The sequence below is a fragment of the Nonomuraea sp. bgisy101 genome (genome assembly GCF_057708945.1).
Genome location: NZ_JBYITD010000003.1, coordinates 1 through 112,755 on the forward strand (window position 1 = coordinate 1; position 112,755 = coordinate 112,755).

A 112,755-nucleotide genomic window follows, 5' to 3' on the forward strand; every position below is an offset into this window, starting at 1 on the left:
CCCCCCCCCCCCCCCCCCCCCCCCCCCCCCCCCCCCCCCCCGGCGGACCGCGCAGCGGTCCGCCCTTGAAACCGTGGAGAAAGTTCTCATCCGTCAGGTGCTGACCCGTGTTGTGCTGGGCCGTGTCGGCATCGCGCACGCCGGAGCGACTGTGACCGTCGAGAGGCCAGCGGGACCTTCACACACGCCAGCCAGGTCATCACCGAGGTCGCCCGCACTACGATCAGACCGATCGCCCGGTTCAAAGTCCGCAAGCCCCAGCGGTAGCAGAAGATCGCACCGGGCGGGTAGAACTGCGTTCATGGATCCGGTGAGGCTGCAACAAGCTCTGGACGACGTCTTCGACCAGGCCCTGCTCCGCCACGGCTTCGTGAACCACATGCGCGACTACCAGCTCGTGATCCACGCGACCGCCGACCCGCGAACTGGGATCGCACCGGCGACGCTGCGCTACCTGTTCCGCTACTGCGTGCAGGCCAACTGCACCACAACCGTGCCCGCCGGCATCTGGCGCGATTCCCTCGATGACCGGCTCACCACCTACGAAACCGGCGTCGACCTCGACGGACACGTCTGGGGCGTCAACTGGCAGGTGCTCTACCCCGGTGCCACGCTCGTCGCTGACTCGCCGACCGCCCGAGACTGGGCTGTAGCCATCGGCATCGACTTCCATGAAGTCCGGATCCAAACCAACGCTCACGACCTGACCTTGATCTTCTCTGACCTGCAGATCGAAGAACTCCCCTCCGAATGGCAGGGACCAGACCACAAGATTCCGATTCAATAGGCGTCAGAGCAACAGATCATCTAGCCGAAGTGTCCCACCTCCCGAGCCGGATCTGTCACACGGGTCTTGAGACCGGACAGGTGCTGGCTCGGTTCTGAGCGGCTCGGTGATCTACTGGACGTGTCATCGCCCCGTGGCTACTGTGCGCCTGTGCCGTTGACTGACGCCGAGATGGCAGCCCTACTCGCCCCCGCTGGACTCCTCTTCGTCGAACGAGTGAGTCAGGAGGTCCAGAAGCCATCGCTGCCACCGGGATACTCGCCGGCGAGCGCCAAGCCCGAGCACGGCCGGTTTGATTATGTTCGCGACAACGGACCGCGTTTGCTCGCCAGTTTCGACCGCGATCTTGGGTCTGGAGTCGGGTCCGTTGTTCGTGAGAGCTGACCGCACTCACCGGCCCGAGGTCATTCGCACCGAGGAGGGGCGGGGCGGCGGCGCAGTGTCGGCGGCCATCCGGATCTGGCCGCTGGCGGCAAGGAAGAAGGCGCCATGACCATCACAGAGTGTGACCAGATTCGCTAGCCGACGCGCTGCCACACTGCCCCGATCGCCGAATCCGGCGTCGGTTGAGGCGCAGACCCCTGATGTTGGTCCCGAGCGCGGATCGGCAGTTATGGGCGGCGGGCGGCGCTGACGATCAGCTTTGGGTAGTGCGGGGATACCGCCGGACGGGGATCTCAGTCGATCGGCTCGCGATGCACCCACTCGACGAGATCGTCGGACGCGAGCGCCCGCACGCGCGCGGCGTACCGGGCGAGGTCGGCGTCGTCGAGGAGGGCGCGCCACTGGCCGCTCGTGCCGCGGCTGAAGAACGCGGCGGGATCGATCCAGTGCTCCGGACCGCCGGCGGGGACGGTCGTGTCGGCCCTGCTGCGCATCGACTCGAACGTCGCCGCCTGGACCAGGCGGGGCCATTGGTGCTCGTCGACGTCGATGCCGAGGCGCGCGGCCATCTGCCGCATCTGCCCCTCCAGGTCGGCCTTTAGGTCGTCGTAGTGCAAGTACACGACGTCGAGATCGTCGGCGGCGTCCCGGAACGTCTGCAGGTGCTCTACAGTGCGCCGCAGCGACGACCCGACCTGCGTCGATGGCGTCTCGTCGTCGACCCACTGCCAGAAGCGGTCCCGCTCGCCGTCGGGGCGCGGCCGCGGTGGCCGCAATGGTCCGAGCTCGATACCGTCGATCGCGGCCGCCCGTTTGCGTTGGCTGAGGAACGCGCCGATGTCGGTGTTGTCGATATGGCGGTCGATCGACAGCCCCACGTCGCGCGGGTCCCGCCCGACGCAGATGTACGTGACCGTCGGATCGTTGGGTATCCCGTCGAGCGGCGTGTGTGTCTTGATGAACCGGCGGTGCGTCTGGGCTTCCAGGTCCGCGAACACGTCTGTGCGGGCGCGAGTCACCATGTCGATCCACGGCGAGAGCGTGTCCAACGGGAGCGGGAGCTCCGGTTCCTGCAGTATGAGCAGGGCGCAGATCATCTGCGTCCACGTCGTCCCGCACTTTGGCGGGGTGCTGATGATGATGTCGCCGGGGCGGAGCTCGAAGCCGTCCCAGCGATTGCTGTCGTACATACTCGTCTCGTAGCGGCGCACGGCCGTCATCCTTGCAGCGGATCCGATCCCGTGAGGCCCAGATGATTCACCGCACGACATCCTGCCGAGGGCTCAAGACTGAGGTTCCGAAGGGCGTCGCGCAACAGTACGTAGCGCAGCACCCGCCCATAATGTCCGATCTCGAACACTCCGCGAGGGCATCATGAAGGCCAGAGGATGAGCGCCGAACGGCGGCTACGCGCGCGTCTACCTTGGACGCCAATCACGCTAGGTAATCGCGTTGCCGCCACCGGGCAGCTCGGTATGGCCGCTCCCGGACAGATCTGGCTGGCCGTCGTGAGCCCAGGTCAGCGGTCCATTGCCGCCTGCCGTCGGGGTGCGGTCAGAACTGGCAACCAGCAACTTCGCTGAAGCTCGGGGTGCGGTCGCCACTCACGAACAAGTGCGGTCGGTAGTTGCAACCCAAGCAAAACCACCGGTTCGACTCACGTCGGATGAGATACCCGACGTCGACGACCCGGACATGCCTGCCAAGGTGAATGCGAGCTGGTTCCGGATGGCGACGGAGTACGGCCTCTTCAACGAAGATCGCGAGTTCTTCCTAGGGGTCAACTATGCGGGGGAAACGGATGAGTGGGAGAACCACTACGCGTGGGTCCGAGTCCGCCTCCTCGATGACTGGGACCTGGCCGGCAGCGAAGTCGAGCGACTACGGAGCTGGATGGCAGGACTACACACGTCGCGCTTCGTACCGGAATTCACCATGGTGTCTTTGGACGGCCTGGCGTTGATCGAGACCACCGTCTGGGGCAACGGCACCGTCAGCACGATCGCCATACGACCCTCTGCCGCGCCCGAGCCCCACTCGCCGAAGCGGGCGAGTTAATCCGAGGTGCTGCCGCCGTCGGGCTGGCTGACGAAGCTGCCCATACCCCTGACGGTATAGATGGCGCCCTCTTCACGGAGCGCCCTCATGACCTTGTGCGCTGTCATCCGCGCGATGCCGAACTCCTGCATCAGATCGTTCTCGCTGGGCACGCGAGATCCGGGGCGGTACTCCCCCGTCGCGATGCGCTCCCGGATCACCGCGGCGACCTGCTGCCACCTGGGCTGATCCTCACGAAACTCCGGATGGACGAGTCAGCGGCGTTGGTACTCCTCCCAGGTGCGAATGGTCACTTTCGGCCTTCTCGGCAGCGAGATCGACCCCGAGCACCTCCGCTTTCACCACTACTGCACCGGCATCGCCTTCGGACCCGTCCGCTTCGAGTCGACGGCCATCCTCTCCCCCGCCCGCGCACGCCACGACTCCACCCAAGGAGGGACGGCATGGACGGCCTGACGCCTCGCCACTGCTGCTGCACCTGCAACGGCACGGGCCTCGACAGTGACGGCGACACCTGCCTCGACTGCCAAGGCATCGGCATCGACAACCACGGCGCACAGCCGTGAGCTCCCCTCACCTGGCCACACAACCGCCAAGTTCCGCGCCAGGTGAGGGGACATCCCATCGCAGATCACATCCGGACAGGACGGACTCCATCATGCCGCAGGACCACGCGGTAGCCGGGATGATCTCCCGGCTCCACGATCCCCACTACGACCGCTGGGCCGCCCAGATCAAGCGCACGGGCGGCTGCCAACAACCCATCCACCTTCGGGGCCGCGTCGACCACTACGACCACGCCGCCGGCCAACTCCTCCACCGCTACAGCACCCACCGCGAGCCGGACGGCATCCTGCGCGTGCCATGCAAGACGCGCCGCGCCTCCCGCTGCCCAGCCTGCGCCGAGACCTACCGGGCCGACACCTACCAGCTCGTCCGCGCGGGCCTGGTCGGCGGCAAGGGCGTCCCCGAGACCGTCAGCGCCCACCCGTGCCTGTTCGTTACGCTCACAGCCCCCTCGTTCGGCACCGTCCACGTGCGGCGAGAGAAGGGCGGCAAGGTCCTGCCCTGCCACGCCCGCCGCGACGCACCAACCTGCCCGCACGGGCGGGTCATGTCCTGTAAGGCACGCCACGCCGCCGACGACCCCCGTCTCGGCGAGCCGCTCTGTCCCGACTGTTACGACTACACCGGCTCGGTCCTGTTCAACGCCCTGTCCCCCGAGCTGTGGCGACGCTTCACCGAAGCACTCCGCCGGCGCTTCGCCAAGCTCTCCGGACTGACCCTCAAAGCCCTCCGCGAGCAGGTCACCATCTCCTTCGCCAAGGTCGCCGAGTACCAGCGGCGCGGCGTCGTCCACTTCCACGCCGTGATCCGCCTCGACGGACCCACCGGCCCGACCTCACCCCCGCCCGTGTGGGCCACCACGGACTCCCTGGCCGATGCCGTACAGCACGCGGCAGGAGCCGTATCGGTGGATGCTCCCACAACGAACATGACGCTCCGCTGGGGCGCTCAACTCGACGTCCGCACGATCACCATGAACGGCGACCTGACCGAACAAGCAGTCGCCGCCTACATCGCCAAGTACGCCACCAAAGCCGCCGAATGCGTCGGCACTCTCGACCGCCGCATCAACCCCCTCGACGACCTGGCCGCCCTGCCGCTGCGCGAGCACGCCCGACGCCTCTTCGCCGAATGCCTCACCCTGGGCGCCCTCGACGACCTGGCTAACCTCCGGCTCACCCAATGGGCTCACATGCTCGGCTTCCGCGGCCACTTCTCCACCAAGTCCCGCCGCTACTCCACCACCCTCGGAGCTCTCCGCTCCGCCCGCGAACACCACATGCGCCACGAAGAGATCACCACCGGACGCCTCCCGCTGTTCGACGAGGACACCGTCCTCGTGATCGCCCACTGGGCCTACGCCGGAAAGGGCCTGTCCGCCGGAGACCAGCTCCTCGCCGCCGCCCTCACCGGCACGCGACTCCCTGACTCACGACGCTTGGAGGCTTCGCATGGATGATCTCGTGCTCACCGTCGACGAGGCCGCCAAGCGGCTCCGCGTCAGCCGCTGGACCATCTACACCTTGATCCGCTCCAAGCAGCTTCGAACGGTCAAGATCGGCCGTCGCCGCCTCGTCCCGGTCGACGCCCTGTCCGAGTGCATCGACAACCTGGCGGAGGTGGCGTGATGACCAAGACCATGCTCGGTACTCCCGAGGAAGAGCCACAGCGTCGAAAGGGCCGACGCATTCGCAAGCGTTCCAATGGCGAAGGAAGCATCTGGCCGCGCAAGGACGGCCGGTATGGCTATGCCGCGTTCGTCCAGACCACGGCGGGAACGGTCAAGCGCGTGCAGGGCTCTGCCCGGACGCAAGATGATGCGCGGAAGAAGCTGACCGAGCTTCTCCGCCAGTCCGACCAGGGCATCCCCGTCTCGTCGGAGAACTGGACCGTGGCCGACTTCCTGACGTACTGGATCAAGCACATCGTTAGCGAAGAGCGGCGCCCCAAGACGTATCAGGGTTACGAGGGCGTAGTTCGCCTCCATCTCATTCCTGGTCTGGGAAAGAAGCGGCTCGGCAAACTCAACGCCCAGGACGTCAGGTTGCTCATCAACCAAGTCCGCTCCGAGTGCCAGTGCTGCCGGAACGGCTGGGACGCTTCTCGCGAGACGCCTCAATGCTGCGCCCTCAAGAACGGCAGCTGCTGTCAGTCACGGTTGTCGACTCGCATGGTGCAGTCCATCCATGCGGTCCTCCGGAACGCCCTGGAGTGCGCTGTTCGAGAGGAGATCATCGCGCGCAATGTCGCCAAGCTGGTCAAGGTCCCAGTCCCCAAGTACAAGGTCAATCGCGGCCTCACCGTTCCGCAAGCTCGGGCGGTCCTCAAGGCCGGTCGCGAACACCGGCTCTATGCCTTGTACGTCCTGGCGCTCTGCCTCGGCCTGCGCCGCGGGGAACTACTTGGACTTCGCTGGGAAGACGTTGATCTCGACGGCGCCAAGCTCGAAGTCGTCCAGAGCCTCCAGCGCGTCGGCGGACGCCTCCAGTTCGTCCGCCCCAAGACCCCCGACTCGGAGCGAACCGTCCCGCTACCTCTGATCTGCGTAGAAGCCCTGAAGGAGCATCGCAAGAAGCAGTTCGCAGAGCGCTCAGACCGCTGGGGAGAGTGGAAGGAACACGGCCTTGTCTTCCCCTCCCGCTGCGGCACCCCGATGGAGCCGGACAACCTACGACGAAGCTGGGGAACCATCCGCAAGGCCGCCGGCCTCGGCGAGATGCGCTTCCACGATCTCCGCCACACCTGCGTGACACTCCTGCTCAACCTCGGTGTCCCGCCCCAGGTCGTCCGCGACATCGTTGGCCACAGCGACATCGAGGTGACCATGACCATCTACGCCCACGTCTCCCTCGACGACAAGCGCGCGGCCCTGCACAGACTCGGGGAAGCACTCTGGTAAGTCAAAGCAGCCGCACAGTGCCTCGACGCTCACTCCAGCGTCGAGGCACTCGTCCTTACTTACCAGTGTCCTTCTCGGTCATCTCGGAGGGTTCGTCATTCTGGCGAGAGTGATCGGATCCGCCGGTGCGAGCGATCGCCTCGATCAGCTGTGCTACGGCTTCGGGCCGTTGATCATCGTTAAGCTCCCGAATGAGCCTCTGCGCGACAAGAAATCTGAACGTCTCCTCGGGCTGAGCGAAGTATGACCGCAGGTGACGAGCTGTGGTCTCTTGTAGTCGCAGGAAGGTTCGCCCGATGTACGCGGCAAGTACCGCCCCGGCCGTACCGACCAGGCCAACAACGATGCTCGACGGCGTGGACAGTGTCTTCCAGGCTGCGATACCCGATGTGCCGACGATGATCAGGAAGCCGCCCAGAATCGCCCACTGAGCGTTCCGAAAGCTCTGCTCCGCATGCTGATCGGCCCTTGTGTGATACCCACGCAGACGTTCATTCGTGATCTTCCAGAGCTCGCTGAGATAAGAGTCGTCTTGTCCGATCAGTTCCGCCTCACGAGAGCCCAGCTGAACATCCCGTCGGACTTCTCTGTTCTTGTCCTCGAAGCGCTGCTGTTGGGCCTGACGTGCATAGACCAAAGCTATGACGGCAACTAGGAAGATCACGGATGGGGCGAGCAGCACCCCAACCAAATCGATGAAGGCGTCGGCGTACGCACCCTGGTAGACCGCCCATAGCGTGATCATCCAGATCACGATTGCTACCCACAAAGCAGCAAGAGTGACGGCGAGCCAACCGAACAATCGTGCCCGCTTCCGTTCAGGTGACCCCGACCATTCCTCTTGGTTCACATTACTGTCGAACGACACCTGACCAAGATTGCGCAACGGAACCTCAGCATGGCCTCAAACGATCAAACCGTTACAGCGTCAGGTGTAGTCGTTGCTGTCACTGCTGCTGTCACAGAAACCAAAAAGCCCCGCACGCTGGTCGCGTCGGGGCGTTTTTGCTGTTCAAGAAGGGTGGTCAGGGGCAGGGTCGAACTGCCGACCTTCCGCTTTTCAGGCGGACGCTCGTACCAACTGAGCTACCTGACCCAGAGCGGTCCTGACGGGACTTGAACCCGCGACCTCCACCTTGACAGGGTGGCGAGCACTCCAAACTGCTCTACAGGACCTTGCTTCGTTCCGGCCTTCCGGCCGGAGCGCCTCGCTTAGCTTACCAGTCTTTCGGAGGTCTTCGACCTTCCGTTCGTCCGGTGTAGCCGTGCCCCCAACGGGATTCGAACCCGTGCCGCCGCCTTGAAAGGGCGGTGTCCTAGGCCGCTAGACGATGGGGGCCCGGGACTTTCGTCCCGTTCCTGACGTCTTCCGTTGGAGACCTCTGAAGCATAGGGGACGATTGCCCCTAGTGCCAAAGTGGCTATCCACCGGAAGCTCCGCTGACGGTTCCCGTTGGCGACGGGGCTGTCGTTGGCTCTGGGGAAATCATACGTCGAGGGTCCGGCTCGACGTGACGCTGAATGTACACAGACTGCTCTCCGAGGCCTCCGAGGGTGATGTCGTCCCAGGCCTGGAGCCTGTGAGTGGCTCTGTCGAAGTACAGAACGGATGCCTGGACGGGTGTCGGCTCGGCGTGTTCGAGGGCGCGCAGGCCGGCGCCGCCCGTGGAGCCCTGGACGAGGACGCGGGTTCCGGTCGGCAGCAGCGTGGTCGAGCGGCGGTGGGAGTGGCCGGCCAGGACCATGGGGGCGACTCCGGAGAAGCCCTTGGCCGCGTCGGGGTCGTGGATGGCGACGAGGTCGATGGGCGAGGGCCGCGGCAGCCGTACGGCATGCTGCCGGCCGAACTCGAGCATGTGGGCAGGGTCGTTGTTGGCCGCCACCGACTTGTCAGGGGTGAAGCGGGGGTCGCCGAGTCCGTAGATGCGCAGCCCGGCCACGGTGGCGGACTTGTCGTCGAGGACGACGGCGTTCTTCTGCGCGGCGATCGCACGCTCGGTGATCTTCGAGTCGTGGTTGCCCCTGACGAAGACGTACGGCACGCCGAGCTTGCCGATCTCCTCCATGAAGGCGTTCTCCGCCTTGGTGCCGTGGTCGGAGATGTCGCCCGTGTCCACGATGGCGTCGACCATGAACTGCTCTTTCAGGGAGCGGACGACGTTCCACGCGATCGGGTTGATGTGGATGTCCGAGACGTGAAGGATCTTGATGGAGGCCGGGGCCGGGTCGTAGGTGGGCAGCGCGGAGACCGTGTCGTACAGCTTGGAGACGTTGGTGACGAGTTTGGTGAGCTGCTGGCGGTACGACTCGAACTTGGTCACGATCGACTGGGCGCTGCCGACGAGTGACGGCGCGGCGGCGATCAGCCCCGAGTAGCGGGGCTCGACCAGGGAACTCGGACGGAAGGTGGTGGCGGCGAGGACGCCGGTGCCCGCGAGGGCGACGGCGGCGGCCAGCAGGCTGTAGAGGGCCACCTTGGGCCTGCGGAAGACGACGAGTCCGGCGAGGAGTGCGCCCGCCGCGGCGCACAGCAGGGAGCGGATCACCAGCGCCTGGACGCCGTTCCTCAGGTCGTACTCGATGATCTCGGGCAGCCGTGCGGCGAGCCGCGGGTCGTCGATGAGGGCTTTGGCCTTGTCCTGGTCGATGTTCTCGAGCGTGATGCGCAGGCGGAGGGGGGCGTCGTGGCTGCGGAACCTCAGCGTGCCGAGCGGGTGGGCGTCGACCACCGTCTCACCGGTCCACGCGGGCCTGAGCGACATCCCCGTCTCGACGGGACCGACCTGCGCGCGGACGGTGCCGCTGAGGATGATGCCGAGCCATGCGCCGACCGCGGCCACGAGAAGAACCGCCGCGACCTTCGCGGCCCGCGACCGTATGACTGTTCTGATGACGTTCATACGCCTTCTTGCCTACCCGACCGACGGGGCAGAATGGCAATCGTGATGGAGGTCTCCCGGGAGAAGTTCGAGGAACTCGTGGCCGAGGCGTTGGACACGATCCCTCCGGAGCTGACCCGTGTGATGGACAACGTCGTTGTGGTGGTGGTCGACGACCCGCCGGAGCCTGACCTGCTCGGGCTGTACACCGGCGTTCCCCTCACTCAGCGCGGCGACTGGTACTCAGCGGTTCTGCCCGACCGCATCGAGATCTACCGCAACCCGATATGCCAGATGTGCGATACCGAGGAGCAGGTCGTGAAGGAAGTGCAGATCACGGTCGTCCATGAGATCGCGCACCATTTCGGGATCGATGACGACCGACTCCACCAACTCGGCTGGTAACGCCGGGCCGGCGATTACAGTTTGCAAGAGCTTGGCTGCTTTCGGTTGCGTTCAAGCTTCTCCCCCGGCACCTTAGGTGACATAGCGAACACTCTGAGTCAGGTTCAGCGGGGACCTATGGGGGCTAGGCTTCCGGGGAGGCATCGGCGCGCCTCCGAGCGGCAGGCGACGTATGGCGAGGTCTTCGCGATACGGGAGTTCCGCGCGCTCTGGTACGGCCAGGGCCTGTCGCTGCTCGGCGACCAGCTCGCGCAGGTGGCGCTCGCCGTCCTCGTGTACAACAGGACGCAGTCGGCCATGGCCACGGCGGCCGTCTACGCGCTGACCTACCTGCCGTCGATCGTCGGCGGACCCCTCCTGGCGGGCCTGGCCGACCGTTTCGCGCGCCGCCGCGTCATGATCGTGTGCGATCTGGTCCGCGCGCTGCTCGTGGCCGCCATGGCGGTCCCCGGCATGCCGTTCGCCGGGCTGTGCGTGCTGGTGTTCTTCGTCGTGCTCCTCAGCGCGCCGTTCTCCGCGGCCAGGGCGGCGCTGCTGCCCGAGGTGCTCGAGGGCGACCGCTACGTCGTGGGCTCGGCGCTGCAGAACATGACCAACCAGGCCGTCCAGATGCTCGGCTTCGCCGCGGGCGGCGCGATGATCGCCTTCCTCGGGCCCTACCGGGCGCTGGCGCTGGACGCGGCCACCTTCCTCGCCTCCGCGCTGATCCTCGTCTCCGGGGTACGGCGCAGGCCCGCCGCCGGCCGTACGGACGGATCGAAGCCGTCGATGTGGCACATGACGCGCGCCGGCGTCGTGCTGGTCTTCGGCGACAGGAAGTTGCGCACGCTCGTCATGTTCGCCTGGCTGTGCGGCTTCTACGTGCTGCCCGAGGGCATCGCGGTGCCGTACGCGGTCGAGCTGGCGAAGGGCACGACCCTGCCCGTGCCGGTGATCACCGGCCTGCTGATGGCGGCGATGCCGACGGGAACCGTGCTGGGGGCGTTCCTCTTCAGCAGGTTCGTCTCCCCGTCCGGGCGGCTGCAGGCCATGGGCTGGCTGGCGATGCTCACCTGCGCGCCGCTGATCGTGTGCGGGATGCGGCCTTCGCTGGAGATCGTGCTCGCCCTATGGGTCCTGTCCGGAATCGGGGGCGCCTACCAGCTGGCGGCCAATGCCGCCTTCGTCCAGTGCGTCCCCGCCGAACGGCGCGGCCAGGCGTTCGGCCTGGTGCAGTCAGGGCTGATGGCGGCGCAGGGCATCGGCATCCTGATCGGCGGACTGGCCGCCGAGAGACTCGGTCCCGAACCCGTCGTCGCCCTCGCCGGTGTCAGCGGGGTGACGGCCGCGGCCGTCCTGGCCATGATGTGGACCGAGTCTCGCGGCGAGATCGTCGCCAGGGTGCGCGCTCAGGCCGCCGCCTGAGCCCGCCCGCACGGTCACGCCTGCGGCTTCTGGTCACCGGGAACCGTCGGCTCCTGGCGCTGCCAGCCCGCAGACGGGCTGTAGTCGGGGGTCGCCTGCTGCCAGGTGTCCTTGGCCTGCTTGTTGTTGATCAGGTCCTGGACGATCGAGGTGTTCTTGCCCTCCTCGGGCATGAGCAGCCAGCCGATCGCGTAGACGCCGATCCCGACGCCGCCGAACAGCGTCGCGATCGCCAGGCCGATCCTGACCAGGTTGGCGTCGATGCCGATGTAGTCGCCGATGCCGGAGCAGACACCCGCGATGATCCTGCCCTGACGGGTCCTGCGCAGCTGCTTGATGTTCGATTCGCTCATGCCTCAAGACTGCCCCCGGGGGCGGCGTTTCCACATCGGGATTGCCCCTGGTAGAACCCTGGGGTATGGACGACTTGCTGCGGGTCGACGACAAGCTCACCGGCGACCAGAAGCTGATCAGGGACACGGTCAGATCGTTCGTCGGCGACCACGTCCTGCCGTACGTGGGCGACTGGTTCGAAGAGGCCGTCTTCCCGGCCCGCGAGCTCGCGCCCGCCCTCGGCGAGCTGGGGCTCCTCGGCATGCACCTCGAGGGGTACGGCTGCGCCGGCACCGACGCGACCTCGTACGGCGTGGCCTGCCGCGAACTCGAAGCCGGCGACTCCGGGCTGCGCTCCTTCGTGTCGGTTCAGGGCTCCCTGGCCATGTTCCCCATCTGGAAGTACGGGTCCGAGGAGCAGAAGGAGCAATGGCTGCCCCTGATGGCCTCAGGGTCGGCCATCGGGTGCTTCGGCCTCACCGAACCCGACCACGGATCCGACCCCTCGTCGATGCGCACCTCCGCCAAACGCGACGGAACGGACTGGATCCTCAACGGATCCAAGATGTGGATCACCAACGGCTCGATCGCGGACGTCGCCGTGGTCTGGGCCCAGACCGACGAGGGCATCCGCGGCTTCGTCGTCCCGGCCGACACGCCCGGGTTCTCCGCTCCCCCGATTCACAAGAAGATGTCGCTCAGGGCGTCGGTGACCTCCTCCCTGTACTTCGACGACGTACGCCTGCCAGGCTCCGCCGTACTGCCTGAGGTCGTCGGCCTGCGCGGGCCGCTCTCCTGCCTGTCCGAGGCCCGCTTCGGCATCCTCTGGGGCGTCGTCGGCGCCGCCCGCGCCTGCCTGGAGTCGGCGATCGCCTACTCCCAGACCCGCGTCCAGTTCGACCGGCCCATCGGCGGCTTCCAGCTGACGCAGGAGAAGCTTGCGTGGATGTACGTCGGGCTGGCACAGTCGTCGCTGACCGCTTTCCACCTGGGAGCCCTGAAGGACGCGGGGGAACTCACACCCCGGCAGATCAGCTTCGGGAAGCTCTCCAACGTGCGAGCCGCGCTGGACATCGCCCGGCAGGCCCGCTCGATCCTGGGTGGAAACGGGATCACACTGGAGTACCCGGTGATCCGGCACATGACGAACCTGGAGAGCGTGCTGACGTACGAAGGAACAGAGGAGATCCATACGCTGGTGCTGGGAGAGGCGCTGACCGGGCTGTCGGCGTACAGGTGACGTGCCTGACGTCGCGCCGAGGGCGGTACTCTCTGTACCCTGCATCTTGCGAGGGGCGTTAGCTCAATTGGCAGAGCTGCGGACTTTTAATCCGTAGGTTCCGGGTTCGAGCCCCGGGCGCCCTACCACTCCATACCCCATCTGACCTGCGATTTCTCGATTCTCGGCCGCCTTCTGAGAGATGAAGATAGCCAAGTCGGTGCTCGGAAAGTGCTCTTCGGCACGCGTCCGGCACATGGCTGGGCATGCGGCGCGACCCCACAGGTCAAGCCAGACCCGCCAGAAGGTCAACTGAAGGGAGCGGCGGAAGAGGTCGCCGGGCACGCCAGATCTAGCTTGATCGCAAACCCGTCCAAGCACCGGTAAAGCCGCCTCCGGACCGAAGCAGAGCCCTTCTCCTCATGTTTACCCGTTCTGATCACATCTGTTCTCTGGGCGCCAGCGAGCGAGCAGAACAGGTGAGAGGCGTCCCTTCGACTGAGCGGCCCGCGATCCGCCCCCGAACCTCGCAGGTCAAGCCAGACCCGGCAGAAGGGCGAGTGAAGGGCGTAGAGGAGGGGGTGCCGGCAGACCGTGTCCAGCTTGATCGCAGACCCGTCCAAGCACTCGCAAAGCCGCTTTTCTGCCGAGGTAGAGCTGCTTCACAGTGGCATGCTCGGCATCTACACCGTCGCCGATAGCAACGGCCCCTGGGCCGGGTGCGGGAGCGACAGCATGCTCTTCAGCAGGATCGACGTCTTCAAGCTCTGCGTCACCGCAACGGATTTCGGCAATGCGAGGACTCCGCCTGGATCAAACGACCCTAGGACGGTCCGGCTGGGTCGTTCATGTCGCACCTCATCGGACAGGGAGCCTACGTCCTGCGTCTGACAACGCCGCGACAGGTCTGGACCTCGGGATCGACGCCTTCGGCAGCAGGGCTCGGACGGATCGCGACCTGCGACGGGCGACGCTCGGATGAAGGAACTCGGAGAAGTGACCTTCACTCGGATCGCCCGTCAGCATGCTGTCGTAGCTGTGAGGGAGGATCACGGCAGCTATCGAACGCTGCGGCGGCGACCACCCGCCGATGACCCCACTGTCGAAAGGGAGAGGCATGTTTCTCGAATCGCCCACCGCAAACTGGGATGCCGTGCCAGTTGAGGAGGCGCTGGAGCAGTACGACATGGCCGAAGCGAGCAACCGCACCAGCTGGGATGTCGACGACTATTTCGGTGAGGAACCCGAGCATTTCTACGTCCACCGCGGTGACCTGACGATCGACGGTGCGCTGGCGCTGGGCAACACGCCCTGCGAGGACGAGGACACGGTCTACGTCATCGATGGCGATCTAACCGTCAGCGGTCCCATCACCTTTTGCAACGCCGACGTCTACACTTCGCTCTACGTCACCGGCTCGGTCGTGGCACAGGATCTGGTGTGCCTCTGGGACAGTTGCCTGTTCGTCGGCCGGTCTTTGACCGTCCGGAACCTTCTCGCGACTTCGCTGTACGACCCGGCCGCCCTCGTCGTCAAAGGGCCGGTGTCTGCACATACCTGGCTTGAGATGGGCGGCCGGGGCTGTATCTACTTCGCCGGCAAACCAACGACCGACACCTGTGTTCGCGGGCACCTGAACGAGTACGCCGAGGGAGCCAATGCCGCTGTCTACCTCGGCGGGGAAGGCAAGGTCGCCAGCGTGGCGGAGGCGGTCCTCCCCGAGTTCCTCGAAGAGGACAGAATCTGCGACAGCCTGAAGATCCTGAAGGCGGTGCTTGAGGGCAGGCCCGTCCTGCGGTAGGCACCCGCCCAGGCGCGCTGTTGTGCCGGTTCGGGGTTCCCGCGAGCGCGTGGACCCCGACCGTCGAAGCCGACGGCACCGTCGGCGAGGACGCGTGGGACGGGGCTGGTCGTGCGGAAGGAACGCCCGCCCCCCGGCGCCCAATTGTGGGCCTGTACCGCGTCAAAACCCATCGTGTGGGGCTTGAGCTGCGCGTTCTCCGAGACGGCTACGCTGCTCGGTGATACTCGTTAATCAGCCCACCGACCACCTTCCGGCGCTTGATCCGGCCCTCTAGCGGCGTGATGGTCCGCTCGCCATGGTCGGGCGGGTGCTGTCGGCGGGACTGGTGCGGCCGATGACCGTTGTAATGATCGGCATACTCACCCAGCACCAACCGTAAGTGCCGTTCGTCGTAGATCAGCATTCGGTCGGTGCATTCGGCCCGTACCGTACGCACCCACCGCTCGGCATAGCAGTTCGCCCGAGGTGTCCGCGGTGGTGTCTTCAAGACCGTGATGCCCGTGGCGGCGAAGACCTCATCGAAGACGGTAGTGAACTCGGCGTCCCGGTCACGGACGAGAAAGCGGAATGACGTCGCCCGCTCGTCGAGATCGATCAGGAGGTTGCGGGCCTGCCGAGCGGTCCAGACGCCGGTGGGGTGGGAGGTCACACCCAAGATGTGCACACGCCGTGTGTTGATCTCCATCACGAACAACACATACAGGCGCTTCAAAAAGACCGTGTCAACATGGAAGAAATCGCAGGCCAGAAGTCCCTCAGCCTGCGCACGTAGGAAGCTTCGCCAGGAGGTATCGAGATATCGGGGCGCCGGGCGGAAGCGGCGCGAGCGCAGGATGCGCCGCACGGTCGCCTCACTGACCTGGTAGCCGAGCCGCACCAGCTCACCATGTACCCGTCGATGGCCCCATGCCGGATTCTCCCGCGCCAGACGGACGATCAAGTCCCGGACCTCCCGGCTCGTCCTCGGCCGCCCACACCGATGCGGGTAGATCCATGCGCGTCGGCGCAGGCGACGATGCCACGCCGGCAACGTCGCCGGAGTGACCAGCCGATGAGCGCGCAGCACCGCCGGCAGCCACCGGGCCAACGCCGCGAGAACGGCCCGATCGACCCAGTCCGGCTTCGGGCGCCCAACCTGACGCCGCAACACCGCCGCATCATGCCGCAACACCATGATCTCCACGTCCTTCGACGCCTGGCTACGGCCCAGCAGCATCAGCCAGCCGAACACCCGGACCGCGATCAGATACAGCAGGCGAAGAGGCACACGACGTGATCTTGTCGGCGCGGGTGGGCTCGGTCAAACTGCAGCTCGATGCGGTAGCGACGGTGTTTTGACGCGGTACAGGGGTCGGGCCGTCACCGCCACTCGCGTGCCGCGTGCCGCGTGCCGCGAACGAACATCCCCCTGATCAGCGGGGGGACTAATCAACATCATGCTGCCCTCGACCACGCCCCGCCGGGACCGGCCCGAAGAGGTCGCACGCCCGGCGGAACGGCGGCCAGGCCCGCCCTCGAAGACGTAGAGACGGATTTTCATCCGCCGCGATGAGTTCCGACCCCGCCGCCGGTATGTACTCATGAGCTCGCCGGACTACCTCGGGCGAATCGATCACAAGGGAGAATCCAATGTCGAACAACCGTGCAGCAGACGAGGCTGCTATCCAGGCCGTACTGATTGACTCCTACAAGGCGTGGGAGGCTGGCGACGCCGACGGCATGGTCGCCAACTACACCGCGGACGCGACCGCCATCATGACCGGCTCGCTCCGAGACAGCCGTGACGTGATCCGTCAGAACATGGCCCTGGCCTTCGAGGGGCCGCTCAAGGGCAGCTCGACCTACAACAAGCAGCTCAGCATCCGCTTCGTCGGTAGGGACGGCGCGATCGTCATCAGCGAATCCGCCATCCTGTTCCCCGGCGAGACCGAGGTCCCAGACGATCTGCGTAAGGTGAACTGCACCTGGCTCTTCGAGAAGCGGGACGGCCAGTGGCTGATCGCCGCCTATCACAACAGCCCGGTGCTGGCGCCTGCGCAGTGAACCCTTCCCTGTAACCAGCAGTGACCGTATGCAGAGCATGACGAATATCGGACCGAAAAGCCCTGCATCGCTCTGATCTGTAGGAACTTCACTCCCCGAGGGCCAGATGCCCTCGCATGGGCGCCTCGGACCTTGCACCACATGCAACCCGGAGGACCCACGACGCATCCGAACGAAATGTCATGCCAAGGGCCTGGAACAGGCCCTTGGCATGACATTCGTACCTACGAGCGACGTTCAGGAACAGCACTAATTGTCCAAAATCTGGGATGTATGCCATGGTCAGGTCGTTGATGACCGCGCGGGTGACCTATCCGCCCATAGCGGATTGTCACTGCAGTCGCCAGGCATGGTGGTTGTGGCGGTAGTGGGGATGGAGCGTGGCGTGATGACAGGGAAGGAAGGGTTCGATCGTCGGATCGAACCGTTCCGGACGGAGCTGCTGGCGTACTGCTACCGGATGCTCGGCTCGGCTCACGACGCGGAGGACTTGGTCCAGGACACGTACCTGAGGGCGTGGCGGGCGCGGGAGCAGTACGACGAGACCCGCAGCTCACTGCGCACCTGGCTCTACCGGATCGCAACCAACGCCTGCCTGACCGCCTTGGAGGTCCACGGTCGCCGACCGCTGCCATCGGGGCTGGTGGCCGCGTCGGATCCGCTCGGGCCGCTCGTCCAGGGAGAGCACGCCGCCTGGCTCCAGCCCTTGCCGGACTCGCTGTTGGACGCGGGCGACCCGGCTGGGGTCGTGATCGACCGCAGCAGCCTGCGCTTGGCGTTCGCCGCCGCCCTCCAGCACCTGTCGGCGCGTCAACGCGGTGCGCTGATCTTGCGTGACGTGCTCAGCTTCTCCGCGGCCGAAACGGCGGAAATCCTTGGCACCACCCTCATGTCAGTGAACAGTTCCCTGCAGCGGGCGCGTACTCGCGTCAAGGAGATCGGGGTCCGGCAGGAACGGGTCAGCGAGCCGTCTGCGGCCGAGCAGCGCGCCTGGGTCGAGCGCTACATGAAGGCATTCGAGCTGGCCGACGTCGAGGGCCTCAAGCGGCTGCTCACCGAGGACGTGATCATGGAGATGCCGCCGATGCTCAACTGGTTCTCCGGCCGCAGCAACTACGGCCTGTTCATGGAATGGGTCTTTGGGGCGGCTGGGAAGGACTGGCTCCTCAAGGAGGTCGCGGCCAACGGCGGCCAGCCCGGATTCGCCGCCTATCAGCGCGTCGGCGACGAGTACAACCTGCACACGCTCCAGATCTTCACCGTCACCGACGAGGGCATCACCCGGAACTCGGTCTTCCAGGACCCCAACATCTACGCGACTTTCGGCCTCGCGGCCAAGCTCGACGACCAGGGACTTGCCATCGACGAGGCCTAGTGAGGTGACCGTTCGCTTTCGAGTGTTATGCCGCTGGGCTGGGTCGGCCCCAGCGGTGTCCGCGTTCGCTCCGGATGCGGGCGCGTTCGTGGCGTTGGGCGCCCGGTACGTCGGGGTGGCAGGCCCAGGACGGCCCCAAGGCGCTCCACGAACCGGAAGCGGGCGGCCCGCCATGACCTGGGGAAAGTCCTCAAACGCCCAGAACAAGCCAAGTCGCCGCACCCATCGGGAAATCGTGTAGTGCGTCAAAACTCGCATGCACCTCCGCGGATGAGCGCAAGAGCGGTCGGCGACCGCCATCACCCTCTGGCAGGAAAAGGCAAACAGCACCCTGCGGGAGCGCGACTCCGCGCCCCGCACGAGCCTGGCCGAGAGCCCCAGCGCAGGAGAAGGCCAACATGGCGAAATGTGGACAGATCGAACAGTCAAGAGCGCGCCATGGCGCACCAGGCTACGCACCGCGTGCTCGTCGCGTGCTCTTCGGCAATCGGCACCCACGAACACTGGCCGACATTTTCAGACATTTCTAAATGCGACAAAATTCAGCAGAGTGATACAATTGAATCCGTTGAAACATGGCTCGGCATTAGGGCTGCTGACTTTTAATCCGTAGGTTCCGGGTGCGAGCCCCGGGCGCCCTACCTGCACAAACACCCCCGGAGCGATCTTCGTCCGGGGGTGTTTGCTAACACTCTTGCCAACAGCAGCCCTCAGAGAGCCTTGAGGGCATGGAAGACGCAGAGAATCAAGGCGACGCTGCCCGCGAAGGCCCCACCGCCCGCGATGAAGCATTGGGAGATGCTTCCGCCGTCAACGGCAACGAGGATGCCGGTGGTCTGTCCCACGAGGGCCCCGACAAGCGCAGCAATGGAGATCAGCAGCGCCCGGCGCACGGTTTCGCTCACTCTTTCCCTTCCTCGGCTAAGACACCCCAGGACCCGTGATCTGCACCGATCAGGGCATAGCTGTCCCCGGGATATCCAAGATTCATGCCGCCAGGAAGGGCGCGGCGACGTGCGGCTCACAAGGCGCACGGAACCCGTCTCATGGACGAGGCTGCCCCCATACTAGGTCAATCAAGATCTTGGTGATAGAGCAATGGGCGGCGCAGCGGCGAAGATGCCATCGAAGACAGCGGTGAACTTTGCGTCCCGATCGCGGATGAGGAAGCGGCACGACGCCGCTCGCTCGTCGAGGTCGATCAGGAGATTGCGGGCTCGCTGTGCGGCTCAAGCCTCAGTCGGGTGAAAGGTCACACCCAGGATATGCGTGCGCCGTGTGCGGACCTCCATCACGAACAACATGTACAAGCGCTTCAGAGTGATGGTGTCAACGTGGAAGAAATCGCCGGCCAAAAGCCCTTTGGCCGGCGATCTCAGGAAGGCCCGCCAGGAGGTGTCGAGATGGCGGGGCGCCGGGCCGAAACGACGGGAGCGCAGAACGCGCCGTACGGTCCCCTCGCCGACCTGGTAACCGAGCCGCAGCAGCTCGCCATGCACTCGCCCGATAGCCCAGCCGGGGGTTCTCCCGCGCCAAGCGGATGATCACGTCCCGGATCTCCCGGCTCGCCTTCGGCCGTCCGCCGCGATGCGGATGGTCCAGGCCCGTCGAAGCAGGCGACGGTGCCACGCCGGCAACGTCGCCGGGGTGACAAGCCGATGAGCGCGCAGCGCGGTCGGTAACCACCGGACCAACGCCGCGAGAATGGCCCGGTCTTCTGGCGCCCGACCTCGCGCCGCAGCACCGCCACCTCGTGCCGCAGCAGCATGATCTCCACGTCCTTCGACGCTTGGCCGCGGCCCAGCAATGTCAGCCGGCCAAGCACCCGAACCGCTATCTCGTCAGCCCCCAGCTCGCGGTCGGCCTACTGCGCGGTTCGGACGTGACCGGCGCACCGGCAGGGAGGATGACGTCGCCCGCCGGGTGGCCCAGGCCAAGACCGACGCCGAGATCGCCGAGAAATCCCGGTCGGCGTTGGGCAGATGTTGGGCCTGCACCATCGCGTCGATCGCCTCTTCCCGATCCTTCAGCTGGCCCACGATGACCGCCGTGTCGCGAGCGGACAACGTGGCCCCAGATCAGCTGAATCGTCCAACCAGGGGTTCGTCGTGATGGTCGGTCGCTGAGGCGTTGATGTCGGTGTGGCCGGAATCGGCCTCGCGGCCGGCCAGGGCCTGAGCTCAAGCCAAGACCGCGTGCCGACCATCTGTCACCTCGCCGTGCTCAGGCGATGACTTCCTGGCCGTCGTGCACCACGAACTCGCCGGTGCCGGTGGTGCCGAACTCGGCCTGGCGCAGGGTGAGCGAGACCGCGCCCGCGCCCCCCTTCAGCACCTCCGACTCGGTGATCCGGTAGGTCGCCGGTGTGGCACCGTCGGCGAACAGGCGCTTGCCGTCACCGACGACGACGGGGAACTGGAGCACCCTGTAGGTGTCGACGAGTCCGGCGTCGTGCAGGGTGCGCACCAGCTGCCAGCTGCCGTGCACCTGCAGCTCACCACCCGGCTGCTCCTTGAGCCGGCGGACCTGCTCGACGATGTCACCGCGCAGCACCGTGGTGTTGCCCCAGGCCGCGTCGTCGTCGGAGAGAGTGTTGCTGACGACGTACTTCTGCCAGGTGTTGAGGGCGGTGGCCACGATGTTGTCCGGATCGGTGACCTGCGACCAGTAGGTGCGCATCATCTCGAAGGTCTTGCGCCCCACGAGGATGGCGTCGGCCTGCCTGAACCATCCGTCGACGGGGTCGAGCTGGCCGTCGGCGGAGTGGGGCACGAGCCAGCCGCCGCGCTGGAAGTTGTTGCTGGGGTCCTCCTGGACTCCGCCGGGGCCCTGCATGACGCCATCGAGGCTGACGAAGGTGTGAACGCTGATCTCCATTGGTCTTCTCTCCTTGAGCGAGGTCGCGTACCGGCGTGCGCCGGGTCGCGGCTAGATCAGGATGTAGTGCGGTAGAAGACGCAACAAGGGACGATATTGGAACGCCCTTTTAACCACCTTCAACGATGAGGAACGCGGTGCCGGTCGCAGCCGAGCGTCGAAGTGGAAATCGAGGTTCGCTTCAACACCAGCACCTCGGTCACGTGTGCCATGGGACCCAGGAGCTTGGCGAACAGCTCCGCCGCATCGCCCTCGTAAAGGACGTCCGGCGAGATCGGCTGGACCTGGTCCAGCTCGACCATCCGGCGGCGACTGGTGATGACGACGAGGCTCTGACCGGTGCCGGGAGCAGACCGTGCACGTGCGCGGCGTCGGCGGCGTTGTCCAGCAGCACGATCGCCCGCCTGGCGGCTCAGCTCGGCACGCCACAGGGCGGCCCGCTCCGCTTCGCCGCCGGGGACCCGGCCGGGTGCCACGCCGAGCGCCGCGAGCAGCAGCAGCAGCCAAAGCCTCCGCTGCCTCGACCGGCACGCACCCCGGCGTGAAACCGTGCGGGTCGAGGTAGCGGGAGATCGTTACGGCCCGGCGCGGGCGCGGTGGCGGCCGGCGCGGGCGCGGTGGCGGCCGGCGCGGGCGCGGTGGCGGCCGGCGCGGGCGGCCGGCGCGTTCCGGCCCGCACCGAACATCAGGCAGCCGCACCACGGTCTGACCGCGCTCTGGCCGTATGTGTAATTTGTCGCCCAAAGAGAACTTCTGACGAGGGATCGGAACCAGGTGAGCAACGAGCTGGCGGAGCGTCTGCGGCAGATCCGGGAGGCGTCCGGACGTAGTCTGCGCGAGCTCGAACGCGCCATCCATGTGAGCAGTTCCTCGTTGTCCCGATATCTGTCGGGGCAGTCGGTGCCGCCTTGGCCGGTGGTTGTCGCGCTGTGCCAGGTGGCGGGCCGCGATCCCCGGCCGCTGCGGCCGTTGTGGGAGCGCGCCAAGCGTGCCCCCGTGACACCTCGGCCGTCGGCGTCACGCCCGGCGGCTTCGGCGGCTTCGGCGGGACGCAACGACCTGCCGTACGACATCAGCGCCTTCACCGGCCGCAGGGAGGAGCTGGCGGCGCTGCTGGAGGCCGCCCGCACGAACCGGATGGTGGCGATCGACGGCATGGCGGGCGTGGGCAAGACCGCCTTGGCCGTGCGCGCCGCTCACCGGCTGGCCGCCGACTTCCCTGACGGGCAGCTCTACGTCGACCTGCACGGGTTCACTCCAGGCCGGGAGCCGGTCGAGCCCGCTGAGGCGCTGCGTGTGCTGTTGTCCGCGCTCGACGTGGCTTCGGCCCGCATTCCCGAGGCCACGTCGGAGCGGGCCGCACTCTGGAGGGCCGAGCTGGCGCGGCGCCGGGCCGTGATCGTTCTCGACAACGCCGTCGACGCGGACCAGGTCCGGCTACTCCTTCCGGGTGCGGGGGCGAGCCTCGCCCTGGTGACGAGCCGCCGGCGGATGGTCGAGCTGGACACCGTCCGTCCGATCACGCTCGAGGTCCTCCCGGCGGCGGACGCGGCCGAGCTGTTCGTGACCGCCTCGGGCGGCGCGAGATCGTCGGGTGATCCCGAGGCCGAGGCGGAGGTGCTGCGGTTGTGCGGCTATCTGCCTCTGGCCATCCGGGTGGCGGCGGCCCGGCTGCGGCACCGTCCCGCGTGGACGGTCGCCACGCTCGCCGAACGGCTGCGAAGCGGCGAACTGGACGTCTCGAACGTCCTCGCGATGTCCCTGAGGCAGCTCGATCCGGCGCAACGGCGGATGTTCCGGCTGCTGGGACTGGTGCCGGGTGAGGGCGTCGACGCCTGGGCCGCGGCGGCGCTGGCCGACGTCCCCTTCGGCAACGCGCGGTCCCTGCTGGAGGATCTGGTGGACGCGCACCTGTTGCAGGAGTCCGCGGCCGGCCGCTATCGGATGCATGACCTGTTGCGGCAGGTGGCCGTCGCCGAGGCGTCGCCGGACCGGAGTCCGGCGATCGCGCGGCTGCTCGACTACTACCTGAGCGGCATGCTCGCCGCGGACGCCGCGATGTCCCATGAGACGGCGGGGGCGCCGATCACCGTGTCCTATCCGCCCACCGCTCTTCCGGCTTTCGACGGCCACGACGAGGCGCTCGCCTGGCTGGACGCGGAGGTGCCCGACATCGTCACGGCGTTCGAGCTGGCGGTGGAGCTCGGCCTCGACACGGCTACGGCCGGGCTCGCCCAGGTCATGGGCGTCTATTTCGGCAGACGTGGCGGAATGGAGCGGTGGGGCCGGGTACTGGACGCCGCGCTCCCCGCCGCCGAACGTCTGGGCGACCGGCGGGCGGCGGCCTGGCTGACCTACCGGCGCGGCATCGCCCGGCAGTTCTCGGGCCGCGCGGCCGAGGCGAGCGCCGACTACCGGGCCGCTCGGGCCCTCATGGCGGAGGCCGGCGACCGGGACGGGGAAGGAATGGCGTTGCAGCGGCTCGCCGAACGGCAGATGGACGACGGATGCTTCGAGGAGGCCATCGACCTTCTGCGGCAGGCCGCCGATCTGCAGCCGGAAGCAACCACCACGCAGGGCCATGTGGTGACGCGTGCGCGGATCGGTCACGCGCTGGTTCAACTCGGCCGGTTCGCAGAGGCTCACGAGGCGGCCACCGAAGCGGTCAAGGTGGCTCGGGACATCGACAACCTGCATCTGGAGACGATGGCGCTGCGAGTGCACGGCGCGGTGGCGCTCGGGACGGGTGACGCCTCGGGCGCATTGGAGCTCTTCCGTACGGCACTGGCCCAGACCCGGGCGACGGGCCACCGGATCGCGGAGGCGCTGAGCCTGACCGACATCGCGATGGCCGCCCGCGCCCTCGGCCGGGTCGTGGAGGCGCTGGATCATCACGCGGAAGCCCTGCGGATCATCCACGAGACCGGTGAACGACTGCGCGCCGCCCCGATCCTCATACCGTACGGCGAGACCTGCCTCGCGGCCGGCGATCGCGGCGAGGCCGCGCGTCACCTGCGACAGGCCTTCGACCTGGCCACGGCCCTCGGTCTTCGCCATCTGGAGGCCGAGGCCCGCCGCGTGCTCGCCGCGATGAATCTCGAACCGGGAGCGGACCCCGCGGACAGGTGAGCGGCGGCGTCCCACCTGGGGCACATCTGGGACAGCTGGGCATCGCCACATAACCGCAGGTCAGCGGAGTGTTTCAGTGTTGCGTGTCCCATCGGGAGGCTGTCGCCCTCCCGGGGGCGGGGGCGCGGGTGCCAGTCTCGGCGACGTGACCGGCACCCGCCCCTCTCCCCGGAAGGCGATCCCGATGAACTTCCTGCTCTCCGCGCTGACCGCGCTTCCCATCCGATGGGAGGTGGCCGGCACGGTCGACGCCCCTGCCGACGCGGTCGCCGACCTGCTGCTGGCCGTCAAGCCCGGCCGGGTGGGCGACGACAACCTGCTCGTCCTGGCCGGCATGTCCGCCGCGCGACGCGGCGCGATGACCGTGCTCGCCGGTGACCTCACAGGCTCGTACCGAGCCGTGGTCGCCGGGACGGACGGTCAGGTCGACATCGCGGTCGATCCGGGTCTTCGGGCCGTCGCCGTACAGAGCTGGTACGGCGGCGTGCACACGGTGACATCGGCCGAAGACGGCATCAGCCGGGTCTCGCACCGGGTGCACACCGTGCTGCCCGGCCATGATCGATTCTCCACGCCCGGCGACATGGAGTCTCGGCTGTGGAGCGGGCTTGAGCGGGTGTTGTGCGTCATCGGCGACCGCCTCGGCCGCCCCGCGGGAGACCCGGTGATCGTTCGGGCCACGTCTCACTGATCTGACCAGCTGAACCCCCTCGACGAACGCTGCTCCTGCTGCGCGGACGCAAGACCGGCGCGCATGCCGCCGGCGAGACCCGGACCCTCGTCACCGCATAGAGGGCCCTGCCGTCGACCCCGCGCGGTCGTGTCAGCGGCCGTGTCAGCCCGGCGACGACCCCGTATCAGGGCGGTTGGCAATGCTCTGACCACAAGCAACACCGACACCTCCCCGACAACGGACTCCCGAAGGAGCACACCATGTCCGTCACCCTGACCGCCCAGGACAAGGCCACCCTGCGCACCGCCGCCTACGGCGCCGTCTCGCTGCTGTCCGCCGCCGACGCCGCAGGCTCGCCGCACAAGGCCGCCACTCACGGCTCCATCGCTCTGTCCTCCGCGACCGGCCTGGTCGGACACGTCCTCGCCGCGAAGAGCAAGGACATCGACCTGTACGGCAAGAGCGTGGCCGAACTCGCCGACCAGGTGCTGCCGGCCCTGACCGCATCCATGAACCTGCTCAACAAGCAGGACCCGGCAGAAGCCGGCAACTTCCGCAACACCGTCATCGTCGCCATCGAGGCAGCCGCCCGCACCCACCAGGGCCGGCCCAGCCCCACCACGGCCGACATGATCCGCAAGATCACCGCCGCCCTCGACGCCGCCTGACGGCACGCCGCCATCCGCCCGTTCGACCGAAGCACCAGATTCGAAGGAGCACCACCATGACCACCACCGACCAGGCCCGCCCGGAGCTGCAGAAGGCCATCCAGGAGTTCGTCGACTCCGGTCTGGCAGCCGGGGTCCAGGTGCGCGTGCACGACGAACAGGGCGAGTGGGCCGGCAGCGCCGGGGTGCGCGAGCTGGGCCAGAGCGCCAAGCCGGCGACGAACGGCCACTTCCGGATCGGCAGCACCACCAAGACCTTCACCGCGACCCTGGTGCTGCAACTGGTGGCCGACGGCACGATCGAACTGGACGACCCGGTGGCCGACCACCTGCCCGAGTACGGGCTGGACCGGCGCATCACCGCGCGGATGCTGCTGCAGCACACCAGCGGATTGTTCAACTTCACCGGCGAGTACTACCCCGACGGCACGTTCGCGCCGGGGATCCCCGGACTGGGCAAGGAGTGGGTGACCGACAACCGGTTCCACACCTACCAGCCGGAGGAACTGGTGCGGCTGGCGCTGTCCAAGCCGGCGCGGTTCGAGCCGGGGACCGGCTGGAGCTACTCCAACACCAACTACGTGCTGGCCAGACTCCTGGTCGAGAAGGTCACCGGCCGCGCGTACGCCGAGGAGATGCAGGCGCGGATCCTGCGCCCGCTCGGCCTGACGGGCACGGTGGTGCCGGACGCCTCGCCGGACATCCCCGAGCCGCACGCCCACGGCTACTACCGCTACCAGGACGCCGAGGAGTGGAAGACGGTCGACACCACCCGCTTCAACCCCTCCTGGATCTCCGCCGCCGGTGACATGATCTCGACCACCGAGGATCTGCACACGTTCTTCTCCGCGCTGAACTCCGGCAGGCTCCTGCCCGCCCCGCTGCTGGCCGAGATGCGCAAGCCCGACCCCACGATCGGCTACGGCCTGGGGGTGTTCGTGGAGGACACCGAGGGTGGCGGCACCCTCCTGCACCACAACGGCGGCTTCTGGGGCTGGGCGGCGCTGATGTACGGCACGCCCGACGGCAGCAAGACCCTGACCGCCTCGGTGACCACCGGGGAAGCCGAGCTCGACATGGTCGCCATGTCCGAGGCGTTCGAGAAGGTGAAGCAGAAGCTCGTCACGGCGGCGTTCCACGACGAGCGGACCGGCTGACGAAGCCGAGCCGGCTCAGCAGACGACACGGCTGAGCACCCCAGACCCGTTCGATCAACCCCGAGCTGCTCGGCGAGCCTTTCGCCCGAGCGCGACACCAGAGACGAAGGAACCATGAAGATCCCCTCCCCCTCAGCGATCACGGCGACCGGGCCGCGTGTCCACGGCGTGCACCAGCCCCCGGTGCTCGGCAAGGTCTTCCGCCGAGTGACGGTCACGGCGCTGGCGGCCGCGCTGCTGGCCGGGGCGGCTGTGGCCGCACCCGCGGTAGCCGCCGCGGACAGCGGGGCCGTGCAGAAGGCCTCCGCCGGGCAGGATCGCCCGGAGCTGCAGAAGGCCATGCAGGCATTCGTCGACGCCGGTTTCGCCGGGGTGCAGGTACGCGTGCACGACCAGCGGGGCGAGTGGACCGGCAGCGCCGGGGTGCGCAAGCTGGGCCAGAGCGCGAAGCCGCCGACGAACGGGCGGTTCTGGACGGGCAGCGTCATCAAGCCCTTCACCGCGACCCTGGTGTTGCAGCTGGTGGCAGAGGGCAAGATCGGGCTGGACGACCCGGTGGCCGGCTTCCTGCCCAAGCTCGGGCTGGACGAGCGGATCACGGTGCGGATGCTGCTGCAGCACACCAGCGGGGTGTTCAACTACACCGGCGAGTACTACGACGACGGGAGGTTCGTGCCGGGCATTCCCGCCACCGGTGACGCGTGGCTGGCCAACCGGTTCAAGACCTACCGGCCGCAGAAGCTGGTACGGCTGGCGCTGTCCAAGCCGGCGCGGTTCGAGCCGGGCACGGACCAGAACTACTCCAACACCAACTACACCCTGGCCCTGCTGCTGATCGAGAAGATCACCGGCCGCTCCTACGCCGAGGAACTGCAGCGGCGGATCCTGCGCCCCCTCGGGATGCGGGACACCATGGTGCCGGGCAACCGGACACGGCTGCCCGGCCCGCACGCCCACGGCTACTACCGCTACCAGGACGCCGCCGGCCGGCAGAAGACGGTCGACATCTCCCGCCAGAACCTCTCCCTGCTGGCCGGCGCCGGGGACCTGATCTCGACCACCCAGGACCTCCACACGTTCATCTCCGCCCTGAACGGCGGCAAGCTCCTGCCGGCCGACCTGCTGGCCGAGATGCGCAAGCCGTACGGAAAGCTCGGCTACGGCCTCGGGCTGTTCGTGCAGGACCTGGGCCCGAACTGCGGCACGGTCTACCAGCACAACGGCGCTCCCCCGCACGGCTACGGCGCGCTGATGTACAGCTCACCCGACGGCAGCAAGACCCTGACCGCCTCGGTGAACTACGTGGACGACGCGGCAAGGTCCCTGGCAGGGAAGTTCCCTGAGCCGTTGAACAAGCTCGTCAAGCAGGTGTTCTGCGGCGGCCAGGCCGGACCTGCCGACAGGGCGGCCGATCCGGCTCAGTAGACAGAACTGAGCGAGCCGTACGCCCTGAGGGTGGACTCCTTACGGTCGGGCAACGGCAGAGCGCGAACCGGGCCACGCCGAACTCGCTGAGTTCGGCGTGGCCCCACCACCGGCCAGGTCCTTCATGTACGGCGCGCACAGGGCGCGGCCACGAACCGAATACGTGGGTGAGAGAGAGAAGGAGGACAGAGTGGAACCAGTCCTAGATGAGCCGCTGACCGGCCGCCGGGCGGTACTCCAGGACGATGGCGCCAGAGCCGAAGGTGGAGGTGGCGGCGAGTGTCCAGGTCGTGCTGTCGACGCCGTCAGGAAACAGGCGCTTGCCTGGGCCCACGACGACGGGATGGACAAGCAGCTTGAGCTCGTCGACGAGACCGTGCTTGATCAGGTAGTTGACCAGATCGGCGCTGCCGTACACCAGGAGGTCCCGGCCGGGCTCGCGCTTGAGCTTGGTGACCTGTTCCGCGACGTCACCCTTGATCACGACCGCGTTCCAGCCGGCTCTCCGCAGGGTCGTGGACGCCACGTACTTGGGGATGGAGTCCATCCGGGCGGCGAAATCGCTCTCGCGCGCCATCGCCGGCCACATCTTGGACAGGCTGTCGAAGGTCCTGCGGCCCAGCAGCAGCGCGCGGCTGGCGAACAGGTGGCCGCTGTGGAACCTGGCGTGCTCGTCGTTCCAGAACGGCCCGGCCCACGTGGGTTCCTCCACGACGCCGTCCATGGAGACGACGATGACCACGACGACCTTGCTCATCGTTGTTCTCCGTTTCCTGCCGCCGGACCGTCCTTTCCAGCGTGCAGTACGGCGAAAGAGCGAACAACGAGCCAAAGCGAAACGATCGTTTACCGGGGCTCAACGACCTGGAGGGCTCGTGCTCGAACGACTTGAGCTGGAAGCGTTCCTGGTCCTGGCCGAGGAGCTCCATTTCGGGCGCACCGCCGAGCGGCTGCATGTGACCACCGGCCGGATCAGCCAGACCATCAAGAAACTGGAGCGCCAGGTCGGGGCGCCGCTGTTTGAACGCACCAGCCGCGCGGTGCGGCTCACCGAGTTGGGGCAGCGGCTGCGTGCCGATCTGCGCCCCGCCTACGAACAGATCGGGACCGGACTCGAACAGGCCATCATCGCCGCCCGCGGCATCACGGGCACCCTGAAGGTCGGCTTCTCCGCCCTGTGGTCCGGCGACCTCGTCGTCACAGCCGCCGACCTCTTCCGCGTCCGCTACCCCGACTGTGAGGTCCACATTCAGGAGGTGCAACTGGGCGATCCCCTCGGACCGCTGCGCGCCGGCGAACTCGACCTCCAGCTCACCGAATTCCCCATCGACGAGCCGGACATCACCGCTGGTCCCGTCATCTTCTCCGAGCCCCGCGCCCTCATGGTCCCCGACCGGCATCCCCTCGCCCGGCGGGAGACCGTCTCCCTCGAGGACCTCGCCGACGTCATCCTCCTGCCGATGACCGGCAACATCCCCGACTACTGGCTGGACTACCACTATCCACAGCGAACTCCCGCGGGCCGTCCCATCCCGCACGGCCCGCCCATCACCTACTGGCAGGAGGTGCTCTCCCACATCCACGTCGGCAAAGGCGTCTCCGTCGTAGCCGCGCGCGGCGCCCGCTACTATGCCAGGCCTGGCGTCGCCTTCGTGCCCTTCAGCGACGCGCCGCCCATCGAGTACGGCCTCCTCTGGCGCAAGACCGGCGAGAACACCCGGATCCGTGCGTTCATCCAGATCATCCACGAGATCCGCCGAAGCGTGCCCAGAGAAGACGAGGTCAGAAGGCACAAGAGCCGGATGGCAGGCCGAAGGCCGCCACGCCCGGACGAGGGCCGCAGACCAACGTCCTGACGGACGGTTTGAGCGGTGCGTACAGCGAACAACCGTCGACTCCGACGAGGCGTTCCCCGAGGAGCTCAACAAGCGGGTGAAGGTGGCCTTCGAGATCGAGCCCGGCGAGCGACCTCACCGGTCAGCCGCGCGCCCGCTCCCACAGCCGCTCGCCGTCGTCGAACCGGTCGGTGGGGGTTAGCCCTGCCCGTGCGGCGACGGCGGCGGAGGCGGCGTTGCCGGGGTGGATGTGCGCCACGACGCGGTCGACGTCCCTGGCGAAGAGCCGGGCGATCATCGCCTGGGTGGCTTCGGTGGCGTATCCCCTCCGCTGCCAGCCGACGCCGACCACCCAGGCGATCTCGGCTCTGCGGCCCTGTTCAGTGATCGTCGCCTGCACGTAGCCGACCGCCTGCCCGTCGGCTTCCCTGCGGATGATCCAGTTGTGCCATTCCTCCTGCCCATCGGGAGAACGGCCGGCGACCTGCCGCGTGTAGCGGGCGCGCAGGCCGTCCAGCGTGGGGGCCGAGCCGCCGATGAAGGCGTAGAGATCGTCACCGCTCAGGACGTCCACCATCTCGTCGGCGTCGGCCACGGTCAGCGGTGTGAGCGAGACCTGGGTCATGCTCCCATTCTCCCGGCTCCGCGCCTGGCGTCGACGGCGGCCGATCACCTCGTACTTGCCGGCGTCGTCGGCGGCGATGAGCCCTGCGCCTGCGCGGCCGGCCGCTGCTTCGACCTGGCGGGCTCACGCTGACGGCCGCCGGCTCATCGGCTCCACCGCTCCAGTCGACCACATCGCCCCGGCAGACGGCATCCCTCGGATGGAGGATGCCGGGCGACGTGATGGGCGATGCCGTACGGCTCGCCGTCGCACGACGCTTTGAGCATGGAAGCCATCGAAGTGAGGGACCTCCGCAAGACATACGGAGGCACGCACGCCGTGGACGGTGTCACGTTCACGGTACGGACCGGCGAGACGTTCGGGCTCGTCGGCCACAACGGGGCGGGCAAGACCACGACCGTCGAGTGCCTGATCGGGCTCAGGCGGCCCGACGGGGGCACGGTCCGGGTGCTCGGCGAGGACCCGGCGCGCAGGCGGCGGGGGCCGGCGCAGCGGGTCGGGGCGCAGTTGCAGGAGAGCTCGCTGCCGGAGCGGATCAAGGTGGCCGAGGCGCTGCGCATGTTCGGCTCCTTCTACCAGAGGGCGGCCGACTGGCGGCAGGTGATGGAACGCTGGGGGCTCGGGCCGCTGGCGCGGAAGGCGTTCGGCGACCTGTCCGGTGGCCAGAAGCAGCGGCTGATGCTCGCGCTCGCCCTGGTCGGCGACCCCGAGGTGGTCGTGCTCGACGAGCTGACCACGGGCCTCGACCCGATCGCGCGCAGGGAAACCTGGCGGCTGGTCAAGGATCTCAAGACGACCGGCACCACCGTCGTGCTGGTCAGCCACTACTTCGACGAGACCGAGGCGCTCTGCGACCGGGTCGCCGTCCTCGCCCGCGGCCAGGTCAGGGCCATGGGCAGCCCGAGCGAGATCATCGCTGGGACCGGCACCGCCTCCCTGGAAGAGGCCTACTTCGCGCTGGAGGGTGCGGACCGATGAAAGCGTTCACCTCTCTCACAGCCACCGAGCTGCGGCTGCTGTTCCGCGACCCCGCGTCGATGTTCTTCATGATGGCGTTCCCGCTCATGCTGCTGGTGCTGAAGCGCGGCGAGAGCGGCACCGTACCCGGGTACATCGCGATGATCGCCGCCATCGGCGGGATGGGCGCGCTGCCCGGCATCGTGGCCTCCTACCGCGAACGCAAGGTGCTCAAGCGGCTGGCCGCCACGCCGATCTCCCCCGTCCTGCTGCTCGCCGGCCAGCTGGTGGCGCAGGTCGTCGCGACGCTGGCGGGGGCGGTGGTGCTGGTGGTCGTCTCGATCGTGGTGTTCGACGTCGAGGCACCGAGGAACGTGCCCCTGCTGGCCGCCGCCTTCCTGCTGTGCTCGGTGATGGTCTGCTCGCTCGGGTTCGTGATCGCGGCGGTCGTCCGCAACACCAGGGGCGCGAGCCTGATCGGGATGCTGGTCACGTTCCCGATGATCTTCCTGGCCGGCGCGGCCGTGCCCAGGAAGGCGCTGCCGGACTCGCTGCGCCAGATCGGCGACTTCCTGCCGCTGACCCCGGGCGTGCAGGCACTGAGCGACGGGTGGTCCGGCACCGCCGCGGTCTTCCCGATGATGATCCTCACCGGGATAATCGTGGCCGGCACGGCCGTCGCCGCCGCGCTGTTCCGATGGGAGTGACGACATGAGCATCTGGGAGGCGCGCTGGTCGCGTGCCTTCCATTGGCTCTTCTACGCCTGCCTGGCCCTCGGGTCGATCCTGTCGATCGGCGAGAACGGCGGCCCAGAGCCGCTGACGCTGGGCATCGTCGCGCTGATGGCCCTCTGGCACTGGTTCTTCGTCGTGCGGCGGCCGGAGCTGATCGGGCGGCTCAACCCGATGGCGTTCCACCTGGTCGTGATCTGCGGGCTCTACGTCGCCCTGGTGGTCGGCGACCGCGCCTTCGACGTGGTGATCTTCGGTCTGATGCCCCAGCCGTACCTCATGCTGGCCGCCCCCTGGTCCTACGCGGGGGCGGTGGCGACGGTCCTGTGCACCTTCGCCGCCCGGGGCAGGCTGGACGACCCCGGCGCCCTGTGGGAGCTCGCCGGAGCCGCCGGCCTGGTGGTGGCGATCGGGCTGTTCGTGGACTACGTGTCCAAGCAGAGCGCGCAGAACAGAACGGTCGGGGTCCTGGAGGAACGGGCGAGGCTGGCAAGGGAGATCCACGACACCATCGCCCAGGGACTGAGCGGGATCATCACCCAGCTGGAGGCGGCCGAGCAGGCGATGCCCGACCTGCCCGCCGTGCAGAAGCGGATCTCGCTGGCCAAGGAGCTGGCGCGCGACAACCTGCGGGAGGCACGGCGTTCCGTGGACGCGCTGCGACCGGGGCCGCTGGCCGACGCCCAGCTCGACGCGGCGCTCACGGAGGTGGCCGGCCGGTGGTCGCGGACGTCGGGGCTGACGGCGACCGTGTCGGTGGAGGGCACGCCCAGGCCGCTGGCGGGCGAGGTGGGGGCAACGCTGCTCCGGGCGGCGCAGGAAGGGCTGTCCAACGTCGCCAAGCACGCGCGGGCGGGCAGGGTGGCGATCACGCTGACCTACATGGACGACGAGGTGACGCTCGACGTGTTCGACGACGGGGCGGGGTTCGACCCGGCCGCGCGGAGCCAGGGGTACGGGCTGGCCGCCATGCGCGAGCGGGCCGGCGGGGTGGGCGGCACGCTGACGGTGGAGTCCGCTCCGGGGGAAGGGACGGCGCTGTGCCTGCGCATCCCCTCAAGCTGATGATCGTCGACGACCATCCGGTGGTCCGTGACGGGCTGCGCGGCATGTTCGACCACGTGGCCGACATCGAGGTCGTGGCGGAGGCGTCCGACGGGTTCGAGGCGCTGGCCATGGCCAGGCGGGCAAGCCCGGACGTGGTGCTCATGGACCTGCGCATGCCCGGACTCGATGGGGTGGGCGCGATCGAGCGGCTGCACGCCGACCATCCGGAGATCAAGGTGATCGTCCTGACCACGTACGACACGGACGCGGACGTGATGCGGGCCATGGCCGCCGGGGTCGCGGGCTACCTGCTGAAGGACGCGCCACGGGAGGAGCTGCACCGGGCGGTCCGCACGGCCGCCGCCGGAGGAGCGGTCCTGGCCCCGTCGATCGCGTCCGCCATCATCGGCAGGCCCCCTGTGCAGGAGCCGAGCCCGCGGGAGCTGGAGGTGCTCCGCCTGGTGGCGCGCGGCGCGGCGAACAAGGAGATCGCCAGGACGCTGCTGATCAGCGAGACGACGGTGAAGACGCATCTCAAGCACGTCTTCGCCAAGCTCGGCGTCGACAGCAGGGCAGCGGCGGTCGTCGTGGCCATGGAACGCGGGCTTCTGTGACGTGGTTGAGGCCGCGCTTCTTCCTCTCCCCCGTGTCGCAGAACTGGCGGCCACTCCTGCTGCGACCGATCAGGCGCGACGCGAGGCGAGTAATCTCGGCGTATGGAGCGTCGATCACCTTTGATCACACATATCTCCTGGGGCCGGATGGTGGTCGAGGGCCTCGGAGAAGGCAAGGATTTCAAGCTCTACCCCGGTGGAGGACGCCCCTGGGACTGGAACGAGACCGGCACGCGGCACACTCCTGGCATCCAGCCTGCCGACGTACAGGAGTTGCTCGACAACGGCAGCCAGGTGATCGTTCTCTCCCGCGGCATGCGGATGCTCCTGCAGACGTGCCCCGAGACGCTGGACCTCTTGATGGACAAAGGCATCGAGATCTATGTGGAGGAGACGACAGCCGCCGTCCAGCGGTACAACGCCATGGTGGAGACCGCTCCCGTGGGTGGATTGATCCACTCCACGTGTTGATCAGGCCCCTTCACCGAGATCCGCCATTTCCCGCCGTGCCCGCACTTCCCCGTCCCCTCTGAACATCCGTCCGCACCCGCGTAGCGGCACCCCCGGGATCAGCCGGGCGAAGCGCGGCAAGAATGTGGGCCGACCAGTCGCTGCGCTATCGGCCTTCGGGGAGAATCGGACCGGATTTCGGCGGTAGGAAAGCGATCTTGATCACGATTCGGTCGCGTGCGTTCGCCTATAGTTCTTGGCTCGGGGGTGTTCGTGGCGGTACGGGTGGCTGTGCTGGGGCCGGTGCGGGGCTGGCGTGACGGTGCGGAGGTGCGGCTCGGGCCGCCGAAGCAGCGGGAGCTGCTGGCGGTGCTGGTGCTGGCCGGTGAGCGTACGGTGCCGATCGAGGGAATCATCGACGCCCTGTGGGACGACGAGCCCCCGGCTTCGGCGCTCTCGATCGTGCGCACCTACGTGTCGCTGCTGCGCAAGGCGATAGGCCATGAGCACCTGGTGTCGCGGGGACGCGGGTACGCGCTCGCCGGCGTCGGCACGGATCTGGCCGACTTCGAGAGGCTGACCCGCCAGGGCGCCTACCGAGAGGCGTTGGAGTTATGGACGGGTGAGCCTGCCGGCCTGCGCGGACCTCACCTGCGCCGCCTGGAAGAGGTCAGGCTCGTGGCCATCGAATCGGCCTGTGCCCAGGAGCTGGACAGCGGGCAGGCGCCCGGTCAGGTCCTGGCAGAGCTGGCCGAGCTGTCGGCGCGGTATCCGCTGAGGGAGCGGTTGCGGGCCTTGCTGATGCGAGCCCTGGCCGCCGGCGGACGCCGCCCTGAGGCGCTGGCGGTCTTCGCCGACCTACGGCAGACGCTCGCCGACGAGCTGGGCATCGATCCCGGCCCCGAGGTGGCCGAGCTGTTTCAGCACCTGCTGAGCGTTGACAGTGCTCCGGCGCCCGCCCTGATGCAGGTCCCTGCGCAGTTGCCGCCCGGCCCGGCCGACTTCACCGGCCGCGCCGAGCTGGTCGCCGGCTTGGTGGCGGCGTTGGCGGCCCGAGCCGGTCAGGCGCCCATGGTCACGGTCATGACCGGCATCGGCGGTGTCGGCAAGACCACGCTGGCCGTGCGGGCGGCGCATACCGTACGGGAACACTTCCCGGACGGGCAGCTCTTCGCCGACCTGCAGGGCGCCGGCGCCGCGCCGGCCGATCCTGCGGTTGTGCTGGCCGCCTTCCTGCGGGCGCTGGGCGTCGCCGACGAGCGCCTGCCCGAAACGCTGGAGGAGCGCGCGGCGCTGTTCCGCTCCACGGTGGCCGATCGGCGCGTGCTGGTGGTTCTCGACAACGCGCGCGATCACGCACAGGTGTTGCCGCTGCTGCCGGGCTCGTCCTCCTGCCGGGTGCTGGTGACCAGCAGGGCACGCCCCTCCCTCCTGCCGAGCGCCCGCCTCGTCGAGGTGGACGTGCCGCCCGCCGCCGAGGCCCTGGGACTGCTGGAGCGGATCGTCGGCACCCCGCGGGTGTCCGCGGAGACGGCGGACGCCGAGCATCTGGTCGAGCTGTGCGGACGCCTGCCGCTGGCGGTGCGGGTGGCCGGCGCCCGGCTCGCCACCCGCCACGGCTGGCCGATCCGTGTGATGGTCGACAAGCTGGCCGACGAGAGCAAGCGGCTGGCCGCCCTGCGGACCTCTGACGTGGCGGTGAGTGCCGCCTTCGAGCTGTCGTATCGCCAGCTCGATCCTTCCCAGGCCCGAGCCTTCAGGCTGCTCGCGCTGTCGGAGGGGCCGGACCTCCCGCTGGCGGCCGCTGCCGCGATGGTGGACCTGAGCGAGGTCGAGACCGAGGATCTGGTGGAGTCGCTGGTGGATCTCAGCCTGCTGGAATCCCCCGCCCCCGGCCGGTACCGCTACCACGACCTGCTGCGCGCCTACGCACGCTCGCTGGCCGAGCCGGACCGGCCGGCACTCGCCCGGCTGCTGGAGCATTACCTTGCCACGGCACGCAACGCCTTCAACACCCTCAATCCAGGCGATCCCTCGGCCGTCTCAGTGACGGCTGAGGGAGGGCTCACCTTCGACACGATGGAGGCGGCCACCGCGTGGGTCGCCTGTGAGCTGGAATGCCTCATCCGGGTACAAGCGGTGGATCTCTCGAGCGAGCTGCAGATCCTCGACCTGATCCTGCTGTTCGCCTATGAATCCAACAGGCTGGTCCCCAGGTTCCACGACCTTGCCGCCCGCGCCGCCGCCGCGGGCGAGGTCTTCGTCGAGGGGCGCGCCCGCGCCTCCCTCGCCCATGTCCTGCGCGACGCCGGCCGCCTGGACGATGCGATCGCCGAGTGCGCCGCGGCCATGGAGGTCACCCTGCGCGCGGGCGACATGAACCACCATTGGGTGGCCCTGTCGACCATGGGCGTGATCCAGGCCGATCGTCACGACCGCCAGGACGTGGCACTCGACTGTTATCGGCAGGCCGCGGCAGGCTTTCACGAGCTCGGCGAGCGCTATCAGGAGGCGGCCATGCTCTATGGCGTCGGCCAGCGGCTGGCCTCCCTCGAACGCTACGACGAGGCGATCGAGACCCTCCATGAGGCCGAGACCGTCATGCGGGCCCACCTGGGCGACGACGTCCGCGACCCGTACGCCGTGGTCGCGATGGCCAAGGTGTTCACTCGCGCCGGACGCCACCATGAGGCGCTCCCCCTGTTGCAGGAGGCGCTGGCGTTGTTCCGGCAGCGGCGCAATCTCACGTGGGAGCAGTCCACACTGATCTACCTGGTCCGCGTGCTGCTCGCGCTGGATCGCGCCGCCGAGGCTCTGCCCCATGCCGAGGCGGCCGTCGTGCTGGCCGAGGAACGCCGCGGCGGCGGCTGGGCCGACGGCGCGGCCTGGAGCGAGCTGGGCGAGACTCTGCACGCCCTGCGCCAGCACAGCAGGGCGCACTCGTGCTGGGAACGGGCACTGGAGCTGTACGAATCCTTCCCTGCCAAGGCCGCAGAAGTCAGAGCGCTGCTGGAAAAGGCCCGTCCCGAGGTGGCCCGCCCGAGGTGAGCGACGGCCATCCCTCAGGCTTCAACCGCATCGAGCAGCAGGCGGACGTCGGCGGCCTCCGGCAGCGAGAGCCGATCGAAGATCTCCAGGGCCTCGCGCAGACAGGCCCGCGACCGTCCCGGCTGGCCCAACTCGCCCAGCGCCCGACCGAGCGCGGTCAACGCCATACCTTGCCCCCACTCGTCACCCGCCTCCGCAAGGATCGCGAGCGCGTCCTCGGCGTGGTCGAGCGCGCGCTCGGACGCGTTCGCGGCCAGGTGCGTCTCGGCCATCCGGAAAAGCACCGCACCCTCCCACGTCCGCTGCTTGAGCCTGCGGTATTCCGCCAGTGCGATCTCGAGCTTGACCAGAGCCTCACCCGGGTAGCCGGCTTCACGCAGCACTATTCCCAGCTGGTAGGCCGCGCTCGGGTCCGGCCGGCCGTCGCCGAGACCGAGGGAGATCTGTTCGGCCTCCTGCGCCGCGGCGATGGCCTCGCTCACCCGGCCGAGGTCGATCAACGCCCGTGCCAGATTCCCCAGTCCGAGCGCAAGGTCGGCCTTGTCGTCCAGTGAGCGCCACACTTCGACGGCTTGGAAGTACCAGTCGACCGCCTCGGTCATCTGTCGCCTGCTCATCGCGCTCAGAGCGAGGAGGTTCAGCGACTCGGCATAGGTGTCCAGGTCGCCCAGTTGCAGACTGAGCTCCCGGCTTGCCAGGCCGTCCTCGGTGGCGGCGTCCAGACGGCTCCTGCTCACCCGGGTCAGCCCGCGCAGGCAACGGGCTTGCGCTTCCCAGGCCCTTTCCGCAGACTCGACGGCTGCTGACACGACCAGGTCGCCGAGTTGTTCGTACCGTGCGGGGTCTGACTCATACCCGAGTGCGTCCGCCGCCATGTCCAGCAGCTGGACGACCTGATGCACGAGAGTGCCCGTGGTCCTGGCGGCCTGCTCGATGCACCCGAGCAAGCTCTGCTCCTCCTGGTCCGCCCACTCGACCGCAGCTGTCGCGTCGGCGAAGTACAGCCCAGCCAGGCGGGTTCGCACCTTGGCGGGCCGACGGTCGCCGGGATACAACTGCCGGAACGCCGAGGCGATGGACGCCAGGTAGAAGTCGAGCAACCGGCCGAGCGCCGACCGCTGTACCTCGTGATCCTCGGACCGGGATCGGGCGTAGATCTTGAGCAGGTCATGGAAGCGGTAGCGCCCGGGTGACGGCGACTCGAGCATGCTCACGTCGACCAGGCTCTCGCATACTGCCTCAGCTTCAGTTTCAGGAAGGTCGAGCAGCGCGGCCGCCGCGTGCAACGAGACGCCGGCAGCATCTGGTACGGCCAGCAGCCGAAAGGCCCGCGAGTGCGCCGTGTCGAGCTGCTCATAGCCCAGCGAGAAGGTGGCCTCGATGGCCAGGTCGCCTGCCCGCAGCTCGGCCAGTCGGCGGCGTTCGTCTGACAGCCGGTCACGCATGGTGGCGACGCTCCAGTTCGGCCTGGCCGCCAGCCTGGCGGCTGCGATCCTGATCGCCAGAGGGAGGAAGCCACAGGCCGCGACGAGGTCCAAGGCGGCACCGCACTCGAGGGCCACGCGATGCTCGCCCACGATCCTGGTGAACAGTTCCAGCGCGTCAATGGGGCCGAGCACCTCGAGGTCCACTTGGCGGGCGCCGGTGAGCCCGGTCAGCCTGGCTCGACTGGTGATGAGCACGCCGCAGCGTGGCGAGCCTGGCAAAAGCGGTCGTACCTGGCCGACGTCGGACGCGTTGTCGAGAACCACGAGTATGCGACGATCGGCGAGAACGGAACGGTAGAGCGCGGCTCGTTCCGCCGGTTCCTCCGGTAGGTCATCCTGCCCGAGCGCCCGGAGGAACGAGCCGAGGACCGTGGTGGGCTCGACCGGTTTGGCGCCGGCACCACGCAGGTCAACGAAGAGTTGCCCGTCTGGATAATCGCCGGTCAGCTGGTGTGCGACGTGAACGGCCAGGGTCGTCTTGCCGACTCCGCCTACGCCGGCGACGGCCGAGACCACCAGGGCCGAGGTCTCGCCGGCCCGCAGCGCGGCCGCGATGCCCTCGACTTCCTTCTCCCTGCCGGTGAAGTCGGCGACATCGGCGGGCAGTTGTCTGGGCGTGTGCTTCGGCACCGCCGTGTGCGCCGCAGGCCGTACCGTCCGGCCGAGTACTGGGTCGGCGCTGATGATCTGCTGGTAGAGCACGGTCAGCTCCCGGGACGGATCCACCCCGAGCTCGTCGGCGAGCAGTTCACGCGTGTCGATGTAGACGCCGATGGCCTCCGCCTGGCGGCCCGACCGGTAGAGCGCCAGCATCAGCAGCGCCCGCAGTCGCTCCCTGGTCGGGTGGCTCGCGCACAGCACGGTGAGCTCGGAGATGACCTCCGCGTGGCGGCCATCCCCAAGGTCCTGGTCGAGGCGGCGTTCGAGTAGGGTCAGCTGCCGCTCGACCAGCCTGACACGCTGGGCCTGCGCGTAGAAGCCCTCAAGCCCGGCGAGCGGCTCGCCCTGCCAGAGCGCGAGTGCCTCGGCGTATCGCATCTCACTGTGGAGTCGCTCCACCTCCGAGACGTCACGCAGGCCGCCGTGCAGTGCGTAGCCGTCTCCGAAGGAGAACACGACACCATCACCGAGCACCCGGCGCAGCCTTGAGATGTAGGTGCGCAGAGTGCTGAGTGCGGTGCGCGGCTGTTCTTTGCCCCAGACGGCGTCCACGAGTCGGTCATTGCCGACCGCACGACCTTCGGCCAGCAGGAGCATGGCCAGGACCAGGCGCTGTTGCGGCGAGCCCAGATCCAGCTCCTGACCGCCGCGCCAGGCGCGCACCGGGCCGAGCAGGGAGAATCTCAGGTCCTCCGCCATGTCGTCCTCTCCTTCGGTCAGTCCTCGGAGAGGACGATCACTCTGTCGCCCGGCTGGAACGCCAGCGGGGCTGATTTGTCGGGGTTGAGGGTGACCCCGTGCTGAGGCGCCTGGCTGGCGGAGGTGGTCAGGCGGTAGCCGATCGCGGTTTCGCCGCGGCGCCTGGCCGCCTCGATCACGGTGGCGAACGTGGCGGTGGCGCCGGGGACGATGTAGTCGCTCGCCGGCTTGAGGTAGATCTCCGAGCCCTCGTGGGAGAAGAGCTGGTCGAAGACCTGGCCCAGGTGCCGGTTTTCGGCCAGTTGGGTGAGCAGCAGGCTGACCAGCTTGCCGCCGACCACGAAGTCGTCGGCCTCGGCGATCTCGGCGAGCTTCCGGTTGCGCTCGTCGTTCATCTCGCTGACGATCGCCACGCCGGTCCGCATGTCTCGCAGGTGCAGCAGGGTCACCAGGGTCCTGGCATCGGCCTTCTGAGCATCGTAGGCACCATCGGAGAGCACGATCGCATGGTCGTAGCCGCCGATGCCGAGCGACTCCAGCGCGGTGCGGCTGGTGACGTCGACTTCCTTGGCGGAGACGAGCACGCCCGGTGGCAGTGGGAGGTCAGCGACGATGGGCCCGGCGAGGTGGATCTCGGAACCGGTCAGCAGGTAGGGCGCCAGGTCGCGCAGAATCCTGGACCGTCGGTGATTCGAGCCCATGATCAAGGTCTTGGTCGGCTCCCGCTGTGGGACACCGGGGCGAGCGATCGCCTCCTGTCGCACCACGGCCGGCGCCGTCGCCAGCCGGATGGCGGAGTCATCGGGGGCGATGAGGATGAGCTGATCGCCCTGCCGGATCACGCTCTCGCTTGGCGGGTTGAGCACCACGGAACCGTCGTCGCGGCGCACGCCGATCGGCGCCGCGCTGTCGTAGGCGAACAGCGCCTCGCCGTACATCCTGCCGACGAGGGCGGGCTCGGCCCGTATGTAGATCTCTTCGCCGTCGAAGTCCAGCAGGTCGCTGTAGACGGCGGACAGTCCAGGTTGACGGCATGACTGCGCGACCAAGCGGGCGCCGACGTCCTGCGAGTCGATGATCTCGACGTGCGACCCGCCCGCCAGACGGGCAGCAGGGAGATTGTCGCTTTCGGTCACGGCGGCCACGATCGGCGGCCGCCTGCCGGTCCACGGGCGGTGGCCCAGCGCGAGCAGGGTCTTGATCAGCTCAGCGTCATCGGTAGGCAGTACGAGGATCGAGTGAGCCGTGTCCGGGCTCACCAGATCCAAGGCCGTCGGCTCCGCGGGATCGCCGCTGCGCGCCACGATGCGGGTACGCCCTACATCACCGAGCCGGTCGCGCAGTTCTTCCTCCATCTCGACCTTGTCCCGGTCTGCCAGGATGGCCACGACCGGGCGCTTCTCGCTCTCCTTGGCCTTGGCCAGCTCGGAGACGATCGCGAAGACCTCCTCCGACCAGCCGAGCACGACGCTGTGCCCGCTCTCGACCACGCGCGACCGGCCTTTGCGCAGGTTCTCCAGCTTCGAGTCCAGGCCCGCGGTGAGCACGCCGACCAGGGAGCTGACGATGAAGATTCCGCCGATGGTGACGAAGAGCATCATGAAGACGAAGAACGGGCTGCCCTCGTCGCTGCCCATGGTGCCCGGATCGAGGGTGCGGAGCAGGCTCATCCAGGCGACATTCCACCAGGACCCGTTCTCGCCCGCGATCGGGGCGGCGATCGCGGTGACAACGCCGACGAGCACCGCCGATGCCACCGCCAGCCAACCGATCAGGGCGGGCGTTCCCTTCGACATCGTGTTGTCGAACCAGTAGCGCAGCCGCTCGCGGGACACGGCTACTGCTCCCCGGTCCCGGAATCCTGCGCCTCCAGCGCGTAGCCGCAGGCCTTGACCTCGCCGGTCTCGGGATCGGAGAAGTCCGGATCGAACTCGATCCTGCCTAGTGTGGTGCCCTCGATGGAGCGGCGGAAGGTTTCCTGCTTGCCGCAGTCGTAGAGCACGTAGGCGCCCTCCTTCTCGCCCAGGAGCAGGAACAGCTCGTCCGGGTTGTCCTTGTTCAGCGGCTTGCCGTCGCCGTCGCCCACGGTGGCCCACTGATTCTGGAAGCCGACAGTCTGCAGCAGGGCGTTGCCGTTGCCGTTGGCGGCGATGTCGGCGGCGCCGTGGACCATCTGGGCGACCAGGATCAGTCCCAGCCCGATGCCGAACAGCGCACCGGTGAGCACCTTCATGCCGGCCCGGCCTGTGTTGTGCCTCCGCATCAGGCGAAACGGCACCAGCAGTCCGAAGACCGCGACCAGCGCGACGGCCACCAGGCGAGTGCCGCCGGACAGTTCCCACAGCGTGCCGAAATAGGCCCAGTAGGCGACGACCGAGATGAGAGCGCCTACCGTGGCCGCGATCCACGGTTGCTCGCGGAGCCTGTGCACCAGCCGGCCGACCGATCCGCGGGTGGCCAGGTTGAGTAGCCAGCCCAGCGCGATGAGCAACCCCACTCCAGGCAAGGCGACCAGGAAGAGCTCGATCAGCGTGCCGATGAGCCGGCCGAAGATCGTCGCCTGGTCCAGGCCGGCCTGCTCGGGGGTGATGCCGAAAACCACGTAGACCTGGGCCAACCCCAGGTACAGCATGGCGTACATGCCGACGGCGACCGGCACGGCGACCGACCCGATCTTCTCGAAGACCTCAAGCACGCTGCCCTTGGCCGTTTCCCGCTCCGGCTCGGGGGCTGCCGGAGGTTCCGAAAGCGGAGGAACCAGGGCCTGTTCTGGAGGAAAAGGCTGATAAGTCATGACAGCAGAGAATGGGTCGTGTGCATTTACACCTGGTTGACGGGTGATAAACGTCGCCGTCTCCGGGCGTCCACGCGGGTGGGATACGAGATCGGACCTCTCGGGAAGACCTGATGTGAGCGGCCTCCGCTTCGCCGTACTCGGATTCCCACCGCACGAATCGGCCGCTGGCGGGGCAGACAGCCGAGCTCAAGACGATGCGGCTCGCTGAAGGGTCCACGCCGAGGACCGCGCAGGATCACGCGTACGTGATGGCATGGAGTGGTCCGGCCGGAAGAACACCAGGAGTTCGGCGCGGTCGAGCGGGAACTCGAAGGTTTCCGGCTCTCCGCGCCGCGCGAGCGGCTGGCTGAGCGGACGGCTCGATCGCGACACCGCGGTCGGCTGCCGGGACTTCGCGGTGATGTCGCTGGCCGGTGCCGCGGGCGTCCAAGGTCGCCGCGTCGCGCCTGGACGATGTGGACCGGCGGGCGGGAGAGCCGGCGATCCGCGGAAAGGCGGCCGAGCCGACCGGCAGCCGCTGTCCGGGGACGTGGGCGCCGCCCTGATGGCCTGCCCGCTGCGGGCCGCGTGCCGCCGGTCTCGGTGTACTACCGGGCCGTTCCTGGAGGTAAGGATGCCGTGACGGCCGTCACGCCGGCCTGATGTTGTGGTTGACGCGGAACAGGTTGCGTGGGTCGTGGACCCGCTTGATCCGCGTCAGACGCGCGTAGTCGGCCGGCGTGTAGGCCGCGCGGACCTGCTCGGGGGCGAGGTCGGCGCTGCTCATGAAGTTGGCCGACATGCCTCCCGTGAGGTGCGGCTCGAGGCCGTCCATCAGCTGCTGTTGCTGCTTCCGCACCGCTCCGGCCTGTGCTGCGGGCGCCGGGGTCGCCATGAAGAGCAGGGCCTCGGCGTCCCTGTGTCCTATGGCGTTGGGCACCGCGGCCGGACGGGCGAGGGCGCCGCCCAGCTGCCGGAGCTCGATCACCCCGAAGGGCAGCTTGACGCCGGGGCCGGCCAGGGCCAGCAGCCGCTCCACGGCGGCGGCGTCCAGAGCGCGGAGCAGCCCGGTGCGCTCGAAGACAGGCAGGGGCGCCACGGACGGATCATTGGAGATCGTCCCGATCTTCTCGTACGGCAGCGCACGCATGGTGTCGAGCTCCGGCCCGGCGGCCAGCATCGGCGCCAGCAGCCGCCTGCCCTCTTGGTCCCGCCCGAGGTATGCGGCGGTCAGGCGCACCGCCACCCGCTCCTGAAGGGGCGGGGGCACGGAGGGCGCCTTGGGCAGCCGCATGAACGCCAGCGTGGTCGTCATCTCCTCGGGCAGCCCGGCCGCCCAGGCGGGGTAGGCGCGCACCGCCCGCTGGGCCGCCTCTCCGAGGAAGAAGAGCGCGCCGCCGTACAGGGTCGCCGCCTCGACCAGGTCGATCTCCATACCGGTGACCACCCCGAAGTTGCTCTTGCCGCCTCGAACCGCCCAGAACAGGTCCGCGTGCCTGTCCTGCGACAGGCGAAGCGGGCGGCCGCCGGGTGTGACCAGGTCGACGGCCCGCACATGGTCGGCGGCGTAGCCGTACTTGCGGCCGAGCGGGCCGAGCCCTCCGCCCAGCGTGTAGCCCACCACGCCCACGTCGAGCGAGGAGCCGTTGATCGTCGCCAGGCCGTGCGCCGCTGCGGCCTCGACGAGCGTCCGCATCCTGGTGCCGGCCGCGACCTTGGCGACGCGTTTGACCGGGTCTATCGTCACCGAGGCCAGCCGCCGGGTGTTGATCAGGATCCCGCCATCGGCGGCGGCGCTGATGCCGTGGCCGGTGGCCTGCACGGCGACGGGCAGCCCGAGAAGGCCGGCCAAGCGGACGGCGGTGCGGATGTCGCCGGCGTCGGCGGGCACCACGACCGCCTTGGGGGCGTGCCGGACGACGGGGTTGTATCCAGCGTGTTCCGCCGCGAAGCCGGGGTCGCGAGGGAACAGTACGGTGCCCTTCACCGCTGACCTGAGCCTGGTCGCGAGGCGGTCGCCGGGATCGTGGGCGGCGTGGGCCGCCGGCGCGCTCCCCACGACCGCGGCTCCCGCGCCCTTGATGACGGATCGTCTGCTCAACATCGTCTTCCCTCAGGCGGTGCAGGCGGAGTTCAGCTTCGACACGGTCGCGCTGGCCTTGTCGGTGTACTGGTCCGCCTCTTCTGGCGCGCTGATCCCCGCCAGTTCCTCGTAAAGGGAGACAATCGCGCCCTGGGCCTCCTTGACCTTCTCGTCGACGTCCAGCGCCTTGATCTTCTGTGCGTTGTCGCTGTAGAGCTGCTTCATCGCCTCGAGGTCCCCAGCCCTGCTCTGGAGCTCGGTCACCGCGGCCCCCATGATGGCTTGCATCTCCTTGCACCCCTTGGTGTCGGCCACGGCGGCGGTCTCGCCTCCCGAGCCGCAGGCCGCCGTCCCCAGGGTCAGGAAAGTGAGAACGGAGACGCTCAGGGCGAGTTTGTTCCAGGACATGTCTTTTCCTTCGTGCTGTCGCTATGGGTCATGACAGCTTTCACCGAGGCCATGGACAGCCGATCACCAACCGGTGAACGCTCGTCCTGCCGTCAGGCGATCCCGAGATGGCGGCGAACGGCGCGCCCCTCGGCCATGTCGTAGGGGCCGAGGATCACGTCGGCCTCCTTCCAGCAGCGCAGGGCCCGTTCCGGTTCTCCGAGGTCGGTCCACGCCTGTCCGAGGCGGCTCAGGATCCTGCCGGTGAGCAAGGGGTCGTTCATCGACTGGTAGAGCGGCAGCGCCTCCTCGCCGACCTTCACCGCCTCTTCTGGGCGGCCCAGGGCGCGGTAGGCGTCCATGAGGCGATGGGACGCCCACGCCGCCCTGAGCGGCAGCCCGCCTTCGCGGTAGGCCTGAGCGCTCTTGAGCAGGCTGTCGATGGCCTCCTCCATGTCGCCCGACCGGAACGCCGCCGCTGCGGCGCCCAGGTGGTTGACCCCGATCCCCTGGGTGTCGCCGATCTCGTGCGCCAGGCGGAGCCCCTGTTCCACGTGGGCCCTGGCCTCGCCGACGAAGCCGGCGTCACCCAGCGCCATGGCCAGCAGGCCGTGGGCGCTGGCCGCCAGACGAGGGCTGTGCTGCGCCTCCGCGACGGCCAGCGCCGCCGACAACAGGCTGATCGCCTCGTCGACGCCGCGCACCCGGAGCGCGCCCAGCCCCAGAGCGTGCAGGACGGCGCCGAGGATGAGCCGGTCGTCGATCTCAGCCAAACCCGTCACCTCTGCCAGCAGCGGCACCTCTTCTGAGAGGACGCGGGTTCCCGAACGCCCCGCCTGCTCGACCGCCGCGCTGACGTTGACCTGCTCCGCGCGTACCCAGGCGCGGGCCGCGGGCGCGTCGGCGAAGGTCAGCTCAGGGCCCTGGTGCCCGGCCTGATGGACGAACCCGGGGAGCGAGACCCTGCAGACTCCTCTGATTCCCGCGAGGTAGTGGTCGAGCAGCCGGTCGAGCGCGGCCGTCCGTTCGTTCGCCGGGTCCGCCTGCTCGGCGAGCCCTCTGGCGTACAGGCGGACCAGATCGTGGTAGCGGTAGCGGGCGGGCCCTCGCGACTCCAGCAGGCTCAGATCGACGAGCGACTCGCAGAGGTCCTCGGCTTCTGCCTGGCCCACATCCAGGACGGCCGCCGCGGCGGCGACGGACAGGTCAGGCCCGTCCATCAGCGCCAGCAGCCGGAACGCCCTGGCGTGATCGGCGTCGAGCGGCTCGTAACCGAGTGCGAAGCACGACTCCACCGCATCGCGGCCGATCTTGAGCTCGGCGAGCCTGCGCCGCTCGTCGGCGAGCCGCCTCGCCAGCACCTCCACGCTCATGCCCGGCCGCGCGGCCAGTCGCGCCGCCACGATCCGTACGGCCAGCGGCAGCAGGCCGCAGGACTCGACCAGCTTGACCGCTTCCGTGGGCTGGGCGGCGACCCGCTCCGTCCCCGCGACGCGAGCCAGCAACTCCAACGCCTCTTCCCGGCGGAACAGGCCGAGCCCCTCCTGGTGGGCGCCTGGCAGGTCGCCCAGCCACGACCTGCTGGTCACCAGCACCGCGCAGGTGGCGGCTCCGGGCATCAGGGGCGCGACCTGACCGGAGTCCGTGGCGTCGTCGAGCAGGATCAGCACCCGCCGTCCCGACAGCGCCGACCGCAGCCTCGCGGTCCGCTCGTGGACCCCCGAGGGGATCTCCCTGGCGCTGAGGCCGAGCGCTCGCAGGAAGTCGGCGAGCACGTCCTCGGGCCGCAGGGGTGCGGCTCCTGCACCGCGCAGGCTCGCGTAGAGCTGCCCGTCCGGGAACGCGGCTCGCACGGCATGCGCCACGTGGAGCGCCACCGTGGTCTTGCCGGTCCCGCCCGCCCCCGAGACGGCCACCACGGTCAGCGCGTTGCCCGGGCTGATGGTGAGCCGCTCCGCCAGCTGGGCGATCAGCTCCTTTCTGCCGGTGAAGTCAGGGATGTCAGCCGGTAACTGTGCTGGCCGCAACACCGTGAAACCCACCCCAAACCTGATCCACAACGAGTCGCCGAACAGAGCAAATAGCTATCATTCGTACGAATATTCCGAAGGCGCGGTATGGAACGATCTCATAGGTTGTATTTCTCGGTACTAGGTCCAGTGCGGGCCTGGCAGGGCGACAAGGAACTCAACCTCGGCTCGCCACAGCAGCGTGCGGTGCTCGGCGCCCTCCTTCTCCACGAGGGCAGGGCGATCACCTGCGACGCGCTCATCGCCGCGATCTGGGGACAGGATCCGCCGTTGCGCGCCCTCAGCACCCTGCGGACCTACGCCTACCGGCTGCGGAAGGTGCTGGAAGCCGACAGGTCGAGGCCCGGCGTGGTCGTCTCCGTGGGCACCGGCTACGCCATGTCCGTCCCCAAGGGCGCGCTGGACGTATCGGTCTTCGAAGAGAGGTACGCCGAGGCCGAGAAAGCCCGCGCGGAGGGCGACCTCACTCGCGCCCGCGCGCTGCTCGCAGCGGCCCTCGGGCTGTGGCAGGGCGACGCCATGGACGGCACGGCCGGGCCGTACGCCGAAGCTCAGCGCGACAGGCTCGGCGACCGCCGCCTGAGCGCCCTGCAGCTCAAGCTCGAACTGGACATCGAGCTCGGGCGGGCCACGGAGGCCGTGGCAGACCTGGTCGTGCTGTCTGCCGCGCACCCCCTGCGGGAGTCGCTGAGCGGTCTGCTGATGCTGGCTCTGTACCGTTGCGGACGGCAGGCGGAAGCGCTGGAGGTCTTCGACCGCACCAGGCGACTGCTCGCCGAGGAACTCGGCATCGCCCCGGGAGGCGAGCTCAGGGAACTGCATCGACGCATCCTCACGTCGGACCCCGAACTGCTGCCCGCCCGGCTCGACCTCGGATCCGACCCGGGGCCGTCGCCGGTCCGCCACGAAGAAGGGGCACTCCCGCGGGTGGCCCAGCTGCCCGCCGACCTGTACGACTTCACCGGCAGGGACGAGGAAGTCGCCCTCCTCACCGAGGTGCTGAAGTCCGGCTCCGGGCAGGCGACCACCGTGGTGAGTCTCTCCGGCAAGGGCGGCGTGGGCAAGACGGCCCTGGCGATCCACGTCGCTCACCTGCTCAGCGACGCGTTCCCGGACGGCCAGCTCTACATCGACCTGTGCGGAACCGGAGTCCGGCCCGTCGAACCCACCGCGGCGCTGCGCGAGTTCCTGTGCGCGCTCGGCCATCCTGATCCGGCCATCCCCGAGGACCCGACACAGCGGGCGGCGCTCTTCCGCAGCCTCATGGTGAACCGCAGAATGCTCGTCATCCTGGACAACGCCGTGGACGACACGCAGGTCAGGCCCCTCCTTCCGGGGACGGGAGGCTGCGCCGTCCTGGTGACGAGCAGGGCCAAGCCCGCCGGGCTGCCGACCACGCGCAGAGTCGACCTCGACGTGCTCAAATCCCGCGACGCCGTGCGGCTGTTCACCGAGATCGTGGGGGAAGAGCGGGTCCTCGCTGAGCCGGAGGCGGCGGAGTACGCGGTCGTCCTGTGCGGGTTCCTGCCGCTCGCGGTGCGCATCGCGGCCTCCCGGCTGGTCTCCAGGCCGCTGTGGACGATCTCCTCCCTGGCCGGGAGGCTGGCCGACGAGCGAAGACGCCTGTCTGAGCTGCGGTTCGGCACCATGACCGTCGAGGCGACCTTCCAGCTCGGCTACGAGCGGCTCGGCGCGGCGCAGGCGCGCGCCTTCAGACTGCTCACGAACCTCGAGACCGCCTCGTTCTCGCTGCCTGTCGCGGCGGCCGCCCTCGACCTTGAGGTGCTCGACGCGGAGGAGATCGTCGAGAGCCTCGTCGACCTGGGCATGCTCGACTCGCCCAGCCCGAGCCGCTATCGCTTCCACGAGCTGCTGCGGCTCTACGGGCGAAACCTCGCCGAACAGTCATAGCATCCTCGCCGACACCCGATTGACGGCACATTGACGGAGCCGCCGGTCATCCACGCGGATTCCGGAGACCGTCCGTCCATCAATCATCAAGATCGTGGCTACAGGATCCAACGGTCACCTTCGACCTGGAGACTCCTGATGAAGTGGAATCAGCTCACGATGGGCGCCGGCGTACTGCTCCTCGCCACCATGCTGTCCGCCTGTGGCAGCACGGACAAGCCGGCGGCGGCGGCCAAAGAAAAACAAGACGCCCCCAAGGCGACCGAATCCGAGGGAAAGTTCATCGCCAAGTACGGCAAGGCGGACACCGACGTAGCCTCCGAGGGACTGGAGCTGCTGAAGCCGGGCAAGGTGCTCGAAGGCTTCGCCGCCAGCCTCAACGAACTGCTCATCCTGCCGCACGACGTCACGCTGGCCGGTGAGCAGTGCGAGGCGGTGAACGCCTACTACAGCCCGGACGAGAAGAAGATCACCATGTGCTACGAGCTCGTGGCCGACGGCTTCACCCGGTACCGCGACAAGGCCGAGTCGGAGGAGGAGAACGACGAGCACGGCCAGGCCAACCTCGTCGACACGCTGTACCACGAACTCGGCCACGCCGTGATCGACATCTACGACCTGCCGGCCCTCGGCAAGGAGGACGACGCGGCCGACCAGTTGTCCGCGTTGATCATGGCCCAGAACAAGGACGACGACTCCTCGAGCGTCCAGACGATCAACTACTACTTCGCGTCGGCCGGCGACCAGGACCGGGCCGCGCTCCCGTTCTATGACGAGCACTCGATGGACGAGCAGCGGGCGTTCAACTACATGTGCTGGATCTACGGCTCCGACCCCAAGACCTACGCCGACTGGGTCGGGCCGGACGGGCTGCCGGAGGAGCGGGCCGCGAGGTGCCCTGGCGAGTACGAGAAACTCGCCAGCTCCTGGTCGAAGCTACTGGAGCCGCACATCAAGGGCTGAGGGCGAACTGCGGAACTCCGGCCTGCACGCCTTCGAGTACGGCCTGCCGTACGACAGGCTGGTTGAACCGCAGCGGCGACTCGTCACACAGGATTTCCATGCCGACCAGCGCCGACAGGGCGGCGGCCGCCTGGCTGTCCGGCAGACCGGCCAGGTCGGCCACAGCGTGGAACTCGGCCGCGTGGTCGAGCGTCGCGACCGCCCTGGCCAGCGCGGCGGCCCCGGGACCCGCGTGGCGCAGCTGGCCGGCCACCCACCGCTCGATGGAGGTGGACCGCTTCCCCGCGCCCTGCGCCTTCATGCGCTCGGTGAGCAGAAACGTGTTGCCGCCCGTCTCGCGCAGGCACGAGGCGATGAACGCGGGCTCCGGTTCCGCGCCGAGCAGCTCGGCGGCGAGGGCCGCCGCCGCCTCGCCGGGCAGACCACCCAGGCGCACGAGGCCGAAGAGCGAGCAAAGCGACTCGAGCAGCTGATCGTCGCCGGCCGGGACGCCGGTCGCCCTGGTCGCGGCGACCAGGAGGGGTACCCGCTCGATGCGCCTGGTCAGGTAGGCCAGCCAGCGCAACGAGCCGGGGTCGCACCACTGCAGGTCATCGATGGCGATCAGCAGCGGTACACGCTCCGCGAGCCGCACGGCAAGCCGGTACAGCGCGTGCAGCGCGTCAGGACCACCCGACGACGGCCGGTTGTGCCAGACGATGTCGGCCGCGGGCTCGACCGTCCCGCTGAGCAGTTGCTGCCGCTCCTGCGCCGGCAGGCAGTACAGGATCGGCTCGAAGATCTGCCGGGCCACGCCGTAGTCGTACTCGCGCTCAAGCGGATGCGCCTGCGCCCAAGCCACCTGGAATCCGCGCATGTCAGCCAGTGCCTCCACCCCCCTCAGCAGCTGGGTCTTGCCGGCACCCGGCACGCCGTCGAAGAGCAGGCTGCCGCCGGTGCCGGACTCGGCGGCGGCCATGGCCGCTCCAGCGGCCGCGAGCTGATCGTCCCGGCCGAGGCAGCGCAGGCGGGTGACCGGCTTCCTGGTCTCCACCGGTCCCGGCGGCAGGTCGAGCTCGGAGGTCTGCGAGAGGATGTCCGCCTCGAGTTTGCGCAGCTCAGGCCCGGGATCGACACCCAGCTCCTCGGCCAGATAGCGACGTGCCTCGCCCAGTGCGGCAAGGGCGTCGCCCTGCCTGGACGAGCGATAGAGGCCCAGAGCGAGCAGCCGCCAGCCCTCCTCGCGGGTGGGTTGGGCGCGCGCGTGCGCTTCCAGCTCGGGTACGGCCTCGGCGTGCCGGCCCAGGGCGAGCAGGGTGTCGAGTCTGCGTTCCGTCGCCCCGAGCTGGAGTTCCTGCAGCCTGGTCACCTCTCCCCGCGCCCACAGGGTGTGCGCGAACTCGGCGTAGGCCGGACCGCGCCACAGGCTGAGCGCCTCGTCGACCAGACCGAGGGCGGCACGTGGATCGGCGGCCACTCTCGCCTGCTGCAGCAACCGTTCGAACATGGCCGAGTCGAGTGCCGCCTCGTCCACACGCAGGACGTAGCCGCGCGGCTCGGTGATCAGCACGGACGGCCGGCCAGGTTCCCGGGTCAGCGGCTCGACCACGCGACGTAGCCGGCAGATGAACGTACGCAATGAGGACAGCGCCTGCGGTGGCGGGCAACCCTCCCAAAGATCGTCTATCAGCTGGTCGACGGGAATGACCCTCCCGGGCGACAGCAGTAGCCGGGCGAGAACCGCCCTGTTGCGTGGCGTGCCCACATCCAGGCGATCATCCCCTCGCCACACCTCGACAGTTCCGAGCACGCCGAAACGCATCGGCCGCATCGTTGACCCCCCAACGGTTCCGATCTGAACGGAGGCCATGGTGAGGGGGGCCGGTAGACATTTCATAGACGAAGAGTCAACGATCCGTCTATCACCCGGCGCCTCACGGCGCCCGGGTGCTGAAAAGCTCCGCACGGGCTGGGTGGCCCGCGTGGTGGGTGGGAGGGCACCTGGGGTGTGTTTCCACGCTCCGGGGGCAAGGCCCGTCTGGTCATCCAGGTGAACGCGGTCTCACCGCGAATCAGGACACCCTGCTCATGGCTTCAACGAGGAGTGACGGTACGCCGGGGTTGATCTTGTCAATGGTCCGGTCACCGACTGTCAATGCCGTCCTGCGAGGCTCCTGCCCGTCCGTTGAGAACAACCTCAAGGAGAACCGATGAGCAGAGAGATCGAGTTGACCGACGCCGAACTCGCGTCCGTCGCTGGTGGTGTGTGGCCGGAACTGGACTTCAGCCTGCCGGACTACATCGAGATCGGCCACGGCAGGGGATGCCTCTGCCCGGGTCGGCCGAATCTCTACTAAGCGGTACGAGGAGACCCGGGTGAGGGGCTCGGGTCAGCGTTGAGAGGCTCCACCCCTGTTTGACCCCAAGGGCTGGAAAGAGTGCCGCCGGGACAACCCGGCGGCACTCGTCATGCGAGGAGTCAGTGGCATGCGACACGTGTACCGCAAGGAAGCGCTACGACATCGCCGGCGAGCGCAAGCCCAAGGGCCTTCATCCAGCGAGATTCCCCGAAAGTGGATCGGCGCCCTGTGGGCGGTGATCGCCGCGCTGATCCTTGCCCTGGTCGTCATGAGCCTGCGGGTGGCGGGGCAGCTGTGAGAAAGGTTCGGCTGGTCCAGCAGAGCACGGCGGTGGACTGCGCGGCCGCCTGCCTGGCCATGGTCCTCAACTACCACGGCCACGGGGTGTCCCTGCGCGATGTGCGGGACAGGACGGGGGTCGGCAGGGACGGGCTCTCGGCGCGTGATGTCATGCGCGCCGCCCGAGGTTATGGGCTCAAGACGAAGGGTTTCTCGCTGGAACCGCAGGCGATAGCCGGCAAGCCGCTCCCAGCCATCGCGCACTGGCGGTTCGAGCACTTCGTGGTGGTGGAAGCGTGGACCCCGCGCAAGGTGACCATCATGGACCCGGCGGCGGGAAGGATGGCGCTCAGCAGGAGGGAGTTCGCCAGGGACTTCACCGGTGTGCTGCTGACTTTCGAACCAGGACCTGGTTTCACCAGGAAGGCCCAGGCTCGCGGGTGGTGGCGCTCGCCCGTGGTGCGGGAGACCGTACGCGGCAAGAAAGGGCTGTTCGCGCAGATCGTCGCCGCATCAGCGCTGCTGCAGGTGATCGGGCTGCTGCTGCCTGCGGCCTCCGGCGTGATCATCGATCGGGTGTTGCCGAGAGGCGATGGAGGGTTGCTGGCGTTTCTCGGAGTCATGCTCGCGGTCGGAGTGCTCACCCATCTGGCTGTGGGGCAGTTGAGGACGTTGCTGCTCGCGATGTTGCGCACCCGCATCGACGGGGAGATGACCGAGGGGATCGTCGCCCATCTGCTGGCGCTGCCGTACCGGTTCTTCGCCCTGCGGGGAGCGGGGGACCTGGTGACCCGTACCTCCAGTATTGCTCAGGTCCGCGCCCTGCTCAGCGGGCAGATCGTCGCGGCGATGCTGGACGGGCCCATGGCCGTCGGCTATCTCGTCATCGTGCTGGCGATGGAACCGAGCTTCGGTCTCGGCCTGATCGCGATCGCCGGCCTGGAGATCCTCGCGCTGGTGCTCACCCAGCGCCGGGTCAGCGAGCTCATCACCCGCGAGCAGATCGCCCAGGCGGACGCGCAGACCAAGCTGATCGAATCCATCAAGGGCATGGAGAACCTCAAGGCGGCCGGCGCCGAGCCGCGCGCGCTGAGCCGGTGGCGGGAGGCGTTCGCTCGTCAGCTCGCCGCCGCACAGCTCGGCGGGCTGACAGCAGGTACGGTCACCTCGGCCACGGCGACAGTGCGGTTCGCGGCCCCGGCCGCGTTCTTCTGGATGGGTGCATGGCAGGTCCTGTCCGGGAACCTGAGCCTGGGACAGGTCCTGGCGCTGAACGCGATCGCCCTGGCGGCGCTCACCCCGCTGGGGTCGCTGATGGGCAGCCTGCACCAACTCCAGGCCGTGGGTGCGCACGTAGAACGGCTTGACGACATCGTCACCACCCCGCGCGAGACATTTCCGGCCGGGGCGGAACGGCCGGAGGCCGTGGGGTTCATCCGGCTGCGCGACGTCAGCTTCCGTTACGACCAGCGTTCCCCGTGGATCCTGCGCAGTATCTATCTGAGCATCAGCCCGGGAGAGAAGATCGCCCTGGTCGGCAGCTCCGGATCGGGCAAGAGCACGCTAGCCCGCCTTCTGCTGGGCCTCTACCAGCCGGATGAAGGCGACATCTTCTACAACGGGCAGCTCGCCTCGCAGCTCGACCTCCGGCACCTGCGCAGCCGTTTCGGCATCGTCAATCAGGAGCCCGTCCTGTTCAGCGGGTCGATCAGGGAGAACATCTGCCTCAACGACCCTGACGCCTCCCACGAACGCATGGTACGAGCGGCCCGGCTGGCCCACATCCACGACACCGTCGAGGCCATGCCGATGAAGTACGAGACCATGCTCACCGACGGCGGGCTGATCTCCGGTGGACAACGGCAGCGCATCGCCCTGGCGCGAGCCCTGCTCACCGAACCGGACGTGCTGCTGCTGGACGAGGCGACCAGCCATCTGGACACCACGACCGAGGCCATCATCGAGCACCACCTCAGCCATCTGCCCATGACCCGCATCGTGATCGCGCACCGGCTGAGCACGGTCCGGGACGCCGCGCGGATCTTCGTGATCGACGAGGGCAGCGTCGTGGAGGTCGGCGACCACGCCCATCTCATGAGCCAGCGAGGTCGATACGCGGCGCTGGTCGGCCATGACGCCCCCGCCGGTCAGGCGTGAGCGCTTCGAGTGGCCTGCTGGGCCGCGCGGTGGAGCTTGAGCAGCGCGACGAGCGGGAGCGATAAGGCGGCGCTGGTTCCGCCCGCTTGCCGAGTAGGATCTCGCGCGCCCGGAATCCAGCCGGGCGCGCATCTGCACAGTGAGGAAGAACATGAAAGACGCGGTAGCCGGACCCGACGGCGCGAAGATCCGGTGGGTCGAGATCGCGGGCGACGAACCGGCGCGGGTGTGTGTTCACGGCGCCGGAGCCCAGGCGGCGGCGTACTTCACCCACGTGATGACCCTGCCATCTGTGGCCCGGCGGCGGACACTGATGATGGACCTGCTGGGGTTCGGGCTCAGCGACCGGCCCGCCGATTTCGGCTACCAGCTGGAGGATCACGCCGACGCGCTGGCCAGGGCGCTTGACGCCGCGGGCGTCAGCGGGGCCGAGGTCATCGGGCACAGCATGGGCGGCGCCGTGGCGATCGTGCTGGCCGCCCGGCGGCCGGATCTGGTGTCGCGGCTGGTCCTGGCCGAGGCCGTGTTGGATCCGGTGCCGCCGCCCGCGCCCGGCACGCTCGGCGTCACCAGCTTCACCGAGGCCGAGTTCGCCGAGGGCGGGATGGCGCAGATCCTTGAGAAGGTCGGGCCGTTGTGGGCCGCGACCATGCGGCTGGCCGATCCCGTCGCGCTGCACCGCAGCGCGTACGGCTTGCGCGCCGGGACCAGCCCGTCGGCCAGGAAGCTGCTGATGGAGCTGACGATCGCGCGCACGCTCCTGGTCGGGGCCTTGTCCCAGCCGCTGGAGGGAAGGGCGGAGTTGGAAGCGGCGGGTGTGCGGGTCGTCACCGTCGCCGACGCCGATCACAATGTCATGCTCGACAACCCGCAGGCGTTCGCGGCCACCCTCGACGGCTCGCAGGCGCCTGGATCTCGCGGATGATCTGGATGAACGTCCGTACCCGGGCGTTCTCCTCGCCTGCCCGCCACGACAACCCGTGTTCGATGGGAGGTGTGGCGGACGGCAGGCCACGATGATGACGTCGCCGCCCGGATCGTCCTGGACTACCGCCCCGCCGGATAGCCTCAGCCGACCGCTTCGCGCATACGCCGCAGGATCTCTTCGAGGATCGGACCGGACGTCGCGAAGTTGAGCCTGGCGAAGCCCTCGCCGCCGGGCCCGAAGCTGGGGCCGCTGCTCAGCATGACCTGCGCCCGCTGCAGGAAGAAGGCGCTCGGGTCCGTGCCGAGTGCGAGCTCGTTGCAGTCGAGCCAGGCCAGATAGGTCGCCTCGGGGGCGTAGGCGCGGATTCCCGCGGGCAGGGACTCGGCGAGCAGGCGGCGGTTGCGGGCGAGGGTGGCCCGAACCTCGTCGAGATAGGCGTCGCCGTCCTGCCAGGCGGCGAGGGTGGCCAGTACGCCGAGCGAGCTGACCTCCCCGAACAGCAGCGGCGGCTGGGCGGCCAGCGCCTTCTGGACGCGCGCGTCGCCGACGTGCGCGACCGAGCACCGCAGCCCCGCCAGGTTGAACGCCTTGCTGGCCGAGGTCAGCGTCACGGTGCGCGCCGCGACCTCGGGATCCAGCGAGGCGAAGGGGATGTGGGTGAAGGGGTCATGCGCGAGCTCCGCGTGGATCTCGTCGGAGATGACGAGGAGGTCGTGCCGGTCGGCGATCTCCGCCACGCCGGCCAGCTCGTCGCGGGTGAACACCCGGCCGGTCGGGTTGTGCGGGTTCACCAGGACGAGCACCCGGCAGCCTTGCCTGGCCACGTCCTCGGCCAGCCGGTCGAGGTCGAAGCCCCAGCCCGTGCCGTCGTCGAGCATGGGGATGGGGACGAGCCTGCGGTCCATGTCCGTCAGCGTCTTCAAGAACGGGGAGTAGGCCGGCGTGTGCATGGCCACCGGGTCACCCGGCTGGGTCATGACGTGAAGGACGACCTGGAGCGCCTGGATCAGCTCCGTGAAGACATGGACCCGCGCCGGGTCGAGGGTGAAGGCGTAGCGCTGCCGCATCCGCTCGGCGAAGGCGTCCCTGAGCGGGTTCAGCGCGGGCTGGTCGTCCCAGGCCGGATATCCCAGGTCCACCTCGATGGCGTGAGCGAGCGCGTCCCGGACGGCAGGCGGCACGGGGAAGTCCATGTCGGCGATCCACGTGGGCAGCACGCCCGGCCCGGCGGCGGCCCACTTCACTCCCGGACGCCTGCGCAGAGCGTCGAGGTCAAGGTTGTCGAACAAAGGAACGCTCCATTCCTTTACCCACGGTGACGATTGGTTGGATATTAGCCCATTGACGTCATCGAGCTCCGGCCGCGCTCGTGGGAGCCGCCGTGTGGCCGCCTATCGAGAAAGGTGTGCGCACCCCGTCGGCCTATCAGACCGCCCTGCGCTTGGAACGTGCCGAACTCCGGCAGGGCGCCACCACCGAGGTCGCCGCCCGGGAGGCCGGATTCGGGGATACCCGGATGCCGCGCAGGTCGCGGGCGTGGGCGGCGGCTTCGGCTCGCCCATGAATCGGGAGGCGCCCAGGGTCTTTTGTCAGATCCAGTGGAGTTGCGGGCGTCAGCCGTACGTTGCGGCTGTCGCGTGGAACGGCGCGGCGCCGACGATTCCCCTGGAACGCACGCACGACCTGCCTTGGCCGTCTCCGTTCGACGCCAGTGATCAGGACAGGACGGAGGAGAAGCCGTCGAGCCGTACCCACGTGATCTTGCTGGCACTGGTGCCGCCGAGCACGATGAGGGTGCCCCTGACGTCGGCCTCCACCCGGCACACGCTCAGCCCGTTGTGGTTGTTGCGCGGGCACAGTCCGCGGGTCAGTTTCGGCACCGGCAGTCCGGCGGGCAGGGTGCCCAGCGGGCTGTCGCTGGTGTAGGAGACGTGGGCGCCGCCGCGTAGCTGCAGGAAGTCGGTGCCCGCGACGCGTACCACGCGCGCCTGGGGCGGTGCGTCGGCGAAGGGCTTGGCGGCGCCGGTGAGCGTGATGGGTTTCCAGGGGAACACGACCTCGACACCGGAGGCGGCCGCGTCGGCTGGAGCGGCGGCGAGGGTGACGGCTGGCAGGGCGACGGCCGCGGTGAGCAGGGTGCGGCGGGTAGGGGATCGCATGGGGTATCCCGTCACTTCCAGGGAGCGGTGAAGCTGTCGAGGTCGATCCAGGACAGCGGGTGGGCGGAGCCGGCGCCATAGACCCGGAGCTCGCCGGACGGGGTCGCCTCGACCTGGCAGGCGGCGTTGCCGTAACTCATGTTGCGCGGTACGGCGGCGCGCACCGGCAGGCTCGGGGTCAGCCAGGGCGGCAGGTCGGCGACGACGGACGGCCCGGTGAGGCCCGGGCAGCCGAGCGAGCCGCGCAGCTGGAGCTGGGTCAGTCCGCCGACGCTGATCAGCCGGGCCCTGGGCACCCGCGCGCCCGTGTGGCCCTCGAACCCGGGGGCCAGCGCGAGCTTGCTCCAGTCGGCCAGCACCTTCACGCCCTGCACCGGCGGATCGGAGGTGAAGGCGCACACGCTTGCCTGCCGTCCCGACGGGGCGTCGCCGCTGAAGCCGAACAGCAGACTCACCCGATCCCCCAGCGGCTCGACGGCCAGCCCCTCGGGTTCGCGGCGTGGGAGGCCGGGCAGCGCGGTGACGGGGGTGACGGCCGGGGTGCGGCCCGGGTCGCGCCAGGAGACGAGCGAGATGCGGGCGTTGCTGTTCTCGTAGGAGTCCGACGGGTCACCGTTGTAGAGGTAGAGCAGGTCGCCGACGGTGGCGAACCCCTGGAAGGTGCCCACGACAGAGGGCGGGTGCGCAATGGTGGCGGCGGGGGTTCCGGAGACCTTGCCGGTGGCCGGGTTGATGGGGTGGCGGCTGTAGAAGTAGCCGGAGGGGGTGCGGTAGCGGAGCGTGAGCCAGTTGCCGATCGGGTCGACGGCGGGGGCGCAGGTGAGGGTGTCAGGGTCGGGCGAGTAAGGCTTGGTCAGGACATCGGAGGTCATGTCGATGCTCTGGCCGGGCAGGTACGGGAAGCGGGTGACCCGGGTGCCGAAGCCCTTGCGGACCGGTCCGGCCTCGCACCACAGATGGGTGCGGCCGCCGATGTGCTGGGCGCCGATCTGGTAGCCGTGTCCGAAGCCGTCCAGGTGCATCCAGTCCAGCACCTTCCCGGTGGTGCGGGAGACCCGGTTGACGCAGAGGTTGCCCAGCTCGTCGGCGGTGTTGGCGTCACGTAACTGGACGAGGTACAGCTCGTGGGTGACCGGGTCCACGGCCGGCGACTGCATGGCGGGCCCGTGGTGCAGCCTCGTGTCCGCCAGCACGCGGGTCCAGGGGCCGGATAAGTCGAACATGCGGGAGATCGTACAAGGGATGATCAAGGCGGAGGCGGCGGGATCGTGTGGCTGAGCTGTACCGCCTCGGCGCAATCGGCCGCCCCCTCCTTGGCCGCCATCGCGGACTTGGCCTGCTCGGTCATGTACGGCTCATCGCAGATCCTCGGCATGGAGTCGCCGCCCATCAGCCCGAGGAACGCCTGCGCCTGCTCGACCTCCTCCGGCAGGCCGCCTCCGGAGAACTGGTCCACGGTGGTCAGCGCCGTGGCCAGGCACATGAACCAGACGACTCCCAGGACCGCCAGCTTGACCCCGCGCAGCGTTCCCTTCCGATAGAGAACGAACCCGACGACCGGCAGGGCCACCGCTCCGACAAAGCTGCCGATGGTGAACAGGAACACCATGGCGGCCAGTCCGGCCAGGATCGCTACGAACCCGCCCGTCCCCATCCCGCCCAGCGCCTGCTGCACCGCCCCTGCGCCCTGATCGCCCCAGACCTGGCGGTTCTTTTCCGCCAGCTCATCGATGACGCTCGACCCGCCGCCAGGTGGAGGGGCGGTGTTGGGCAGCCTGGGGGCGGACATCTGGGGCGGGGTGCTGGGGATGTGGTGGTCGCGGTAGACGCCACCGGACGCGTCGCGTACGTGGTCTCTCCATTGACCGTTCTCGCTCCACCGGGTCTTGCCCTGAGGGTCTTGGCGCCAGCCGGGTTCATACATGTCGGTCCTCTTCAGGGGCGGTGTGGGGACAGGCGTGTCGGTGGGGGGTGCGCGTCGTCTCTCGTGGACGCGGACATCGTGCGTGTTCGGGGTGGCCGGCCGGTTCGCACCCGCGCCAGGAGGGGGTGCGAGCCCCGCGTCGTTCCCTGTGCGGGCCGTCGGGCGCGGTCAGGCCGAGGTACGCCCCGTCGAGCCATGCGACCTCATGACCGATGGATCGCCCCTGACGGGGCGGGAGGGTCAGCGGGTGGCTTCGGTGGCCTCCCTCGTGGCGGCTTCGGTGGCCTCCCTCGTGGCCTCTTCGACGTCGCGCTGGGCGACACGGGCGCTGCTCACCCTGGCGATCGCCCGTGACTGGTTGATCCCGTAGTTGTCGTTCCACCAGATCCGGCCGACGCCCATGATGTAGCCGTCCGTGATCCGCAGGGTGACCTTGTCACTGCGTCCCTTGCTCCACCCGCCGACCGCCGTCGACTGCAACTGACCGTCGCACACGCCGCGCGTCTGGCTGGGCCGCTGGCAGTGCTTGAGCTGGATGGTCATGTGCTTGGAGTAACCCCATGTCTGGTTGCTGGAGTTGAGGTACGCGCAGGCGACGGCCGTCCGCGAGTCGTAGAAGACGTGGACGTACGCGGCGGTGTCCCCGCTCTGGATGCGCACGGGCGTGTGCAGGATCCGAACGCCCTCACAGCTCGGCGCCGCCTGCGCCGTCTGGGCCGAGGCCGCCGCCGGTGAGGCCAGCAGTCCGGCGGTGAGCAGACCTATGAACGCGGCACGCATGAGCCCTCCTCGTTTCGTTGGCATGCCTGACAGGTTGGCCACGAAACGACAGGGATGGAAGGATCTTGAGACTTGAACTCTCTCACCGCTGATACAGCGCCCTGAGCTGCTGTTTCAGCGGACTGCAACAGTTACACGGGGTACTGGATGAACGTAGATGAAACGGCCGACGCGCTCGGCCGCGCCCTGGATCAGGCCGCCACGGGCTTACGCGAAGCGCTGGAATCCGCAGGGAAACAGCAGAAGTACCTGGTGAATCACGTCAGGAACACCACACCCTCGATGGTGTCGAACTGGTTGTCCGGTCACCGCCAGCTCACCAAGGGCACCAGGCTGCCGGGTGTCGAGGACATGCGCGATGTCGCCACCGCGCTGGGAGTGTCCGGCGATCGTGCCGACCGCCTGCGGGCCATCGGCGAGCGGATCGACGTACTGCGCGGCACCCTGGAGAAGACCGGACGTGGATGGCGCCAGAACGCCGCCACTCGCATCGCCGCCACCGCCTCGGCGGAGACTTCGCCGCCCCTGCCCCTTGAGCCGGAGCCCCCGATCGTGGTCGCGCCGGACGTCCTGGACCCGACGCCAGGTGCCGGTGCCGCCGTATCCGACTTCCCCGATGCTTCAGGGGGCTCGCCGTCGAGCGCCGGCGCTGCCACCGCGTCGTTCGCGGGCGCACCGGTGCCCTCTGGCACACCGCTGCCTGCTTCGCCGGAGTCCACGACGACAACGGTCGGCTCCCCCATGCCTCCGCCCGTTGCGGGGCCGGTCTCCGCGTCGCGGAACGGCACCGCGGCATCGGTGACGGCGTCGGCCACGACCGCACCGGCCCGCGCTGCCGAGACGTCGCCGCCAGACGTCGGGCACACGCATGCCGTAGCCGCGCGAGGAGCCGAGCCCGAGCGTGAACCCGGAGGCGCGGTCGGTGCCCGGGGCAGGGGCCGCCGGACGGTGCCGCTGACACACGCCGCGCTGGCCGCCGCCGTACTGGCGGGGCTGGCGTTCTACGGCGGCACGGTCTTCGGCGGGACCGACCGCCGCGCCGGCGAGGGCACCGAACGCTGCGGCGAGTGGACGCCCGCCGGCCAGGGTGTGCAGCTGCAGCCCTGCATCAAGGTCAGCGACGAGACCCTGATGGTACGGACGCGGCTGCGGGGGCCCGTCGGGATCAAGACCGACATGGCCGTCCAGCTGTACGACCCGATGACCGAGTTGCCGGTCTCCCAGCAGCTCAAGTGCCACAAGATGTACATCACCGTGCCGGGGCAGGTGCAGTCATGCGGGTACTTCGCCGTCCGGACGCTCTCGGGGCGTGACTACGCCGCGAGGAGCTCCTGGAAGATCGAGGACGGCCCGGGCTTCATCGGCGAGGTCCTCAGCCCCACGCTGCGCTGGTGATGGACCGCACCTCCTGACGGGCCGGGATGACCCGCGCTGGGACGGCTCCTCATGCTCGGCCCGGATGGGCCGTCCACACCCTGGAGGCACCGTGGAACGCCAGGCCGAACGCCTGGTCGGCTGCCCCCCGGACAAGACGTCGACGGGCCACCTGGATCGGCCGCCGGTCCCGAACCGCAGCGACCTGATCAAGCCATCGCGAGTGCTGATCCGAACCCCGCGATGAAGCATGGGGAGCTGCTTCCGAGGTCAACGGCGACGAGGATGCCGGTGGTCTGCCCCGCGACGGCCCCGACAAGCGCAACAATGGAGATCAGCAGCCTCCGGGGCACCGGCTCGGCGGCGTCCTCCACGAGTACTCATATGCGGTTTGAACCGCATGGATGGAGTTTCGGCAGGTGCACCGGTCATCGACCGCCTGCCGGTGGACATCGGCATCGCCATGCTGGTCCACGCCCCAGTCGCCGGCACGATGCAGGGCTGACCCGCCCCTGCCGATCCGGGCGGGCAGGGCACCGCCGGGGACGCCCTCCCCGGCGCCTAGCCACCCTCCGAGGCCGGGCTCCGGCGCCTCGCGGCAGACGTGAACATTGGGTTTTTCTGCCCTCAGAGGGATTTAGTACGGTATATCGTCCACGTTACAGCAGTGACGAAAAGCAACTTATGGTGCTGTCGGAACGAGAGGTACGCTGCTTGAACGACGAGTTCCATATGGCCATCGAAGCGCTGGCCAAGGAGTACAACCGGCAGGCTGGCGAGCTGCGAGCGGCGTACGGCAAGCTGTCCGAGCTGACGGGGACCGCCGAGTCCGACGACGGCATGGTGAGCGTGACGGTGGGGCCGCGTGGTCAGGTGCAGGACATCAAACTCGACCCCCGGGTGTACCGCAAGCTCTCGCCGTCGGAGCTCGCCCACGCGATCATGGAACAGATCGGCGCCGCCACGGAACAGGTGGCCGGCCAGACGAAGGAGCTCATGGCGCCGTTCATGCCGGAAGGGCTGCCTCTGGAGGAAGTACTGGGCGAGGGGGCGAGCATTGAGGCGTTCCTGCCACAGCCGGTGAAGCTGCCGGCCGAGGAGGGGGGCGCGCGTGGGTAGCGCTCGCGCCCAGGGGTACGAGGCCGTCTTCAGTGGCCTGCGGACGCGTTCCTCGCAGGCCGACTACACCGTCAATTTCCTCTGGGGCCTACGCGACCGGTTGAACGCGACCTTCTATCAGGAGGGCAACCCACTGGGGAACGACCAGTACGGCGCGGAGCTGGAGAAGAACCGTTACACGATCGAGGACGCCGTCTTCGGCGCCTTCGACAACTACATCCGGGAGATGGAGGACCTGCGCGACGGATTGCGGGGCAACACGAGGAACTACCAGGACGCCGAAGGTTACGGCGACTCCGGCTACGGAGACTCCGGCTACGGGGACCCTGGCTACGGCGATTCCGGCTACGGAGACTCCGGCTACGGGGACCCCGGATATGAGAACCCCGGCGGCTACGGCGGCACCCAGGACCTACCGGACGTGTCCCTGGACAACCTGGGAAGCGCCAACGGCGATCCGGCCCCCCCGCAGGGTTGGTGAGCTTACTTTGGGGTTCGACGGTTTCCTCGTGCCCGATTGGGCCAAACCCTTTGTCGGCTATGCCGTCGGCATGGACTGGCCCGAAGGCGACGAGGACGGCTGTTTCCGGCTCGCCGACGCGTGCGCGGCCACCGCGCAGGACATCCTGGACGAGCGGGGCATGTCGGTCTTCACCCGGGTGGGCGACGACTGGGACGGCGACGCGCTGAAGGAGTTCGTCAAGCGGGTCCAGGACGTGTCCGATCCGGCGCTGGCGAAGCTCATCGAGGAGCTCGTCTCAGCTGCTTTCCATTACAACGATCTCGGCGTCCAGGTCCAGTACACCAAGCGGATGATCGAGGTCTCGGTCTGGTTCCTGATCTTCCAGATCATCTGGTTGCTGGCCGCTGCCGTCGGCCCCTGGGGCCCGGCGGCCACGGCCATGGTCGGCGCAAGGGTGCAGCTGACCCGGCTGGCCATCGCCCAGCTCGGCAAGCGGTTGCTGATCAACATCGGCCTGTTCGGCGGCCTGATGGGCGGCATGGACCTGGCGGTGCAGGCCTCCCAGTCCCGGCGCGATCACCTCGACTGGGAACAGATCATGACGTCGGCCGGCACGGGAGCCGTCCTGGGCGCCTTCCTGACGGGCTTCACCGGGATCGTGCCCGCCAGGTCCATGCTTGGACTGATGGGCCGGTCGGGCATGGCCAGCGTGGCCACGGACCTGACCGTGCAGCTCTCCAGCGGACAGCCGATCGACTGGGACAGGCTGGTCAAGAGCTTCACCTCGGGCGTGGTGGGCGGCGCGGACGCGCACTGGGCGAGCTGGAGCCCGTTCGCGCACGGCAAGTCAAGCGCGGGCCCGGCCGGCGACAACCCTAACCCCGCCCACGGCTCCTCCTCCTGGTCCTCGCACTCCTCCTCGTCCTCGCACTCCTCCTCGTCCTCGCATTCCTCCTCTTCCTCCATTTCCTCGCACTCCTCGTCTCATACAGCGGACGGCTCGGGCGGCCTTCCGTCCGGGCATTTCCCGCAAAACTCCGCCGCGCAGTTCCTCAACCATGCGGGCGGCGACAGCACCACGCTCGCCGGCGCCGCGGCCAAGCAGGACCTGTCCTTCAAAAGCGCACTCGGCGTCGACGCCCTGATCAACGGCTCGCATCACGTGGATCTGCCCGGCTCCGCCCACACGGGCGACGGCGCGCTGCCCGGCCCGGCCCACACCGGGGACAGCGCGTTGCCCGGCCCATCCCGTGCGGGCGACGGCCCCGTGCACGCCGGCGCGAAGCCGGCCGGCCTCGGCCCCGCTTCCCTGGCCGGTCAGTCCCCCGGCCCGTTTCGGATCCTGGAAAATCCCGGCAAGTCGGGCGACGGTTACGTGAGCGGGGGCCTCTGGGGCAAGTACGGCGCGGCAGGCGTACTGATCAGGGGCATCGACGAGCACGGCCAGCCGCGCTACCTGCTCATGCAGCAGAGCCAGTACGTCTCCAACGCCGGCAAGTGGCAACTGCCTGGCGGAGCCCTCGACAGCCTCGAAAGCCCCGTGCACGGCGCCGCCCGCGAGCTCAGCGAGGAACTGGGCGTCAACCAGACCTACCTCAACACCCTGAAGCTCAAGGGCGAGCACGCGGTGGAGGTTGGGGGCGGCGGCTGGAAATACACCAACCTGGCCGCCGAGGGGCCGATGTTCGCCCCGAAGCTCGACACGTTCGAGACCAGCGGCGCCAGTTGGCTCACGCTGAAGGAGCTCAGCTCCATGGCGAACAACGGCCAACTGCATCCCGCCCTGGCCAAGGCCCTGCCGGACTTGCTGGCCCTGTATCACAAGGACGCGAGCACGGACCTCGCCGCCACGCCCGCGACCCCGCCGAAGGACCATTACACCGCGTCGGGAACAACGCGCCAGCTCAAGCCCCCGGTAGATTTCGGCACACACGCCGTATCCGGCGATGGCGTTCCCACCCCCTGGCAGACGCCCCACGGCAAGCCGGCGACCTCGCCCCCCGCCTACTCCGGGCTCACCAGCGACGGGCCGAGCCCGTCGCTTGGGCAGACCATCCGCCGCACAGAGTCGGGCCTGTACTACACCGCGGCCGCCCCGCATGTCCCCCTGGACGCGCCCTTCGGCGCCCGCCTCGTCGCTCCCACGTTCGGGAAAGCGATCTGGACAGGGGTCTTCAACGACATGTCGCGGTCCGAGCAGGCGGCGGCCGACCATTACTCCGGAAGCGGATATAAGGAGATGAACGGTTACCTGCGCAAGGGCGACTCCGCCCTCTACGGCGAGACGTCGCGCGAGATCGCGAAGAGCAAGCAACGCGTCATCGCGCAGATCGAGGCCCTGAACGGGGTCCTACACCGCCAGCCGGTCCCCGAGACGATCGACGTGTTCCGGAATCTGCGGCTCACCTCGGACCTGTTCACCGTGCCCGTCCACGAGCTTCCGGGAACCGTGCAACGCGACCCGGGCTTCTTCTCGACGAACCTCGGCGACAAGCCGGTGTTCTACGGCGATGTCACCCTGCACCTGCGCGTGCCCGAGGGCACCCCGGCCTTCTATCTGGAGCTGATCAGCCACCTGGGTGAGCGGGAACTACTGTTGGGCACCGGCATATCATGGTTCGCGGAGGATGTGAAACGGCAGGACGGCAAGTGGCACGTCTACGGCTGGGTGCTGCCCGAGGAGTCCGGCGGCTGATGAAGGAGACGAAGAATTGTCGTTGAAAGACCAGCCCGCCTTCCAGACCGTCCAGGCTCCGGACGCCTACCCGCGCACGACGTCCGCCTCGGTCCGCTACGTCCCGATCGTCAAGGACGGCACCGTCATCGGTTACCTGTGGGCCGCGACCACGGACGACGCGGCGCAGTACGTGCCGCGCGAGCAGGCCGGTGACGCCGCCTTCGACGCCGCCGTCGCCTGGACGCAGCGCCTGCGCTGGGCCAAAGCCAACGGCATCACCCCGCTACAGGCGCTGCGGCACTGGGCCGGCGAGAGCGAGGACGCCCGAGCGGGCGAGGTTCCGACAGGAGCGCCTTTCGAGCTGCCGTCCCTGGGCATGCTGGTGGAGCTGGCCGCCGCTGAGTGACGTGGGCGGCCATTCACGCCGCACTGTGCCGGTAGCGGAGGCGCTTGATCTGCCAGAAGGCCCGGATGACACGCTTGTCCAGATCGACGTACATCCATCGCATACCCAGCGGCTCTGACTGCCGAAGACCGAGGGGGAGCGCCACGGACCACCGGGTGCCGTTCCGGTGGCCCTGGACCACATCAAGGGCGGCGCTCCGCGCCATCCCGCGGCTCGTGCACGCCCGGGTAGTGCCCGTATTGGCGTTGACGCCGGCGCTCGAAGTAGTCCAGGCCCATGGACCACATCCCACCGCCGATCGCAATGCCGAGGCAACAGAGCAAGGCGGGCGGCGTGAAGGGCACGTCCAATATCACCAGTAGGACGGCGAACAGGCCACCGTAGACAGGGCCGACGATCAGCGCACCGCGCACAGGATGAGCCGCAACAAGCCGTCGGCCGGCATCCGGCTCGGCACTGCCGCCCAAGAACGCATCCACTCGCCAGAACCAGCCCGCAAGGAGTCTCAACACCTGCATGGTCAACCCCCATTCATGTCTCCGGCGGGCGCACTCCGGCTGCGAGTGATCGCCGCGCCGAGTGTGTGGGCCGTAGACGACTGAGGTGGAAACCTGATCATCCCGCCCGCCATCGACCCGGGACAAGCCGAGCAGACCAGGGCCTGCTCTCTCTGCGGGCGGGACGACGGCGGACACTCGCTGCACGGGGTGTGCAACCGTGAGCCTTCCACCCGCGGATGGGGTCGAGCGCGAGGCGGCCAGTGTCGCCGCTGAAACCTCCACCCGCATCTCGTGCAGGAGGCGGGGGCGCCGTGCTTCGCGCGGCATGGCGCACGAAGCACGGCGCGTGTACTGCGGCGCCGTCACCTTTTGGCAGGTTCAGCCTTTGTAATCGGTGGTGTGGGTCTCGGAACCGGTCGGCCACAGATATTTGCCGTGGTCCGCGGCCGAATAGTTGCTGTTGCCGTCTCCGGGACGGGCTTGGATGAGATTGCGGCGCCAGGTGGAGCCGCGGGACGATCCGCTCCAGAAATTGCCGTACAGGAAGCCGTACAACTGCTCGAGTTCCGCCGAGAAGACGTTGTCGGTCACGGTGATGTTCCTGGCGTTGTTGGTGACACCGATGCTGACGGCGTATCCCCAGCCGGAGACGTAGTTGTTCGTGAACTTGATGTTCTGGTACATGCCGTTGCCCTGCAGGGCCAGGGCGTTGGTGTTGCCCACCGAGGCCAGGGTGTTGTGGTGGACGGTCATGGGACCGCCGTCGCCTTCGCTCTGCGGGCCGATGCCGTCGTGGTGGTAGACGTCGCGAGCCGTGTCGGCCATGTCATGGATGTAGTTGTTCGTCCAGGTCGACGGGCGGCCGGGGAAACCCGTCACCATTTGCATGCCCGCGTTGCCCCAGATGTCGTTGTGGTCCATGACGGCCACGGCTTCCTTCATCGTCGTGGCGTACTGCCAGGACTTCTTGAAGGGAGTACCGGGCTTGGAGTGAGCCGACGAGACGGTGCCGTTGTTGCCCGGCGGCCTCGAGTAGGAACTCGGCTTGAACGTCGAGTACAGGAACTTGATGCTGGTGTCCGAGTAGATCTGGATGAGGTTGTCGTCGGGGTTGGTGCCCTCGAAAAGACAGCCGACGAACGTGAGATTGTCGCCGTAGATATAGACCTTCAACGCGCGGAACCGCTTGAAGGAGATGACGCTGTTGTCGGGGAACCTGAGCGTCAGCGGTTTGGTGTCGCTCATCTTCGGCGCGTGGTCGGTGAGCTTGCCCGGGTACTTGCCCAGGCCCAGACCTCCGGCGTTGGCCGGTGTGTTGGCGTAGCCGGTGTTCGAGAAGTCCGGCCAGGTCCCGGAACCGTCGTTGGGCCGGGCGTCGATGCCCGGAACCGGCTTCGCCGGCTCGCCGTCCGCGACGGCGCTCGCGGGCAGCACGGGCGCGACGGCGCTCGCGGGCAGGGCGGGCGCGAGGAACGCTAGAGCGGCGACGGCGGCGAGGCCGCTCCGGGTGAACGCGCGGACGAGCGGAGAGCGGAGGCGGTCGTACGCGCCTCGGCGGGATAATCTCTTGATCTTGTACTCCGGTACAGTCGGTTGTGAGCGTTACTGGTGAGGTCGAGGCCCCTGCGCGGTCCGGGAGAGCCCATCTCCTTCAGCCCAGAGGTCCCCTCGACACCAGGAAGTCCTCTGAGGTCGCCGGAAGTTACAGGTGACTTCTCATGACCCACACGCCGCAGGACGCAGCTCGCTCGGCGGGGTTCGCGCTCGCAGCCGGATTCGCCCGCCCTCGTCCGCTCCATCCTCCGTGACCAGCGGCGATGATCACGAAACACTACACCAACAAGATCGTTGACACCATGTACAACAATCTGTGACGCCATGAGGACGCGGCGGCCGGCATGCCCTGGGGTGGCCCACGGGCGCTGCTTGGCCCCGCTACCCGGCCAGTGGCCGGACCTCACCATGCAGGCCGTCGCGACAGGGTGGGACGGCGTGCACGTCAGCCGCGCCGGTGACCCGTTGTCGATGTCTTTGTATCGAAGCCTCTTGTGATCAGCCACATGGCCAGGACCAGGCTTTGTACGGCCAGCGGTGCATTCATGGTCAGGTAGAGCGGTGTGACGACATCAGTCACACCAAACAGCACCAAGAAGCTCGCCAACATGGCCGATCCGGCCCCAAGAAGTCCCCACACGGACAGCCAACGAGGGACGAGTCTCGACCGATAGAGAACGCAGAACAACAGGAGATCTCCGAGGCTCAGCGAGATGATCAATGCGACGTGGTTGACCAGGTCGCGAGCCGTCCGCAACAACTCACCCAAGACCTCGAGGTGGGGTGCGCCCGAGGTTCCGGCTTGGGAGAACTCCCGACCCAGCACGAGAAACAAAGGCAGGAGAATCACGCCCGTGAAATGGAACATCGCTGCTATCAGCCTGAATCCGAGGAAGCCCAGACTGAGCGCTTCGTTCTCCACCCTCAATGCCGGATACAGGTAGAGCGCGAACCCGACATAGGCGGGGATCATGATGAACTGAGCGACTGCGCCGACGATGACCTGGCCCTCATGTGCGGAAATGAGGACGAGATAGTGCGGCTCCTCGAGGGCGGGCACGACACTTAACACGCCTGCGATCACGCCCACGATGACCAGCACGCCCGCACCTGCGGTTGCTCGCCTGTTGGTATTCATAACACGGTCCCCGTATATGTCAGCGCGGACTTTCCGCACCCGTCCTTACACCCGTAAGGACGCGCTGCCGACGCTACCCTTACATGCGTAAGGCCGCAAGGGTTCTACTGCAGAAGGAGGTCCGGGTGTCCGAGCGTCGACACCCGGCCCACCGCTCAGCCCGCAGCGCGTGATCGAGGCAGCGGTGGCCGCCGCGCGTGCGGCCTGGGGCCGTTCTCGTGCGCACCCGCCACACGGACCGTGAGACACGGGAGCCCATGATCAGGTCTAGCATTGGCCGATGCTCGTGGTGCTCGTGAACGGCCTACCTGGGGCAGGCAAGACCACTCTCGCCAAGCCGCTCGCCGACGAGCTCGACCTCCCCCTGCTCAGCAAGGACCGGATCAAGGAAACCCTCGCCGACACACTCGGCGTGACACCACCGGCAGGCCTCACCGCCCGCGCATGGAGCCAGAAACTCGGTGTCGCAGCAGGCGAGACCTTGTGGGCACTGCTCTGCGACGCCGGCCAGGGAGCCGTACTCGAAAGCTTCTGGCTCCGGAACCTACGCCCGGTCGTCACCGCAGGACTCCATCGCGCGGGAGCCGGGACGGCACACGAAGTCAGGTGCGTGCTCCCGCTCCGTGTCGCGCGCCAACGCTACGAGGAACGAGAAGCACGCAGACACGCGATCCACCTCGGCGCCATCGTGGGCGATCTCCAGTGGAAAGAACTCGAACGCCAAGCCCAACCGCTCGATCTTGGCCACACGTACGACGTGGACACCACCCGACCCGTGGACATCCCTCGACTGGCGAAGCAGATCCGCCAAAGAGCCGGCCGGAAGAACGCCTCCGACGGGGCCACTCCAGCTCCGAACTGAGCAGGCAGGGTCGGCGGTGGCCAGCAGGCCGACAGCCATTCGGTTTCAATGACTGTCGGCGAGGGGTCGCAGGGAATCACGCCGCCCGGTCGTGGACGGTGACGGCGTAGCCATCCGGATCGGCGAAGGTGAACGTACGGCCGAACGGTCCGTCGAAGGGCTCGACGAGGATCGGCACTCCGGCGGCCGCCATCTTGTCGTGGAGAGGCTGGGAGTCCTCGGCCTTGATCCAGATCGCGACTCCCCAGCCGAGGCGATCGACGGCGTCGAGGTCGACGAGCGGCTCGCGGACGGCGAAGGGGATGGGCTCGGTGTCGAACACGACGGCGTGCGGCGGGCTGACCGGCGCCCGCTCCAGCCCGAGGTAGGCCGCATAGAAGTCGGCAGAGGCCTCCAGGTCGCGAACCTGGACGGCGATGAAGTCGGGACCCATGGTGTCCTCCTGGGACGGTATCGTTGTATCAGTCTTCCTGAGACTATATCAGGCAGCCTGATACTTGCAAAGGAGAACGCGGTGGCGGATCGGCCGGGATATCTGATCAAGCGCGCCCAAGCGGTGCTTCACCAGGCCATGCTGGACGCCCTCGCCCCGCACGGGCTCACAGTCTCGCAGTACGCGGTGCTCGCCGCCCTGGGCCAGGACCCCGGCCGGTCCAACGCCGACCTGGCCCGTCAGGCGTTCGTGACGCCGCAGAGCATGAACACCGTGCTGCGCGAACTCGAGGACCGCGAACTACTGAGCCGCCGGCCGCATCCCCAGCACCGCAGAGTCCTCCAAGCCGAGCTCACCGCCACCGGCACTCGACTCCTGGCCGACGCCGCAGCCGCCGTCGACCTCGTCGAGGCGCGCATGCTCTCCAGCCTCTCCCCTCAGGCCCGGACGGAGCTTGCGGACGCACTCACGGCCTGTGTCGACGCCCTGACCTCCGGGGCGACGACCGGCTCCGACTGAACGTCACGGCGGGCCCGCACCAGCCCGTGCGCGCGCGCCACCGCGTTGAACACCTCGGTGTTCAACCTGGCCATCGCGCTCGGCGCCCTGTTCGGAGGCATCGTCGCCGACAACGTGGCCATCGCGGGGGTTCTGTGGTTCGGGGCGGTCCTCGCCGTTCTCACCTCCCTGGCCGTCGCCCGCGTGCGCGAGTCCGGCTGACGACGAATGCCGGAGTGAGCCCGGACCTTGCGCCTGGTTCGGGCGCAAGGTCCGGGTCGGACGAATCCGACGCAGGCGACATGGCCTCCTATCGCCACGGCCTTGAGCGACTGCTCCAGCAGTCCGGCGACGTCGATGACGCGGTCGGCGCCCTGCCCGCCGGTCAACTCCCGAACCCTGGCGGGCCAGTCGGGCGTGGCCCGGTAGGCGCACGGACTCAGCCGTCGATGCCGGACTCGGCGGCCAGCGGGACCTCGCCTGCGGTCTTGCTGAAGCCGAGAGCCTCGACGATCAGGCCGTCGCGCACCCGCATGACGTTCACGCCGCTGACCCAGTCGGCGTCGCCGGGGCCGAAACGGTAGTGCCAAAGGATCGTCGCCCGGTCTCCGGCGACCACGACCTCTTGAGGCTGGAACTGGGTCGTGCGGTCCTCCACGAGCGCCCGCCACCAGGCCAGGCAGGCCTCGCGGCCCTCGACGCGCTCCCCTGTGGGGGCCGGCTGGACGGACTCCATCACGCAGTCCTCGGCGAGCAGGTCGGTGAGCAGATCGGGGTCGTGCTCGACGAAGGCCCGGTTGAAGCGGTCCATGACCTCGGCCGTTGTGCGGTGCATCATGCGAGAATCCTAAAGGGATAGAACGTTCGGTCTAAACAATGTATATAGACTGGTTGATCTACTCGTCAAGTGATGAGAGGCTGGGACCATGAGCACACGCGCCACGCCCGGCCCGCGGGAACGCCTGCTTGACGCCGCCCGAGAGCTGACTTACAGCCACGGCATGGGCGTCGGCGTCGACACGTTGCTGAAGGCCGCGAACGTGGCCCGGCGCTCGCTGTACGACCACTTCGGCGGGAAAGACGGGCTGATCGCGGAGGTGCTACGGCGAACCACCGCCGAGGACGAAGCCTTCTACATGGAGATCATGCAGGCCGCGGGCGAGGACCCACGCGACCGCCTCCTGGCCGTCTTCGACAACCTGGCCCAGGTCATCGCCGAGCCGGACTTCTGCGGCTGCCGCTACCAGGCCGCCGATCTCGCGCTGACCGACCCCGACCATCCCGCGCACGCCATCACCCACGACTACCGCGTGCGCCTGCACCGGCTCTTCGAGCACGAACTCGTCAAGCTCGGACATCCGCAGCCCGCGCACGCTGCCGCCCAATACCTTCTGCTCATCGCAGGGACGCTGGCAACCGGTGCCACCCAGGCCGACGAACACCCCGCGGCGTTGGCTCGCGAACTCGCCGAGCAGATCCTCGACCTCCGGCACCACGCGACACCGGCGACGCCCGATGGGGGAGCACAGCGACGATCGAGGCGATGACGTCACGGCGCCACGAGCACGATCACCGCGCGGTGCGGCCTTGACCGGTTTCCTCTGAGCCCTTCGTGATTCGCTCTTGGTAGTGTCGCCGGCCGTGCGGATTCTTGTTCTTGGCGGTACGTCTTTCGTGGGGCGCGCCATCGTGGAGGACGCCCTGCGTGCCGACGCCGAGGTGACCCTGTTCGGCCGAGGCAGGACAGGGACCGACTTGTTCCCCCAGCTGACCCGACTCATCGGCGACCGTGACACCGGTGACTACGCAGCACTGCGCGATGGCACATGGGACGCGGTGGTAGACGTCAGCGGCTACGTTCCGCGCCACGTCGCGCAGTCGATGGACGCACTGGAGGACCGGGTCGGCCGGTACCTGTTCATCTCAAGCCACGCGGTGTACCAGCGCACTGGCGTCGGGCCTGGCTCGGATGAGGACGCACCGCGTCGGCCGGTGGTGCGCGACACCGAGGAGCTCGATGACGACACCTACGGTCCGCTCAAGGTGGCATGTGAGGACGACGTGGTGGCCCGGTACGGCTCGCGGGCGACGATCGTGCGGCCGGGAAAGGTGGCCGGGCCGCACGACCCGTCGGACACGTTCACGTATTGGGTACGGCGAGCCTCGTACGGCGGGCCGGTGGCGCTGCCCGCGGACCCCGAACAGCCGGTGCAGATCATCGACTCGCGCGACTTGGCCCGCCTGGTGGTGCGGTTGCTCCTTGACGAGCGCCCCGGCGCGTTCAACGCGGTGGGTCCTGCTGAGCCGACCACGCTCGGAGCACTCATCGAGACCTGCGCGCGGGTGGCGGGCACTGAAGTCGAGATCGTGCCGGTGTCACCCGACGTGGTGCCACCGCTGTTCCCGCTGGTGCGGGCGAACTGGCCGACGCAGCAGCGCAGCTCGGCCCGGGCCCGCGCGGCGGGCATGCCCGCGACCCCGCTGGAGGTGACGGCGGCCGACGTCTTGGCCTGGGACCGCGAGCGGGGCGAGCCACCCCTGCTGAAAGGTTTCTCTCCGAAGGAGGAGCAGGCTCTACTGGCGCACCGGGGACGGCGCTGGCCTCAGGGCCCGGGGTGATCACGACAGGCTCAGGAGTTCAGCGGCTGAGCCGATGATCTTCCCGCCATCGCCCGGGGTAAGCCGAGCGGACGGCTCCCTGATGGGTGGAGCGACGGCGACGATCTGGGACTCCCTTCCGGCGCCGGGCGCGCACGCCGGCGGAGGTTTCAGGATGCGGTGGTGATGGGGGCGAGGCGGGGCGCGGCCAGGCGCACGTAGTCGTCGGTGGCCAGGGCGATCGAGCGGTCCAGCCGGGCGGCGTTGAAGTACAGCTCAGGGACCCGCAGCAGCGCCGGGTCGGCGATGAGTTCGAGTTCCGGGTGATAGCTGAAGGGCAGCACGGTGCCGCTCACGCTGCCCGCGAGCTCCTCGGCCTTCTCGCGGCCGGCGAAGGCGACATAGGAGCCCTCCAGCAGCTCCTTGACGGCCCGCAGGTCCAGGCGGGCGTCACCGGGCACCACCGCCAGCACGTACCTGGTGCGCTTCTTGCCTGTCTTGACCATGACGACCAGGCACTTGGCGGCCTCCGAGACGTCGTGCCCGCGCAGGGCGCAGACCAGCTCGGTACGGCCTTCCGGCTCGTGGTCGATCAGCCGGTAGCGGGCGCCGCCCGCCTCCAGGTCGTTGATCAGACGCTCGTAGAGCTTCACGTCGACGGCCTCATGAGCCGCGCTCACCTCACCACTCACCGCTCAGCAGCTCCTTCGCCTCGGCGATACGGTCCTCGTCGCGCTGATAGAACACCCACTGTTTGATCTTCTTGCCGCGTACCAGCCCCGCCTGGGCGAGCACCTTCATGTGCTCGCCGCAGGTCGGCTGGCTCACCCCCAGCTTCTGGGCGATGAACAGCGAGCAGACGCCGTCGCGGACCAGGTCACCGTCACGCTGTGGCGGGAAGTGCCCCTCCGGGTCGCGCAGCCACTCCAGGATCAGCAGGCGCTTGTCGTTGGCCAGCGCCTTCACCAGCTCCACGTCCAGCATTAAGCCATCATGGCAATTAGCTAATTGGCTGTCCAGCCTAGGTCATTCCCCGCGGGTGCCCGCGTGCAGGAGCATCTCCATCAATCGCTCGACGTAGCCGACGTCTCCGTACACATCGGGGGTGGCCCGGCGGGCCTGGCCGTGCCCGAGGTAGATCACGTGGAAGATCCGGGCGCGCACGTCGCACTCCTGCTCGCCGTACCCGAGATCGCCGAAGATCCGCCTCAGCAGGCGCAGGCGCGCCGACGTGATCCGCTGGAGCACCGGCGCCACCAGCGGATCGCCGGCCTTGGCGGCCAGCGCCGCCTCGATATCGGCCGCGATCGGGTGCGCGAAGGCCGTCACGAAGATCGTCCGGAGCCGTTCCGCCGGGTCCTCCACTGCCTGGAGGGCCGCCTCGACGTCGGTGACACCGTCCTTCTCCCACATCTCCAGTGCGGCGACCAGCAGATCCTGCCGATTCTTGAAATGCCAGTAGAAGCTGCCGCGCGTGGTGCCCAGCCGAGTGGCCAGGCGGTCGACCGCGACGGCGTCGATCCCGCCCTCTCCGATCGCCTCCAGGGCCGCGCGTGCCCAGTCGTCGCGCGTGAGAAGCCGTTCTCCGTTCCGCGTTGCCACCACCAAACCCTATGCAAGGAGAGCATGGGCAGGCACCCCCACCTTCAGTGCGACTGAAGCTTTCGCTAAGCTTCAGCCAGCCTGAAGGTCGTCGTAGGACCCTTCCGGCGATCCCCTACGTGTCCGCGCCCGCGTACCGGCCGGCGAGCGCGGCCCGACCACGCCCATCGATCCGCGACCACGCAATGGCGGCCGGCGCTGTTCTCGCCTCACCGAGGCCACCGCCCCTTGGAGGACTGACATGCAACGACGGGACCTTCTTCGCGCCGGCCTGGTCGCCACGACCGGGTTCGGCCTCGCCGAGGTAGCCGCGGGTCCGGCCGCGGCGGCCGAGCCACGGCGTACGCCGCTGCGCGTGCACACCGTGCTGTACGACGGCGTGGAAGAGCAGGATTTCGCCGGGCCGATCGCGGTCTTCGGCGTCAACGCCGACCACATCGAGCAGACCTTCGTGACCGCCGACGGCCCCCGCACGGTCACCACGGCGATCGGCATGGAGATCGTGGTGCGCGACTCGTGGGACCCCCGGTCGGCCGACGTGCTCATGGTGCCGGGCGGCGGCCTGGGCGAGGGGTCGGCCACGTACCGGGAGATCAGCCGCGGCGTACTGCCCAAGGCGCTGGCCGCCGCGCGGCGGCCCGGCTTGATCATGGCGTCGGTGTGCGCCGGAACGCTGTTGCTGTCGGCCGCCCGGATCACCGCCGGACGGTCCTGCACCACCCACCACGCGGCCAAGCAGGAGCTCAAGAAGCAGGGCGGCAAGGTCGTCGACGGCCGGGTCGTCGACGCCGGGGACCTGGTCACCTGCGGCGGGGTGACCTCCGGTCTCGACCTCGCGCTGTGGCTCACCGAGCGTTTCCACGGACCTCAAGCCGCGTTGTTCGCCGAGAAGGTGATCGAATACGAGCGGCGCGGCACCGTCTGGCGGCGACCCTCCTGAACTGGACTCCGTGTCCGGCCTGTCCGTGCTCCCGGATGGGCCGCGACTCGACGCCTCACCCTCGCGTGAAGAGGACGGCGTCACCGACGTCGAGCACCTCGGCGATCCGCCCTTCCATACCGTGCAGTACTGTACGGAAGGCGGATCTTCCGATTGTTCCCTACCGCCGAGCCTTCGGAAGGTGCGTCACCGCATCGTCAACGGCACACGACAACCGTCGCTCCGGAGGAATGATGGACACACGTATCCCGCTGGTATGGGGGGCTACGGCTGAGGAAATCAAGGCTCCCTACCCCTGTGACACCCAGCTCGAGGCCACGTCCCAGCCGCTGTTCCGCGCCGTCACCGTGCAGGCCGAACCGTCGGTGCTGTTCAGGTGGCTCTGTCAGCTGAGGATTTCCAGCTACAGCTTCGCCTTCCTGTTCGGCATGCGGACCCCCACGACACTCACCCCGGGCACGGACCGGCTCGAGGTGGGCCAGCGCTTCATGGACCTGTTCGACCTCGTCGACTACGACGTGAACCGGCATCTGACATTGGCGATATCCGGAAGCGGCGGCAAGACGATCTATGGCGACCTGGTGGTCAGCTACGTCGTGCGCGACATCGGCCACGGCCTCAGCAGGCTGGTCGTCAAGACGATTCACGAGCCCGAAGGCGGTTTGCAGAAGGTTCTCAAGCCCTTCCTGGCCTGGGGCGACCTGTTCATGATGCGCCGTCAGCTGCACAACCTGAGGAGATTCGCCGAACGCGAGCAGCTGTCGCGGCAAGGACACTGAGTATTCGGCGTGGCGGGGCCGGTGCCGGCCCCATCCGAACGTTCAGCCCCACCGCGTATCGACGACCTCTACAATGCGGCCGAAAGTGATCTTTCACCGGAAAGTCAGGATTGGGGATAGATGTCGGTCAAAAAGCGTACGGCGTCCGCACTTCTCGCCGGATCCCTCATCGTCGCGGGACTAGGAGCCGGAACCACCGCCGCCTCGGCGGACACCAGCAGTGCCCCGTGCACGGGCAAGACCGGCCTTCACATCATGGCCAAGGGCGAGACCAGCGGTAAGGCCTGGGCGGATGTACTCAACTGCGGCAGCACGGGCCTCGTGACGCTCGACATCTCATGGGGGCCCGATCCGCTGTGCCGGGAGATCCGTCATGGGGTCACGGCGAGGATCACCGCCCCCACCGCCGTCGGCAGCGTCAGGAAGGCCAAGTACTGCTGACCCCCTGGATGGGCGGCCTCCGCTCTCTAGGACGGCCATGAGCTGCGGGACACCAGACGACGAGGTCCCGCCTGATCCTGGCGATCGGGCGGGATCCCGCCGGTTCAGGCTCGGAGTCCCGGCTGGGGCAGGCGAAGGGAGCGCAAGGTGACGCCAGAGGATGTGGTCCGGCACACGAAGCAGACCGTGGTCACGGTCGATGACGTCTGCGGCGTCGACAGGCGTAGGTGATCACTACGGCCGTCACGCGCGCCGAAACCCCGCTACGTGGTCCTCGCGATCCACTCGGCCGTCGTCGACAGGCGAGCGAGGCTGTCAGGATCCGGGAGCACGCCGAGCCCGGGGGTGTCCGGGACGGCGAGGTGGCCGTCCGACAGGGTGAAGGGGACCGTGATGTCCTCGCTGTAGTAGCGGGCGGTGGCGCTGATGTCGCCCGGAAGGGTGAAGCCGGGGAGGGCGGCGAGCGCGAGGTTGGCGGCACGCCCGAGGCCGGTCTCGAGCATGCCGCCGCACCAGACCGGGACGCCGCTCGCCTGGGCCACGTCGTGGATGCGCCGCGCCTCCAGATATCCGCCGACACGGCCCGGCTTGATGTTGATGATGGAGCAGGCGTCGGCGCGGATGGCTCTGGCCGCGTCGGCCGCGGAGTGGATGCTCTCGTCCAGGCAGATCGGCGTGTCCATGGCGGCCGCGAGCCTGGCGTGCGCGCCGAGGTCGTCGGGCGCGAACGGCTGCTCGACCAGGACCAGGCCGAAATCGTCAAGCCCGAGCAGGTGCCGGAGTTCGCCCGGCGCGTACGCGGCGTTGGCGTCCACCTGGAGCGGGATGTCGCCGAACGTCTCACGGACCACGCGCACCGGTTCGAGGTCCCATCCCGGCTCGATCTTCAGCTTGATCCGGGCGTACCCGGCGGCCAGGTATTTGTCCACCTGGTCGAGCAGCTGGTCAAGGGTGTCCGTGATGCCGACCGACACGCCGACGGCAACGCTCCGCCGTACTCCCCCGAGGTAGCGCGCCAGGCTCACCCCCTTGGCCCGCAGGAAGGCGTCCAGCACCGCCATCTCCACGGCCGCCTTGGCCATCGGATGCCCGCGGAACCGGTCAAGCGCGACCGCGACCCCTGCCGGGTCGAGGTCCTCCACGGCGAAGAGCGCGGGCAGGAGGAACCTTCTGATCACGTCGGCCGCGCCCTCGAGGTATTCCGGGCTGTAGTCGGGCTCGTCGTCGGCGACGCACTCCGCCCAGCCCTCGCCCGCGTCCGTCACCAGACGGATCACCAGGGCGTTACGCACGTGCTGGGTGCCCAGCGACGTGCGGAAGGGGGTGACCAGCGGCAGCGAGACCCGCCGCAGTTCGGCCTTGTCCAGTTTCATCAAGCATCCAGAAGGTAGTAGCCGTCACAGGTGAGTCCGGTGACCGGCGCGATCATCAGGGGTGGAGCGACGGGATCACCGAGTTCATCCCGTGATGGGGGAGTTCCGGCCGTCACGCATGAGAGTCCCCGCGCAGGCGCAGCTGCAGCGCCAGGACGAGCCGGGTGTCAGGATCGTCGATGTCGATCAGCTCGCCGATGCGCCGCAGCCGGTAGCGCAACGTGTTGGGATGGAGTGAGAGCACCTCGGCGGCGCGGGGCACGTCGTAGTGCGAGGCGATCCACGCCCGCAGGCTGTGCAGGTAGTCGGTGCCGTGGCGACGGTCGTGCTCGGTCACCCGGGCGAGCGGCTCACCGGTCAGCGCGGGCAGCTCGCGCATGGCCGTGCCGACGTCGAGGAGCAGCAGCGGAGCCGCCAGGTCCTCGTGCCTGCCGATGTCTCCCCTGCCCAGGTGGCTGTAGAGCACGCGCAGCGCCGCCTCGGCCTGCCGCAGGCTCTCGGGTACGGCCACGAGCGGCACGCTCCGCCCGATTCCCGCTCGCCATCCGTCCCCGAGCCGCTCGTTGGCCTGCGCCAACGCGTCGGCGGTGATCCGGTGCAGGAGCGGCGCCCGGGAGTCGGCGGAGACGATCGCGTAGGCCCGCCCGTCCACGGCTCCTGCGGCCGCGCGGACACGGTAGGCGGCGAACGCCGAACGGAGCAGGTCGCCCGCGTAGACCGCGTCCACGGCGTGGTCACCACGGCTGATCGCCACGACCGTGACCGGCTTGCCCGCCGGCAGGCCGAACGCCGCGGCCAGTTCCTCGGTCGGCCCGAGGCCGCGCAGCAGCCTGCCGAGCTGCTCGGTCCTTCGGCGCCGTACCTCGTCGGCGTCCAGGTTGACACGGGCCAGGTGCGGTGCGGCCGCGACGGCGGCCTCGGCGAGCACCTCGGCGGCATCGGGCGCGAGCGGCCGGTCCGCCTCGACGGCCCAGATCGTGCCGAGCGCCTCGCCGCGCGCGCGTACGGCGATGGCCAGGCGGGGCAGGAACTCGCGAGGCTCGCGGCTCCAGATCGCGCCGTCGGACCGCAGGACGGCGGTGTACTCCTCGACGTGGGTCGGGTGCTCGGGCACCCTGCGGCCAAGGATGCCGTCCCTGCGCAGATCGTCGATCCGCTGGCCCTCGATGGTCGAGTAGGCGAGGATCCGCATGGCCAGGTCCTCGATCGCGACGGCCCCGCCGACCCGGGCCGCGATCTGGTTGGCCAGCGTGAACAGGTCGGCGGGCTCGCCGGGTCCGAAGGGGCCAGCGACGGCGAGCAGCGCGTCGATCAGCGTGTACAGCTGACCCCAGGACACCTCGGGCGCGGCCCTGAGCACGGCGGTCCCTGCCGAGGCCCAGCGTTCGTCGTCGGACTTCACGATGACCGCCGCGACTCCCGCCTCGACCAGCTTCGGCAGCACGTCGGCCGACGGCCTGGACGCGGCCAGCAGGACCGCGCCTTCGAGTCCGGCCGGTGGCTCGGCAGGGTCGTAGATCACCGGACCGCCGACCGGGACGTCCGTACCCCGCGGCAGGGTCACCGGCCGTACCAGCTCGGGCCCGAGGCTGTCGAGCAGAACGCCCAGCGTCGCGCTCATGATCGTCCGTGGCGCAGCACCCGCCCGTGCCTCCCTCCGGTGAACTCGCCGTCCTCGATGACCAGGTGGCCGCCGAGCAGCACATGGCGCACGCCGACCGGCCGGAGATCGGGCGCCTCGTAGGTGCCGGGGTGGTCGATGACCGAGGGGTCGAAGACGCAGACGTCGGCTGTGGCCCCTGGCCCGAGCCAGCCGCGATCGGCCAGCGCGAACTGCGTCGCGGTCGCCGAGGTGACCTTGCGAATCGCCTCCTCCAGCGGAACGACCCCGCGATCTCTGACGTATCGCCCGAGGAACACCGGGAACGTTCCGAACGTGCGCGGATGGTTCGGGCCGACCGGCGGGCCGCCGTCGGAACCGATCGCGATCAGCGGATCGGCCATGATCCGCATCACGTCGTCGTCGTGCATCGTATGGAAGACCCCGGCCGCGCCCGGGTCCTTGATCAGCAGATCGCAGAGCGCGTCCCACGCGTCGCCGTCCCCCGCCGTCTCGGCCAGGGTACGCCCGGCGATCGACGGGTCGGCGTGGACGAGGATCCGCACGTCGTCCGGGTGGAGTTCGCGCCAGAACCCGACCCCGGTCCCGTTCGCCGGGTCCTCGGCGACCTCGCGAAAGGCCTTGCGCTGAGCCGGGTCGGCAAGCCGCGCCCGCAGCTCGGCGATGCCGCCTTCGAGGACGGCAGGCGGGAGCACGGCCGCCAGTGAGGTGCTGAAGGCCTGGTAGGGGTACTGATCGGCCCGGACGTCGACGCCGCTGAGACGTGCCTGGCGAAGCTTGTCCAGCAGCATGACCGACGAGCCGTGGACCGCCCGCCCTGACGCCTTGCAGTGCGACACCTGGAGCCGCACCCCCGCCGCCCGCGCCACCGCGATCGCCTCGTCGAGCGCGTCTGCCAGCCCCTCGCTCTCGCTCCGCATGTGCGTGGCGTAGGTCCCGTTCCACCGACGCGCCACCAGGGCCAGAGCGATCAGTTCGTCGGTTCCCGCGTACGCGCCGGGCACGTATTCGAGTCCGCTGGAGAACCCGAAGGCCCCCGCATGGAACGCCTCCTCGGCCAGTGCCAGGAGCCGGTCCCGCCCGTCGCGCGGCAGGTCCCGGTTCAGGCCGGCGACCATGACGCGCAGCGTGTTGTGCCCGACCAGCACGGCCAGGTTGTTGGTCGTCCCGGCGGCCTCGGCGGCGTCCAGGTAGCCGCCGAACGTCGCGAAGAGGTCGTCGCCGTCGCCGAGGGGCGTGAAGTCCGAGCTCGACGGATCACCGGGGGCGCACGAGAACCCGCAGTTGCCGCAGATCTCGGTGGTGACGCCCTGGTAGAGCTTGAACGGCTGGGCGTCGGCCAGGAACGGAACCGTGTCGGAGTGGCTGTGCGGGTCCACGAACCCGGGCGCGACCGCGAGGCCGGTCACGTCGATCATCCGGCGTCCGGTGAGCCCCTGGCCGACCGCCACGAGCCGGTCCCCCGAGATCGCGACATCGGCCGTCCTGCCCGGTGTCCCGAACCCGTCGTACACCGTGCCGCCATGCAATACCAAGTCGTACATCTCTACCTTTTCTACCCTTCGAACGTCATTTCCGGGAGGGAGGCGATCAGCCGCCGGGTGTAGTCGTGCCGGGGGTCGTCGAGCACGTCCGCCGTCGGCCCGCTCTCCACCACCTGCCCGTTCAGCATGACCAGCAGCCGGTCGGTGACCTGCCGGACCACGGCCAGATCGTGCGTGATGAACAGCAGGCTCGTCCCGAGGTCGCGGTTCACCGACCGGAGCAGCGAAAGGATGTGCGCCTGCACCGACACGTCCAGGGACGCCACCGGCTCGTCGCAGATCAGCAGCGCAGGACGTACGGCGAGAGCCCGCGCGATCGCCACCCGCTGCCGTTCGCCTCCCGAAAGCCCGCCGGGCCGCCGGGTGGCGTAGGCGGCGGGCAACCCGACCAGCCGCAGCAGGTCGGAGGGGGTGGGACGATCGTCGGCCGGTCCCTGCGCGGCCGCTTCGGCCAGCGTGGTACCGATCAACCTGGCGGGGTTGAGCGAGGTGTAGGGATCCTGGAAGACGCACTGCACGAGCCGGTGCCGGGGCCGGTCCCCGGTCCCGAGCGCGATCCGCCCGCCGCTCGGCGTCACCAGCCCCAGCACGCACCGGGCGAGCGTCGTCTTGCCGGACCCCGACTCCCCGACGATCCCGACGCTCTCCCCTGCCGCGACGTCCAGGCTGACATCCCGCACGGCCCGCACGGCCCGGTAGTCCTTCCGCAGCCCGTCGACCTTCAGCAACGTCCCGCCGACAGCCTGGGGGCGCCTCTCGTCAGTGGGCGTTTCGGGCGCAGGCCGTACCGGAAGCAGACACGCGCTCTCCCGCGTGTGGGCGACGGGTCGCAGCGCGGGACGCGCCTCCCCGCACTCGGGAGCCGCCTGGTCGCAGCGCTCGAGGAAGGCGCACCGATCCTGGACGGTGTTCGCCGGAGGGACGCTGCCCGGGATTCCGGTCAGCGTGGCCAGGGTCCGCTCGGCCGACGGGAGCGCGCGCAGCAGCCCCGCGGTGTAGGGATGCGCGGGACCTGCGGCGATCTCGCGGGCGGGGCCCCGCTCGACGATCCGCCCTGCGTACATCACGGCGAGGCGGTCGCACAGCGTGAAGGCGACCCGCAGGTCGTGGGTGATGAGCAGCACGGACATGCCGCGTTCCCGCTGGATCCGGCCGAGCAGCTCCATGATCTCGTGCTGGATGGTCGCGTCCAGCGCGGTGGTCGGCTCGTCGGCGATCAGCAGCTCGGGATCGCGGGCGAGCGCGGCGGCCAGAGCGACCCGCTGCCGCATGCCGCCGGAGAGCTGGAACGGGTACCGCTTGGCCACGGTGGGATCGTCGATGCCGACCTCCCTCAGGCGTTCCCGTACGGCCCCACCGGACTCGGCGATGGTCTGGCCCGCCGTACGGAGGGGATTCAGCATGGCGAACGGGTCCTGCATGAGCAGGCTGATCCGCCGCCCGCGCACCGCGTGGAACGCCTTCTCCCCCGACAGCGCGGCATCGCGGAACCGGATGGAACCCGAGGCGGTGATACCGCGCGGCAGCAGCCCGACGACGGCGCGGGCGGTCAGTGACTTGCCGCTGCCCGACTCGCCGACCAGGCCGTAGGTCTCTCCCTGCGCGATCTCCAGGTCGACGCCGTCGACGATCAGCCTGGAGCCGTGCCGGACCCGCAGATCCTCAATCTCCAGCACGCTGCGTTCCTTTCGCGGACAGCCGGTCGAAGATCCCGTCGCCGAGCAGGGTGGCGGCGGTCGCGGCGACGGTGATCAGGATCGCGGGCGCGAGCGACGCCCACGGGTTGAGATCGAGCAGGCGGCGGTTCTCCTCGATCATCAGCCCCCAGTCGGGGGTTCCGGGCGGAAGCCCGATGCCGAGGAACGACAGCCCGGACAGCGCCACGAGCGCGGCGACGAAGGTCAGCAACAGGTTGGCGAGCACGGTCGGGGCCAGGTTCGGCAGGATGTGCCGGTACATGATCCGCCCGGACCGCAGGCCCAGCGTCCTCGCGGCCTCCACGTAGGCGAGGTCGCGCTGGGCGAACACCAGGCTGCGGATGACCCGCACGTCGTTGGGGGCCGACAGCACGATCAGCGCGGCGACCGCCCACACGTAGCCGCCGCCGACCACACCCACCAGCACGACCAGGACCAGCAGGCCGGGCAGCGCGATCATCAGATCGGTGACCCGCATGAGGATCGCGTCGGTCCAGCCCCGGTAGTACCCGGCGGCCAGGCCGAGGGCCGTACCCAGGACGGTCGTCCCGACGGCGCCCACGACGGGCCCCCACAGGGCGGTCCCCGCTCCGGCCAGGAGCCGGGAGGCGATGTCCCGGCCCAGCTCGTCGGTGCCGAGCCAGTGCCCGGCCGACGGTCCTGTCGGGCCGAGATCCAGGTTCTGCGCTCCCGGGTCGTACGGCGCGACCAGCGGGCCGAACAGCGCCGCGAGCGCCGCCAGGAGCAGTACGGCGAGAGCCGAACCGAGCACGACGCGGTCTCTCATGCCTCGATCACCCCGTGCCTGACCCGGGCGTCCACGGCCAGACAGGCCAGGTCGATCAGCAGGTTCGTCACGACCACGACCGTCCCACCGAGGAGCACCAGCGCCTGCACGACCGGGATGTCCTTCTGCCCTACGGCCTGGATCAGCAGCGATCCGAGACCGGGCAGGCTGAAGACCCGCTCGACGAAGACGGCGCCCGTGAGGTTGGCCGCGAGCAGCAGCCCGCCGACGGTCAGGACCGGGAGCGAGGCGTTGCGCAGGGCGTAGCTGACCCAGATGCGGCGCCGGCCGAGCCCGCGCGCCCTGGCGAAGGTCAGGTAGTCCTGGTTCGCCAGGTCGAGCGCCGCCGCCCTGGTCTGCCGGACCACGAACGCCGCCTGCCCGGCCGCCAGCGCGATCGCGGGCAGGGTCAGGTGCGCGAGGTCACCCGACCCGTACATCGGGAACCAGCCGAGGGCCACGGCGAAGCCGTACAGCAACGCGATGCCGAGGGCGTAGGACGGGACCGACGTGGCGATCAGCGCGGCGGAGGTGATGCCCTGGTCGAGGCCGCTCCCCCGCCGCATGCCCGCGATCAGCCCGGTGGGGATGGCCACGACCAGGGTGAGCCCGACCGCGTAGGCGGCCAGCCCCGCGGTGGTGGAGAACCGCTCGCCGACCACACTGCTCACAGGCTCACGGGAGTACACCGAGCTGCCGAAGTCGCCATGGACGGCGTTGCCGAGCCAGTGGCCGTACCGGACGACGAAGGGCTCGTCGAGCATGAACTCGGCGCGGATGGCGGCGCGGGTCTCCGGGGTGGAGGGCCTGCTGCCCAGCAGGGCCTGCTCGGGGCTGCCGGGGGCGACCGCGAGCAGGCCGTAGGTCAGCAGCGACAGCAGCCCGAGCAGGAGTACCGCCGCGGCGACCCTGCGGGCGAGGAACGTCACCATGGGCATGTCAGCCCGCCATGCGGATCGCGCTGAAGATGTCGAGCGTCCACGCGTTCACCTTGATGGTGAACCTCTCGTTGAGCGCGTAGGCACCGTCGAAGTAGTACAGCGGCACGTAGGGCACCTGCTCGGCGACCTCGTTGAGGATCGTGTCGACCAGCGGGATACGCGCGGGGCCCGACGTCGTGAGCATCCGGTCGAGGGCCGCGTCCAGCGCGGCGGAGCCGTACAGCGCGAAATTCCACCCCTGCGGCTCGGCGGAGGCCTGGCTGAGCAGGTCGGGCAGGACCTCGCCGGGGTCGGGCGTGCCGTAGACGAGGCGGTGCAGTTGCATGCCGGCCCGGTCGTGGGCCATGAGCCGCGCGCGGTAGGCGTCGGCCGGCATGGACTCGACGGTGATCCTGATGCCGATCTTGGCGAGGTCGGAGATGATCGCCTGCATGGTGAGGGCGTCCTCACTGTTCGGCGTGAAGGGGATGGTCATGGCGAAGCCGTCCGGGTACGGCGACTGCGCGAGTTCCGCCTTGGCCTTGCCGATGTCATGCGGGTAGGTGCGGGTGAGCGGGCTTCCCTTGTCGCCGTAGAGCGTCTTGAGCTGCGGGGCGGTCAGGAGCGCGGCGGCCGCGGAGCCGTGCCCGCCGGTACCGAGCCTGACCAGCGCGTCCTTGTCGATCGCGTGGGCGATGGCGCGGCGGACGTGCACGTCCTTGAGCGGGCCGTCGGTCACGTCGAACGACAGGAAGAAGATCGAGTTCGCCGGGTAGAAGCCGGTGGCGACGCCGGGGATGCCGGTCCACTTGCGGGCGTCACGGATCGGCACGTCGCTGGTCGCGTCCACGCTGCCCTGCTTGATCGCCAGGCGCAGCGCCTCCGGGTCGTTGATCGTCCTGATCTCGATTCTGGCGAGCTCGGGCTTCGGGCCCCAGTACTGGTCGTTGCGTACCAGCGTGACGCCGTCGGTGAGCGAGAACTTCGCGACCTTGTAGGGACCGGTGCCGAGCGTGCCGACCTGCGGGCTGCCCAGGTCCTTGGGGTGCGCCTCGGCCAGCTTGCGCGGCACGACCTGCCAGGCCAGCGCGGAGACGGCCAGGAAGGCGGCGGTCGGCTGGCGCAACGTGACCCGGACGCTGTTCTCGCCGGTGGCCTCCACGCTCTTGACATGCACCACGTAGCTGGCCGCCTCGGAGGCGACGTTCGGGTCCAGGTGCCTTCTCAGTGAGAAGGCCACGTCGTCGGCGGTCAGCGGCGTGCCGTCGGAGAACCGCACGCCCTTCCTGAGCTGGAAGTCGTAGACGCCCGGTTTGGTCTCCTTCCAGGATTCGGCCAGCGACGGGACGACCTGGCCGTTGCCGTCCAGGGTGACCGGCGTGTCGAGCACGGAGAACTGGGCCAGGGTCGAGGTGTCGAAGCCGTGCGCGATGTCGAAGGTGTGGACCGGGAGGGAGGTGGCCCAGACCAGCGTGTCCTTGGGCGCGGCGGCTTGGGTTGTGGCGCATCCGGTCAGCAGGAGCAGGGCCACGAGGGCCGCTATTCGTGCCATAGGGGACTCACTTCTCTTGGGGGGTGAACCGCATCCGGCGCACGCCGTGCGAGGACAGGAGCAGGTCGCCGCCCTCGAGGTAGAGGGTGACAAGCGGACCTGCCTGCCAGGCGTCGGCGGAGACGGGGGTCAGAGGGAGGGAAAGCTGTCCGGTGGTCACGAGCCGCCCGTCGGCGATCGTGAGGGTGGCGCCGATCTCGGCGTTGCGGAAGCTCCCCTCGGGAAGTCGCGCGCCCGTCGCGGGCTCCCTGCGGACCATCGTGATCTGCCGGGCAGGGATCAGCTCGGTCCCCATCATGAGGCGGCCGTCGGCGAGCCACAGCTCGGTCGCGGACTCGTCGCGCCACACGCCGTCGGCGCGGTGGGTGAACTCCTCGCCCTGGAATCTGATCCCGCCGTCGGAGAGCTCGATCTCGACGGCCGCGTCGGTGATCTCGTTGAACCAGTGCCCGGCCAGCGCCTCGGCGTCGCCCGGAGTGGCGTCCACGACCGGTTGCGGCTGGCCGGTCACGATCCTCGCGACCTTCGCGGCGATCGCCACCGGGTCGTGGCGGGACTGGTTCGACAGGAGGGAGACGCCGATCCCCGCGGACGGGACGTAGATGAGCTGGGAGCGGTACCCGGGGACGCCTCCCGCGTGACCGAACCCGTCCAGTTCGCCGATCCTGATCGGGTAGATGCCGAAGGAGTACTTGAACGCGGTGTTCTCGACGAGCTGGTCACGCAGGTCGGCGCCGAGCACCCGGCCGTCGGCCAGGAATCCGAACCAGGGGGCCAGGTCGCTGACGCTGGTGACCAGGCCGCCGTCGCCGACCGCGCTCTCCACCGTGTCGGCCCTGACCAGGCCCTTGTCGGAGTTGTAGCCGGGCGCGAACCGGGGCAGCACGGCGGTGACGTCGTCGCGGAACAGCGTGTCGTTCATGCCGAGCGGCCTGAAGATCCGCTCGGTGGCGAACTCGTTCAGCGACTGCCCGGTGATCCGCCTGATCACGGCGGCGGTCAGGACGTACCCGGTGTTGGAGTAGGAGAACGCCGTCCCAGGCTGGTAGTTGAGCGTCCGCAGCCCGGTGAACAGCTCGACGAGCCGCTCCTCGGAGCACGCGTACAGCGGAATCCCTGCCACCGTCACCAGGGAGTACCACTCCGGCAGCCCGGCGGTGTGCTGGAGGCACTGCCGTACCGTGACAGGGACGGGCAGGCTCAGCTCCGGCAGGTGGACATGGATGCCCTCGTCCAGGTCGAGCTTGCCGTCCCGCGCCAGGAGCAGCGCGGCCGCCGCGGTGAACTGCTTGCTCGCGGAGGCGATGTCGAACCGCGTCCGCGCGTCCACGGGAACGCCGAACTCCACGCAGGCCTCGCCGGCCGAGGCCGTGAACACCAGGTCCCCCTGCTCGTACACGCCCACGGCCAGTCCGGGCTCGCCGGGCCCCGCCAGCTCGGCGACCATCGCGGAAACGATCTCTGCATATCCCATGGCGGCAAGCATCACAGGGCGGTCCCGAGTTTGCCGTTGGCGTGGACGCAGAAGTCGGAGGGGGTGCCTTTGTCCGTTCGCGACATGAACCCTGTTCGTCGCGCGCGTACTGTCCCGCCATGGTCAGGCGCCGGCGCCGATCACCTGCTCGGCGACCGGCGGGGCGCCCCGCGTTTCGGAGAGCGTTCGCCCCTGCGTCCTCGTTCCGAGCTCGACCCCGAGCGCCTGGTCGTCAGCGCCCTCTTTCGTACATACGTGCGATTACCCTAGGCTTCGCTCGACACAGGAGATCGGGTGACCGTGGCCGGAGGCTCAGTTGGGGGTCTTGTACGACTATTACCGCGCGGCTGACAGGCAGGCCGCGGTGGTGCATCCGGACAGTGGCCGGGCGGGGCGCTCGAATCCGGCCTTCGACGCCGTGGACGCCAAGTGGATCGATCCCGGGCTCGTTCTCGGACAGCTTGTCGCCTTCATCAGGGACGTTCCGTACAGCGTGGGTCTCGTGGAGACGGTCGCGCTGTATCCACCGCCGGAGGGCGCGCCCAAGAGCCTTGAGGAGTGGGAGGCGCTGTCGGAGGACTCCCCGTACCACGAGGGACCGTGGATCGAGGAGCTGCCCGCCGATCTACGTGACGCGCTGGCCGGCGTGCCTGACGACCGGTTGGCCGGGCTCGCCGAACGGTGGCGACAGATCGAGGAGTTCTTCACGCCTCCTGACGCCGGCTACCTGACGACGCTGATCACTGAGCTGAGAGGTCTGGCCCGGCGGGCACAGGCGGAAGAGCAGATGATCTATTGCTGGACGTGCGTCTAGAGACCGGAAGGTCGCCGCTGTGCCGAGCGGGCCGGTGAAGCCGGTTACTCGCCGAAGGTGATCACCATGTACCTGCCGTTGGCGTAGCTGACGACAGGGCGCTGGAGCATCTCGCCCACCCGGTGGGCGACCGCCTGGAACAGCTCCACCAACTCCGGCGTGTCGGCGCTCACCCTGAACCGCCCGTTTTCGACGAGCTACTGGGCGACGAAGGGGGCGAAGTTCGCCTCGCTCCTGACCTTCTCCTCCGCGCTGATAGGGGTGTGCAGGGGCGCGGGCCGCGTGCCGAGGGGGTGGGTCATCGCTGCTCTCCTTGTGATCGCTGGCCTCCCAGCATGCCACCCTTCGCGCCAGGCGGCCGTCCTCATGTCGAGCGTCACGAGATCCGTGCTCGTCGGCGCGCCTTCCGCCACAGAGTCCGCCGACAGCCGTACGGCGAACGCCTGCGTGACAGGAGAACATGCGGCGATCGTCGCGTGATCGCGGCCGAATGCCCGGCGGATGGCGGATGATCCCCGCGGAGGCTGTCGCGAGGATGGTTGTCATGGATCCCGAACTCGAAGCGTTCATCCCGTTCATCCCCCGAGCCGATCTGGCCGACCCCGCCGCCGAGCGCAGAAGCCTCGCCCAGTTGGTCGCCTCGCTTCCCGCGCCCGACACGGAGAGCCTGCAGATGGAGGACCTCATGGTCCCGGGCGACCCGGACGTGCCGGTGCGGATCTACCGGCCGAAGGAGGCGCACGGCGCCGTCGTCTGGCTGCACGGCGGCGGCTTCGTCACGGGCGACCTGGACACCGAACACCCCTGGGCGGCCCGGCTCGCCGACGCCTCGGGCGCCGTGCTGATCTCGGTGGGCTACCGGCTGGCTCCCGAGCATCCGTTCCCTGCCGCTCTGAACGACGCCTACGCCGTACTGACCTGGGCGGCCGAGCACGCCGCGGAGCTCGGCACCGAGCCGGCGAGGATCGCGGTCGGCGGGACCAGCGCGGGCGCGGGCATCGTGGCCGCCGTGTCGCTGCGGGCGCGCGACGAGCAGGGGCCGGCGATCCGGTACCAGGTGCTCAACCAGCCCGTGCTCGATGATCGGCTGGAGACGGTGTCGGCGCGGCTGTTCACCGACACGCCGCGGATGGATCGCCGGAACGTCGCCGCCGGGTGGCGGCACTATCTCGGCTCCGCGCCCGCCTCGCCGTACGCCGCCCCTGCACGGTCCGACGACCTGTCGGACCTGCCGCCCGCCTACATCGCCACGGCGGAGTTCGACCCGCTCCGCGACGAGGGCATCGCGTACGCGCTGCGCCTGCTGGAGGCGGGCGTCCCGGTCGAGCTGCACCAGTGGCCGGGGACGTTCCACGGATCGCAGGCCATCCTTTCCGCCGAGGTGTCCCAGCGGCAGTTCGCCGAACTCGCCACGGCTCTGCGCCGCGCGCTGTCCTTCTAGCGCTGTCCTCCGAGGAGTGCGACACCGGCTGTGGCATACGAGACGTATCTGACATACGCTGCGTATGTCGCCGACACGTTCGTGCGCCGCGCCAGGGACTCCCTCCTGGCGGGGCCTACTCCGAGCGCCCTCTTGGGGGGATGCGTGAAACGACTCGTCGCACTCTTAGGTTGCCTTCTGCTCGCCGGCTCGCTGGTCGCACCCCCCGCCGCCGCCGCGGTGGGCGGTGTACGGCTCAAGCTCAGCTTCGGGTGGTGTGAATCGGCGTGCGAGATCCGCATCACCATCACGAACAACAGCCGATACGCCATCGACTGGGTGGGCGGGACCTGCCGCCTCACGGTCAACGGACGCTACGTGGGAAAGGGCGCCGTCTATCTCGGCTCCATCAAGCGCGGCCATTCCCGCAGCAGCACGTGCAACGTCGTCGATTCGCGACTGGAAGACGCGTGGTGGGAGTACGACAGCGGCGAGGCCGCCTTCGCGACGCACGCCACCGTGAAAGCGATCCCTCACTTCCGCTACCGCCGCTGAGCGGTACGGGATGGGCGCGGGTTCCAGGGGGAAGCGCGTGGTGGATGCCATGGGGTTCCTTCCGGGTGAGAGCGGCCGGGCCTCAGGCGAGTCGCCAGGCGAGCAGTCCTTCGGGCGCGTCGGCCTGGACGAAGCCCGCCGTGACCAGCTCTTCCTCGATCGTCTCCCACACGGGACGGTAGGCCCGGCCGACGATCTCCTCCTCGCTCACCACCTTGTCATCCTCGGTGATCCGATAGAGGTAGCGGGCCTTGCACGCCTCCTCGCCCGACTCGAGAATCTCCGACAGGACGGCGTAGGTGTGCCGCCCCACCCGGCGGGAGTCCAGCTCCTGGAGGGGGCGCGGCGACGGGGGGCCGCCATCGCGCCAGGTGAAGACGAGGAGTCCGCCGGGTTCCAGCTGGGCCGCGAGCACGGGCCAGAGCCTCCTGCGGTAGTCCGGCTCCAGGGCGTACATCACGTTGATCATCACCATGGCCTCGACCGGCTCGCTCAGGTCCACGCTCAGCGCGTCACAGGGAAGCACGGTCACGCGCCGCAGCAGCTCCGGGCTCGCGCTCAGCCGGGACAGCAACACCCCGCGCATGGCTGTCGAGGGTTCCAGCGCGAAGATCTCGGCCGGTGTCCAGTCGGCCAGCGACGTGGTGATCAGGCCGGTTCCCGCTCCGATCTCCAGGATGCTGCGCCGTACCCCGGCGAGCAGCGGGGGAAGCTTCTCACGGATCCCCGGCACGTGCCCGTTCTCGTGGAGCAGGTCATAGAAGGGGAGGGAGATGAAGTCCGTCACGGCCGGCAACGCTACTCCAGGGGCGACGCGGGCGATCTCCTGGTTCTGGTCGCCTCCTTCGCAGGCGGGCCCGTCTCGTCGTTGGTGCTGCTCGGCATGGGCGCATCTCAAGGTTCAGGCCGCGATCCTTCGCGAACTCCAGGACCGGCACCCGTCACGCTGATCAGGCGCGTACGGCCTGGGCGGCGACGAGGCGGGCGTAGGCGCCTCGCGACGCCATCAGCTCGGCGTGGGTGCCGCGCTCGACGACGCGTCCCCCGTGGACGACCAGGATCAGGTCGGCGTCCCTGACCGTGCTCAGCCGGTGCGCGATCACGATCCTGGTCTGGGTGAGGCGGCTCAGGTTGGCCTCGATGAGCGCCTCGGTCGCGCTGTCGAGGTTGCTGGTGGCCTCGTCCAGCAGCAGGATCTTCGGCTGGGACAGGATGGCGCGGGCGAGGGCCAGCCGCTGGCGCTGTCCGCCGGACAGCCCGCCGCCGTCGGTCAGCATGGTCTCGTAGCCCATCGGCATGGCCATGATCTCCTCGTGGAGCGCGGCCAGGTGGGCCGCGGCGGCGACCCGCTCCAGCGGCGCGTCGGGGTCGTTGAGCGCGATGTTCTCCCTGATGGATCCGTTGAACAGCGAGGGGTCCTGGGTGACCACGCCGAACTGGCGGCGCAGCGTGCGCAGGTTGAGTTCACGCGCGGGGACGCCGTCGTAGCGGATCTCGCCGGCTCCCGGGGCGTACAGAGCGAGCAGCAGCCTGGCCAGCGTGCTCTTGCCGGATCCTGACGCGCCGACGAGGGCGACCTTCTGCCCTGGCCTGATGTCGACCGAGACGTCCCTGACCACCCAGGGGCCGCGCGGGTCGTGCCTGAAGCTCACGCCGCGCAGTTCGACCGCGCCGCGCAGGCGCAGGACCTCGATGCCCTCGGCCGGCTCCGGCTCGGCCGACAGGATGTCGGAGAGCCGGTCGAAGTGGGCGCCCACCTGCTGCAGGCTCTGCAGTCCCGTCATGAGCGAGCCGAGCGGGGTCAGCGCGCCGAGCGCGATCGCGTTGAGCGCGATCAGCGCGCCCACCGTGAGCTGGCCGTCGATCACCCGCCACGCGCCGAGCCAGAGCAGCCCGAGCGGCGCGATCACCCGGATGGCCGACAGCCCGGCCTCGAGCAGTCCTTTGGTGAGGCCGCTGCGCACGTCCGCGTTGAGCTGCTGGGTGAAGTGCGCCGACCACTGCGCCACCGCCCTCCGCTCGGCGCCTGACGCCTTCAGCGTCTCGATGCCGCTGATGGCCTGGATCAGGCTGCTCTGCGAGGCCGACAGCGCGTTGAGCTCCTGCTGGGCGAGCATGTTGACCCTGCGGGTGGTGGCCAGCAGCAGACCGGCCTGCAGCGCGGCGACGCCGCTCAGCGCCGCCCCGAAGGCCGGGTCCCAGACGAAGACCAGCACCAGGTAGCCCACGGCGAGCGGCCCGTCGAGCAGCGCGGCCACGACCTGCCCGGTGAGGATGTCGCGCAAGGTGGACACGCTGGCCGCCCTCGTCACCAGGTCGCCCTTGCCGCGCCTGGAGAAGTAGCGGTACGGCAGGGCCACCAGGTGCCCGACGACTCCCTCGGTCAGTTCCTGGTCGGCTCGCGCCCGTACCGCGACGAGCAACGCCGCGCGCAGGTAACCGATGACGAACTGGGCCGCCCCCGCCAGGAGTACGGCGCCGCCCAGCAGGGACAGCACCTCGACGCCGCGCGAAGGGACGATCCTGTCGATCAGCACCTGGGAGAACAGCGGCAGGGCGAGCCCCAGCAGTTGCAGCAGCAGCGACGCCCCCACGAGCTGGGCGAGCAGGCCGCGGCGGCGCCGGAAGAGCGTGCGCACGAACTCGCGCCGCCAGGCGCTCGCCATCGACGACGCGCCTCGCCTGAACCCCTCGCCAGGTTCGAAGGCGAGCAGCACCCCGGTGAACCCGGCGCCGAACTCCTCAGCGCTCAACCGGCGCCGGCCGAGCGCGGGGTCCACGATGTCGACGCGGTCGTGCGACCAGGATTCGACGACGACGAAGTGGTTGAACTCCCAGTGCGCGACGGCGGGCATCGGCACGTGCGCCAGGTCCTGCGGCGCGAGCGAGAAGGCCCGCGACTTGAGGCCGCGTACGCGGGCCCCGTCGACCAGCGCCTTGGCGCTGAGCCCGTCCCTGCCGACCTGGAGCTCCTCGGCGATCTCGTGCAGGGCGGTGCGCTGGCCGTGATGGCACAGCACCATGGCCAGGCACGCCGCGCCGCACTCGGTCGGGGTGTTCTGCAGGAGCACGGGCAGCCGTCGCCTCACGATCCCCCTCCCAGGGTTCCAGGAGCGAACCGTCGCCTCACGATCCCGCTCCCAGCGTTCCGAGCGCCAGCGCGGTCAGCGCGACGCCGGCGGCGACCAGGAGCGCCACCACGGCCCAGAGCAGCGCGAACGAAGGACCGCTGATCACCAGAGGGACCCGGCGGGCCGCGGCACGTGCGGCGGCCCGGCCGCGCAGCGCCTCCTCCCGGTAGACACCGCGCGGGCCGACGCCGGCCGTACGCGGTCGTGGCACCCGGTAGGCCCTGGTCGGCTCGTCGGAATCGCGCGGACCGGTCACGACCAGTGCCATTCGACGGTGGCGTCGGCCCGCCGCCCTGCCAGCCAGTCGGCGAACGCGGCGCGGCCCGCGGCGGCGAGCGTCTCGGGGTCGCCGGAGACGGCGGGGGTACGGGACAGCACGGCGCCGGTCAGGAATCCGCCGTCCGGCAGCTGCACCGGCCCCACGACCGCGCCTGGCGCCGCGCCGCGCATCGGCACGGGCAGGTCGCCCTCGAAACGCGTGCCCACGGTCACCATCGCGTCACCGAGCTCGGCCAGCCTGCCGAACAGCTCATCGGGGGTCGCGGCGGGCACCCGCTCGCCGCCGGTGACCCACACCGCCCTGACCCGGGCGAAGTCGCCGGGCCGCGCGTCGAGTCGGGCGGCGGCCAGTTCGCCCTCCTTGTCGAGGCGGAAGCGCCGTCGCCGGGCGATCCCCGTGATGTACGCCTCGAACCGCTCCTCCGACATGCCCGCCGACTCCAGCCACGCCAGCGTCGCCGCCCTGTCGTGCAGCCCGCGCCCGCGCCGGAACTCATCCGCCGTGGCCTGCAGGTCCGCCGCGCTCACCGGGAGCGTGTCGTCCACCGCCGAGGCCAGCAGGCACTGGTCCACGATCTCCTGGTACGGCGTGGCCCCGCCGCGCGACAGCGAGCGCAGCATGGTCAGCGCCTGGGACACCGACACGTGCACGTCGTCGACCGTCACCAGATGCCCCGCCGCCCAGTGCGTGGAGTGGTCGACCAGCCAGGGCAGGCCGTCCTCGGGCGGCGCGGTCAGCGCGACGGTGCCGCCGCGCGGATGGTCGAGGACGAGGTCGTAGTCCACCACGGGCGTGCCGGGGCGCTGGTCGACGATGAGCCGCGCCCGCACGGCCGGATGGCGCGCCGCCCACTCGGCCGCGGCCAGCCGGGCCTCGGGGACGCCCGATCTGCGCCTGGGCAGCGAGCACAACAGGTCGGCCCCGGACTCCAGGGCCGTCGCGAACGCGGTCACGAGCTCTTGTCTCCGTTCATCAGCCAGTCGGCGATCGCGTCGCTGACCGGCAGCCCCGCCCACAGCTCCACGAGTCCCCACGCGCCGTTGGAGTTCAGCTCGAGGAAGACGTGGTCGCCGCCGGGCGTGACGATCAGGTCGAGCGCGGCGTAGGTCAGCCCGACGTCGGCGACCAGCCGGGCGCAGCGCCGCGCCACCTCGGCGGGCAGGTCGTAGGGTCCGTAGGCGACCCGGTCGGTGTCGTAGTGGCGGGAGTCGTCCCTGGCCATCCGGGAGGCGGACACGTCGATCTGGGCGGCGAAGACCCGCCGTCCCACGACGATCACCCTCAGCTCGACGGACTTGTCGACGTACGGCTGCAGGATGACGGGCGCGTGCCGCAGCCGGTGCCGGGAGGTCAGGTGCCTACGCGTGATCACCGTCGTGTACGCGCGGTGCTGCGCGCCGTCGATCCGGAACGCCTCCGCGGTGAGCTGCTTGGCGACCAACCGGCCCTCGGCCGCCTCGTAGGCGTCGGCGAGTTCGGCCGGATCGTTGGTGAACGTCGTGTCGGCGACCGTGAAGCCCAGCTCGATCGCCCGCGCCAGGTGAAAGAGCTTGTTGTGCGCCCGCAGCTCGTCGGCCCGCCGCCCCGGCAGCCACCGCGCCGGCAGCAGGCTCCACACCCCGTCCAGCATGAGCTCGGCCTGGACCGCGGCGTAGGCGCGGTGCGCCGGGTCGGCCACCGCTTCGGCCGGGGCGGGGGCGCTCGGCCGGCTCCGCCACACAGCCGTCACATCGGCCAGGTCGATCGTCCGCGCGCCGGTGTCCAGCAGGAGCCGCCGGCCGCCGGTGCCGCCGAACGCCGCGGTGATCCGGCTCTCCCGCGGGAACTCTCCCGGATCCCACCACACCACCGGCATCCCGTCGCCGTCCGCGCGGTCCTGCCCCATCAGCCGGGCTCCGCGCCGCGTGAGCGCGGCCAGCACGCGCTCGGCCGCGCCGTCCTCGCGATTGCTCAGAATCAGAATCACTGCCCGGTCCCATTCCGTGAGGTGCGGCGGAACGGGAGCACCGTTCCGCCGCACCGATCTCCCAGCGGGTGACGCCTAGATCAGCCACCACTCGTAGGGCACGTCGTCGAGGGTCCAGGCGCTGGCGACCCACTCCTTACGACGGCTACCGGCCACCTGGCCCAGCTCGGCGTCGGTCAACTCGGCGCCGCCGAAGGGCAGGTCGTCAATAGTGATCTTCGACATGATCGTTCCTTTCTCTTCACTGAGGTCCCGTGGAGGACCTCGAAAGGAAACCTAGAAACGATCACTTGGGGCTCACTTGTGCCTCAATGTGGACAGACTGGGCGTCTCGCCTCACACGGGCTGGTCAGGCCGCGCCGGAGAGCTTGGTGCCGTGCAGCCAGCGGTAAGTGAGCAGGATGTTCAACCGGTGCAGGGAGCGCATGAGCAGGGCGATCCTGTCGGCGCCGGGCGCGCTCGGTGGGAGCTCCAGGGCGTCGCGGAGCGGAATGTCCTCCATCATCCGCTCGACGGGCTTGCCCGCCTCGGACCCGGCCGACACGGCCGAGGCGAGCCGTTCCAGATAGGTCAGCAACCAGCTGATGCCGGGGTCGGCCTCGCCGTACATGCCGTGTCCGGGGACGATGACGTCGATGTCGAGGGTGGCCTTCACGGACCGCAGTGTGCGGGCGTATCCCAGGGGGTCGCCGATCAGGAGCATCGGCGTGATCCCCGCCGGTGCCAGGAAGTTGCCTCCCCAGGCGGTCCTGGTGTCGGGGACGTACACGAGAGTGTCGCCCGAGCCGTTGCCGGGACCGAAGTGCCACAGTTGAACGACGCGGCCGCCGAGGTCGATCTCGCAGAACCTGTCGAACACCGCGTCGGGACCGCGCCAGGTGACGACCTCGTCCAGGACGTCGGCGTCGCCGTACATGCTGTCCCGGCGTACCTGCTTCTCGGCGGCGAGGCTGGTCATGGCGGCCTTGTTGAGCCGCGAGGAGACGATGGTGACGTCGTCGCCGAAGGCGGCGTTCCCGAAGGTGTGATCTCCGTGGTAGGTGGTGTTGGCCAGGTAGCGGATCGGCTTGTCGGTGAGCTCGGCGGCTATCTCCTGGATGCGGCGCCCGATCCCGGGGGTGATCCCCGAGTCGATCACCAGCGCCGCCTTCTCACCGATGACCAGGCCGTTGTTGTCCTTCGGCAGCTGGTTGGCCATCAGGGCGTACACGCCCTCGCCGAGCTGCTGGGGGTGGAGCTCGAGGCCGACAGGGCTGAGATCGGGAGCGATGTAACCGAGAGGCCGCTCGCGCATCTCCTCCACGACTGGAAGCATGCCTAGATCCTTTCTTCGGAGGGACCTTCCCTCCCCGATGGGGTGACGCAGGTCAGGAAGAAGGCCACGTGGTCGTCGATCGCCCGCCGGGCTGTGGCCACGTCGGCGTCGGTGGCGTCGGCGCGCAGGAAGAGGAAGCGCGGCACCTGCAGCGGTGCGAACAGTTCCCACACCAGCTGCCGGGGCGCCAGGTCGGCGCGGATCAGCCCCGCCTCCTGCCAACGGCGGAACAGGGGCTCCAGCCGGTCCTTGGCGTCCTCGATCGCCAGCGACAGCCCCCCGAGCCCGCCGGCTCCCGAGCCGTCGCGAAGCACCACGCTGGAGAACAGCCGCATCCGCGGGCTCGACCACACGGCCACCAGCCTGTCGATCAGGTCGGGCACCGCGAGCCGCGGCCCCGCCGCCGCCAGCTCCTCCACGTCGACGTCGAGAACCTCGAGCTGGGGCGGTCCCCCCTCGGCGAACAGCTCGTCATAGATGGCCTGTTTGCCGGGGAAGTGCGCGTAGATCGCGCTGTCCCGCACGCCGATGACCTCGGCGATCTGCCAACGGGGCTCCCGGAAGGGGCGGTCAGGGTCGATCATGGAGAGATGACGAGCCCCCGCAGACGAGCCGAGATATTCACCGGAGCCGACGACGATCGCCGGTTCAGCGCACCCGCCACCGCCGACGAGCGCACCATGCTCCTCGACTTCCTGGGAGCACAGCGCGCGACCATGGAGTTGAAGTGCGCGGGCCTGGACGCGGAGTTGTCCCGGCGATCCGTGGAGCCCTCCACCCTTTCGCTGCTCGGACTGGTCCGGCACCTGGCCGACGTGGAGCGCCGCTGGTTCCGGCGCGTGATGGCCGGGCACGACGCGCCGCCCCGCTTCTCCTCGAAGGCGAGCCCGACGACGACTTCGACGGCGCGGTGCCCGATCCCGCGGTCGTCGCCGCGGCCTGGGAGGCGTGGCGCGCCGAGGTGGCGTTCGCCGACCGGTTCGTGGCCGACGCGCCCACCCTCGACATCGTGGGCGAGGACTCGTGGCGCGGGAAAGTGTCGCTGCGCTGGGTCCTCATCCACATGGTCGAGGAGTACGCCCGGCACAACGGGCACGCCGACCTGATCCGTGAGCGGATCGACGGTGCGATAGGCCTGTGAGCCCGCGCCGGGCGCCCCGAGCACGCCCTCCCCTGCGGCGACCACCCCGATGGCGCCAGGACGGGCGTCACGCCGGACGGCAGGCGCAGCGTCGTGGTCTCGATGAGCACGCAGCTCGGCGACAAGCGCTCGCTGGAGCAGGAGAAGGCCGCGGGCGACCTGATCGACCGCGCCCTCTGCGACCGCGGCTGAGCGGCGGGCTCCGGACGACCGCGGCCGATCGGGGCTCCGGACGACCGCGACCTTCCCGCGGCGACCCGCGAGCCGGCGGCGGTGGGTCGGATGGTCAGGGGGCGGTGACCGGCAGGAGGTCGCGCTCGGCGAAGACCTTCTTGGCGACGAAGGTGGCGTTGAGAGCGCGGGGCATGCCGCAGTAGACGGCGGAGTGCAGGAGAACCTCGACGATCTCCTGCGGGGTGAGGCCGACGTTGAGCGCGGCGTTGATGTGGACCTCGAGCTGGGGCTCGCAGCCGCCCAGCGCCGTGAGCGCGCCGAGCGTGACGAGCTGGCGGTCCCGCAGCGGCAGGCCGGGGCGGGTGTAGATGTCGCCGAAGGCCCAGGCGACGACCTGGTGGCCGAGCTCGGGCGAGATGTCGGCCAGAGAGTCGATGACCTTCTGGCCTGCCTCGCCGTCGATCCGCTGGAGCATTGTCAGGCCGTTCTCGAACCGCTCGTCCCGGGTCATGCTTCCTCCTGGAGGGTCCTCGCCGACGTGGCCGACGCGGAGTTTTCGCTGGTGGAAGCGACATTAGGAGTTCGAGCGCGCTACAACGCAAATCACATCAACCGTGGGGGCGAGCGTTGCGGGGCAGGAGCCGGACCAGGCCGCAGCAGACCAGGACGACGGCGGCCACCACCAGGAGGCTGCGGGCCGCGCCGCCGGCATGGGTCTGGAAGTAGACGGTCGTGACGGCGGCGGCGCCGATCGCGTTGGCCAGTTGCTGGACGGCGGCCAGGGAACCGCTGGCGCTGCCGGATTGTTCGGGGTCGATGTCGCCCATGGTGACGTCGTACACGGTGCCGAAGCAGGTGCCCATGCCGAGGCCGATGATCAGTGCGGGCAGGGCGACGACCCAGCCGTTCAGTGAGCCGGTGGAGACCAGCACGAGGGCGAGCGTGGTGCCCGCCAGAGTGATGAGCAGTCCGATGAGGATGAGCCTGCGGCCGAGCCTGCCGATGAGCCTGTGGCAGGCGACCGAGGCGATGACGATGCCGGCGGCCAGCGGCGCGAGGCCGAAGGCGGCCTGCTTGGGGCTGTAGCCCAGGGTGTGCTGCAGGTACAGCGACAGCACGTACAGCAGGCCCGAGACGGCCGCGAAGAAGGCGACGCCGAGCAGGAGGCCGGAGGTGAAGCCGCGGTTGCGCAGCAGGGACGGCTCGATCAGCGGGGCGGCGGCGGTGACCTGGCGGCGGCAGAACAGGAGGAAGAACGCGAGCCCCGCGGCCACGCTGAGCCAGGGGACGAGGGTCCAGCCGTGTGCCGAGCCGTCGATCAGGCCATAGAGCAGCCCGATCATGGTGGCGCCGAGGTAGAGGGAGCCGAGGCCGTCCAATGACGCGCCGGGCCTGCCGTCGTCCTTGGGCAGGAGCTTGACGGCGGCGATCATCGCGGCGCCGCCGAGCAGGATGTTGATGAGGAACATGGCGCGCCAGCCGAAGCTCTCGATGAGGAGTCCTGCAAGGATGGGGCCGGCGACGGCGGACAGGCCGAGGACGGGGCCGAAGACGCTGAAGACCTTGCCGAGCTGCTCGCGGGGGAAGACGGCGGACAGGATGCCGAAGCCCTGAGGGATGATCAGCGCGCCGAAGGCGCCCTGGACGAGGCGGGCGACGACGATCGCGGCCGGGGCGGGGGCCAGTCCGCAGGCGACGGAGGCGAGGGTGAAGCCGGCCAGGCCGATGAGGAACAGGTTCCGCCTGCCGTACCGGTCGCCCAGCCGGCCGCCCACGACGAGCAGGACGCCGAGGGACAGCGCGTAGCCCGCGCCGAGCCACTGGATGAGGGGCTCGCCGCCGTCCAGGTCGGCGGCGATGGTGGGGGCGGCGATGGTGGTGATGGTGGAGTCGAGCAGGTCGAGGACTTCGGCGGCCAGGATGACCGAGAGGACGGCCCAGGACCGCGCCTGCGAGGGGGCTCGCGGCGCGGCGAGGGGAGCCGGGGTGGACATGTGCGGGGGGCCTTTCGGGGAGGGTCAGAAGGCGGCGATGTTCTCGCGCGCCCACTGTTCGAAGGGACGCGCCGGGGTGCCGAGGAGAGTCTCTGTGGTGTCGGCGACGGGGGCGGGGCCTTCGGCCGCGGTCGCCCAGTAGTCGAGCAGCGAGGTCGCGACCTCGGCGGGCACGTGCTGGACGAGCTGTCGCTCCGCCTCGGCGCGGGTGATGTGCTCGACGGCGACGTCGCGGCCGAGCACGCGCGAGATGATCGCGAGCTGCTCGCGGAAGGTGAGCGACTGGGCGCCGGTGAGGACCACGGTCCTGCCGGTGAGGGTGTCGCCGGTGAAGGCCTCGACCGCGATGTCGGCGATGTCGGCGGAGTGGATGGGCGCGACGGCGGCCTCGGGGTAGGCGAGCTGGACGGGCAGCCGCCGGCGGATGACGTGGCTCCAGGCGAGGGCGTTGCCGGCGAAGGCGTCGGGGCGCAGGACGGTGGCGGTGAGGTTCGAGGCGGCCAGGGCGCGCTCGACCAGGAAGCTGGGCCTGGCCAGCCCGTTGTGCTCGGCGTCGGGCGCGAGGACCGCGGAGGAGGACAGCAGCACGATGTGCTTGACGCCGGCGGCCTCGGCGGTCCGCAGGAACTCGTCGACACCCTCGGGCTCGGGGTAGAGGAAGACCTGGCTGACGCCGCGCAGGGCCGCCTCGAAGGTGCCGGGGTCGGTGAGGACCAGCTCGACGGCCTCGACGCCCGCCGGGAGGCGCAGGTCGGCGGGGTTCTTGCTGGCGGCGCGGACGGCGTGGCCCGCGGCGTGCAGGCGGTCGAGGACGGCGCTGGCGACGCTGCCACGGGCACCGGTGACGAGAACGGTCATGACCGAAGTCCTTTCGTTGATCGAAGACATGTGCATGCTGTCATGCATATAAATGTTCGTCAACACATGTCTGTCGGCCGACATGGAAGTAGGCTGGGGACATGACGAGCGAGCACACCTACACCGACGCCGAGGCCGGCGCGCTCCTGGACGCCGTCGGGCCCGCCTTCTCCAAGCTGCGCCGCACGGCCCTGCTGGAGGTGGAGAACCCGATCTCCGCCAAGGACCTGAGCAGGACCCTGGTGCTGAGGTTCGTCGAGGAAGGCGGCGACGAGGTCACCGTCGGCGCGGTCGCCGAACACCTCGCGGTCGACCCGTCGGTGGCCAGCAGGATGGTCTCCGACTGCATCTCCGCCGGCTACCTCCTGCGCGCCGCCTCGCAGCGGGACGGCAGGCGCACGATCCTGCACCTCTCCCCCGAGGGCACGGACATGATGGCCCGCTTCCGCAAGCACCAGCGCGACGCCTTCGAGTACATCACCGCCGACTGGAGCGAGCGCGACAGGCTGGATCTGGCCCGGCTCATACTCAAGTACGTCGACTCCCTCGCCGACCTGCGGGCCAGGGGGGTCGCCAGGGAGACGTGACCCGCGGGCGCGTTCCCAGGAGAACCACGGGTGACCTCGATCCGGCAGGTCACATTTCCCACATCTGCCGCACTGGGCCCTTGAAAAGGTAACTGACGGGAGTCACGCTTCGTCCACATGGAGGTAAAGATCCACTAGGAGCGCCTGTGACCCACACCCCCCGGCACCGGCGAGCGACCCTGTTAGGGATCCTCGCGGTGCTCGCTCTCCTTCTCCCCCAAGGCCTCGCGCACGCCGCGCCCGAGCCGCAGAAGATCAGCGAAGCCGTCCGCGCCGACCTGGCCAAGCAGGACAAGGCCACGTTCTGGGTGCGGTTGAAGGGCGAGGCCAGCCTCACCGCAGCGCACCGCGCCGCCACGAAGGACGACAAGGCCAAGGCGGTCTTCACGGCCAAGACGCAGCATGCCAACGCCTCCCAGGCCAACCTCCGCAAGCTGCTCGAAGCCCGGCACGCGGACTTCACCGCCTACTGGATCATCAACGCGGTCACCGTGACGGCCGACGCCAAGCTGGCCGCCGAGATCGCCGAGCTGCCCGAGGTCACGGCCATCGAACCGGTCAGGACCCTGTCCCTGCCCAAGCCCGTCCCCGGTACGGCGGAGGCCAAGGTCAACGCGGTCGAGTGGAACGTGGACCGGATCAACGCCCCCAGGGTGTGGAGCGAACTCGGCACCCGCGGCGAAGGCATCGTGGTCGCGCACATCGACACCGGCGCCCAGTTCGACCACCCGGAGATCGCCGCGCAGTACCGGGGCAGGCTCCCCGGGGGCGGCTACGACCACAACCACAACTGGTTCGACCCCGCCAGGGTCTGCCCCAGCCCCGCCCCCTGCGACAACAACGGCCACGGCACCCACGTCATGGGCACCATGGTGGGCGCCTCCGGCATCGGCGTCGCGCCCGGCGCCACATGGATCGCGGCCAAGGGCTGCGAGGGCCAGACCTGCACGGACGCCTCGCTCCTCGCGGCCGGTCAGTGGGTGCTCGCGCCCACCGACCTGACCGGCGCCGACCCGCGCCCCGACCTGGCGCCCGACATCGTCAACAACTCCTGGGGCGGAGCGGGCTTCGACCCCTGGTACAAGGCGACCGTCGAGGCGTGGATCGCGGCCGGCATCTTCCCCATGTTCGCCAACGGCAACGAGGGGCCCGCCTGCCGTACCAGCGGCTCGCCGGGGCAGTACGTCGCCAGCTACAGCACCGGCGGGTTCGACGTGAACAACGTCGTCTACAACCGCTCCAGCAAGGGCGAGGGCGAGAACGGCGAGATCAAGCCGAACATCGCCGCTCCCGCCGTGAACGTCCGCTCCTCGGTGCCGGGTGGCGGCTACAGCAGTTTCACCGGCACCTCGATGGCCTCGCCGCACGTGGCGGCCACGGTGGCGCTGATCTGGTCGGCCTCCCCCCGCCTGCGGGGCGACATCGCCGCCACGCGTCCGCTGCTCGACAGCACCGCGATCGACGTCAACGACACCAGTTGCGGCGGCACGGCGGCCGACAACAACGTCTGGGGCGAGGGCAGGCTCGACGCCTTCGCCGCGGTCAGCGCCGCGCCGCGCGAGGGCCTCGGCGAGCTCAAGGGCACGGTCACCGCGGCGGGATCGCCGCTGTCCGGCGCCACGGTCTCGGTCACGGGCCCGATCAGCCGTACCGCGACCACGGGACAGGACGGCGGCTACAGCCTGCCGCGCCTGGTGCCAGGCGACTACCAGATCACCGTGACCAGGTTCGGCTACGAGCAGGCGACCGCGACCGCGACGATCGTGGCTGAGCAGAGCGTGACCAGGGACCTTTCCCTGACCCCGAAGGCCTCGGGCGTCGTCTCGGGCACGGTCGCCACGGCCGGCACGCCGGAGGCAGGGGCCACCGTGGCCGCGCGGGGCACGCCGGTCAGCGCGGTGACCGACGCCGCCGGCAGGTACCGGCTGACGCTGCCGCACGGCTCCTACGAGCTCACCGTCACCCCGACGTCGCGCTGCTCCAGCGCCGCCACGACGGAGGTCACGGTCGCGGGCGACGTGACCAAGGACATCGAGCTGCCGCTGCGCGGCGACAACTTCGGCTACACCTGCAGGAGCGGCTCCGACGCCTACGTGGCGGGCACGGAGAAGCTGGCGCTCACCGGCGACGACGAGGCGCTCCAGGTGACCCTGCCGTTCACCGTCCCCTTCTACGGGGCCGGGCAGTCGCGCGCGTGGGTGACCACCAACGGCCTGGCCACGTTCGCGGCCGACCGGGTCACCACGGGCAGCAACGGCACGCTTCCCACGACAGGCACGCCCAACCTGGCGGTCTACCCGTTCTGGGACGACCTGGTGGTGGACGCCCAGGCGGGCGTCTACACCGCGACCGGCGGCACCGCGCCGCGCAGGACCTTCGTGATCGAGTGGCGGAACGTCACCTTCTACTCCGACACCAGCCAGCGGATGTCGTTCTCCGTCGTGCTGGGCGAGGACGGCTCGGTCGGCTACCGCTACAAGGACGTGGAGAGCGAGCGGGAGCAGGGCTCCAGCGCCACCGTGGGCATCGAGAACGCCGGCGGCACCGACGCCCTGCTCTACTCGGCCAACGCGGCGGCGATCGCGAACGGGCAGAGCCTGGCGATCACCGCCAGCAGGCACGGCCTGGCGATCGGCACCGTCACCGACGCCAACGACGGCGACCCGCTCGCGGGGGCGCAGGTGAAGATCGGCGATGTCGCGACCTTCACCACCGGCGCCGACGGCACCTTCTACGGGCAGGTGCCCGCGGGCGACTACACGGTGGAGGTGTCGAAGGAGCACTACGGCACCTTCTCCAAGCAGGTGACGATCGCGCCTGGGACGCTCACCAGGATCGACACCGCCCTCGTCACTGGGCGGGTGAGCGCCTCGGTGGCCGAGGTGACCGTGGTGATGCCCGCGGACGCGACCAGGAACCGCACCGTGCAGCTCACCAACCTCGGCTCGCCCACCGCCTACACGGCCACGGCCGACGCGACCTGGCTGACCGTGGCTCCGGCCGCGGGCGACCTGGCCAAGGGGCAGTCGGCGGCGCTGAAGGTCACCGCGTCCAGCGCCGGCCTCCAGCCGGGCGGCGTGCGGACCGGCAAACTGACGGTCCGCTCGGCCAGCGGCCGCCAGCCGGTGATCGAGATCAAGGTGACGGTCGCGGTGCCCAAACTCCAGGTGGCCGTGGACGCGGGCGGCTCCAAGGCGCTGGTGGACGGCGAGGGCGACACGTGGACCCCCGACAGGAAGTACGCCCAGGGGGCGCATGGCTACGTCGCCAACTCGACCTCGACGCACACCACGACCAGAACCATCAACGGCACCACCGAGCAGGAGCTGTTCCGGCGTGTCAGGGAGAACATGCTGGAGTACCGCTTCGACAACGTCCCCTCCGGGACGTACACCGTGGAGCTGGGCTTCGCGGAGACCAGGTCGATGGGGATGGGCAAGCGGGTCTTCGACGTGATCGTCGAGGGCCAGCTGGCGATCCCCGCGCTCGACCTGGCACTGGAGGCGGGCACGTACACCGCGGTGACCAGGCAGCACACGGTGAAGGTGACCGACGGCCAGCTGAACGTGCGCTTCGCGGCGCGCAAGGGCTCGCCGACCGTCAGCTTCGTCCGCATCTCGGAGCGGCCTGACAAGCCCTGAGTTCCACGGCTCGTCCCCTCCGCCCGGAGGGGGCGAGCCCCCGTGACTCCCCGTCGTGCCGGACCTCCTCGCGGACGTGATGACTCGCTTCTAACGCCACTTTGCCTATTGACCCATTAGAAACGGGTCCGCTATAACTAATGCATCTTCACGCTGAGGAGGCATTAGATGAACATCCCCGTGGTGCATCACAGGTTCGTGGACGTCGAGGGCGTGCGCGTCTTCTACCGCGAGGCGGGCCCGGCCGACGCGCCCGTCCTGCTGCTGCTGCACGGCTTTCCCTCCGCCTCCCATCAGTTCCGGCGGTTGATCGACGCGCTCGGCACCGACTACCGGCTGATCGCGCCCGACTATCCGGGCTTCGGGCACACCGAAGCGCCTGCCGACTTCCTCTACTCCTTCGAGCGTCTGGCCGACATCACCGAAGGCTTCGTGAAGGCGGTGGGGCTGGAGCGCTTCGTGCTGTACGCCTTCGACTTCGGCGGTCCCGTCGGGTTCCGGCTGGCGACCCGCCACCCCGAGTGGATCGCCGGGCTCGTCGTGCAGAACGCCAACGCCTACGAGGAGGGCCTGTCCGACCTGGCCAGGAACTTCATCGCCAACCGGCCCGGCGTGCCCGGCGCCGAGGAGGCCGTCGCCCAGATCCTCGTCCTGCCCATGACCAGGGGGCAGTACGAGGGCGGCACCACGGACGTCAGCCGGATCGCGCCCGACGGATGGACTCTCGACCAGCACTTCCTCGACCTGCCCGGACGCAAGGAGGCCCAGGTCGCGCTGGCGCTCGACTACCACAGCAACGTCGATCTCTACCCGGTCTGGCAGCAGTGGCTGCGCGAGCACCGGCCCCCCGCCCTCATCGTGTGGGGCGACGGCGACGCCTTCTTCACCGTGCCGGGCGCCAGAGCCTACCTTCGCGACCTGCCCGACGCCGAGCTCCACGTCTTCGCCACCGGCCACTTCGCGCTCGAGGAGAACCTCCCCGAGATCGCCCCGCTGATCGCCTCGTTCCTCGACACGACCTGGAAGGACTGACCATGAAGATCGCAGTCATCGGCGCCACCGGCAACCTGGGCGGCGCGGTCGCCCGCGAGGCGGCCACCCGCGGCCACGAGGTCACCGCCCTGTCCAGCCGCGACGTCGACGTGCTCGACCCGGCCTCGATCAAGCCCGCCGTCGCCGGCCACGACGCCGTCGTGGCCTCGGTCAAGGGGGCCGACCACCTGGTGCCCCGAGGGGCCGCCGCCCTCCTGGACGCGCTGCCGGACGCGGGCGTCGACCGGTTGCTGTTCGTCGGCGGCGGCGGCAGCCTGACCTCGCCCGAGGGCAGGCGGTTCGTCGACTCGCCCGGCTTTCCCCCGCAGTACCTCGAAACGGCGCTGGACCAGGCGGCGGCGCTCGACCTCCTGCGTGCCGCCGACACCACCGTCGACTGGTCGTACGTGAGCCCGCCGCCCATGCACCTGGTGGAGGGGGACAAGACAGGCGGCTACCGGGCCGAGGCCACCGACACCCCGCTGACCGACGACCAGGGTGAGAGCCGGATCAGCACCGGTGACTTCGCCTCCGCCATCGTCGACGCCCTCGAGCGGCGCGACTTCGTCAGGCAGCGCTTCACCGTCGCCTACTAGGTCCGACGCCGCGTCCGCCATCAACCGATCGGTGGATTCCGGGGTCAGCAGCATCAGCGGACGATCGTGGCCGCGCGGCCGATTCGCCGCGCGCGCCCGCGAACCATGCTTTGCCCATGGCAGTCATCGAAGTCACCGACCTCACCAAGAAGTACGCGGACCTGACGGTCCTGGACAGGGTGTCGTTCTCCGTGGAGGAGGGCGAGATCTTCGGCATCCTCGGTCCCAACGGCACCGGCAAGACCACCACGGTGGAATGCGTGGAGGGCCTGCGGCGGCCCGACGGCGGGTCGATCAGGGTGCTCGGCCTCGACCCGATCAAGGACGGGCGCGAGCTGCACGAGCGGATCGGCGTGCAGCTCCAGCACACCCAGCTGCCCGAGAACATCAAGGTCTGGGAGGCGCTCGACCTCTACGCCTCCTTCTACGCCAAGCCGCGCGACTGGCGGGAACTGCTGGACCAGTGGGGGCTTGCCGACAAGCGCGACACCCGCTTCGGGAAGCTGTCGGGCGGCCAGAAGCAGCGGCTGTTCATCGCCCTGGCTCTGGTGGGCGATCCGCGGGTCGCCTTCCTCGACGAGCTCACGACGGGACTCGACCCGCAGGCCCGCCGCGCCACCTGGGAAGTGATCAAGCAGGTCAGGGCGTCCGGCGTGACCGTGGTCCTCGTCAGCCACTTCATGGACGAGGTGGAGGAGCTCTGCGACAGGGTCGCGGTCTTCGACCGCGGCACCATCGTCGCGCTCGACACCCCCGCCGGCCTGATCGACGGTGTCGACGCCGAGCACCAGATGCGGTTCACGCTCATGACGGGGGACGCGACCGACCCGGTCGTCCTGCTGGGCGGCCTGCCCGGGGTGTCCGGCGTGAGCAGGAACGGCGACCAGGTGACCGTCACGGGCAGGGGCGACTTCGCCACGGCCGTCACCTCGACGATGGCCCGCAACCACCTCCCTGTCGCCGACCTGCGGATCGACAAGCGCACCCTCGACGACGCGTTCGTGGCCCTGACCGGCCGCTCCCTTCACCTCTGACCCACAGATCAGCGACGGAGACCTGTCATGACCGCGATCACCAAGCTCACCACCGTGGAGCTGAAGCTGCTCGTCCGCGAGCCCGGCTCGATGTTCACGATCCTCATCCCCCTCTTCATCCTGGTCGTCTTCGGCAGCTCGATCACGCCGGGCGACACGGTGCTGCTGCCGATGTCGCTGGCGATCGCCGTGGGACTCGTGGGCCTGTACCTGCTGCCCACCACCCTGGCCACCTACCGGGAAAGGGGCATTCTGCGCAGGCTCTCCACCACCCCGGTGCGTCCGGGGAGCATGCTGCTGGTGCAGCTGATCCTGCAGCTCGTCCTCGCGCTGGTCGCCGCCGCCCTGCTCCTCGGCGTCGCGGGGACGGTCCTCGGCGCCCACCTGCCCGGCCGCGTCCTCCCGTTCGTCGTCGCCTTCCTGCTCGGGACCGCCGCGATGTTCGCCGTCGGCCTGCTCATCGCCGCCCTGGCCCCGAACGGACGATCCGCCAACGGGGTGGGCGTCCTGCTGTACTTCCCCATGGCGTTCCTCGCGGGACTGATCCAGCCGACCGACCAGATGCCCGTTATCCTGGCCCGTATCGGCGAATACACCCCCTTGGGCGCTTTCAGACAGGCCCTCCAGGATGTCTGGGCTGGTCATTGGCCGAGCCCCCTGCTGCTGGGCGTCATGGCCGCGTACGCGGCGATCGTCAGCCTTGCCGCGGCCACGTACTTCCGCTGGGAGTGAGCATGACGACGGTGGCGGGCGAGCGCCTCGACCGATGGGAGAGGCGTCTGGAGCGCCTCATGGCAGGCGTCCCCTACCTCCTCCTCGCGATCTCCACGACGCTCTCCTGGCTCACCGGCGACACCTCGTGGGCCCACCGGCTCGTCACGCTCGGCCTTGCCACGCTCGCTGCCGCCTGGATCTGGGTGATGACCGCCCGCCGCGCCGGGTGGACGTCGAACGGCACCATGATGGCCGGCTACGTCACCGGACTGGTGGTCCTGATCGCGGTGCTCAGCACGCGCGGGGTGTGGTTCGCCGGCTTCTTCGCCTTCACCGGCTACCTCCATTCGTGGCAGTACCTCAAGGGGCGGTGGCGGTTCGCGGGGGTGACGGCCACCGCCGCGATCAGCATCACCGCCTACAGCGGCGGGCTCCCCGAGGCCACCCCCTCCTCGATCCTCACCTACCTCTTCTTCGTCGCCGCGATAGTGGCGGTCGTCAGCCTGTTCAGCTTCCTCGGCGAGGTCACGAACGAGCGGAGCGCCGAACGGAAGAGGATGGTGACCAGGCTCGAGGAAGCGATGCGGGAGAACGCCGGCCTGCACGCCCAGCTGCTGATCCAGGCCCGCGAGGCCGGCGTGCTCGACGAGCGGCAGCGCATGGCCGGCGAGATCCACGACACGCTCGCGCAGGGGCTGACGGGCATCATCACCCAGCTCCAGGCGGCCGTGCACGCCACGGAGGCGGGCGAGAACCCCGCCGAGTGGCGGCGCCACATCGACAACGCCACCCGCCTGGCCCGCGAGAGCCTCGCCGAGGCGCGCAGGTCCGTCCACGCCGTCGGGCCTGGCCCCCTGGAGTCGGCGCAGCTCCCCGACGCTCTGGCGGAGGTCGCCGCCGAGTGGTCCGGCCTCAACGCCGTGCGCGCCGACCTCACCACGACTGGTACGGTCCGCCCCATGCATCCCGAGGTCGAGGTGACCCTGCTGCGGACGGCCCAGGAGGCCCTCGCGAACGTGGCCAAGCACGCGCGCGCCAACCGCGTCGGGCTGACGCTGTCGTACATGGAGGACCTGGTCACCCTGGACGTCCGCGACGACGGCGCCGGCTTCGACCCTGAGCGGGTCCGAGACGGCGGCGGCTTCGGCCTCACGTCGATGAGCCGGCGGGTGAGCCGCCTGGCGGGCACGCTGGAGATCGAGTCAGAGCCCGGCGGCGGCACCGCGATCTCCGCGAGCGTCCCCGCCATCCCGAGGGAGACCCCACGTGTCTGAGGCCCCCATCAGACTGCTGATCGCCGACGACCACCCCATCGTCCGCGACGGCATCCGCGGCATGTTCACCGCCGACCCGCGCTTCGAGGTGCTCGGCGAGGCCGGCGACGGCGCGCAGGCCGTCGAGCTCGCGCGCGCCCTGCTCCCCGACGTGATCCTCATGGACCTCCGGATGCCCAGGATGGACGGCGTGACGGCCATCAAGGAGCTCGCCAAGCTCGGCAACACGGCACGCGTTCTCGTCCTCACCACCTACGACACCGACAGCGACGTCCTGCCCGCGATCGAGGCCGGAGCCACCGGCTACCTCCTCAAGGACGCGCCCCGCGACGAGCTCATGCGCGCGGTCCACGCGGCGGCGCGCGGCGAGGCCGTCCTCTCCCCGTCGGTCGCCACCCGCCTGCTCGGCAGGGTACGCGCCCCCGCCGACCCGTTGAGCGCCAGAGAGCTGGAGGTCCTGCGCCTGATCGCCCAGGGCACGACCAACCGCGAGGCGGCCGCCCGCCTGTTCATCAGCGAGGCCACGGTCAAGACCCACGTGCTGCACATCTACACCAAGCTCGGCGTCAACGACCGCGCGGCAGCGGTCGCCGTCGCCTACCAGCGCGGGCTGCTCACCCTGGACAACGGCTGAGGCGCCCCTCGCCGCCCGGCCCGCGACGAGCGGCGTCGGGTACGGTGTCGCGCGATGTCACCCGAGCGGGGAGGAAGCGTTGCGCGACTGGAAGCTGACCAGGACCTTCGAGAGCTCCGCCGGCGAGGTCCGATGGGACGTGCTCGGCGACCCCGCGGCCCCGCCCGTCTGCTGCACGGCAGGCCGTACGGGAGGCTCGCGCTCGTCGACCCCGTCGCGCTGGCGCCCTGGGGATCGCCGTTCTTCCGGCTGGTCGGCGCGCACTCGACGGTCTTCGAGCAGCTTCC

General features: G+C 69.2%; 108 protein-coding genes, 4 tRNA genes and 3 pseudogenes (1 of these 115 only partly in view). 59 read left to right on the forward strand and 56 right to left on the reverse strand.

The window, feature by feature from the left end:
• Positions 1–301: 301 nt before the first annotated feature.
• Positions 302–787, forward strand: coding sequence for a YxiG-like protein (locus AC3EO4_RS06195; RefSeq protein ID WP_431894208.1), 486 nt, complete (start codon positions 302–304; stop codon positions 785–787).
• Positions 788–1,464: 677 nt separating this feature from the next.
• On the opposite strand, the gene AC3EO4_RS06200 is transcribed toward AC3EO4_RS06195, so the two are convergent.
• A complete protein-coding gene (locus AC3EO4_RS06200; RefSeq protein WP_431894210.1) occupies positions 1,465–2,382 on the reverse strand; it encodes a sulfotransferase domain-containing protein in 918 nt (305 codons plus the stop codon).
• Positions 2,383–2,866: 484 nt separating this feature from the next.
• Here AC3EO4_RS06200 and AC3EO4_RS06205 point away from each other — a divergent pair, with 484 nt between their 5' ends.
• Complete coding sequence (locus tag AC3EO4_RS06205; RefSeq protein ID WP_431894211.1) at positions 2,867–3,229, forward strand: hypothetical protein; 363 nt, start codon at positions 2,867–2,869, stop codon at positions 3,227–3,229.
• On the opposite strand, the pseudogene AC3EO4_RS06210 reads toward AC3EO4_RS06205, so the two are convergent.
• A pseudogene (locus AC3EO4_RS06210) lies at positions 3,226–3,432 on the reverse strand (GntR family transcriptional regulator); the annotation flags it as partial. The gene AC3EO4_RS06205 and the pseudogene AC3EO4_RS06210 overlap by 4 nt on opposite strands.
• A gap of 76 nt (positions 3,433–3,508) precedes the next feature.
• On the opposite strand from AC3EO4_RS06210, the gene AC3EO4_RS06215 reads away from it, so the two are divergent.
• The 5 genes from AC3EO4_RS06215 (at position 3,509) to AC3EO4_RS06235 (ending at position 6,695) form a co-directional block, all read left to right on the forward strand.
• Complete coding sequence (locus AC3EO4_RS06215) at positions 3,509–3,685, forward strand: hypothetical protein (protein ID WP_431894213.1); 177 nt, start codon at positions 3,509–3,511, stop codon at positions 3,683–3,685.
• On the forward strand, positions 3,673–3,795 hold the full coding sequence (locus AC3EO4_RS06220) for a hypothetical protein (protein WP_431894215.1): 123 nt from the start codon (positions 3,673–3,675) through the stop codon (positions 3,793–3,795). The genes AC3EO4_RS06215 and AC3EO4_RS06220 overlap by 13 nt, the downstream gene beginning before the upstream one ends.
• A 92-nt stretch (positions 3,796–3,887) precedes the next feature.
• Positions 3,888–5,255: a replication initiator gene (locus tag AC3EO4_RS06225; RefSeq protein WP_431894217.1), complete on the forward strand. Its 1,368-nt coding sequence runs from the start codon at positions 3,888–3,890 to the stop codon at positions 5,253–5,255.
• Complete coding sequence (locus tag AC3EO4_RS06230) at positions 5,248–5,424, forward strand: helix-turn-helix domain-containing protein (RefSeq protein WP_431894218.1); 177 nt, start codon at positions 5,248–5,250, stop codon at positions 5,422–5,424. The genes AC3EO4_RS06225 and AC3EO4_RS06230 overlap by 8 nt, the downstream gene beginning before the upstream one ends.
• Complete coding sequence (locus tag AC3EO4_RS06235; RefSeq protein ID WP_431894219.1) at positions 5,424–6,695, forward strand: tyrosine-type recombinase/integrase; 1,272 nt, start codon at positions 5,424–5,426, stop codon at positions 6,693–6,695. Before AC3EO4_RS06230 ends, AC3EO4_RS06235 begins: the two co-directional genes overlap by 1 nt.
• A 55-nt stretch (positions 6,696–6,750) precedes the next feature.
• Here the strand turns inward: AC3EO4_RS06235 and AC3EO4_RS06240 are convergent, their stop codons facing one another.
• From AC3EO4_RS06240 to AC3EO4_RS06260, 5 genes are all read right to left on the reverse strand, one after another.
• Positions 6,751–7,563 carry a TRADD-N-associated membrane domain-containing protein gene (locus AC3EO4_RS06240; RefSeq protein ID WP_431894220.1) on the reverse strand — a complete coding sequence of 271 codons (813 nt, stop codon included), beginning with the start codon at positions 7,561–7,563 and terminating at the stop codon, positions 6,751–6,753.
• Positions 7,564–7,717: 154 nt separating this feature from the next.
• A tRNA-Phe gene (locus tag AC3EO4_RS06245) sits at positions 7,718–7,791 on the reverse strand.
• 5 nt (positions 7,792–7,796) lie between these two features.
• A tRNA-Asp gene (locus tag AC3EO4_RS06250) sits at positions 7,797–7,871 on the reverse strand.
• Between the two features lie 90 nt (positions 7,872–7,961).
• A tRNA-Glu gene (locus AC3EO4_RS06255) sits at positions 7,962–8,034 on the reverse strand.
• 82 nt (positions 8,035–8,116) lie between these two features.
• Complete coding sequence (locus AC3EO4_RS06260; protein ID WP_379573474.1) at positions 8,117–9,595, reverse strand: metallophosphoesterase family protein; 1,479 nt, start codon at positions 9,593–9,595, stop codon at positions 8,117–8,119.
• 33 nt (positions 9,596–9,628) lie between these two features.
• Between AC3EO4_RS06260 and AC3EO4_RS06265 the strand changes: the two genes are divergently transcribed.
• Positions 9,629–9,979: a metallopeptidase family protein gene (locus AC3EO4_RS06265; protein ID WP_431894222.1), complete on the forward strand. Its 351-nt coding sequence runs from the start codon at positions 9,629–9,631 to the stop codon at positions 9,977–9,979.
• Positions 9,980–10,096: 117 nt separating this feature from the next.
• Positions 10,097–11,383 carry an MFS transporter gene (locus AC3EO4_RS06270; RefSeq protein ID WP_379573472.1) on the forward strand — a complete coding sequence of 429 codons (1,287 nt, stop codon included), beginning with the start codon at positions 10,097–10,099 and terminating at the stop codon, positions 11,381–11,383.
• Positions 11,384–11,397: 14 nt separating this feature from the next.
• Here AC3EO4_RS06270 and AC3EO4_RS06275 read toward each other — a convergent pair whose 3' ends face one another.
• Positions 11,398–11,736 carry a PspC domain-containing protein gene (locus AC3EO4_RS06275; RefSeq protein ID WP_379573471.1) on the reverse strand — a complete coding sequence of 113 codons (339 nt, stop codon included), beginning with the start codon at positions 11,734–11,736 and terminating at the stop codon, positions 11,398–11,400.
• 65 nt (positions 11,737–11,801) lie between these two features.
• Between AC3EO4_RS06275 and AC3EO4_RS06280 the strand changes: the two genes are divergently transcribed.
• The 3 genes from AC3EO4_RS06280 (at position 11,802) to AC3EO4_RS06290 (ending at position 14,736) form a co-directional block, all read left to right on the forward strand.
• A complete protein-coding gene (locus tag AC3EO4_RS06280; RefSeq protein WP_431894224.1) occupies positions 11,802–12,956 on the forward strand; it encodes an acyl-CoA dehydrogenase family protein in 1,155 nt (384 codons plus the stop codon).
• 52 nt (positions 12,957–13,008) lie between these two features.
• Positions 13,009–13,084: transfer RNA gene (locus AC3EO4_RS06285), tRNA-Lys, on the forward strand.
• 968 nt (positions 13,085–14,052) lie between these two features.
• Complete coding sequence (locus AC3EO4_RS06290; RefSeq protein WP_379573469.1) at positions 14,053–14,736, forward strand: hypothetical protein; 684 nt, start codon at positions 14,053–14,055, stop codon at positions 14,734–14,736.
• 208 nt (positions 14,737–14,944) lie between these two features.
• Here the strand turns inward: AC3EO4_RS06290 and AC3EO4_RS06295 are convergent, their stop codons facing one another.
• On the reverse strand, positions 14,945–16,006 hold the full coding sequence (locus tag AC3EO4_RS06295) for an integrase core domain-containing protein (protein WP_431894226.1): 1,062 nt from the start codon (positions 16,004–16,006) through the stop codon (positions 14,945–14,947).
• A 362-nt stretch (positions 16,007–16,368) separates the two neighbouring features.
• Between AC3EO4_RS06295 and AC3EO4_RS06300 the strand changes: the two genes are divergently transcribed.
• Entirely contained in the window at positions 16,369–16,782 is a 414-nt protein-coding gene (locus AC3EO4_RS06300) for an SgcJ/EcaC family oxidoreductase (RefSeq protein ID WP_379573467.1), read from the forward strand.
• A 253-nt stretch (positions 16,783–17,035) separates the two neighbouring features.
• On the forward strand, positions 17,036–18,157 hold the full coding sequence (locus AC3EO4_RS06305) for a sigma-70 family RNA polymerase sigma factor (protein ID WP_431894228.1): 1,122 nt from the start codon (positions 17,036–17,038) through the stop codon (positions 18,155–18,157).
• Positions 18,158–18,867: 710 nt separating this feature from the next.
• Here AC3EO4_RS06305 and AC3EO4_RS06310 read toward each other — a convergent pair.
• The 4 genes from AC3EO4_RS06310 to AC3EO4_RS06325 all read right to left on the reverse strand — a co-directional run bounded on the left by AC3EO4_RS06310 (position 18,868) and on the right by AC3EO4_RS06325 (position 21,336).
• The gene (locus tag AC3EO4_RS06310) at positions 18,868–19,062 is read right to left on the reverse strand and encodes a hypothetical protein (RefSeq protein WP_431894230.1); all 195 of its coding nucleotides are present in this window, start codon (positions 19,060–19,062) and stop codon (positions 18,868–18,870) included.
• 324 nt (positions 19,063–19,386) lie between these two features.
• Positions 19,387–19,656, reverse strand: coding sequence for a hypothetical protein (locus AC3EO4_RS06315; protein ID WP_431894231.1), 270 nt, complete (start codon positions 19,654–19,656; stop codon positions 19,387–19,389).
• A gap of 724 nt (positions 19,657–20,380) precedes the next feature.
• The gene (locus tag AC3EO4_RS06320) at positions 20,381–21,034 is read right to left on the reverse strand and encodes a dihydrofolate reductase family protein (protein WP_431894233.1); all 654 of its coding nucleotides are present in this window, start codon (positions 21,032–21,034) and stop codon (positions 20,381–20,383) included.
• 119 nt (positions 21,035–21,153) lie between these two features.
• Positions 21,154–21,336 carry a hypothetical protein gene (locus tag AC3EO4_RS06325; protein WP_431894235.1) on the reverse strand — a complete coding sequence of 61 codons (183 nt, stop codon included), beginning with the start codon at positions 21,334–21,336 and terminating at the stop codon, positions 21,154–21,156.
• Positions 21,337–21,808: 472 nt separating this feature from the next.
• Between AC3EO4_RS06325 and AC3EO4_RS06330 the strand changes: the two genes are divergently transcribed.
• The 5 genes from AC3EO4_RS06330 to AC3EO4_RS06350 all read left to right on the forward strand — a co-directional run bounded on the left by AC3EO4_RS06330 (position 21,809) and on the right by AC3EO4_RS06350 (position 28,086).
• Positions 21,809–24,163 carry an ATP-binding protein gene (locus AC3EO4_RS06330; RefSeq protein ID WP_431894237.1) on the forward strand — a complete coding sequence of 785 codons (2,355 nt, stop codon included), beginning with the start codon at positions 21,809–21,811 and terminating at the stop codon, positions 24,161–24,163.
• 184 nt (positions 24,164–24,347) lie between these two features.
• Positions 24,348–24,854 (forward strand): hypothetical protein, encoded by a 507-nt coding sequence (locus AC3EO4_RS06335; protein ID WP_379573130.1) that lies wholly within the window; start codon positions 24,348–24,350, stop codon positions 24,852–24,854.
• A gap of 242 nt (positions 24,855–25,096) precedes the next feature.
• Positions 25,097–25,504: a hypothetical protein gene (locus AC3EO4_RS06340; protein ID WP_379573131.1), complete on the forward strand. Its 408-nt coding sequence runs from the start codon at positions 25,097–25,099 to the stop codon at positions 25,502–25,504.
• Between the two features lie 56 nt (positions 25,505–25,560).
• A complete protein-coding gene (locus tag AC3EO4_RS06345) occupies positions 25,561–26,661 on the forward strand; it encodes a serine hydrolase domain-containing protein (protein ID WP_431894240.1) in 1,101 nt (366 codons plus the stop codon).
• A gap of 114 nt (positions 26,662–26,775) precedes the next feature.
• Positions 26,776–28,086, forward strand: a complete 1,311-nt coding sequence (locus AC3EO4_RS06350) for a serine hydrolase domain-containing protein (protein WP_431894241.1) — start codon at positions 26,776–26,778, stop codon at positions 28,084–28,086.
• A 202-nt stretch (positions 28,087–28,288) separates the two neighbouring features.
• Here AC3EO4_RS06350 and AC3EO4_RS06355 read toward each other — a convergent pair whose 3' ends face one another.
• A complete protein-coding gene (locus AC3EO4_RS06355; RefSeq protein WP_431894243.1) occupies positions 28,289–28,843 on the reverse strand; it encodes a dihydrofolate reductase family protein in 555 nt (184 codons plus the stop codon).
• 118 nt (positions 28,844–28,961) lie between these two features.
• Between AC3EO4_RS06355 and AC3EO4_RS06360 the strand changes: the two genes are divergently transcribed.
• On the forward strand, positions 28,962–29,942 hold the full coding sequence (locus AC3EO4_RS06360; protein ID WP_379573135.1) for a LysR family transcriptional regulator: 981 nt from the start codon (positions 28,962–28,964) through the stop codon (positions 29,940–29,942).
• 121 nt (positions 29,943–30,063) lie between these two features.
• Here the strand turns inward: AC3EO4_RS06360 and AC3EO4_RS06365 are convergent, their stop codons facing one another.
• Positions 30,064–30,546, reverse strand: coding sequence for a GNAT family N-acetyltransferase (locus AC3EO4_RS06365; RefSeq protein ID WP_379573136.1), 483 nt, complete (start codon positions 30,544–30,546; stop codon positions 30,064–30,066).
• Positions 30,547–30,810: 264 nt separating this feature from the next.
• Here AC3EO4_RS06365 and AC3EO4_RS06370 point away from each other — a divergent pair, with 264 nt between their 5' ends.
• From AC3EO4_RS06370 to AC3EO4_RS06395, 6 genes are all read left to right on the forward strand, one after another.
• A complete protein-coding gene (locus tag AC3EO4_RS06370; RefSeq protein WP_379573137.1) occupies positions 30,811–31,524 on the forward strand; it encodes an ABC transporter ATP-binding protein in 714 nt (237 codons plus the stop codon).
• Complete coding sequence (locus tag AC3EO4_RS06375) at positions 31,521–32,210, forward strand: ABC transporter permease (RefSeq protein WP_431894246.1); 690 nt, start codon at positions 31,521–31,523, stop codon at positions 32,208–32,210. Before AC3EO4_RS06370 ends, AC3EO4_RS06375 begins: the two co-directional genes overlap by 4 nt.
• Positions 32,211–32,214: 4 nt before the next feature.
• Positions 32,215–33,300, forward strand: coding sequence for a sensor histidine kinase (locus AC3EO4_RS06380; protein ID WP_379573139.1), 1,086 nt, complete (start codon positions 32,215–32,217; stop codon positions 33,298–33,300).
• A complete protein-coding gene (locus AC3EO4_RS06385; RefSeq protein WP_379573223.1) occupies positions 33,300–33,896 on the forward strand; it encodes a response regulator in 597 nt (198 codons plus the stop codon). The genes AC3EO4_RS06380 and AC3EO4_RS06385 overlap by 1 nt, the downstream gene beginning before the upstream one ends.
• Before the next feature lie 120 nt (positions 33,897–34,016).
• A complete protein-coding gene (locus tag AC3EO4_RS06390) occupies positions 34,017–34,367 on the forward strand; it encodes an Mth938-like domain-containing protein (protein ID WP_379573140.1) in 351 nt (116 codons plus the stop codon).
• A gap of 216 nt (positions 34,368–34,583) precedes the next feature.
• Positions 34,584–37,394, forward strand: a complete 2,811-nt coding sequence (locus AC3EO4_RS06395) for an AfsR/SARP family transcriptional regulator (protein ID WP_431894247.1) — start codon at positions 34,584–34,586, stop codon at positions 37,392–37,394.
• A 14-nt stretch (positions 37,395–37,408) separates the two neighbouring features.
• Here AC3EO4_RS06395 and AC3EO4_RS06400 read toward each other — a convergent pair whose 3' ends face one another.
• From AC3EO4_RS06400 to AC3EO4_RS06425, 6 genes are all read right to left on the reverse strand, one after another.
• A complete protein-coding gene (locus AC3EO4_RS06400) occupies positions 37,409–40,240 on the reverse strand; it encodes an AfsR/SARP family transcriptional regulator (protein WP_431894249.1) in 2,832 nt (943 codons plus the stop codon).
• Positions 40,241–40,257: 17 nt separating this feature from the next.
• Positions 40,258–42,075, reverse strand: coding sequence for a CASTOR/POLLUX-related putative ion channel (locus tag AC3EO4_RS06405; RefSeq protein WP_431894250.1), 1,818 nt, complete (start codon positions 42,073–42,075; stop codon positions 40,258–40,260).
• Between the two features lie 2 nt (positions 42,076–42,077).
• Positions 42,078–42,935, reverse strand: coding sequence for a hypothetical protein (locus AC3EO4_RS06410; protein ID WP_431894251.1), 858 nt, complete (start codon positions 42,933–42,935; stop codon positions 42,078–42,080).
• Positions 42,936–43,665: 730 nt separating this feature from the next.
• The gene (locus AC3EO4_RS06415; RefSeq protein WP_431894252.1) at positions 43,666–45,120 is read right to left on the reverse strand and encodes an FAD-binding oxidoreductase; all 1,455 of its coding nucleotides are present in this window, start codon (positions 45,118–45,120) and stop codon (positions 43,666–43,668) included.
• A gap of 9 nt (positions 45,121–45,129) precedes the next feature.
• A complete protein-coding gene (locus AC3EO4_RS06420) occupies positions 45,130–45,507 on the reverse strand; it encodes a hypothetical protein (RefSeq protein ID WP_379573146.1) in 378 nt (125 codons plus the stop codon).
• A gap of 92 nt (positions 45,508–45,599) precedes the next feature.
• Positions 45,600–47,516: an NB-ARC domain-containing protein gene (locus tag AC3EO4_RS06425; protein ID WP_431894253.1), complete on the reverse strand. Its 1,917-nt coding sequence runs from the start codon at positions 47,514–47,516 to the stop codon at positions 45,600–45,602.
• 129 nt (positions 47,517–47,645) lie between these two features.
• On the opposite strand from AC3EO4_RS06425, the gene AC3EO4_RS06430 reads away from it, so the two are divergent.
• Positions 47,646–49,427, forward strand: coding sequence for an AfsR/SARP family transcriptional regulator (locus AC3EO4_RS06430; protein ID WP_431894254.1), 1,782 nt, complete (start codon positions 47,646–47,648; stop codon positions 49,425–49,427).
• Between the two features lie 138 nt (positions 49,428–49,565).
• The gene (locus AC3EO4_RS06435; RefSeq protein ID WP_431894256.1) at positions 49,566–50,390 is read left to right on the forward strand and encodes a DUF4344 domain-containing metallopeptidase; all 825 of its coding nucleotides are present in this window, start codon (positions 49,566–49,568) and stop codon (positions 50,388–50,390) included.
• Here AC3EO4_RS06435 and AC3EO4_RS06440 read toward each other — a convergent pair.
• Complete coding sequence (locus AC3EO4_RS06440; protein ID WP_431894258.1) at positions 50,380–52,191, reverse strand: ATP-binding protein; 1,812 nt, start codon at positions 52,189–52,191, stop codon at positions 50,380–50,382. The genes AC3EO4_RS06435 and AC3EO4_RS06440 overlap by 11 nt on opposite strands.
• A gap of 388 nt (positions 52,192–52,579) precedes the next feature.
• Between AC3EO4_RS06440 and AC3EO4_RS06445 the strand changes: the two genes are divergently transcribed.
• The 4 genes from AC3EO4_RS06445 (at position 52,580) to AC3EO4_RS06460 (ending at position 56,090) form a co-directional block, all read left to right on the forward strand.
• Positions 52,580–52,726: a hypothetical protein gene (locus AC3EO4_RS06445; protein WP_379573151.1), complete on the forward strand. Its 147-nt coding sequence runs from the start codon at positions 52,580–52,582 to the stop codon at positions 52,724–52,726.
• Between the two features lie 130 nt (positions 52,727–52,856).
• Positions 52,857–53,027, forward strand: coding sequence for a hypothetical protein (locus tag AC3EO4_RS06450; RefSeq protein ID WP_379573152.1), 171 nt, complete (start codon positions 52,857–52,859; stop codon positions 53,025–53,027).
• Positions 53,024–55,165 carry a peptidase domain-containing ABC transporter gene (locus tag AC3EO4_RS06455; protein WP_431894260.1) on the forward strand — a complete coding sequence of 714 codons (2,142 nt, stop codon included), beginning with the start codon at positions 53,024–53,026 and terminating at the stop codon, positions 55,163–55,165. The genes AC3EO4_RS06450 and AC3EO4_RS06455 overlap by 4 nt, the downstream gene beginning before the upstream one ends.
• 151 nt (positions 55,166–55,316) lie before the next feature.
• Positions 55,317–56,090 carry an alpha/beta fold hydrolase gene (locus AC3EO4_RS06460; protein WP_431894262.1) on the forward strand — a complete coding sequence of 258 codons (774 nt, stop codon included), beginning with the start codon at positions 55,317–55,319 and terminating at the stop codon, positions 56,088–56,090.
• 143 nt (positions 56,091–56,233) lie between these two features.
• On the opposite strand, the gene AC3EO4_RS06465 is transcribed toward AC3EO4_RS06460, so the two are convergent.
• From AC3EO4_RS06465 to AC3EO4_RS06485, 5 genes are all read right to left on the reverse strand, one after another.
• Positions 56,234–57,382: a MalY/PatB family protein gene (locus tag AC3EO4_RS06465; protein ID WP_431894264.1), complete on the reverse strand. Its 1,149-nt coding sequence runs from the start codon at positions 57,380–57,382 to the stop codon at positions 56,234–56,236.
• Positions 57,383–57,808: 426 nt separating this feature from the next.
• Positions 57,809–58,252, reverse strand: coding sequence for a hypothetical protein (locus AC3EO4_RS06470; protein ID WP_379573156.1), 444 nt, complete (start codon positions 58,250–58,252; stop codon positions 57,809–57,811).
• Positions 58,253–58,263: 11 nt separating this feature from the next.
• The gene (locus tag AC3EO4_RS06475) at positions 58,264–59,475 is read right to left on the reverse strand and encodes a phage baseplate protein (protein ID WP_379573157.1); all 1,212 of its coding nucleotides are present in this window, start codon (positions 59,473–59,475) and stop codon (positions 58,264–58,266) included.
• A gap of 23 nt (positions 59,476–59,498) precedes the next feature.
• Complete coding sequence (locus AC3EO4_RS06480) at positions 59,499–60,176, reverse strand: hypothetical protein (RefSeq protein WP_431894265.1); 678 nt, start codon at positions 60,174–60,176, stop codon at positions 59,499–59,501.
• Positions 60,177–60,416: 240 nt separating this feature from the next.
• Complete coding sequence (locus tag AC3EO4_RS06485; RefSeq protein WP_379573159.1) at positions 60,417–60,956, reverse strand: hypothetical protein; 540 nt, start codon at positions 60,954–60,956, stop codon at positions 60,417–60,419.
• A gap of 147 nt (positions 60,957–61,103) precedes the next feature.
• Between AC3EO4_RS06485 and AC3EO4_RS06490 the strand changes: the two genes are divergently transcribed.
• The 5 genes from AC3EO4_RS06490 to AC3EO4_RS06510 all read left to right on the forward strand — a co-directional run bounded on the left by AC3EO4_RS06490 (position 61,104) and on the right by AC3EO4_RS06510 (position 66,995).
• Positions 61,104–62,351: a helix-turn-helix domain-containing protein gene (locus AC3EO4_RS06490; protein ID WP_431894267.1), complete on the forward strand. Its 1,248-nt coding sequence runs from the start codon at positions 61,104–61,106 to the stop codon at positions 62,349–62,351.
• Between the two features lie 693 nt (positions 62,352–63,044).
• Positions 63,045–63,449 (forward strand): YbaB/EbfC family nucleoid-associated protein, encoded by a 405-nt coding sequence (locus AC3EO4_RS06495; protein ID WP_431894269.1) that lies wholly within the window; start codon positions 63,045–63,047, stop codon positions 63,447–63,449.
• The gene (locus tag AC3EO4_RS06500; RefSeq protein WP_379573162.1) at positions 63,442–63,930 is read left to right on the forward strand and encodes a hypothetical protein; all 489 of its coding nucleotides are present in this window, start codon (positions 63,442–63,444) and stop codon (positions 63,928–63,930) included. The genes AC3EO4_RS06495 and AC3EO4_RS06500 overlap by 8 nt, the downstream gene beginning before the upstream one ends.
• Entirely contained in the window at positions 63,827–66,607 is a 2,781-nt protein-coding gene (locus AC3EO4_RS06505) for an ADP-ribosyltransferase (RefSeq protein WP_488186333.1), read from the forward strand. Before AC3EO4_RS06500 ends, AC3EO4_RS06505 begins: the two co-directional genes overlap by 104 nt.
• A 16-nt stretch (positions 66,608–66,623) precedes the next feature.
• Positions 66,624–66,995 (forward strand): hypothetical protein, encoded by a 372-nt coding sequence (locus AC3EO4_RS06510; protein WP_431894272.1) that lies wholly within the window; start codon positions 66,624–66,626, stop codon positions 66,993–66,995.
• Positions 66,996–67,177: 182 nt separating this feature from the next.
• Here AC3EO4_RS06510 and AC3EO4_RS06515 read toward each other — a convergent pair whose 3' ends face one another.
• From AC3EO4_RS06515 to AC3EO4_RS06525, 3 genes are all read right to left on the reverse strand, one after another.
• A complete protein-coding gene (locus tag AC3EO4_RS06515) occupies positions 67,178–67,519 on the reverse strand; it encodes a hypothetical protein (RefSeq protein ID WP_431894273.1) in 342 nt (113 codons plus the stop codon).
• 354 nt (positions 67,520–67,873) lie between these two features.
• Positions 67,874–68,929 carry a hypothetical protein gene (locus AC3EO4_RS06520; RefSeq protein WP_379573166.1) on the reverse strand — a complete coding sequence of 352 codons (1,056 nt, stop codon included), beginning with the start codon at positions 68,927–68,929 and terminating at the stop codon, positions 67,874–67,876.
• A gap of 565 nt (positions 68,930–69,494) precedes the next feature.
• A complete protein-coding gene (locus AC3EO4_RS06525; RefSeq protein WP_379573167.1) occupies positions 69,495–70,151 on the reverse strand; it encodes a DUF4386 domain-containing protein in 657 nt (218 codons plus the stop codon).
• Between the two features lie 316 nt (positions 70,152–70,467).
• On the opposite strand from AC3EO4_RS06525, the gene AC3EO4_RS06530 reads away from it, so the two are divergent.
• Entirely contained in the window at positions 70,468–71,049 is a 582-nt protein-coding gene (locus AC3EO4_RS06530; protein WP_379573168.1) for a P-loop nucleotide/nucleoside kinase family protein, read from the forward strand.
• 76 nt (positions 71,050–71,125) lie between these two features.
• Here AC3EO4_RS06530 and AC3EO4_RS06535 read toward each other — a convergent pair whose 3' ends face one another.
• Positions 71,126–71,482 carry a VOC family protein gene (locus tag AC3EO4_RS06535; RefSeq protein ID WP_379573169.1) on the reverse strand — a complete coding sequence of 119 codons (357 nt, stop codon included), beginning with the start codon at positions 71,480–71,482 and terminating at the stop codon, positions 71,126–71,128.
• An 81-nt stretch (positions 71,483–71,563) separates the two neighbouring features.
• Between AC3EO4_RS06535 and AC3EO4_RS06540 the strand changes: the two genes are divergently transcribed.
• Together AC3EO4_RS06540 and AC3EO4_RS06545 are read left to right on the forward strand one after the other, a co-directional pair.
• Positions 71,564–72,001: a MarR family winged helix-turn-helix transcriptional regulator gene (locus tag AC3EO4_RS06540; protein ID WP_379573170.1), complete on the forward strand. Its 438-nt coding sequence runs from the start codon at positions 71,564–71,566 to the stop codon at positions 71,999–72,001.
• A 45-nt stretch (positions 72,002–72,046) separates the two neighbouring features.
• Positions 72,047–72,202: a hypothetical protein gene (locus tag AC3EO4_RS06545; protein WP_488186335.1), complete on the forward strand. Its 156-nt coding sequence runs from the start codon at positions 72,047–72,049 to the stop codon at positions 72,200–72,202.
• A 68-nt stretch (positions 72,203–72,270) separates the two neighbouring features.
• Here the strand turns inward: AC3EO4_RS06545 and AC3EO4_RS06550 are convergent.
• A pseudogene (locus AC3EO4_RS06550) lies at positions 72,271–72,537 on the reverse strand (hypothetical protein); the annotation flags it as partial.
• Complete coding sequence (locus AC3EO4_RS06555; protein ID WP_379573171.1) at positions 72,420–72,818, reverse strand: nuclear transport factor 2 family protein; 399 nt, start codon at positions 72,816–72,818, stop codon at positions 72,420–72,422. The pseudogene AC3EO4_RS06550 and the gene AC3EO4_RS06555, both read right to left, overlap by 118 nt.
• A gap of 88 nt (positions 72,819–72,906) precedes the next feature.
• Between AC3EO4_RS06555 and AC3EO4_RS06560 the strand changes: the two genes are divergently transcribed.
• Together AC3EO4_RS06560 and AC3EO4_RS06565 are read left to right on the forward strand one after the other, a co-directional pair.
• Positions 72,907–73,527 carry a TetR/AcrR family transcriptional regulator gene (locus AC3EO4_RS06560; protein WP_431894276.1) on the forward strand — a complete coding sequence of 207 codons (621 nt, stop codon included), beginning with the start codon at positions 72,907–72,909 and terminating at the stop codon, positions 73,525–73,527.
• Between the two features lie 94 nt (positions 73,528–73,621).
• Complete coding sequence (locus AC3EO4_RS06565; protein ID WP_431894277.1) at positions 73,622–74,599, forward strand: NAD-dependent epimerase/dehydratase family protein; 978 nt, start codon at positions 73,622–73,624, stop codon at positions 74,597–74,599.
• Between the two features lie 149 nt (positions 74,600–74,748).
• On the opposite strand, the gene AC3EO4_RS06570 is transcribed toward AC3EO4_RS06565, so the two are convergent.
• From AC3EO4_RS06570 to AC3EO4_RS06580, 3 genes are read right to left on the reverse strand one after another with little or no spacing between them, the layout of a single operon-like run.
• The gene (locus AC3EO4_RS06570) at positions 74,749–75,270 is read right to left on the reverse strand and encodes a YbaK/prolyl-tRNA synthetase associated domain-containing protein (protein ID WP_379573174.1); all 522 of its coding nucleotides are present in this window, start codon (positions 75,268–75,270) and stop codon (positions 74,749–74,751) included.
• Positions 75,260–75,562, reverse strand: a complete 303-nt coding sequence (locus AC3EO4_RS06575; RefSeq protein WP_379573175.1) for an ArsR/SmtB family transcription factor — start codon at positions 75,560–75,562, stop codon at positions 75,260–75,262. Before AC3EO4_RS06575 ends, AC3EO4_RS06570 begins: the two co-directional genes overlap by 11 nt.
• A gap of 42 nt (positions 75,563–75,604) precedes the next feature.
• A complete protein-coding gene (locus AC3EO4_RS06580) occupies positions 75,605–76,180 on the reverse strand; it encodes a TetR/AcrR family transcriptional regulator (RefSeq protein ID WP_379573176.1) in 576 nt (191 codons plus the stop codon).
• Positions 76,181–76,421: 241 nt separating this feature from the next.
• Here AC3EO4_RS06580 and AC3EO4_RS06585 point away from each other — a divergent pair, with 241 nt between their 5' ends.
• The 3 genes from AC3EO4_RS06585 (at position 76,422) to AC3EO4_RS06595 (ending at position 78,340) form a co-directional block, all read left to right on the forward strand.
• Entirely contained in the window at positions 76,422–77,120 is a 699-nt protein-coding gene (locus AC3EO4_RS06585; RefSeq protein ID WP_431894279.1) for a DJ-1/PfpI family protein, read from the forward strand.
• A 233-nt stretch (positions 77,121–77,353) separates the two neighbouring features.
• Positions 77,354–77,899 (forward strand): hypothetical protein, encoded by a 546-nt coding sequence (locus AC3EO4_RS06590; RefSeq protein ID WP_431894281.1) that lies wholly within the window; start codon positions 77,354–77,356, stop codon positions 77,897–77,899.
• Positions 77,900–78,019: 120 nt separating this feature from the next.
• Positions 78,020–78,340: a hypothetical protein gene (locus AC3EO4_RS06595; protein ID WP_379573179.1), complete on the forward strand. Its 321-nt coding sequence runs from the start codon at positions 78,020–78,022 to the stop codon at positions 78,338–78,340.
• Between the two features lie 263 nt (positions 78,341–78,603).
• Here AC3EO4_RS06595 and menC read toward each other — a convergent pair whose 3' ends face one another.
• The 8 genes from menC to AC3EO4_RS06635 all read right to left on the reverse strand — a co-directional run bounded on the left by menC (position 78,604) and on the right by AC3EO4_RS06635 (position 89,308).
• Positions 78,604–79,713 carry an o-succinylbenzoate synthase gene (menC, locus tag AC3EO4_RS06600; RefSeq protein WP_431894283.1) on the reverse strand — a complete coding sequence of 370 codons (1,110 nt, stop codon included), beginning with the start codon at positions 79,711–79,713 and terminating at the stop codon, positions 78,604–78,606.
• 112 nt (positions 79,714–79,825) lie between these two features.
• Positions 79,826–81,334 carry a PucR family transcriptional regulator gene (locus tag AC3EO4_RS06605; protein WP_379573181.1) on the reverse strand — a complete coding sequence of 503 codons (1,509 nt, stop codon included), beginning with the start codon at positions 81,332–81,334 and terminating at the stop codon, positions 79,826–79,828.
• Positions 81,331–82,878 (reverse strand): N-acyl-D-amino-acid deacylase family protein, encoded by a 1,548-nt coding sequence (locus AC3EO4_RS06610; protein WP_431894285.1) that lies wholly within the window; start codon positions 82,876–82,878, stop codon positions 81,331–81,333. The genes AC3EO4_RS06605 and AC3EO4_RS06610 overlap by 4 nt, the downstream gene beginning before the upstream one ends.
• Positions 82,879–82,889: 11 nt before the next feature.
• Positions 82,890–84,554: an ABC transporter ATP-binding protein gene (locus tag AC3EO4_RS06615; protein ID WP_431894286.1), complete on the reverse strand. Its 1,665-nt coding sequence runs from the start codon at positions 84,552–84,554 to the stop codon at positions 82,890–82,892.
• Positions 84,541–85,362 carry an ABC transporter permease gene (locus tag AC3EO4_RS06620; protein WP_431894288.1) on the reverse strand — a complete coding sequence of 274 codons (822 nt, stop codon included), beginning with the start codon at positions 85,360–85,362 and terminating at the stop codon, positions 84,541–84,543. Before AC3EO4_RS06620 ends, AC3EO4_RS06615 begins: the two co-directional genes overlap by 14 nt.
• Complete coding sequence (locus tag AC3EO4_RS06625) at positions 85,359–86,300, reverse strand: ABC transporter permease (RefSeq protein ID WP_379573185.1); 942 nt, start codon at positions 86,298–86,300, stop codon at positions 85,359–85,361. Before AC3EO4_RS06625 ends, AC3EO4_RS06620 begins: the two co-directional genes overlap by 4 nt.
• 1 nt (position 86,301) lies before the next feature.
• A complete protein-coding gene (locus AC3EO4_RS06630; protein ID WP_431894290.1) occupies positions 86,302–87,834 on the reverse strand; it encodes an ABC transporter substrate-binding protein in 1,533 nt (510 codons plus the stop codon).
• A gap of 7 nt (positions 87,835–87,841) precedes the next feature.
• Positions 87,842–89,308, reverse strand: a complete 1,467-nt coding sequence (locus AC3EO4_RS06635) for a serine hydrolase domain-containing protein (RefSeq protein WP_431894292.1) — start codon at positions 89,306–89,308, stop codon at positions 87,842–87,844.
• A 325-nt stretch (positions 89,309–89,633) separates the two neighbouring features.
• On the opposite strand from AC3EO4_RS06635, the gene AC3EO4_RS06640 reads away from it, so the two are divergent.
• Positions 89,634–90,122 carry a hypothetical protein gene (locus AC3EO4_RS06640; protein ID WP_431894293.1) on the forward strand — a complete coding sequence of 163 codons (489 nt, stop codon included), beginning with the start codon at positions 89,634–89,636 and terminating at the stop codon, positions 90,120–90,122.
• A 44-nt stretch (positions 90,123–90,166) separates the two neighbouring features.
• On the opposite strand, the gene AC3EO4_RS06645 is transcribed toward AC3EO4_RS06640, so the two are convergent.
• Positions 90,167–90,295 (reverse strand): hypothetical protein, encoded by a 129-nt coding sequence (locus tag AC3EO4_RS06645; RefSeq protein WP_431894294.1) that lies wholly within the window; start codon positions 90,293–90,295, stop codon positions 90,167–90,169.
• A gap of 371 nt (positions 90,296–90,666) precedes the next feature.
• On the opposite strand from AC3EO4_RS06645, the gene AC3EO4_RS06650 reads away from it, so the two are divergent.
• Positions 90,667–91,563: an alpha/beta hydrolase gene (locus AC3EO4_RS06650; RefSeq protein ID WP_379573189.1), complete on the forward strand. Its 897-nt coding sequence runs from the start codon at positions 90,667–90,669 to the stop codon at positions 91,561–91,563.
• 144 nt (positions 91,564–91,707) lie between these two features.
• On the forward strand, positions 91,708–92,097 hold the full coding sequence (locus AC3EO4_RS06655) for a hypothetical protein (RefSeq protein WP_431894296.1): 390 nt from the start codon (positions 91,708–91,710) through the stop codon (positions 92,095–92,097).
• 82 nt (positions 92,098–92,179) lie between these two features.
• On the opposite strand, the gene AC3EO4_RS06660 is transcribed toward AC3EO4_RS06655, so the two are convergent.
• The 8 genes from AC3EO4_RS06660 to AC3EO4_RS06695 form a co-directional block, all read right to left on the reverse strand.
• Entirely contained in the window at positions 92,180–92,884 is a 705-nt protein-coding gene (locus AC3EO4_RS06660) for a class I SAM-dependent methyltransferase (protein ID WP_379573191.1), read from the reverse strand.
• A 163-nt stretch (positions 92,885–93,047) separates the two neighbouring features.
• Positions 93,048–95,186, reverse strand: coding sequence for a peptidase domain-containing ABC transporter (locus AC3EO4_RS06665; RefSeq protein WP_431894298.1), 2,139 nt, complete (start codon positions 95,184–95,186; stop codon positions 93,048–93,050).
• Between the two features lie 37 nt (positions 95,187–95,223).
• Positions 95,224–95,496, reverse strand: coding sequence for a hypothetical protein (locus AC3EO4_RS06670; RefSeq protein ID WP_379573193.1), 273 nt, complete (start codon positions 95,494–95,496; stop codon positions 95,224–95,226).
• Positions 95,481–96,461 (reverse strand): TIGR04500 family putative peptide maturation system protein, encoded by a 981-nt coding sequence (locus AC3EO4_RS06675; protein WP_431894299.1) that lies wholly within the window; start codon positions 96,459–96,461, stop codon positions 95,481–95,483. Before AC3EO4_RS06675 ends, AC3EO4_RS06670 begins: the two co-directional genes overlap by 16 nt.
• Complete coding sequence (locus tag AC3EO4_RS06680) at positions 96,458–97,474, reverse strand: MvdC/MvdD family ATP grasp protein (protein WP_379573195.1); 1,017 nt, start codon at positions 97,472–97,474, stop codon at positions 96,458–96,460. The genes AC3EO4_RS06675 and AC3EO4_RS06680 overlap by 4 nt, the downstream gene beginning before the upstream one ends.
• A gap of 75 nt (positions 97,475–97,549) precedes the next feature.
• Positions 97,550–97,699: a putative ATP-grasp target RiPP gene (locus AC3EO4_RS06685; RefSeq protein WP_379573196.1), complete on the reverse strand. Its 150-nt coding sequence runs from the start codon at positions 97,697–97,699 to the stop codon at positions 97,550–97,552.
• 124 nt (positions 97,700–97,823) lie between these two features.
• Positions 97,824–98,789: an MBL fold metallo-hydrolase gene (locus AC3EO4_RS06690; protein WP_379573197.1), complete on the reverse strand. Its 966-nt coding sequence runs from the start codon at positions 98,787–98,789 to the stop codon at positions 97,824–97,826.
• A 2-nt stretch (positions 98,790–98,791) separates the two neighbouring features.
• Entirely contained in the window at positions 98,792–99,373 is a 582-nt protein-coding gene (locus tag AC3EO4_RS06695; protein WP_379573198.1) for a TetR/AcrR family transcriptional regulator, read from the reverse strand.
• Between the two features lie 132 nt (positions 99,374–99,505).
• Between AC3EO4_RS06695 and AC3EO4_RS06700 the strand changes: the two are divergent.
• A pseudogene (locus AC3EO4_RS06700) lies at positions 99,506–99,595 on the forward strand (hypothetical protein); the annotation flags it as partial.
• A gap of 104 nt (positions 99,596–99,699) precedes the next feature.
• Positions 99,700–99,930, forward strand: coding sequence for a mycothiol transferase (locus AC3EO4_RS06705; protein ID WP_431894301.1), 231 nt, complete (start codon positions 99,700–99,702; stop codon positions 99,928–99,930).
• Between the two features lie 286 nt (positions 99,931–100,216).
• On the opposite strand, the gene AC3EO4_RS06710 is transcribed toward AC3EO4_RS06705, so the two are convergent.
• From AC3EO4_RS06710 to AC3EO4_RS06720, 3 genes are all read right to left on the reverse strand, one after another.
• On the reverse strand, positions 100,217–100,615 hold the full coding sequence (locus AC3EO4_RS06710) for a carboxymuconolactone decarboxylase family protein (RefSeq protein ID WP_431894303.1): 399 nt from the start codon (positions 100,613–100,615) through the stop codon (positions 100,217–100,219).
• Between the two features lie 97 nt (positions 100,616–100,712).
• Positions 100,713–102,098 (reverse strand): DHA2 family efflux MFS transporter permease subunit, encoded by a 1,386-nt coding sequence (locus tag AC3EO4_RS06715; protein ID WP_431894305.1) that lies wholly within the window; start codon positions 102,096–102,098, stop codon positions 100,713–100,715.
• 24 nt (positions 102,099–102,122) lie between these two features.
• The gene (locus AC3EO4_RS06720) at positions 102,123–102,956 is read right to left on the reverse strand and encodes an SDR family oxidoreductase (protein ID WP_431894307.1); all 834 of its coding nucleotides are present in this window, start codon (positions 102,954–102,956) and stop codon (positions 102,123–102,125) included.
• 101 nt (positions 102,957–103,057) lie between these two features.
• Between AC3EO4_RS06720 and AC3EO4_RS06725 the strand changes: the two genes are divergently transcribed.
• The 9 genes from AC3EO4_RS06725 to AC3EO4_RS06765 form a co-directional block, all read left to right on the forward strand.
• A complete protein-coding gene (locus tag AC3EO4_RS06725; RefSeq protein WP_379573203.1) occupies positions 103,058–103,543 on the forward strand; it encodes a MarR family winged helix-turn-helix transcriptional regulator in 486 nt (161 codons plus the stop codon).
• A gap of 197 nt (positions 103,544–103,740) precedes the next feature.
• Positions 103,741–107,184, forward strand: coding sequence for a S8 family serine peptidase (locus AC3EO4_RS06730; protein ID WP_431894309.1), 3,444 nt, complete (start codon positions 103,741–103,743; stop codon positions 107,182–107,184).
• Positions 107,185–107,352: 168 nt separating this feature from the next.
• Positions 107,353–108,216: an alpha/beta fold hydrolase gene (locus AC3EO4_RS06735; RefSeq protein WP_431894311.1), complete on the forward strand. Its 864-nt coding sequence runs from the start codon at positions 107,353–107,355 to the stop codon at positions 108,214–108,216.
• A 2-nt stretch (positions 108,217–108,218) separates the two neighbouring features.
• Positions 108,219–108,812 carry an NAD(P)-dependent oxidoreductase gene (locus tag AC3EO4_RS06740; RefSeq protein WP_379573206.1) on the forward strand — a complete coding sequence of 198 codons (594 nt, stop codon included), beginning with the start codon at positions 108,219–108,221 and terminating at the stop codon, positions 108,810–108,812.
• Between the two features lie 116 nt (positions 108,813–108,928).
• Entirely contained in the window at positions 108,929–109,846 is a 918-nt protein-coding gene (locus AC3EO4_RS06745; protein ID WP_379573207.1) for an ABC transporter ATP-binding protein, read from the forward strand.
• 27 nt (positions 109,847–109,873) lie between these two features.
• Positions 109,874–110,578 carry an ABC transporter permease gene (locus tag AC3EO4_RS06750; RefSeq protein ID WP_379573208.1) on the forward strand — a complete coding sequence of 235 codons (705 nt, stop codon included), beginning with the start codon at positions 109,874–109,876 and terminating at the stop codon, positions 110,576–110,578.
• Positions 110,579–110,580: 2 nt separating this feature from the next.
• Complete coding sequence (locus AC3EO4_RS06755; protein WP_431894315.1) at positions 110,581–111,834, forward strand: sensor histidine kinase; 1,254 nt, start codon at positions 110,581–110,583, stop codon at positions 111,832–111,834.
• Complete coding sequence (locus tag AC3EO4_RS06760; RefSeq protein WP_431894316.1) at positions 111,827–112,468, forward strand: response regulator; 642 nt, start codon at positions 111,827–111,829, stop codon at positions 112,466–112,468. Before AC3EO4_RS06755 ends, AC3EO4_RS06760 begins: the two co-directional genes overlap by 8 nt.
• A gap of 132 nt (positions 112,469–112,600) precedes the next feature.
• Positions 112,601–112,755, forward strand: the beginning of a protein-coding gene (locus tag AC3EO4_RS06765) for an alpha/beta fold hydrolase (protein WP_431894318.1). Its footprint extends 370 nt past the window's final position; the window shows 155 of its 525 coding nt (coding positions 1–155); it begins with the start codon at positions 112,601–112,603; the stop codon falls past the right edge of the window.

Bases quoted from the DNA above. Each gene is read 5' to 3' on its own strand.
- AC3EO4_RS06595 (WP_379573179.1), top strand. From the start codon at position 78,020: ATGTCGGTCAAAAAGCGTACGGCGTCCGCACTTCTCGCCGGATCCCTC.
- AC3EO4_RS06350 (WP_431894241.1), top strand. From the start codon at position 26,776: ATGAAGATCCCCTCCCCCTCAGCGATCACGGCGACCGGGCCGCGTGTC.
- AC3EO4_RS06630 (WP_431894290.1), bottom strand. From the start codon at position 87,834: ATGGCACGAATAGCGGCCCTCGTGGCCCTGCTCCTGCTGACCGGATGC.
- AC3EO4_RS06290 (WP_379573469.1), top strand. From the start codon at position 14,053: ATGTTTCTCGAATCGCCCACCGCAAACTGGGATGCCGTGCCAGTTGAG.
- AC3EO4_RS06270 (WP_379573472.1), top strand. From the start codon at position 10,097: ATGGGGGCTAGGCTTCCGGGGAGGCATCGGCGCGCCTCCGAGCGGCAG.
- AC3EO4_RS06555 (WP_379573171.1), bottom strand. From the start codon at position 72,818: ATGATGCACCGCACAACGGCCGAGGTCATGGACCGCTTCAACCGGGCC.
- AC3EO4_RS06720 (WP_431894307.1), bottom strand. From the start codon at position 102,956: ATGACCGTTCTCGTCACCGGTGCCCGTGGCAGCGTCGCCAGCGCCGTC.
- AC3EO4_RS06505 (WP_488186333.1), top strand. From the start codon at position 63,827: ATGAGAACCCCGGCGGCTACGGCGGCACCCAGGACCTACCGGACGTGT.
- AC3EO4_RS06575 (WP_379573175.1), bottom strand. From the start codon at position 75,562: ATGCTGGACGTGGAGCTGGTGAAGGCGCTGGCCAACGACAAGCGCCTG.
- menC (WP_431894283.1), bottom strand. From the start codon at position 79,713: ATGAAACTGGACAAGGCCGAACTGCGGCGGGTCTCGCTGCCGCTGGTC.
- AC3EO4_RS06345 (WP_431894240.1), top strand. From the start codon at position 25,561: ATGACCACCACCGACCAGGCCCGCCCGGAGCTGCAGAAGGCCATCCAG.
- AC3EO4_RS06335 (WP_379573130.1), top strand. From the start codon at position 24,348: ATGAACTTCCTGCTCTCCGCGCTGACCGCGCTTCCCATCCGATGGGAG.
- AC3EO4_RS06490 (WP_431894267.1), top strand. From the start codon at position 61,104: ATGAACGTAGATGAAACGGCCGACGCGCTCGGCCGCGCCCTGGATCAG.
- AC3EO4_RS06400 (WP_431894249.1), bottom strand. From the start codon at position 40,240: ATGGCGGAGGACCTGAGATTCTCCCTGCTCGGCCCGGTGCGCGCCTGG.
- AC3EO4_RS06380 (WP_379573139.1), top strand. From the start codon at position 32,215: ATGAGCATCTGGGAGGCGCGCTGGTCGCGTGCCTTCCATTGGCTCTTC.
- AC3EO4_RS06750 (WP_379573208.1), top strand. From the start codon at position 109,874: ATGACCGCGATCACCAAGCTCACCACCGTGGAGCTGAAGCTGCTCGTC.
- AC3EO4_RS06625 (WP_379573185.1), bottom strand. From the start codon at position 86,300: ATGCCCATGGTGACGTTCCTCGCCCGCAGGGTCGCCGCGGCGGTACTC.
- AC3EO4_RS06235 (WP_431894219.1), top strand. From the start codon at position 5,424: ATGACCAAGACCATGCTCGGTACTCCCGAGGAAGAGCCACAGCGTCGA.
- AC3EO4_RS06735 (WP_431894311.1), top strand. From the start codon at position 107,353: ATGAACATCCCCGTGGTGCATCACAGGTTCGTGGACGTCGAGGGCGTG.
- AC3EO4_RS06480 (WP_431894265.1), bottom strand. From the start codon at position 60,176: ATGTATGAACCCGGCTGGCGCCAAGACCCTCAGGGCAAGACCCGGTGG.
- AC3EO4_RS06620 (WP_431894288.1), bottom strand. From the start codon at position 85,362: ATGAGAGACCGCGTCGTGCTCGGTTCGGCTCTCGCCGTACTGCTCCTG.
- AC3EO4_RS06685 (WP_379573196.1), bottom strand. From the start codon at position 97,699: ATGTCGAAGATCACTATTGACGACCTGCCCTTCGGCGGCGCCGAGTTG.
- AC3EO4_RS06375 (WP_431894246.1), top strand. From the start codon at position 31,521: ATGAAAGCGTTCACCTCTCTCACAGCCACCGAGCTGCGGCTGCTGTTC.
- AC3EO4_RS06275 (WP_379573471.1), bottom strand. From the start codon at position 11,736: ATGAGCGAATCGAACATCAAGCAGCTGCGCAGGACCCGTCAGGGCAGG.
- AC3EO4_RS06340 (WP_379573131.1), top strand. From the start codon at position 25,097: ATGTCCGTCACCCTGACCGCCCAGGACAAGGCCACCCTGCGCACCGCC.
- AC3EO4_RS06715 (WP_431894305.1), bottom strand. From the start codon at position 102,098: ATGTCCACCCCGGCTCCCCTCGCCGCGCCGCGAGCCCCCTCGCAGGCG.
- AC3EO4_RS06225 (WP_431894217.1), top strand. From the start codon at position 3,888: ATGCCGCAGGACCACGCGGTAGCCGGGATGATCTCCCGGCTCCACGAT.
- AC3EO4_RS06585 (WP_431894279.1), top strand. From the start codon at position 76,422: ATGCAACGACGGGACCTTCTTCGCGCCGGCCTGGTCGCCACGACCGGG.
- AC3EO4_RS06610 (WP_431894285.1), bottom strand. From the start codon at position 82,878: ATGTACGACTTGGTATTGCATGGCGGCACGGTGTACGACGGGTTCGGG.
- AC3EO4_RS06355 (WP_431894243.1), bottom strand. From the start codon at position 28,843: ATGAGCAAGGTCGTCGTGGTCATCGTCGTCTCCATGGACGGCGTCGTG.
- AC3EO4_RS06265 (WP_431894222.1), top strand. From the start codon at position 9,629: ATGGCAATCGTGATGGAGGTCTCCCGGGAGAAGTTCGAGGAACTCGTG.
- AC3EO4_RS06710 (WP_431894303.1), bottom strand. From the start codon at position 100,615: ATGACCCGGGACGAGCGGTTCGAGAACGGCCTGACAATGCTCCAGCGG.
- AC3EO4_RS06205 (WP_431894211.1), top strand. From the start codon at position 2,867: ATGCCTGCCAAGGTGAATGCGAGCTGGTTCCGGATGGCGACGGAGTAC.
- AC3EO4_RS06220 (WP_431894215.1), top strand. From the start codon at position 3,673: ATGGACGGCCTGACGCCTCGCCACTGCTGCTGCACCTGCAACGGCACG.
- AC3EO4_RS06470 (WP_379573156.1), bottom strand. From the start codon at position 58,252: ATGCGATCCCCTACCCGCCGCACCCTGCTCACCGCGGCCGTCGCCCTG.
- AC3EO4_RS06485 (WP_379573159.1), bottom strand. From the start codon at position 60,956: ATGCGTGCCGCGTTCATAGGTCTGCTCACCGCCGGACTGCTGGCCTCA.
- AC3EO4_RS06590 (WP_431894281.1), top strand. From the start codon at position 77,354: ATGGACACACGTATCCCGCTGGTATGGGGGGCTACGGCTGAGGAAATC.
- AC3EO4_RS06460 (WP_431894262.1), top strand. From the start codon at position 55,317: ATGAAAGACGCGGTAGCCGGACCCGACGGCGCGAAGATCCGGTGGGTC.
- AC3EO4_RS06280 (WP_431894224.1), top strand. From the start codon at position 11,802: ATGGACGACTTGCTGCGGGTCGACGACAAGCTCACCGGCGACCAGAAG.
- AC3EO4_RS06560 (WP_431894276.1), top strand. From the start codon at position 72,907: ATGAGCACACGCGCCACGCCCGGCCCGCGGGAACGCCTGCTTGACGCC.
- AC3EO4_RS06300 (WP_379573467.1), top strand. From the start codon at position 16,369: ATGTCGAACAACCGTGCAGCAGACGAGGCTGCTATCCAGGCCGTACTG.
- AC3EO4_RS06445 (WP_379573151.1), top strand. From the start codon at position 52,580: ATGAGCAGAGAGATCGAGTTGACCGACGCCGAACTCGCGTCCGTCGCT.
- AC3EO4_RS06450 (WP_379573152.1), top strand. From the start codon at position 52,857: ATGCGACACGTGTACCGCAAGGAAGCGCTACGACATCGCCGGCGAGCG.
- AC3EO4_RS06725 (WP_379573203.1), top strand. From the start codon at position 103,058: ATGACGAGCGAGCACACCTACACCGACGCCGAGGCCGGCGCGCTCCTG.
- AC3EO4_RS06325 (WP_431894235.1), bottom strand. From the start codon at position 21,336: ATGGTCGAGCTGGACCAGGTCCAGCCGATCTCGCCGGACGTCCTTTAC.
- AC3EO4_RS06535 (WP_379573169.1), bottom strand. From the start codon at position 71,482: ATGGGTCCCGACTTCATCGCCGTCCAGGTTCGCGACCTGGAGGCCTCT.
- AC3EO4_RS06260 (WP_379573474.1), bottom strand. From the start codon at position 9,595: ATGAACGTCATCAGAACAGTCATACGGTCGCGGGCCGCGAAGGTCGCG.
- AC3EO4_RS06650 (WP_379573189.1), top strand. From the start codon at position 90,667: ATGGATCCCGAACTCGAAGCGTTCATCCCGTTCATCCCCCGAGCCGAT.
- AC3EO4_RS06195 (WP_431894208.1), top strand. From the start codon at position 302: ATGGATCCGGTGAGGCTGCAACAAGCTCTGGACGACGTCTTCGACCAG.
- AC3EO4_RS06320 (WP_431894233.1), bottom strand. From the start codon at position 21,034: ATGGAGATCAGCGTTCACACCTTCGTCAGCCTCGATGGCGTCATGCAG.
- AC3EO4_RS06435 (WP_431894256.1), top strand. From the start codon at position 49,566: ATGAAGTGGAATCAGCTCACGATGGGCGCCGGCGTACTGCTCCTCGCC.
- AC3EO4_RS06365 (WP_379573136.1), bottom strand. From the start codon at position 30,546: ATGACCCAGGTCTCGCTCACACCGCTGACCGTGGCCGACGCCGACGAG.
- AC3EO4_RS06670 (WP_379573193.1), bottom strand. From the start codon at position 95,496: ATGGCACTGGTCGTGACCGGTCCGCGCGATTCCGACGAGCCGACCAGG.
- AC3EO4_RS06740 (WP_379573206.1), top strand. From the start codon at position 108,219: ATGAAGATCGCAGTCATCGGCGCCACCGGCAACCTGGGCGGCGCGGTC.
- AC3EO4_RS06385 (WP_379573223.1), top strand. From the start codon at position 33,300: ATGATCGTCGACGACCATCCGGTGGTCCGTGACGGGCTGCGCGGCATG.
- AC3EO4_RS06635 (WP_431894292.1), bottom strand. From the start codon at position 89,308: ATGGGATATGCAGAGATCGTTTCCGCGATGGTCGCCGAGCTGGCGGGG.
- AC3EO4_RS06370 (WP_379573137.1), top strand. From the start codon at position 30,811: ATGGAAGCCATCGAAGTGAGGGACCTCCGCAAGACATACGGAGGCACG.
- AC3EO4_RS06755 (WP_431894315.1), top strand. From the start codon at position 110,581: ATGACGACGGTGGCGGGCGAGCGCCTCGACCGATGGGAGAGGCGTCTG.
- AC3EO4_RS06605 (WP_379573181.1), bottom strand. From the start codon at position 81,334: ATGAGCGCGACGCTGGGCGTTCTGCTCGACAGCCTCGGGCCCGAGCTG.
- AC3EO4_RS06475 (WP_379573157.1), bottom strand. From the start codon at position 59,475: ATGTTCGACTTATCCGGCCCCTGGACCCGCGTGCTGGCGGACACGAGG.
- AC3EO4_RS06420 (WP_379573146.1), bottom strand. From the start codon at position 45,507: ATGTCCTGGAACAAACTCGCCCTGAGCGTCTCCGTTCTCACTTTCCTG.
- AC3EO4_RS06230 (WP_431894218.1), top strand. From the start codon at position 5,248: ATGGATGATCTCGTGCTCACCGTCGACGAGGCCGCCAAGCGGCTCCGC.
- AC3EO4_RS06690 (WP_379573197.1), bottom strand. From the start codon at position 98,789: ATGCTTCCAGTCGTGGAGGAGATGCGCGAGCGGCCTCTCGGTTACATC.
- AC3EO4_RS06415 (WP_431894252.1), bottom strand. From the start codon at position 45,120: ATGTTGAGCAGACGATCCGTCATCAAGGGCGCGGGAGCCGCGGTCGTG.
- AC3EO4_RS06695 (WP_379573198.1), bottom strand. From the start codon at position 99,373: ATGATCGACCCTGACCGCCCCTTCCGGGAGCCCCGTTGGCAGATCGCC.
- AC3EO4_RS06745 (WP_379573207.1), top strand. From the start codon at position 108,929: ATGGCAGTCATCGAAGTCACCGACCTCACCAAGAAGTACGCGGACCTG.
- AC3EO4_RS06530 (WP_379573168.1), top strand. From the start codon at position 70,468: ATGCTCGTGGTGCTCGTGAACGGCCTACCTGGGGCAGGCAAGACCACT.
- AC3EO4_RS06440 (WP_431894258.1), bottom strand. From the start codon at position 52,191: ATGCGTTTCGGCGTGCTCGGAACTGTCGAGGTGTGGCGAGGGGATGAT.